The 96,452-nt window shown below is 43.1% G+C and carries 84 protein-coding genes; 32 read left to right on the forward strand and 52 right to left on the reverse strand.

From position 1 onward, the window contains the following. Window positions 1-257: 257 nt before the first annotated feature. The 4 genes from fusA to V6252_RS12000 form a co-directional block, all read right to left on the reverse strand. Window positions 258-2,384, reverse strand: a complete 2,127-nt coding sequence (gene fusA, locus V6252_RS11985) for an elongation factor G (RefSeq protein WP_057761733.1) — start codon at window positions 2,382-2,384, stop codon at window positions 258-260. A 343-nt stretch (window positions 2,385-2,727) separates the two neighbouring features. Then, on the reverse strand, window positions 2,728-3,201 hold the full coding sequence (rpsG, locus tag V6252_RS11990) for a 30S ribosomal protein S7 (RefSeq protein ID WP_057761735.1): 474 nt from the start codon (window positions 3,199-3,201) through the stop codon (window positions 2,728-2,730). Window positions 3,202-3,419: 218 nt separating this feature from the next. Continuing rightward, window positions 3,420-3,794 (reverse strand): 30S ribosomal protein S12, encoded by a 375-nt coding sequence (rpsL, locus tag V6252_RS11995; RefSeq protein ID WP_011281154.1) that lies wholly within the window; start codon window positions 3,792-3,794, stop codon window positions 3,420-3,422. 411 nt (window positions 3,795-4,205) lie between these two features. Continuing rightward, entirely contained in the window at window positions 4,206-5,327 is a 1,122-nt protein-coding gene (locus V6252_RS12000) for an EcsC family protein (protein ID WP_341610585.1), read from the reverse strand. A 488-nt stretch (window positions 5,328-5,815) separates the two neighbouring features. Between V6252_RS12000 and V6252_RS12005 the strand changes: the two genes are divergently transcribed. Then, the gene (locus V6252_RS12005; protein WP_102091614.1) at window positions 5,816-7,051 is read left to right on the forward strand and encodes a beta-ketoacyl-ACP synthase II; all 1,236 of its coding nucleotides are present in this window, start codon (window positions 5,816-5,818) and stop codon (window positions 7,049-7,051) included. Between the two features lie 3 nt (window positions 7,052-7,054). Next, entirely contained in the window at window positions 7,055-8,785 is a 1,731-nt protein-coding gene (locus V6252_RS12010) for an anthranilate synthase component I family protein (RefSeq protein ID WP_341610586.1), read from the forward strand. Window positions 8,786-8,938: 153 nt separating this feature from the next. Here the strand turns inward: V6252_RS12010 and hisC are convergent, their stop codons facing one another. From hisC to V6252_RS12050, 8 genes are all read right to left on the reverse strand, one after another. Continuing rightward, complete coding sequence (gene hisC, locus V6252_RS12015) at window positions 8,939-10,072, reverse strand: histidinol-phosphate transaminase (protein ID WP_341610587.1); 1,134 nt, start codon at window positions 10,070-10,072, stop codon at window positions 8,939-8,941. Window positions 10,073-10,146: 74 nt separating this feature from the next. Continuing rightward, window positions 10,147-11,442, reverse strand: coding sequence for a histidinol dehydrogenase (gene hisD, locus V6252_RS12020; RefSeq protein ID WP_341610588.1), 1,296 nt, complete (start codon window positions 11,440-11,442; stop codon window positions 10,147-10,149). A gap of 251 nt (window positions 11,443-11,693) precedes the next feature. Further along, window positions 11,694-12,386, reverse strand: coding sequence for an ATP phosphoribosyltransferase (gene hisG, locus V6252_RS12025; protein WP_101205353.1), 693 nt, complete (start codon window positions 12,384-12,386; stop codon window positions 11,694-11,696). Between the two features lie 94 nt (window positions 12,387-12,480). Then, complete coding sequence (murA, locus tag V6252_RS12030) at window positions 12,481-13,749, reverse strand: UDP-N-acetylglucosamine 1-carboxyvinyltransferase (protein WP_114701832.1); 1,269 nt, start codon at window positions 13,747-13,749, stop codon at window positions 12,481-12,483. Between the two features lie 111 nt (window positions 13,750-13,860). Further along, on the reverse strand, window positions 13,861-14,112 hold the full coding sequence (locus tag V6252_RS12035; RefSeq protein ID WP_057761749.1) for a BolA family protein: 252 nt from the start codon (window positions 14,110-14,112) through the stop codon (window positions 13,861-13,863). A gap of 164 nt (window positions 14,113-14,276) precedes the next feature. Beyond that, entirely contained in the window at window positions 14,277-15,272 is a 996-nt protein-coding gene (locus V6252_RS12040) for an alpha/beta hydrolase (RefSeq protein ID WP_341610589.1), read from the reverse strand. A gap of 236 nt (window positions 15,273-15,508) precedes the next feature. Then, complete coding sequence (locus tag V6252_RS12045) at window positions 15,509-16,309, reverse strand: BON domain-containing protein (protein WP_341610590.1); 801 nt, start codon at window positions 16,307-16,309, stop codon at window positions 15,509-15,511. 213 nt (window positions 16,310-16,522) lie between these two features. Then, complete coding sequence (locus tag V6252_RS12050; protein WP_298811454.1) at window positions 16,523-17,008, reverse strand: YraN family protein; 486 nt, start codon at window positions 17,006-17,008, stop codon at window positions 16,523-16,525. Window positions 17,009-17,151: 143 nt separating this feature from the next. Here V6252_RS12050 and rsmI point away from each other — a divergent pair, with 143 nt between their 5' ends. After that, window positions 17,152-18,108, forward strand: coding sequence for a 16S rRNA (cytidine(1402)-2'-O)-methyltransferase (rsmI, locus tag V6252_RS12055; RefSeq protein ID WP_341610591.1), 957 nt, complete (start codon window positions 17,152-17,154; stop codon window positions 18,106-18,108). A 53-nt stretch (window positions 18,109-18,161) separates the two neighbouring features. Beyond that, entirely contained in the window at window positions 18,162-19,181 is a 1,020-nt protein-coding gene (locus V6252_RS12060) for an adenosine kinase (protein ID WP_341610592.1), read from the forward strand. 115 nt (window positions 19,182-19,296) lie between these two features. On the opposite strand, the gene V6252_RS12065 is transcribed toward V6252_RS12060, so the two are convergent. Then, window positions 19,297-20,634, reverse strand: coding sequence for an O-acetylhomoserine aminocarboxypropyltransferase/cysteine synthase family protein (locus V6252_RS12065; RefSeq protein ID WP_341610593.1), 1,338 nt, complete (start codon window positions 20,632-20,634; stop codon window positions 19,297-19,299). Between the two features lie 251 nt (window positions 20,635-20,885). Continuing rightward, complete coding sequence (gene nfuA / locus V6252_RS12070) at window positions 20,886-21,569, reverse strand: Fe-S biogenesis protein NfuA (protein ID WP_057761762.1); 684 nt, start codon at window positions 21,567-21,569, stop codon at window positions 20,886-20,888. A gap of 563 nt (window positions 21,570-22,132) precedes the next feature. Between nfuA and V6252_RS12075 the strand changes: the two genes are divergently transcribed. The 4 genes from V6252_RS12075 (at window position 22,133) to V6252_RS12090 (ending at window position 27,062) form a co-directional block, all read left to right on the forward strand. Next, the gene (locus V6252_RS12075; protein WP_341610594.1) at window positions 22,133-23,134 is read left to right on the forward strand and encodes an alpha/beta fold hydrolase; all 1,002 of its coding nucleotides are present in this window, start codon (window positions 22,133-22,135) and stop codon (window positions 23,132-23,134) included. Between the two features lie 410 nt (window positions 23,135-23,544). Further along, window positions 23,545-24,612, forward strand: a complete 1,068-nt coding sequence (locus tag V6252_RS12080) for a bifunctional nicotinamide-nucleotide adenylyltransferase/Nudix hydroxylase (RefSeq protein WP_341610595.1) — start codon at window positions 23,545-23,547, stop codon at window positions 24,610-24,612. Between the two features lie 198 nt (window positions 24,613-24,810). After that, the gene (locus tag V6252_RS12085; RefSeq protein WP_341610596.1) at window positions 24,811-26,208 is read left to right on the forward strand and encodes a nicotinate phosphoribosyltransferase; all 1,398 of its coding nucleotides are present in this window, start codon (window positions 24,811-24,813) and stop codon (window positions 26,206-26,208) included. After that, window positions 26,202-27,062 (forward strand): SGNH/GDSL hydrolase family protein, encoded by an 861-nt coding sequence (locus tag V6252_RS12090; RefSeq protein WP_341610597.1) that lies wholly within the window; start codon window positions 26,202-26,204, stop codon window positions 27,060-27,062. Before V6252_RS12085 ends, V6252_RS12090 begins: the two co-directional genes overlap by 7 nt. Window positions 27,063-27,173: 111 nt before the next feature. Here V6252_RS12090 and V6252_RS12095 read toward each other — a convergent pair whose 3' ends face one another. Next, complete coding sequence (locus V6252_RS12095) at window positions 27,174-27,452, reverse strand: type B 50S ribosomal protein L31 (RefSeq protein WP_057761772.1); 279 nt, start codon at window positions 27,450-27,452, stop codon at window positions 27,174-27,176. 502 nt (window positions 27,453-27,954) lie between these two features. On the opposite strand from V6252_RS12095, the gene V6252_RS12100 reads away from it, so the two are divergent. Both V6252_RS12100 and V6252_RS12105 read left to right on the forward strand, forming a co-directional pair. Next, window positions 27,955-28,554, forward strand: coding sequence for a YceI family protein (locus V6252_RS12100; RefSeq protein WP_341610598.1), 600 nt, complete (start codon window positions 27,955-27,957; stop codon window positions 28,552-28,554). A 234-nt stretch (window positions 28,555-28,788) separates the two neighbouring features. Beyond that, the gene (locus V6252_RS12105; RefSeq protein WP_341610599.1) at window positions 28,789-29,880 is read left to right on the forward strand and encodes a GNAT family N-acetyltransferase; all 1,092 of its coding nucleotides are present in this window, start codon (window positions 28,789-28,791) and stop codon (window positions 29,878-29,880) included. 155 nt (window positions 29,881-30,035) lie between these two features. Here V6252_RS12105 and V6252_RS12110 read toward each other — a convergent pair whose 3' ends face one another. After that, the gene (locus V6252_RS12110) at window positions 30,036-30,473 is read right to left on the reverse strand and encodes a hypothetical protein (protein WP_341610600.1); all 438 of its coding nucleotides are present in this window, start codon (window positions 30,471-30,473) and stop codon (window positions 30,036-30,038) included. Between the two features lie 557 nt (window positions 30,474-31,030). On the opposite strand from V6252_RS12110, the gene V6252_RS12115 reads away from it, so the two are divergent. Continuing rightward, complete coding sequence (locus tag V6252_RS12115) at window positions 31,031-32,650, forward strand: FAD-dependent oxidoreductase (RefSeq protein ID WP_341610601.1); 1,620 nt, start codon at window positions 31,031-31,033, stop codon at window positions 32,648-32,650. Between the two features lie 131 nt (window positions 32,651-32,781). Here V6252_RS12115 and V6252_RS12120 read toward each other — a convergent pair whose 3' ends face one another. Next, window positions 32,782-33,465 carry a TIGR00730 family Rossman fold protein gene (locus tag V6252_RS12120; RefSeq protein ID WP_057761780.1) on the reverse strand — a complete coding sequence of 228 codons (684 nt, stop codon included), beginning with the start codon at window positions 33,463-33,465 and terminating at the stop codon, window positions 32,782-32,784. A gap of 381 nt (window positions 33,466-33,846) precedes the next feature. Between V6252_RS12120 and V6252_RS12125 the strand changes: the two genes are divergently transcribed. Further along, a complete protein-coding gene (locus V6252_RS12125; RefSeq protein WP_425355880.1) occupies window positions 33,847-34,734 on the forward strand; it encodes an alpha/beta fold hydrolase in 888 nt (295 codons plus the stop codon). 48 nt (window positions 34,735-34,782) lie between these two features. Here V6252_RS12125 and V6252_RS12130 read toward each other — a convergent pair whose 3' ends face one another. Continuing rightward, window positions 34,783-35,505, reverse strand: coding sequence for a putative quorum-sensing-regulated virulence factor (locus tag V6252_RS12130; RefSeq protein ID WP_341610603.1), 723 nt, complete (start codon window positions 35,503-35,505; stop codon window positions 34,783-34,785). Between the two features lie 194 nt (window positions 35,506-35,699). Here V6252_RS12130 and V6252_RS12135 point away from each other — a divergent pair, with 194 nt between their 5' ends. Next, window positions 35,700-36,290: a M23 family metallopeptidase gene (locus V6252_RS12135; RefSeq protein ID WP_341610604.1), complete on the forward strand. Its 591-nt coding sequence runs from the start codon at window positions 35,700-35,702 to the stop codon at window positions 36,288-36,290. A 107-nt stretch (window positions 36,291-36,397) separates the two neighbouring features. Here V6252_RS12135 and phoR read toward each other — a convergent pair whose 3' ends face one another. From phoR to dtd, 3 genes are all read right to left on the reverse strand, one after another. Further along, the gene (gene phoR / locus V6252_RS12140; protein ID WP_057761783.1) at window positions 36,398-37,489 is read right to left on the reverse strand and encodes a phosphate regulon sensor histidine kinase PhoR; all 1,092 of its coding nucleotides are present in this window, start codon (window positions 37,487-37,489) and stop codon (window positions 36,398-36,400) included. Between the two features lie 58 nt (window positions 37,490-37,547). Then, on the reverse strand, window positions 37,548-38,252 hold the full coding sequence (gene phoB, locus V6252_RS12145; protein WP_057761786.1) for a phosphate regulon transcriptional regulator PhoB: 705 nt from the start codon (window positions 38,250-38,252) through the stop codon (window positions 37,548-37,550). 112 nt (window positions 38,253-38,364) lie between these two features. Beyond that, a complete protein-coding gene (dtd, locus tag V6252_RS12150; protein ID WP_191114287.1) occupies window positions 38,365-38,817 on the reverse strand; it encodes a D-aminoacyl-tRNA deacylase in 453 nt (150 codons plus the stop codon). A 274-nt stretch (window positions 38,818-39,091) separates the two neighbouring features. On the opposite strand from dtd, the gene asd reads away from it, so the two are divergent. Further along, a complete protein-coding gene (gene asd, locus V6252_RS12155; protein ID WP_341610605.1) occupies window positions 39,092-39,928 on the forward strand; it encodes an archaetidylserine decarboxylase in 837 nt (278 codons plus the stop codon). Window positions 39,929-40,022: 94 nt separating this feature from the next. Here the strand turns inward: asd and V6252_RS12160 are convergent, their stop codons facing one another. From V6252_RS12160 to fadB, 5 genes are all read right to left on the reverse strand, one after another. Next, window positions 40,023-40,652 (reverse strand): HD domain-containing protein, encoded by a 630-nt coding sequence (locus V6252_RS12160; protein ID WP_341610606.1) that lies wholly within the window; start codon window positions 40,650-40,652, stop codon window positions 40,023-40,025. Between the two features lie 236 nt (window positions 40,653-40,888). Next, the gene (locus tag V6252_RS12165; RefSeq protein WP_341610607.1) at window positions 40,889-41,464 is read right to left on the reverse strand and encodes an isochorismatase family protein; all 576 of its coding nucleotides are present in this window, start codon (window positions 41,462-41,464) and stop codon (window positions 40,889-40,891) included. 259 nt (window positions 41,465-41,723) lie between these two features. Further along, a complete protein-coding gene (locus V6252_RS12170; RefSeq protein WP_341610608.1) occupies window positions 41,724-41,864 on the reverse strand; it encodes a hypothetical protein in 141 nt (46 codons plus the stop codon). Between the two features lie 218 nt (window positions 41,865-42,082). Further along, on the reverse strand, window positions 42,083-43,255 hold the full coding sequence (fadA, locus tag V6252_RS12175) for an acetyl-CoA C-acyltransferase FadA (RefSeq protein WP_057761795.1): 1,173 nt from the start codon (window positions 43,253-43,255) through the stop codon (window positions 42,083-42,085). A 230-nt stretch (window positions 43,256-43,485) separates the two neighbouring features. Beyond that, window positions 43,486-45,645 (reverse strand): fatty acid oxidation complex subunit alpha FadB, encoded by a 2,160-nt coding sequence (gene fadB / locus V6252_RS12180; RefSeq protein ID WP_341610609.1) that lies wholly within the window; start codon window positions 45,643-45,645, stop codon window positions 43,486-43,488. A gap of 865 nt (window positions 45,646-46,510) precedes the next feature. Here fadB and V6252_RS12185 point away from each other — a divergent pair. The 4 genes from V6252_RS12185 to V6252_RS12200 all read left to right on the forward strand — a co-directional run bounded on the left by V6252_RS12185 (window position 46,511) and on the right by V6252_RS12200 (window position 50,288). Further along, window positions 46,511-47,587: a polyprenyl synthetase family protein gene (locus tag V6252_RS12185; RefSeq protein WP_341610610.1), complete on the forward strand. Its 1,077-nt coding sequence runs from the start codon at window positions 46,511-46,513 to the stop codon at window positions 47,585-47,587. 71 nt (window positions 47,588-47,658) lie between these two features. Further along, window positions 47,659-48,477: a DUF72 domain-containing protein gene (locus V6252_RS12190; RefSeq protein ID WP_341610611.1), complete on the forward strand. Its 819-nt coding sequence runs from the start codon at window positions 47,659-47,661 to the stop codon at window positions 48,475-48,477. 18 nt (window positions 48,478-48,495) lie between these two features. Continuing rightward, entirely contained in the window at window positions 48,496-49,524 is a 1,029-nt protein-coding gene (locus tag V6252_RS12195) for a hypothetical protein (protein ID WP_201579836.1), read from the forward strand. Window positions 49,525-49,547: 23 nt separating this feature from the next. Beyond that, window positions 49,548-50,288 carry an SDR family oxidoreductase gene (locus V6252_RS12200; RefSeq protein WP_341610612.1) on the forward strand — a complete coding sequence of 247 codons (741 nt, stop codon included), beginning with the start codon at window positions 49,548-49,550 and terminating at the stop codon, window positions 50,286-50,288. A 128-nt stretch (window positions 50,289-50,416) separates the two neighbouring features. Here the strand turns inward: V6252_RS12200 and V6252_RS12205 are convergent, their stop codons facing one another. Continuing rightward, window positions 50,417-51,046 carry a superoxide dismutase gene (locus V6252_RS12205; protein WP_101205324.1) on the reverse strand — a complete coding sequence of 210 codons (630 nt, stop codon included), beginning with the start codon at window positions 51,044-51,046 and terminating at the stop codon, window positions 50,417-50,419. Window positions 51,047-51,598: 552 nt separating this feature from the next. On the opposite strand from V6252_RS12205, the gene rdgB reads away from it, so the two are divergent. Both rdgB and tig read left to right on the forward strand, forming a co-directional pair. Then, window positions 51,599-52,252: an RdgB/HAM1 family non-canonical purine NTP pyrophosphatase gene (rdgB, locus tag V6252_RS12210; protein ID WP_341610613.1), complete on the forward strand. Its 654-nt coding sequence runs from the start codon at window positions 51,599-51,601 to the stop codon at window positions 52,250-52,252. 524 nt (window positions 52,253-52,776) lie between these two features. After that, complete coding sequence (tig, locus tag V6252_RS12215; protein ID WP_102091742.1) at window positions 52,777-54,120, forward strand: trigger factor; 1,344 nt, start codon at window positions 52,777-52,779, stop codon at window positions 54,118-54,120. 198 nt (window positions 54,121-54,318) lie between these two features. Here tig and V6252_RS12220 read toward each other — a convergent pair whose 3' ends face one another. The 7 genes from V6252_RS12220 to V6252_RS12250 all read right to left on the reverse strand — a co-directional run bounded on the left by V6252_RS12220 (window position 54,319) and on the right by V6252_RS12250 (window position 61,148). After that, entirely contained in the window at window positions 54,319-55,071 is a 753-nt protein-coding gene (locus V6252_RS12220) for a HupE/UreJ family protein (protein WP_341610614.1), read from the reverse strand. A 50-nt stretch (window positions 55,072-55,121) separates the two neighbouring features. Then, complete coding sequence (ureG, locus tag V6252_RS12225) at window positions 55,122-55,811, reverse strand: urease accessory protein UreG (protein WP_341610615.1); 690 nt, start codon at window positions 55,809-55,811, stop codon at window positions 55,122-55,124. Between the two features lie 57 nt (window positions 55,812-55,868). Then, window positions 55,869-56,663, reverse strand: a complete 795-nt coding sequence (locus V6252_RS12230) for an urease accessory protein UreF (RefSeq protein ID WP_341610616.1) — start codon at window positions 56,661-56,663, stop codon at window positions 55,869-55,871. Next, window positions 56,653-57,291 (reverse strand): urease accessory protein UreE, encoded by a 639-nt coding sequence (gene ureE / locus V6252_RS12235; protein ID WP_341610617.1) that lies wholly within the window; start codon window positions 57,289-57,291, stop codon window positions 56,653-56,655. Before ureE ends, V6252_RS12230 begins: the two co-directional genes overlap by 11 nt. Before the next feature lie 161 nt (window positions 57,292-57,452). Next, window positions 57,453-59,642 (reverse strand): urease subunit alpha, encoded by a 2,190-nt coding sequence (ureC, locus tag V6252_RS12240; protein WP_341610618.1) that lies wholly within the window; start codon window positions 59,640-59,642, stop codon window positions 57,453-57,455. Between the two features lie 56 nt (window positions 59,643-59,698). Beyond that, window positions 59,699-60,001 (reverse strand): urease subunit gamma, encoded by a 303-nt coding sequence (ureA, locus tag V6252_RS12245; RefSeq protein WP_057761815.1) that lies wholly within the window; start codon window positions 59,999-60,001, stop codon window positions 59,699-59,701. A gap of 118 nt (window positions 60,002-60,119) precedes the next feature. Continuing rightward, the gene (locus V6252_RS12250; RefSeq protein ID WP_341610619.1) at window positions 60,120-61,148 is read right to left on the reverse strand and encodes an urease accessory protein UreD; all 1,029 of its coding nucleotides are present in this window, start codon (window positions 61,146-61,148) and stop codon (window positions 60,120-60,122) included. 894 nt (window positions 61,149-62,042) lie between these two features. Here V6252_RS12250 and clpP point away from each other — a divergent pair. The 3 genes from clpP to V6252_RS12265 all read left to right on the forward strand — a co-directional run bounded on the left by clpP (window position 62,043) and on the right by V6252_RS12265 (window position 65,458). Further along, window positions 62,043-62,669: an ATP-dependent Clp endopeptidase proteolytic subunit ClpP gene (gene clpP / locus V6252_RS12255; RefSeq protein ID WP_197411852.1), complete on the forward strand. Its 627-nt coding sequence runs from the start codon at window positions 62,043-62,045 to the stop codon at window positions 62,667-62,669. 186 nt (window positions 62,670-62,855) lie between these two features. Then, on the forward strand, window positions 62,856-64,130 hold the full coding sequence (clpX, locus tag V6252_RS12260; RefSeq protein WP_341610620.1) for an ATP-dependent protease ATP-binding subunit ClpX: 1,275 nt from the start codon (window positions 62,856-62,858) through the stop codon (window positions 64,128-64,130). A 341-nt stretch (window positions 64,131-64,471) separates the two neighbouring features. Further along, complete coding sequence (locus tag V6252_RS12265; protein WP_341610621.1) at window positions 64,472-65,458, forward strand: SDR family NAD(P)-dependent oxidoreductase; 987 nt, start codon at window positions 64,472-64,474, stop codon at window positions 65,456-65,458. A gap of 161 nt (window positions 65,459-65,619) precedes the next feature. Here the strand turns inward: V6252_RS12265 and V6252_RS12270 are convergent, their stop codons facing one another. The 3 genes from V6252_RS12270 to argS form a co-directional block, all read right to left on the reverse strand. Next, the gene (locus tag V6252_RS12270; RefSeq protein ID WP_341610622.1) at window positions 65,620-66,714 is read right to left on the reverse strand and encodes a PTS sugar transporter subunit IIC; all 1,095 of its coding nucleotides are present in this window, start codon (window positions 66,712-66,714) and stop codon (window positions 65,620-65,622) included. A 125-nt stretch (window positions 66,715-66,839) separates the two neighbouring features. Next, on the reverse strand, window positions 66,840-67,643 hold the full coding sequence (locus tag V6252_RS12275; RefSeq protein WP_341610623.1) for an SPOR domain-containing protein: 804 nt from the start codon (window positions 67,641-67,643) through the stop codon (window positions 66,840-66,842). An 87-nt stretch (window positions 67,644-67,730) separates the two neighbouring features. Continuing rightward, complete coding sequence (gene argS, locus V6252_RS12280) at window positions 67,731-69,560, reverse strand: arginine--tRNA ligase (protein WP_341610624.1); 1,830 nt, start codon at window positions 69,558-69,560, stop codon at window positions 67,731-67,733. A 378-nt stretch (window positions 69,561-69,938) separates the two neighbouring features. Between argS and V6252_RS12285 the strand changes: the two genes are divergently transcribed. Further along, window positions 69,939-70,157, forward strand: a complete 219-nt coding sequence (locus V6252_RS12285) for a DUF2788 domain-containing protein (RefSeq protein ID WP_101205310.1) — start codon at window positions 69,939-69,941, stop codon at window positions 70,155-70,157. A gap of 151 nt (window positions 70,158-70,308) precedes the next feature. Here V6252_RS12285 and V6252_RS12290 read toward each other — a convergent pair whose 3' ends face one another. Genes V6252_RS12290 through cmoA form a run of 3 tightly spaced genes read right to left on the reverse strand, consistent with a single transcriptional unit; the run spans window position 70,309 to window position 73,374 of the window. Beyond that, window positions 70,309-71,445, reverse strand: coding sequence for a DUF1176 domain-containing protein (locus tag V6252_RS12290; protein ID WP_341610625.1), 1,137 nt, complete (start codon window positions 71,443-71,445; stop codon window positions 70,309-70,311). Between the two features lie 34 nt (window positions 71,446-71,479). After that, window positions 71,480-72,526, reverse strand: coding sequence for a tRNA 5-methoxyuridine(34)/uridine 5-oxyacetic acid(34) synthase CmoB (cmoB, locus tag V6252_RS12295; protein WP_341610626.1), 1,047 nt, complete (start codon window positions 72,524-72,526; stop codon window positions 71,480-71,482). 50 nt (window positions 72,527-72,576) lie between these two features. Next, window positions 72,577-73,374, reverse strand: a complete 798-nt coding sequence (cmoA, locus tag V6252_RS12300; protein ID WP_341610627.1) for a carboxy-S-adenosyl-L-methionine synthase CmoA — start codon at window positions 73,372-73,374, stop codon at window positions 72,577-72,579. A 260-nt stretch (window positions 73,375-73,634) separates the two neighbouring features. Between cmoA and msrA the strand changes: the two genes are divergently transcribed. From msrA to V6252_RS12315, 3 genes are all read left to right on the forward strand, one after another. Further along, a complete protein-coding gene (msrA, locus tag V6252_RS12305) occupies window positions 73,635-74,156 on the forward strand; it encodes a peptide-methionine (S)-S-oxide reductase MsrA (RefSeq protein ID WP_296207304.1) in 522 nt (173 codons plus the stop codon). Window positions 74,157-74,334: 178 nt separating this feature from the next. Further along, entirely contained in the window at window positions 74,335-75,027 is a 693-nt protein-coding gene (tmpT, locus tag V6252_RS12310; protein WP_341610628.1) for a thiopurine S-methyltransferase, read from the forward strand. Between the two features lie 49 nt (window positions 75,028-75,076). Beyond that, window positions 75,077-75,793: a DUF1499 domain-containing protein gene (locus V6252_RS12315; protein ID WP_341610629.1), complete on the forward strand. Its 717-nt coding sequence runs from the start codon at window positions 75,077-75,079 to the stop codon at window positions 75,791-75,793. Between the two features lie 97 nt (window positions 75,794-75,890). On the opposite strand, the gene V6252_RS12320 is transcribed toward V6252_RS12315, so the two are convergent. After that, window positions 75,891-77,606, reverse strand: coding sequence for a DUF262 domain-containing HNH endonuclease family protein (locus tag V6252_RS12320; RefSeq protein WP_341610630.1), 1,716 nt, complete (start codon window positions 77,604-77,606; stop codon window positions 75,891-75,893). A gap of 333 nt (window positions 77,607-77,939) precedes the next feature. Between V6252_RS12320 and V6252_RS12325 the strand changes: the two genes are divergently transcribed. Beyond that, window positions 77,940-79,400 carry a lytic murein transglycosylase gene (locus V6252_RS12325; protein ID WP_341610631.1) on the forward strand — a complete coding sequence of 487 codons (1,461 nt, stop codon included), beginning with the start codon at window positions 77,940-77,942 and terminating at the stop codon, window positions 79,398-79,400. Window positions 79,401-79,517: 117 nt separating this feature from the next. Here the strand turns inward: V6252_RS12325 and V6252_RS12330 are convergent, their stop codons facing one another. The 4 genes from V6252_RS12330 to V6252_RS12345 form a co-directional block, all read right to left on the reverse strand. Further along, a complete protein-coding gene (locus V6252_RS12330) occupies window positions 79,518-79,817 on the reverse strand; it encodes a hypothetical protein (protein ID WP_057761845.1) in 300 nt (99 codons plus the stop codon). Window positions 79,818-80,018: 201 nt separating this feature from the next. Then, complete coding sequence (locus V6252_RS12335; RefSeq protein ID WP_341610632.1) at window positions 80,019-81,029, reverse strand: DUF4062 domain-containing protein; 1,011 nt, start codon at window positions 81,027-81,029, stop codon at window positions 80,019-80,021. A gap of 171 nt (window positions 81,030-81,200) precedes the next feature. Next, a complete protein-coding gene (murI, locus tag V6252_RS12340) occupies window positions 81,201-82,190 on the reverse strand; it encodes a glutamate racemase (RefSeq protein ID WP_341610633.1) in 990 nt (329 codons plus the stop codon). Between the two features lie 209 nt (window positions 82,191-82,399). Further along, a complete protein-coding gene (locus V6252_RS12345; RefSeq protein WP_341610634.1) occupies window positions 82,400-83,176 on the reverse strand; it encodes a DUF1285 domain-containing protein in 777 nt (258 codons plus the stop codon). Between the two features lie 551 nt (window positions 83,177-83,727). Here V6252_RS12345 and V6252_RS12350 point away from each other — a divergent pair. Then, window positions 83,728-85,365, forward strand: a complete 1,638-nt coding sequence (locus V6252_RS12350) for an electron transfer flavoprotein-ubiquinone oxidoreductase (RefSeq protein WP_102093511.1) — start codon at window positions 83,728-83,730, stop codon at window positions 85,363-85,365. A 136-nt stretch (window positions 85,366-85,501) separates the two neighbouring features. On the opposite strand, the gene V6252_RS12355 is transcribed toward V6252_RS12350, so the two are convergent. Continuing rightward, window positions 85,502-86,998, reverse strand: coding sequence for an alanine/glycine:cation symporter family protein (locus V6252_RS12355; protein ID WP_201608209.1), 1,497 nt, complete (start codon window positions 86,996-86,998; stop codon window positions 85,502-85,504). 773 nt (window positions 86,999-87,771) lie between these two features. Here V6252_RS12355 and V6252_RS12360 point away from each other — a divergent pair. From V6252_RS12360 to V6252_RS12370, 3 genes are all read left to right on the forward strand, one after another. Then, on the forward strand, window positions 87,772-88,032 hold the full coding sequence (locus V6252_RS12360) for a DUF4212 domain-containing protein (protein ID WP_057761855.1): 261 nt from the start codon (window positions 87,772-87,774) through the stop codon (window positions 88,030-88,032). 3 nt (window positions 88,033-88,035) lie between these two features. Further along, window positions 88,036-89,904, forward strand: coding sequence for a sodium:solute symporter family protein (locus V6252_RS12365; protein WP_341610635.1), 1,869 nt, complete (start codon window positions 88,036-88,038; stop codon window positions 89,902-89,904). Window positions 89,905-90,073: 169 nt separating this feature from the next. Continuing rightward, window positions 90,074-90,622, forward strand: a complete 549-nt coding sequence (locus tag V6252_RS12370) for a hypothetical protein (RefSeq protein ID WP_341610636.1) — start codon at window positions 90,074-90,076, stop codon at window positions 90,620-90,622. A 63-nt stretch (window positions 90,623-90,685) separates the two neighbouring features. On the opposite strand, the gene V6252_RS12375 is transcribed toward V6252_RS12370, so the two are convergent. The 6 genes from V6252_RS12375 to V6252_RS12400 all read right to left on the reverse strand — a co-directional run bounded on the left by V6252_RS12375 (window position 90,686) and on the right by V6252_RS12400 (window position 96,249). Then, window positions 90,686-91,291: a rhomboid family intramembrane serine protease gene (locus V6252_RS12375; RefSeq protein WP_114701886.1), complete on the reverse strand. Its 606-nt coding sequence runs from the start codon at window positions 91,289-91,291 to the stop codon at window positions 90,686-90,688. Between the two features lie 40 nt (window positions 91,292-91,331). Next, the gene (locus V6252_RS12380) at window positions 91,332-92,384 is read right to left on the reverse strand and encodes a 5'-nucleotidase (RefSeq protein ID WP_341610637.1); all 1,053 of its coding nucleotides are present in this window, start codon (window positions 92,382-92,384) and stop codon (window positions 91,332-91,334) included. 246 nt (window positions 92,385-92,630) lie between these two features. Continuing rightward, the gene (locus tag V6252_RS12385; protein WP_101204395.1) at window positions 92,631-93,920 is read right to left on the reverse strand and encodes a TRAP transporter large permease; all 1,290 of its coding nucleotides are present in this window, start codon (window positions 93,918-93,920) and stop codon (window positions 92,631-92,633) included. Beyond that, window positions 93,917-94,444: a TRAP transporter small permease gene (locus V6252_RS12390; RefSeq protein WP_341610638.1), complete on the reverse strand. Its 528-nt coding sequence runs from the start codon at window positions 94,442-94,444 to the stop codon at window positions 93,917-93,919. The genes V6252_RS12385 and V6252_RS12390 overlap by 4 nt, the downstream gene beginning before the upstream one ends. Window positions 94,445-94,462: 18 nt before the next feature. Then, the gene (locus V6252_RS12395; protein ID WP_341610639.1) at window positions 94,463-95,521 is read right to left on the reverse strand and encodes a TRAP transporter substrate-binding protein; all 1,059 of its coding nucleotides are present in this window, start codon (window positions 95,519-95,521) and stop codon (window positions 94,463-94,465) included. 380 nt (window positions 95,522-95,901) lie between these two features. Continuing rightward, complete coding sequence (locus tag V6252_RS12400) at window positions 95,902-96,249, reverse strand: hypothetical protein (RefSeq protein WP_341610640.1); 348 nt, start codon at window positions 96,247-96,249, stop codon at window positions 95,902-95,904. Between the last annotated feature and the right edge of the window lie 203 nt (window positions 96,250-96,452).

Below are 96,452 nucleotides of genomic sequence, written 5' to 3' on the forward strand. Positions count from 1 at the left end.
GTGGCTTGTTACGTTCAAACTTGGCCTTTGCCATGGGTATTTCCTCTTTTTTTGGGGTTCAAGACTTAACTCATATAAATATGATTATTAAGACGATTTTGACCACATTAAGATAATAGTTAAAAGGTTGCACATACTGATGTGCAGATATTATAAGAAAATCGCGGCCAATAACAAGTCTTTTAACAAGTTATTGGCGTATTCTTTAGTGACAATACACAGACATACTCTATATTGTCACCTTTAGTAAGCTTTATTTACTCGTCATCATCTTTAGAGTTGAACTTAGAGATGATTTCAGCAGCAACTGATTTTGGAATTTCAGCGTACTTTTGGAATTCCATTGAGTAAGTTGCACGGCCTTGTGACATAGAGCGCATTTGAGTGGCATAACCAAACATTTCCGCTAATGGTACTTCAGCACGAATCTGTTTAGTACCGCCAGGTAGATCTTCCATACCCTGTACCAAACCACGACGACGGTTAAGATCGCCCATGATGTCGCCCATGTAGTCTTCAGGTGTTTCAACTTCTACTTTCATTACTGGCTCAAGTAGCGCTGGATCAGCTGCTAAGAAACCTTTTCTGAAGGCCATAGAACCAGCCATCTTAAATGACAATTCATCAGAGTCAACGTCATGATAAGAACCATCATACAAGGTCGCTTTTACGCCAACTACTGGATATCCTGCAAGGACGCCGTTTTTCATGCGCTCTTGGATACCTTTGTCAACAGCACCGTGGAATTCTTTTGGTACAGTACCACCAACAACTTCTTCAGCGAATTCATATTCAGTGTCGCCAGCTGGATCAAGTGGCTCAAGACGTAACCAAACGTGACCAAACTTACCACGACCACCTGTTTGACGTACGAATTTGCCTTCTTGTTCAACAGTGTTACGAATCGTTTCACGATAAGCAACCTGAGGTGCACCGATGTTTGCTTCAACGTTGAATTCACGCTTCATACGGTCAACAAGAATCTCTAGATGTAGCTCACCCATACCACTGATGATCGTCTGACCAGATTCTTCGTCAGTGTGTACACGGAACGATGGATCTTCTTTTGCCAAACGGCCAAGAGCGATTGACATTTTTTCTTGGTCAGCTTTGGTCTTTGGCTCAACAGCTAGAGAGATAACTGGATCTGGGAATTCCATACGCTCAAGAGTGATCACGTTGTCTTCATCACATAGCGTATCACCAGTAGTCACATCTTTCATGCCGACTAGAGCTGCGATATCACCAGTACGAATCTCTGCAAGCTCTTCTTGAGAGTTTGCCATCATCTGTACGATACGGCCAACACGCTCACGCTTCATCTTAACTGGGTTATAAACACTGCTACCCTGCTTCATTACACCAGAATAAACACGTACGAAGGTTAAGTTACCAACGAATTTGTCATTCATGATTTTGAACGCTAGTGCTGAGAAAGGTGCTTCATCTGATGCTTCACGGCTGCCTTCGCTTTCGTCTTTGTCATCAAGAATACCTTTAATAGCAGGTACGTCGATTGGTGCAGGTAGATACTGAATAACGGCATCTAGCATCTTCTGTACACCTTTGTTCTTAAAGGCAGTACCACAAAGAAGCGGGATGATTTCGTTATCGATAGTTAACTGACGAATAGCACCGTGAATTTGTTCTACAGTCAATTCACCGTTTTCTAGGTATTCGTTCATCAACTCTTCATTTGCTTCAGCAGCGCTTTCTACAAGGTGCTCGCGGTATTCTGCTGCTTTTTCTTGTAGTTCAGTTGGGATTTCGCGCTCATCATACTGCATACCTTGAGACGCTTCGTCCCAATAGATAGCTTTCATGGTCACTAGATCAACAACGCCTTCGAAGTCATCTTCTTTACCAATTGGGATAACCAATGGTACAGGGTTACCACCCAAACGAGTTTTGATCTGTTCGATAACACGATAGAAATCAGCACCAACACGGTCCATTTTGTTTACAAATGCAAGACGTGGTACTTTATATTTGTTCGCCTGACGCCATACGGTCTCAGACTGTGGCTGAACGCCGCCTACTGCACAGTAAACCATGCAAGCGCCATCAAGTACACGCATAGAACGTTCAACTTCGATCGTGAAGTCAACGTGACCTGGGGTATCGATGATGTTGATACGGTGTTCGTCAAACTGTTTAGCCATACCTGACCAAAAACAAGTTGTTGCCGCTGAGGTAATAGTAATACCACGCTCTTGTTCTTGCTCCATCCAGTCCATAGTGGCTGCGCCATCATGTACTTCGCCAATTTTGTGGCTAACACCGGTATAGAATAAAACACGCTCTGTAGTGGTTGTCTTACCAGCATCGATGTGCGCTGAGATACCAATATTGCGATAGCGTTTTAGGGGAGTTTTACGAGCCATAGTGTTTTCCTAGGAAAAGTCGTGTATATAATAATGTATTGTGTCTCTACCTCATACTCTATGACAAAGCGTTCAGCTTCGTAATATTACTTACTGATTATTGAGCCTAATACGGACAAAAAAAGAGCAAATACTAAGAATAGTGCGGCATCAAATTTGGGATGCTCTCCAGCAAAAACTGTATTTGTTAAGAGAGACATCTGGATAGATGTCCGCCACCTCAGTCATCAATAAATAACATTTATATATGACCGAATGATGATGGCGGCAATCAATAGAATAAACAACAATGTAAGATTAAATGGCATGAGCCTCTAATCTCAAGCTACTATTAAAAAGTAGCTTAGAAACGGTAATGAGAGAATGCTTTGTTAGCATCTGCCATGCGGTGAACTTCGTCACGCTTTTTCATAGCAGCGCCTTTGCCATCAGCAGCATCATTCAATTCGCCAGCTAAACGCAAAGCCATTGATTTTTCAGAACGCTTAGCAGCAGCTTCAGCTAACCAACGCATAGCCAATGCAGTACGACGGGAGGGGCGTACTTCCATTGGTACTTGATAGGTTGCACCGCCAACGCGGCGAGCTTTTACTTCTACCATTGGGCGTACATTTTCTAGCACTTCTTCGAAGAAAGATACTGGATCTTCAACTTTACGCTTCTCACTTACTGTCTCAAGTGCACCGTAAACGATACGCTCAGCAGTAGATTTTTTACCATCACTCATTACATGGTTGATGAATTTTGCAACAGTTTGGCTACCAAACTTAGGATCCGGTAGGATCTCACGGGCAGCAACGACGCGACGTCTTGGCATAATAAATTTCCTTATCTTCAGGAGTGTCTAACATTCACAACATCGACTACTTATCATTAGGATATAGCAGTGAGTTATCAGTTAGCCTTACTGCATGGTGGTATGTTTTAAGAGTAAATCCCAGATATATGTTTATATAAAAGCGATATTACTACTGACACCAAACCCATGCACAGTTATTGGGTAGTGCAAAAAGCTTATCTAATAACGTTTAGTTATTAAACTTTAGGCTTCTTAGCACCGTACTTAGAGCGACCTTGCTTACGGTCTTTAACGCCTGCGCAATCTAATGCACCGCGAACAGTGTGATAACGTACACCTGGTAGATCTTTTACACGACCACCACGGATTAGAACAACACTGTGCTCTTGTAGGTTATGACCTTCGCCGCCGATGTAGCTTGATACTTCATAGCCTGAAGTCAAACGTACACGACATACTTTACGCATGGCAGAGTTAGGTTTTTTTGGCGTGGTAGTATATACACGAGTACATACACCGCGACGCTGTGGGCACGCTTCCAACGCAGGAACTTTTGACTTTTCCTTGATGGTTTTGCGACCTTTACGAATCAATTGGTTAGTTGTTGCCATAAGGCATCCTTCTCCCGTTTGGTATAAAACAAAAAAATGGGCCAATGCACCATCTATCTGACAATAATTGCAGATTTCGGGGCACCCATTTTTAGGACAGTGTATTATAAAGAGTTGTTGCTGCTATTTCAACCACTTATGAATGGTTTCGCTTTACAACATTTGATAGATATGCATTCAGCCTCTCATTGTATCACTTTATAGATTTTTCGCCGAAAAATAGCGTAAGAAATAAAGTAAACAAAGCGAGCTCAAGCATCATTAAGAAAAGATGTTTAACATTGAAATGGTACTTGATAGTAACTAAGTGGTGGTATTTATCCTAATTTTCAAGTCGTGTTGCTCAATCAAACCAAGATAAATACCATTGCGCTTATAAACCTATAACCAAACTAGCAAATAATATGTCTATTACTTGGCTTTTTTATCAGACGTTTGCTTGTCTGCATCTTTTTTACTGCTAGTTTCTTCTTTACTAGCTTCTTCTTTATCAGTGACTTTTTCTGAATCACTGCTTTTTTCTTTACGCTCTGTGTCTTTTTTCGCCTCATCAGTATCAGCCTTTTCTACTTTAGCCTCACTGCTGCTGTCATCAGTAATAGCACGATTGGCCAATTTTGCTTCTGGTGCAAAGGTCGCTTGAGCAACGCCAATAACTTCGTCAATCAACTGGCTATTATAGTGCATGCCGATCGCTACTGCGGTGACAGGAATAAAACGACGAACCCATGATAAATTAATCTGATCTAAATCAACACCTACTTGACTGGCGACTTTGTCTATTTGCTCAGCATAGAAATTCACATTTTTATTTTTTAGACCGAGATTTTTAAGTTCACTATGCAGTCCATTGCTCTGAGCATTATCAAGCAAACCTTTACCAATACCTAGACCAGCTAATAGCGCTTGTTTTTCTTGCATTTTGCTCAAATCAGCGTTTGATAGTAGTTCGTACGCCATCTTGACGCCTTGCTTACCTGTCAGCGGCTTATTATATACAGCAGCAATCTGATAAACCGTACGTAATGAAACCAATAATAGCCACAATGTATCAGCTAGCAAACCTGGTAGACCTGCCAAACCTGTCAAACCACCCATCATTGCAAGTGCACGGTTTTGGTTAGCAATATCAGTAGCTAGCGCATAACGCTCTTCGTCATCTAAAGTAGCAATATTGGCAAAACGATGCTCATTAGGTAAGTCTAGTTGACTCCAGTTCGCAGCGAGGTTGGCCACTTGGGCAAATGCGCCATCAACTGTCGATTGGAAAAAGCTATTCGGCACGACTTTCTTGGCGTATTTACCATAAGTAGCAAAGCGTGGTCCTAAAAGTTGCTGCGTAGCTTTTAAGGTTTGCTCACGAAACAAGTCTTGTTGGTAGTCTTCATCGCCTAGGTCGACGGCTTTGTATTGACGCGGTTTGCCTGTTTTAGCATTTATGCTGTCAATCATAGCCCCTACGCGCTCTAGGTTATTTCGAGTAAAAGAGCCAAGAGTATTAATGCTTTTAGAAAGAGTACTACGCTTTGCCATCGTGATGTCCTTAATATGATGAGTTGGTTTTTTAATATAGTTGTATTTTAATATGATAGTTAATTATTAATAATAATGAATCTATTATTTTAGCCAGTTATCGTAACTAGTGTCAGTGCGAACAATGTTATTAGAATCACAAATTTTGTATCTAAAGTATAATTCCGTCCATAGCCAGTAGCTAGGCTTACTTGTCATTTTTTCACTCAGTATTGAATCATAAGCGCTATTTTGTCGTTATTTTGCACTTGCGCAAACATTTTGAAAGCTTGATACGTTATCATGTGCCATAATTCACAGTACACTTGTACTTTATTTACAGATTACCATTTATAGAGCATCGATTTTTCTATGGTTTATATAATGGCGATAAAGTACGACGGCACTTAACATCGATTGATAGAACCAATATTTAATTAATAGAACCAATATTTAAAAACGATTATTGAAAGCAATTCTGAAGGATTGTTACTCATAAGGAATAGAATATGCGTCGCGTAGTTATTACTGGAGCAGGGATTGTCTCTTGTATCGGACATGATTTAGACACTGTCACCACTGCCCTCAAAGAAGGTCAGTCTGGCATCACATTTAATGATTCTTATGCTGAGCACGAGTTTAAATCACACGTGAGCGGTAGCATCAATCAATCAGAACTTGATACCAGTGGTATCGATCGTAAGCTGAAAAGGTTCTTTAGTGACGCCAGTCTCTATGCTTACGTCAGTGCGCTAAATGCGATTGAGCACTCAGGACTATCGCTTGATACTATTAATAACAACCCACGAGTGGGTGTAGTGGCAAGCTCGGGCGGCGCCTCAACAGAAAATATCGTCAATGCTATCGATGCTATGCGCGAAAAAGGTTTACGCGGTGTCGGCGCAATGGCCGTACCAAAAACAATGGGCAGCTCGGTATCAGCCGCTTTAGCAACTGGTCTCAAAATCCAAGGCGTCTCCTACTCGCTCGCCTCTGCTTGCGCGACTTCAACACACTGTATCGGTCATGCTGCTGAGCTTATCCAACTGGGTAAAGCGGATGTGATATTGGCTGGTGGTAGTGAAGCTGAGCATTGGACGCAGTCTTGTATGTTTGATGCAATGGGCGCAGTTAGTACTCAGTATAACGACACACCAAAACTTGCCTCAAGAGCCTATGACAAAGACCGTGACGGTTTTGTGATTGCTGCTGGTGGCGCGATGGTGGTTGTAGAGAGTCTGGAACATGCTCAAGCACGCGGTGCCAATATTTTGGCTGAAATTGTTGGCTATGGTGCCAGCTCTGATGGTGCAGAAATGGTTGCGCCAAGTGGTGAAGGTGCTGTTCGCTGTATGCAACAAGCCTTGGCCGAAGCGGGTCTAGAAAGTGTTGATTACATCAATAGTCATGGTACTAGTACACCACTGGGCGATATTACTGAGCTTAAAGCGATTGCTAAAGTATTTGATAATGACGTCAGTAAAGTACCTGCTATCAGCTCAACCAAATCAATGACAGGCCATAGCTTGGGTGCTGTTGGTGCACAAGAGCTGATTTACTGTCTGCTAATGCTACAGGACGGCTTTATCGCTCCAAGTATCAATGTTGATAACTTAGATCCTGCTGCTGAAGGTTTCGATATCGTCACCGAAATGCGTGAAGCAAATCTTGAAACCTTGATGAGTAATAGCTTTGGCTTTGGTGGTACTAACGCTACGCTAATTATCAAAAAGTTTGACGCTTAACCCATGCTTGTATCAAATCACAATACAACTGAGCAGACAGATTCTGCGCCATCGCCAGCTAGCAAACCTAGCTGGCGTTTTGGTGATTTGTCTGCTGCAGAGCTGATGCCGCAGCTACAGCGTCACTTGCTCGACCAAGATATTAAAGCAAACTGGCAACTTATTTGGCTTAATAACGATGGTCGACCAGTAATCGGCTTACTCCCAAAAGTCAGCTGGTCTGTATATCCCAATGATGAGCAAGCTTCTAGTGATTTATCTAATATTTACAAGGTGATTAAGAGTTGTCGCAATACTGACTTGAGTCGCGATACTAATATAAATAGCGCTGATAATAGTTATGCTAGCACGACAGCTTATATGAGCTATCTAGAGTGGCAAGAAGAGCTAATCGCTTATAGTAATGCTCAAGAAGTTAATCACGACACCTCATATATCAATAACGAAGAAAGCCCAAAACCCAGTTATCATCATGGGCTAATCGGTTTTATTGGTTATGATATTGCAGCTCTCGAACTAAGTCCTGCCGATAGAATTGAATTAGCGATGCAGCCGTCTGCTTCATTAGGACATTATGATATTTATCTAACACCTACGGCACATGCTGATACAGGCTGGGAATTAAGGAATCATCTAACTAACGATGACACTTATGAGAATATTGGTCATAAGACAAACGATAATCTTGTAACGACTCTTACCTCTTACCTCGACGAACTGGATCAAAAACTGTCTGATAACTATCTCAATCAACCACAGTTTAAAGATACATCAAACATCACTCCCCTAGTTTTAAGTCCTCGATGGAGCAAGCCTGATTATCAACAAGCATTTAATCGCACACAAGACTATCTACAACAAGGTGACTGCTATCAGATAAACCTGACACAGAAATGGTCTGGCAGTTTAGCGCGCGAAAATAACGATGTTCAATCAGCCTTTTCGCTTATTGACTATTTGCCTGCGCTATATCGCAATACAAAAGCACCTTTTGCAGGATATGTGAGCGTTAAGGGCAATGATGGTGATTACCTAAATAGAAACAACTTTGACGCAGATAGCAATCATTTTGAATTGTTAAGCTGCTCACCTGAGTTATTTTTTACATTTACTAGAGAAATCGACACTGGCAAACACTCTATTCGCACCAAGCCTATCAAGGGAACCATGCCGCGAGGTACGACTAACGAGCAAGATGATCTGTATAAGCAGCAACTAATCAATAGCGAAAAAGACCGTGCCGAAAATGTCATGATTGTGGATTTACTGCGTAATGATTTGGGTAAATACGCCAAAATTGGCACTGTGAAAGTACCACAGTTATTTGCAATTGAGAGTTTTAGCAACGTGCATCATATGGTCAGCACCATCACCGCTGAGCTAAAAACTGATACTCATCCATTGGCTGTATTGTTTGGTAGTCTGCCTGCTGGTTCTATCACTGGCACACCAAAAAAACGCGCTGTCGAAATCATCGCTGAATTGGAATCTACGCCACGGGGTGCTTATTGCGGCACTATGGGTTATATGAATTTTGATGGTAGTGGACAATGGAATGTACTCATTCGTACATTGCAAGCCAACGCTTTGTCGAATGATGGCTGTAATAAAGAAAGACACGTTAACCTATGGGCAGGTGGCGGTATTACGGTCGCGTCTGATTATGATGCTGAATACCAAGAATGCTTAGATAAAGTAGGTAATTTATTATCAGTACTGGCTCAAAAAACCTAAGATAGCGAACTCAAACATTATTACTAATTTAAAATTAAAAAAGCCTGTCAACGTTACGTTAGCAGGCTTTTTTTAAGACTTATCGATAGTGTTTTGCGTTTTAAGTAAAGAGACTTACCTACCAATATCCTATATTAAGCTATCAATCTAATATTATTCAGCAGCAACGCTAGCATCGACTTGCAAGGCTTTTAGCGCATCAATCAAACGGTTGTTCTGCTCTGCCGTACCGATGGTAATACGCAAGTACTCTGCAATACGCGGCTTATCAAAATGGCGAACGATAATGCCTTGCTCGCGTAACGCACTCGCGACAGCACTTGCATCACCATCTTTTGGACGAGCGAATACGAAGTTGGCATGTGACGGTAGGACCTTATAGCCCAATGTCGTCAACTCTGCTGTTAGCGACGTACGTAAATCAATGACTTGCTGACGGGTTTGCTCAAAGTATTCAGTGTCTAATACACTCGCAGTCGCACCAGCTTGAGCCAACTTATCCAGCGGATAGCTGTTAAAGCTGTTTTTCATCCGTGTAAGTGCTTCAATCAACGATGCATTGCCAAAGGCCATACCAACGCGCAAACCAGCAAGCGAGCGCGACTTTGAAAAGGTTTGGGTCACGATAACGTTATCACACTCATTGATTAAGCTCACCGCTGAGACTGGAGCATCTGCATTGCTTTCTTCTATCTGAGCAAAATCGATATACGCTTCGTCAATCACAATGACCGCATTAGAATGCTCACTTGCAAGTTTACGGATATCAGCAAGCGACAGCAGTAAGCCTGTTGGTGCATTAGGATTAGCGATGATGATACCGCTACAAGGCTGACGATAAGCATCAGGGTCAATGCTAAAGTCTTCCTCTAGAGGAATCTGTACAAGCTCTACACCAAACGTCTGTGCATATACAGGATAAAAACTATAACCAATATCAGGTGATAGCAGCGGACGCTCTTTTAAAAAGAAGCTAGCAAAGACTAACGCCAAGACTTCATCTGAGCCGTTACCAACGAATACTTGATTGATATCAAGGTTGTATGACTGTGCCAATGCAGCACGTAGGTCATTAGATTCAGGAGCAGGATACAGACGTAACTCATCAGCTTGATGTTCCAAAACCTTAGCAATAGCCTCCCCTACTTTTGGCGAGGGTGGAAATGGGTTTTCATTGGTATTTAGTTTGCATAGATTGTCGTGTTGCGGCTGCTCACCTGGAACATAAGGTGACAAGTTGCGCGCTTTAGACGACCATAGTCTGGTGTCTATCTTTGACTCACTCATAAATTATCCTACTATTAGCCACAAAGACTATTAAAAATAAATATCAAAAGTAAAAGCTAAAAATTCAAAATCAATTACTGATAACGATAACGAGCTGAACGCGCATGGGCTTCTAAGTCCTCACGCTGCGCTAAAATATCAGCTGTCTCAGCCAGAGGCTTGCTGCCAGATTCACTGCAATAAATGATAGATGATTTCTTTTGAAAATCGTACACACCTAACGGAGAAGAAAAGCGCGCTGTGCCTGATGTTGGCAGTACATGATTTGGCCCTGCACAGTAATCCCCAATAGCTTCGGGCGTATGACGACCCATAAAAATAGCGCCGGCATGACGAATATCATTCAACAGTGCATCAGGATTATCAACGGATAACTCTAAATGCTCAGGAGCGATACGATTGATAAGTGCCATACCTTCGCTACGATCTTTTACCAAAATCAGTGCACCGCGGTTCTGTAATGAGTCACGCGCGATATCTGCTTTTGGTAGCTCAGCCAATGCTTTTTCTATCTCAAGTGCTACTTCGGTGAGCTGCTCTTCGCTAGTCGTCACAAAGATAGCTTGTGCAATACGATCATGTTCAGCTTGAGACAATAGATCCATCGCTAGCCAGTCCGCTCTATCTTGTGCTTCGCCTTCTGCATATACCAATACTTCTGAAGGTCCAGCAATCATATCGATACCAACTTGACCAAATACTGCGCGTTTGGCTGCAGCGACATATTTGTTGCCTGGTCCTGTGATTTTGTCCACGGCTGGAATCGTTTCAGTGCCGTAAGCTAAAGCTGCTACTGCTTGAGCGCCACCGATAGTAAAGACGCGATCGACTTGGGCCAGATGGGCCGCTGCCAATACTAACGGATTGAGCACGCCTTTAGGCGCTGGTACGACCATGATAACTTCAGTGACGCCAGCTACCTTAGCAGGAATGGCGTTCATCAATACTGACGATGGATAAGAAGCCAGACCGCCCGGCACATAAATCCCAACGCGATCAAGTGGCGTGACTTTTTGACCCAATCGGTTACCTAGCTCATCCTCATACTGCCATGTTTCTTGTACTTGGCGCTCATGGAATGTCTGTACCCGAGTCGCTGCTGTGGTCAACGCTATCTTTACTTTTTCATCAAGATTGGCAAACGCTTCAGCAAGCGCTTCTTTAGACAACTCTAACTCTTGCATCGACGTTGCTGGATGCTGATCAAACTGCTGAGTCAATGCCAACACGACGCTATCACCATCAGCACGTACTTGGGCGATGATATCGTCGACGGTATGTAATAATTCAGCATCATTGACTGTCTCAAAGGCAAGCAACTGTGTCAATTGACTATCAAAATCGGCATCTTGGGTACTTAACTGGCGCATGACCTAATCCTATATCTGAGCATAAAGTAGTGCTAAAAATGAACGGTTTGGAACTGAGTAAAGTAGGTTTGTACGGTAAAAGTATTGCGGCTTACTCGACGTCTTCTTGTCTGATTTTTACGATGTTTTTATGTTTTCGCAAGCTAAGACAACAAAACCAGTTTAGCACGCTACGTCACTCATAGCCTGCTAAACTGGTTTAAAAATTTGTATAACCGTGCTTTATTTTACCAATGACTTGCACTGGATAATTAGCTATTGGCGATACTATTTTTAAAGCTATCTAAGATTGGTTCTAGTAATGCAAATTTGCGCTTATAGCTCACTTGATTGACGATCAGACGTGATGAAACATCACAAATGTGATCGCGTGCCTCAAGTCCATTGGCACGCAATGTATTGCCTGTATCGACCACATCGACAATCAAATCACCTAAGCCGACCAATGGCGCAAGCTCCATCGAACCGTAAAGTTTGATGACATCAACCTGCTGACCTTGGCTTGCAAAATAAGCACGGGCGACATTAACATATTTGGTCGCGATACGCAGGCGACGATTTGGCAGCGGTGCATCTTTCACACCCGCAGTCATCAATTTACACTGAGCAATCTGCAAATCGAGCAATTCATAAACATGATTGGCACCATGCTCAAGCAGCACATCTTTACCCGCCACCCCAAAGTCAGCAGCGCCATGTTCGACATAGGTCGGCACGTCGCTGGCACGCAAAATCAATACACGCACATTTGGATTTGAGGTCGGGAAAATAAGCTTACGTGACGCTTCAGGATCTTCTAAAAGATCAACGCCAGCTGCACGTAACAGTGGCATGGTCTCTTCTAGAATGCGGCCTTTTGATAAAGCCAAAGTTAGACCTGAAAACTCATCGTTTACTTCGTTTAATAAACCGCTGGCTGGTAAAGATTTGCTTGTCTCAGTCATAATGACATCGTGTCCATGTGCAGTCCCCTATTGAAAGGGGAGTTTTTAATTTATATCATAATATGGGTAACAGTCGATATTGAGTCAATCAATATTAAGCGTTGGTATTAATACGCTCGATGTTCACGCCTAAGCTACGCAGCTTGTCTTCAACATGCTCATAACCACGATCGATGTGGTAAATACGGTCAATTAAGCTCTCGCCTTCAGCAGTCGCCGCTGCCATTACCAATGACATAGACGCGCGTAAATCCGTCGCCATGACTGGGGCTGCAGTAAAGTTTTCCACACCTCTTACTACCGCAGTGTGACCGTCAACCTGAATAGACGCGCCCAAACGATTGAGCTCTGGTACATGCATATAGCGATTTTCGAAGATATTTTCAATAAAAGTACTTGTACCGTCCGCTAAGCAAGCAATAGCCATTAGCTGAGCTTGCATATCCGTCGGGAAACCAGGATGTGGCTGTGTACGGATATCAACTGCCTTTGGACGACCTTTCATTTGTGCGCGAATCCAGTCATCACCACTCGTGATAGTTGCACCCATATCTTCAAACTTCTCTAACACTGGCGTCAATAATAGAGCAGATGTTTTTTTGGTCAATACATCGCCACGTGTCATCAAGGCACCAGCAAGGTATGAGCCTGTCTCAATACGATCAGGTACGACTGAATACTCGCAGCCATGCAGACGCTCTACCCCTTCGATGGTCATCGTTGACGTACCGATACCGCTTATTTTGGCACCCATTGCAACCAACATATTGGCCAAATCAACCACTTCTGGCTCTAACGCACAGTTACCTAAGACAGTTGTGCCTTTGGCCAATGCTGCTGCCATGATGACGTTTTCAGTACCGCCAACGGTAATCATATCAAATGAGAAATTACAGCCTAATAGCTTGCCACCTTTTGGTGCTTGGGCTTTTACATAGCCATTTTCTACACTGATTTCGGCACCCATCGCTTCAAACGCTTTTAGATGCTGATCAACAGGGCGCGAACCAATCGCGCAGCCACCTGGCAATGAGACTTCAGCTTCACCAAAACGTGCCAATAACGGCCCTAGTACCAAGATTGACGCGCGCATGGTTTTTACCAAATCATACGGGGCATAAAAGTTATCGATACTCTTGGTATCGCAAGTGACCGTATCATCTTGCTTCTGGATTTTGATACCCATGCCACCGATCAATTCAATCAACGTTCGCACGTCTTGTAGTGACGGCACGTTATGCAGTGTCGTTGGGGTCTCAGCCAATATCATAGCTGCGAGTAACGGCAAAGCGGCATTTTTGGCGCCTGAGATGGTGACTTCCCCTGCGATACGACTACTACCAGTGATTAAAAATTGATCCATAAAGGTGACAACCTAGCGATGAGTATAAAAAATTATGAAAACTAGAACTACAACTCTCAACCATGCATATGGCCGATTCAGCAATATCTAGTCATATAGACAGCTATTTAATTAGCCTTTTGATTGAGCGTCCCACTCAGCAGGCGTCAGCGCTTGGATGTTGAGTGCGTGAATATCGCCACTCGCAATCTTATCATTAACTAACGCATATACTGCTTGCTGACGCTGAACCGCGCGTTTGCCTTCAAAGCTGGCATCGACCACGCGTACGTCAAACTTATTACCTTGGTTGGCAGCTTGAATAAAAGCGTCTGGGAAGTGAGTCTGTAAAAATGCGATCAAATCGTCAGCGTTCATGCTCATAAAATAGTCTGCCTTAAAGTTTAGAATAGGGTATAGATTTAAAGTGATGACATTATAACAAGAGTTTGCATATCTTACAGTACTGTCTTACTCAAGTGTGTTCAAGCATTGAGACAGTGCTATCAATTAAATGGTCAAAAGTCGCCGATATGCATAGTAATAAGCTATTTGAGCGTTTTATCCAAGTACGTCAACACTTGCGCGCGCACATCATTGACCCAGCGTAGCGGCGGTGCCATCGCGCCTATACTGGTTGCGTGACTGGCTCCTTCGATTTCGCCCGTTTCAACGGTTACGCCTGCTTTTTTAAACGCTTCTGTCATTTTGATTGTATTAGTCACATGTACAATTTTGTCTTTTTCCGCCGTTAATAATAAATACGGCGGCTGCGCGCCTTTAATCTGACGATCTGGCATCACCTCATCAGGTGTGGCATTGGGGCCAAACGCTGTTGCACTACTGAACTTGCGGAAATCATAGCTATAAGGACCCGCAATTCCGATAACGGCTGCAATATCTGTTGGCTTAATGCCATAAGGCGACAAAAAGTCTTCGTTGGCAACAGCTGCAACGGCATTAAACGCGCCAGCAGAATGCCCCATCACCGCTAGGCGTGACGGATCTGCATGAAGACTGGTCGCATTTTCAATACTCCAAGCAATTGCTTGAGCCGCATCTTTGACATAATCAGGATAGACATGTTCAGGCGCTTTACGGTAATTAATTACTGCGGTGACATACCCTGCTTTGGCTAAGCTCTGACCGACAAAGGCATATTGTTCTTTATTGCCGCTCTCCCATGAACCACCATGGACAAATACCACCATCGGATAGCTAGTGTTGATAGTACTCTGGGCTTTCATTGCCTGTGTCAAAGGCTTTGGGTAATAAATATCTAGATCTTGTGAGGGCTCGTCACCGTATAAAATGTCTTTGCTAACTCCAACGCCACCACTAGAAGTAATCCCATTGACGATAGCTAACGGTGATAGTGCCTGTGCGTTTTGCGTGGCTAACGCGATACTGCCCAATGCCAATATTGCCGCACCACCAAATCTCAATGTTCGCGTTTTCTTATGAGCAGGTTTATTGTGTATGCCTATATTACCAATGACGCTTGTTTCTTCATTTGGTTGTATATTTGCCTGTGAATCCTTCATGACCAGTATCCTATTATATTTATTTATCAATCAGTAGTAACAGGCTAACAGCGATAATGGTTCATCCATTAGCCAATGACGTGTTTGATATTAGTATCGTTGGCTAATGCGCTGACTCTGCTACGTTTTACTATTGATATAGTACTCACTGGCTGAAGATTTCTCGTGCCTTTACTGTTATCACTATTTAGGCTTATTGTGATTAACGTCATTTATCGCTTGGCGAACTAGAGTGCCTACTGGTTCTGATAAAGGTCAATATAAGGGCTTGATGACGGCTGCGTAGTATTGGCCTCTTCTTCCGTTATGACAATAGGCGTTGCCGTGCTGATAGTAGTATCTTGGGCAGCTGGCGCTGCTGCAGGATTGGCCAAATTATTCTCATACATGATGTCATCATTATTTATTTTCACCCCTCTATCGTCAACGACAGTTGTCAGCAATACCAACTCAGTGACCCCCACAGTACCATTGGCGATATCAATCAAATGACTTTGCTGAGTAGGTGTCATACGGCCCATAATATAGACCACACCATTATTGGTAACGGCTTTAATTTGTGAGGCACTCACACCATCGCTAGCGGCTATTTTCGCCAGTAGCTTTGAAGTGATATAGCCATCATGCACCGTTGAGCTATACCCTTTTGACGCACTCACTTCCATCTCATTGTAGACACGGCGTACATCCGGCATAGAGCTAACGACTTTTTCTACTTCTGCTTTAAGCGTTTCAGTTGGCACTTCACCTGTTAGCAGCACTTCGCTATTGAAACTATCGATACCCATACGACTGGTTTGCTGCAAGTCTTCTTTTAGCCCGTATACATTTATTTTGGCAGTATGTTCAATACTACGATCGAGCAGACGCTGCGGAATCGTGCGCTCAGTCATTGGCACACCATAAGTCCCTTCTGTACTGTTGGTCAGATAGTTGGTGGCACAACCTGTACTGACAACGCAGGCAGCAATCATAATGCCAGTCGTAATACGGCGTGATGAACCAAAAATAGCAGTGCGCAAATGCATCCGTGTCATTATTTACCTCTTAGAACATGGTTGTGACAATTTTATAAGTAGTGACGAGCTAAACGTAGCGGTAAGATAATACTGTATCTGATTTATAGAGAGTTGACTATAACCGCTACTTTACTTAATTTTGGCCATCAGCGGTTAGCTTTTTAGTAACGAACCTTACTTGTCAAATATGGTTAGATGCTTCATTTGGCAGCATCTATCTTACTTATTCTATTACCAAGCACTGGCTATAAAAGCATTTTGAATCCATTCTGGTTGATGGTCTAACTGCTCATTTCTTGAATTTGACTTACTCATCGTGTTGTAAGCAATGACATCAAACCGGCAATCATAATGAGCATATTCAGGATACTGCTGCAAAAAGGACTGTGCTGTCTTAATAACTTTACGCTGTTTGCTGGCTGTCACACTGAGTGCTGCATCGCCATAATTCGAGGACTTGCGCTGGCGAACTTCAATAAATACCAGTGTTGACCATGCTGAACCTGTCTCAATCATGACCAGATCCAGCTCACCTACTTTTGGCTGTTGCCAATTTTGCGCGACTAACCTTAACCCTTGCGCTTGTAAATACTCACACGCCTGCTGCTCAAACCGACTACCTTGGCGTTGTTTCGGTGAGGTTAAGATTAAGGGCTTATGGTTCGGCATAAGGTTGATTGGTCTGATTAACATTTGAGAATTATCATAGCACAACATGCTAAACTAGCCACTTCTGCGCATTCTACTCTCAAAATCTATCGATTGCCTCATTCGTTATTTGACTGAAAAACCATAGATAACGACTGTACATACTAGCGCACTATTATTTTCTAACGTCTTTTTAACGACCCGAGGTTTTCATGTCTACCCCTACTGCGATGCCAGCTTGTCTCTATATCGTTGCCACGCCGATTGGCAATATGTCCGACATGACAACGCATGCAATTGATGTCTTAAAGCAGGTCGCCATCATTGCCTGCGAAGACACCCGCACCTCAGGTAAACTACTGTCACATTTTGGCATCGATACCAAAGGCAGCAAAGGTGACGAGACAAAAGACTCAGAGACTCGTCCTGCCAAAAGCAGTATCGAAAATGATGACACGACGACAAAGCAAAAAGGTCACAATAAGCTATGGGCTTATCACGAGCATAATAGCGCCATTCAAACGCCCAAAATTATTGAAATGATTGAGCAAGGTCATTCGGTTGCCTTGATTAGTGATGCGGGTACACCTCTGGTCAGCGATCCAGGTTATCAACTGGTACAAGCCGCGCATGAAGCTGGCGTGACCGTATCACCTATCGTTGGGGCTTCTGCTGCAATTGGCGCATTGTCAGTAGCAGGGTTACCATCTGATCGATTTAGCTTTATTGGGTTCTTGCCCGCCAAAACGCATGGTCGTCAAAAACAGCTGAGCGACCTAATCGCACGTACCGAAACTTTAATCTTTTATGAAGCGCCGCATCGCATCGTAGCTAGTCTAGAAGACATGGCAACGATATTTGGTGCAGACCGCGCAGTGACTTTTTGCCGTGAATTAACTAAAACCTTTGAAACGATACACAAGAGCACCCTTGGCGAGTTGGTTGAGTTTGTCAAAGCAGATGATAATCAACAACGCGGCGAGATTGTCGTGGTCGTCGCTGGCGTCGGTGTGGCAAAAGATACTGACGACATCAGTACGCATGATAAATTGCTACAGCGTTTGCTAGAGGATTTGTCAGTCAAAAAAGCAGCCGCACTGGCCTCTGATATCACTGGCGTGAAGAAAAATGCGCTTTATCAGCGTCTACTAGAGTTGCAAGCTGACTAGTTTTTAATAATAAAAAGATAACCGTTTATAAATGAATTGAGGAGAGATAAGCAATGTACGATGTAATGGCAATAGGTAATGCGTTGGTTGATCACGAATATGTGCTGTCAGATGCGGCACTAGAAGAGACCGAGCTGACCAAAGGTAATATGACGTTGGCTGGTATTGAAGAGCAGCAGCAACTACTGGCTTATTTTAAACTGGCTGAGATTGAGCCATCAAAACAAGCAGGCGGTGGATCAGCAGCCAATACTATGTTTACCTTTGCAAGCTTAGGCGGTAAACCTTTTTATGCTTGCCGCGTTGGTGATGATGATCAAGGGGCATTTTATCTCAGAGACTTACACGAAGCAGGTGTCGCGACCTCAGACAAATCTATTCATGCAGGCGGTGTGACCGGCTCATGTGTGGTTGCCGTTACCGAAGATGGCGAGCGTACCATGCAGACTTATCTTGGCACCTCAAGTGAGATTGTCGCTGACAATGTTGATTTTGACGCATTGACCCAAGCAGATTGGCTATATATAGAAGGCTATCTGGCGATGTCTGAGAGCATCCAACCAGCGATGACTCAATTACGTCAACAAGCCGGTATCCATAATGCAAAAATCGCGGTGAGCTTTGCTGACCCTGCGGTAGTAAAATTTGCCAAAGATGGCTTGCTCAATATGCTCGGCAACAAAGTAGCAGTGATATTCTGCAATAGCGAAGAAGCCAAGCTATTCACCGATAAAAAACAAGTCAAAGCAGCAGCGCGTGCACTGCTTGAATATTGCCAAATTGCCGTCGTCACTGATGGTGCCAACGGTGCAGTCATCGCCCATCAGCCTAATGATGAGGCAGAAGTTGAAGTCTATGACGTTGCAACGCCAGCAGTGGCTAACGTCATCGATACCAACGGTGCAGGCGATAACTACGCTGGTGCTTTCTTATACGCATTATCACAGCAGTATAGTCTGCCAGAATGCGGTCGTCTTGCCAGCGAAATATCAGCACAAGTTATTCAGCAGTTTGGACCGCGTCTTGCCTCGCAGGATTATCGAGATATTGCGCAGCGTGTACTGTCTGCTTAATTGTTAAACACATCTGTTGAAAGCAAAACAAAAAGCCCATATCAAATCGATATGGGCTTTTTTTATATCATTCAGACTTGTTCAAACAGTTTGCTCAATTAATAAGCGCTTGTTGTTAAGCAGAAGCTAATGCTTGCGCGAGATCGGCTTTAATGTCTTCGATATGTTCGATACCAATCGATAGTCGTACCATATCAGTACTAACGCCTGCATTTTCTAGCTCTTGCTCATTTAACTGACGATGCGTGGTCGTCGCTGGATGACAGGCCAATGATTTTGCATCACCGATGTTTACCAAACGAGTAATCAGTTGCAGCGCATCGATAAAGCGCGCACCAGCTTCTAGTCCACCTTTGACGCCAAAGGTCAAGATAGCAGAAGGCGTGCCTTTCATATATTTTTTGGCAAGCTCGTGCTCAGGATGGTCAGACAGACCTGCGTATTTCACCCAAGCAACTTTATCATGGTCACGCAGATATTCTGCGACGGCTTGTGCGTTTTGCACGTGACGCTCCATACGCAGACTTAGCGTCTCCATACCTTGCAAGATACCAAAGGCATTTAGCGGGCTAAGTGCTGCGCCAGTGTTACGTAGTGGCGCAACGCGGGCACGGGCAATAAAGGCTGGCGCGCCTACGTCTTTTACGAAATTTACCCCATGATAGCTATGATCTGGCGTATTCAACAGTGGGAAACGCTCAGGGTAATCACCCCAAGCAAACTTGCCACTATCGACAATCGCACCACCGATTGAAGTACCCGTTCCGCTCATATACTTGGTCAATGAGTGAACTACGATATCTGCACCGAACTCAAATGGACGGCATATCGCAGGCGTCGCCACCGTATTATCAATCACGACAGGTACACCATATTCATGAGCGACATCACTGAGCGCTTGAATATCAACGATATTACCTAGTGGATTACCGATACTCTCGGCAAACACCATTTTGGTTTTATCATCAATCAAGTCACGAATGGCTTCTGGGTCTTTATGATCGAAGAAGCGCACTTCGATACCTTGACGCGGCAATGCATGGGCAAATAAATTGTAAGTACCGCCATATAGCGTTGATACAGCGACGATATTGTCGCCTGCTTCACAAATGGTCTGAATCGCATAGGTGATGGCAGCCATACCAGAGGCTACGGCAAGCGCACCGATACCACCTTCTAACGCAGCCACACGCTCTTCTAGCACCGCGTTGGTCGGATTCATGATACGAGTATAGATGTTGCCTGCGACTTTTAAATCAAACAGATCTGCACCATGCTGAGTATTATCAAACGCATATGAACTGGTATGATAAATAGGCACGGCGACTGCTTTGGTCGTTGGCTCTACACTATAGCCGGCATGAATCGCTAAGGTCTCAAGACGTTGAGGTGTTTCTAGTTGGTGGGTTTCTGATTTTTGGGCTGTTTGCTGGTCTGCTGATCCGTCACTCATAGTACATTCCTTTATTTTGATAAAAGATGATTTGTTGACGACGTATCGTTCAAAAACCACCTTAAAAAACTGTCTGCTAAATCATAGCAATAAAAAAAGCTGAGTTCATCATAACTCAGCTTCTTTATTAAAAGAATAGCAAAATACTCATCTCTTCATGACAAATATTCATAAGCAGCAAACCAAACAGGCATATCTATACTAGAGATAATGGCCACCTTTGTAGCAGCCACTTTGCTTTTAACTGTTTTTTATTTGTAGTAAGCATTCTCTGTACGAGTATGGTCAGTTTCATCAACCACTTGGGTCAATTCTGGAATTTGCTGTTTTAGCTGCACTTCAACGCCTTGACGTAGAGTCATATCAACCGCTGAGCACCCTTGGCAACCACCACCAAATTTCAATACAGCGGTTAGACCAATGCCTTCTTCATCAATCAGCTCAAGCAACTGTACGTCACCGCCATGCGCTGCCAAGCCAGGGTTAATCTCTGACTGCAATACATAGTTGATGCGCTCTTCGACACTGGCATCAGCGCCTACTTTAGGTACTTTAGAGTTTGGCGCGCGGAAAGTCAGCTGACCACCAAAACGGTCTTTATTATAATCAATGACCGCGTCTTCTAGATAAGGTACTGACGCCGCCTCAATAAAGGCAGAAAAGTTTTCATACGTAAAACGCAAGTCAGCGCTGTCTTCTTCGCCCGGCTGGTTATAAGCCATGCAGCACTCCGCACGCGGCGTACCAGGATGCTCAACGAAAATACGCACACCGATACCATCGGTATCTTGCTTAGATAACAAATCTGCCAAGTAGCCTTGAGCTGACTCAGTGATAGTAATGTTGCTTTTCGCTTCGACTTGCTCGGTATCTAGAGCTGATTCATAGCCAGCAGTTTGGTCTAGTTGGTTATCAGCTTGGTTTTGCTCACTCATAATGTTTCCTATGCGTTATGACACAAACGCTATATCTATTATGGCTACTGTGTCGTGAATTTGGATTTTTAAAATGTTTACGATTTATATAAGGCATGCAGACTGGCAATGATATTTATTATTGTATGACATTGACCGACATGAGTATAAAGTTTAATCCGTCTATAGCAGTTATTATACCTGAATCAAGCATCAATTCCGACCACGCTACTGTGAATTGAACTGAGGCTATTGTAAATGGTTGTCATTGGTTTTTTTAATGATACTAACAGGTGGCGAAACAACTTTATATTTAGACGAGAAACCACAAACACGCTAAATGACTATGTTGGCTGCCAAGTTATTCTCTATATAAAGACAGCGGTACCATTTATCAAGCGCACTCAGCATTTTCGATATGCCATACCATTCACATCTAGTCCGAGCAAGTCATCTGGTTTTGACGTAGTATTGTTAATTTGAATGATTGTGCGCAGTAGCGTTATTAGCATGGTAGCTTTTAATTGCCTTGTATAAATATCAGCTTGTATAAAGATTATGTATTTTTTGGATAGGATCATTTTATGATGACACGGACGTTGCACCTAGTAACTACCAAGGATGATGAGAAAATTGCCATTTGGAAAGTAGTCGATAATCCAGACAAAGATACGATAGCTAACACGTCAGAAAACAGCCTACCTAACATCACACCGCAAAACATATTTTTGACGCATGGTACGTTTTCTGACAAGCAAACTTGCCTCAAAATCGCCGAATATTTTGCAGGGCTTGGTCATCATTGCTACATTATGGAATGGCGCGGACATGGTGATAGCTCGCTACCGAAAGAAAAATTCAACTTTGAGACCGTCGCCACTTACGACTATGAAGCGACTTTTCGTTATTTCTTTGAAGAATTAAAATTCAATAACCTGCACTGCGTTACTCATAGTGGTGGCGGTGTTGGTTTGACCATGTTTCTTGTCCAAAACCCAAGCTATATCGATAAGGTCAATAGCATCAGTATGTTTGCCTGCCAAGCTTTTGGCGCAGTAAAGGACTCGACCAGCCACGCGAAAATCCTTATGGCCAAGATAGTTACTCGACTGGTCGGCTTCATACCCGCTAAGCAGTTCAAGGTAGGCCCTTTTAACGAAAGCTACTATACGATGACCCAGTGGTACGATTGGAATTTGCGTAAAAACTTTAAAAGCAGCTTTTTGAATAAGGCTAATTTCGATAAAGGCAGGACAAATACAGAAGAAATGAACGGAAGCATTAATCAGCAGAAAAGTACTGGTGATGACTTTATCGACTATCGTCATCATATGCCACAGATTACCATTCCTGTTTATTCTATCAGTGCGAAAGGCGATACCTTCATATCCCCTACTTGCGGCTGCCGTTTGTTTTTTGAAGGCTTTAACAATTCAACCAATATCTTTCGAGAGTATTCGCTCAGTAACGGCAATTTAGATGACTATACGCACAGTCGCATTATGGTTAGCCGCAATGCTGCAACAGAGATATGGCCAACGGTGACGGCATGGATAGAGAAGCATGCAAGAACTCAGGATAAATAATGACCACTTTAATACTGATGACCTTTACTGTTTTAACTATTGCTATGTCAATTGTCTATCAGTACTACTTTACTATGACCAAGCAAATAATGAATGGTTACGATAAAGCGCCCTATGTACTCGTCCTGTTTTATAATCCCTCATATCACATAATCTTTTATGCGGATCACAAAAGTGACCTAACCCCCAAAGAAGCAAATGCTTTTAAGTGCTACTTCTCAATATATACTGTCATGATTATTTTATTTATTACCCTGTTCCTTATAGGAAATACACTCATCTATCTACATACAACCTAACTAACAGGTTCAACAAAACATCTTTATACTTGTCAGAAAGTCATAGGCTGTGTCAGTATTAGCGTCATTAATTTTTAATCAATAAAAATAAGTCGTAGGAAGTTGGCGTCTATGAGTGAATTATCAGAGCAACAGTCAGATAAGCAAAACCTAGATCAGAAAAGCAGTAAACACTATCGTTATCTAGTCTTTATCGGACGCTTTCAGCCGTTTCATGCTGGGCACAAAGCCGTCATCGATGAGGCATTAAAACGCTCAGATGAAGTGATTATGCTGATCGGCTCAGCCAACTTGCCACGTAGCTTACGCAATCCATTTAGCGTCGCTGAGCGTGCCGCAATGATTAAGGGCGCCTACTCTGAAGAAGAAGCCGCACGCATTCACTGTGTTGGCTTAGATGACGCACTCTACAATGACACCCGCTGGCTACAGTATGTGCAGGCAGGCGTAAAATCTGTCACTGGTGACTTGCAGACGAATATTGGCTTGATTGGTCATTCAAAAGATAGCTCATCTTACTATCTGTCATTGTTCCCCAACTGGGACTCTGTGTCAGTGCCCAATTATCACAATTTATCAGCCACGCCTATTCGCGACAGCTACCTGATGGGTGCCACGCCGACACCTGAGCGTACGCCTGAGTCTACGCGCAACGTCCTCGATGCATTCAAACAAACTGACGACTATCATCAGCTGCATGAAGAAGCAGACTTTATTGATAAATATAAAAGACAATGGGAATCAGCACCATACCCGCCGACCTTTATGACTGCCGATGCATTGATTGTACAGTCAGGCCATATCCTACTGGTTGAGCGACGCAGTATGCCAGGTCGTGGACTCTGGGCGCTGCCAGGTGGATTTCTAAATCCAAAAGAGACGCTGTTTGATGCTTGTATCCGTGAGCTACGTGAAGAAACTCGCCTCAAAGTGCCTGAGCCAGTACTGCGCGGCTCTTGCCATAGCCAACATACCTTTGACGATCCATATCGCTCAGCGCGTGGTCGCACCATTACTCAAGCGTTTTATTTTCAGCTCAAAAACGATCCGAAAGGTTTGCCAAAAGTAAAAGGCGGCGATGATGCGACCAAAGCATTTTGGTTACCATTGGCTGAGCTCGATGCCAAAATGATGTTTGAAGATCACTACGCGATTATTACTAAAATGGTTGGCTTGTAGTTCACTGCTAATCTTTTTTTCTAGTAGCTTTCTTTAGTAGTCTTTTTCTAATAGCTACTTGAGCAAATTATTACCAAAACAGTTATCACTAAATATCGCACTAATAACTTGATACCAACGCCGATAGACGGCAATCAACCGCCGCCACTGTTCTTTTATTCAAGCAGCTGCGGCATTTCAAAGCAGAGGAGTTCTGTGATGTATACCAGTAATCTAAACAACTTAATCTTAAATAGCGACAGCTATAAGACCTCACATTGGGTGCAATACCCAAGCGGTAGTGAGTATCTGTCAAGCTACATTGAAGCCCGTAAAGGCGACTACGATGTGGTGTTCTTTGGTCTACAAGCCTTTATCAAAGAATATCTAAGTACGCCTATCACTCATCAAGATATTGATGAAGCCGAAAAGGTCATTCAAGCGCATGGTCTAACCTTCAATCGTGCTGGTTGGGAGCATTTGATTGAAAAACACGACGGCTATTTGCCATTGCGTATCCAAGCCGTACCCGAAGGCAGTATCGTGCCTGTGTCCAATGTAGTCTGCCAAGTGATCAATACCGATCCTGAATTTTACTGGCTACCCAGTTATATCGAAACGGCGCTATTGCGTGCGATTTGGTATCCATCCACGGTCGCTAGTGTCTCTCACTATTGCAAAGACATTATCCGTCAAGCATTAGAGAAATCAGCGGATAATACAGAGTCCCTGCCTTTTCGCTTGCATGATTTTGGCGCACGCGGTGCATCGAGCCAAGAAACGGTTGCACTGGGTAGCTTAGCGCATTTGGTCAACTTTGCTGGTACTGACTCGATGACAGCGCTTATAGCTGCTAGTCGCTGGTATCAGATGAGCGATGATATGCCTGCATTCTCTATTCCAGCGGCTGAGCACAGTACGATGACAGCTTGGGGACGTGATGGCGAGACTGCTGCTTTTCACAATATGATTGAGCAGTTTGGCGGTAAAGATAAAGCTTTTTCGGTCGTTTCAGATAGTTATGATTTATGGAATGCCATTGACAATATCTGGGGCGACGCCTTAAAGGATGAAGTCAAAAATATGGGCGGTACCTTGGTCATTCGTCCAGACAGCGGCGAACCTACCAAAGTCGTCCGTGAAGCGTTAGAGCGCTTGGCAGTGAAGTTTGGCACTACGGTAAACAGCAAAGGCTATAAAGTGCTACCTGACTACGTACGCATTATCCAAGGTGATGGTATCAGCTCGCAAAGCTTAAGTAAGATTATTGACGTAGTAATCAAAGCGGGCTTTAGCATAGAAAACGTAACGTTTGGTATGGGCGGTGGTCTATTGCAGCAAGTCAACCGCGACACCATGAGTTGGGCAATGAAATCTAGCGCTATCTCTATCGATGGTACATGGAAGGATATTTATAAAGATCCTGTCACCAGCCGCTCAAAACGCTCGAAAAAAGGACGATTGGCACTGGTAAAAGACGACAGCGGCCAGCTAACAACCGTCAAAGAAAATGAGATAAGCGACCCAACTGACAATCTATTACGCGATGTCTACGTCGATGGTAAATTGTTAATTGAAGACAGTCTCACGACTATCAGGGAACGTGCAAGATGGTAGACACTAATAAGCTGACATCGGTCGCAAGAGACGTCTTACTTGCCCCTGTCTACCTCTATCAAGGTCGAAAAATCAAGCGTGATACAGTCCGCTTGCCTGAACCACATGGCGAAAGGCACGGCATGATTGAGCTGCCTCAAGTGAATGATGAAGCATCAACGCAAGACGCTAAGACATTTAACCTCATGGTTGTTGGCGATTCAGCAGCAGCAGGTGTAGGTAGCCAAACCCAGCAGGAAGCGTTGGTCGGTAAGCTCATACCGATACTGGAACAAAACGAAGCTATCCAAGCAAACTTTACTCGACTCAATTGGTCATTGCAAGCGACAACAGGTCATACCAGCTTTGATATTCTACGCAGGTTATATGTCTTACCTGCTCCTGAGCAGCCTATCGATGTGATGTTACTGAGCGTAGGGGTCAATGACACGACGTCCAATGTCTCTGTGCATAAATGGCAACAGCAAATTGAAGACATTATCAATATTGCACAGCGCAAATTTGGCGTACGAGAATTGGTTTTTTTAAGTTTGCCGCCGATGGCGCAAATGCCTGCAATCCCTGCCCCGCTCAATAACTTTGTAGGTGCAAAAGCGTCGGTACTGGACGAGATATTACAGCAGGTTTGTGCGGCTCATGCTGGTGTCACCTATATGGCAACCGACTTTACACGGATGTTAGAAGAGCATGCAAATGGCTCGGCTATCGATATCAATGTGATGTTTGCCAGTGATGGATTTCATCCTAGCAGTCTGATGTACGGCTATTGGGCACAGCAAATCGTAGAAACCATTATTCAGTTACTAGATTCCATTCAGTTATCGGACTCATCGACTACTGAATTTGAGCGCTAAATAGACTGTTAGCTTTATTTTTAGATCATAAAAAATTAAACCAAAAAAAACCGCTGAATAATCAGCGGTTTTTTATTGCTTAGCAAAATATATTTACACCATAAGTGTAAATTATTCAGCAGCGTCTGCAGCTTTCTTGCTACGGCCACCAAATGCGCCAAAGCGTTTGTTGAAGCTTGCAACACGACCTTCAGTAGAAGTTTTACGTTGCTCACCAGTATAGAATGGATGCGACGCACTTGAGATATCAAGTGGGTAGTATGGGTATTCTTTACCTTCGTATTCACGAGTCGCTTTAGTCTTAGCAGTTGAGCGAGTCAAAAAGAACACGTCAGCGTTAGTGTCGTGGAACAAAACTTCTTGGTAATTAGGATGGATATCTTTACGCATAATATACTCTCTAGGTCCGATGTATGTACAACGTCTAAATACAGCATCAGCGATGATGTATCAAACAAATAATGACATACGTAACTGAGGCACTAAGGACATTACAAGTATGGCAACTGCGTCACTGGCTTATTCCAGCACCCAACACCACCCTTCTGTTCGCTTAGCCTTTCCCCAGCGGGAAAATTAAACCGCGATTTTAACGGTTTTTGACGTAAGACGCAAGGAGCAGTTGTGATAGAGATATGTGATAAGTTGTCACTGAAAGCTCAAGAGTATTGAGATAAACAATTGATTTTAGTACAGTAACAAAGTTAGTTAAATTAATCAATGGCATAAATAAATGTAGATAATCTAACTAAATATAGTCTTAGTTTGCATCATATGTAGTATGACAAAAGGGTACAGCTACGCGATACATACTCACTCATACCATAACTTTTACCAACTCATTTACTTCTCAATCACTCATAATTTAATTAGATTAAATAAGGATCATTTAATGATAAACACTAAAATAAGCACGGCCACGAAAGCACTATTTATTGGCTCAGCATTAGCAGTTACTACTATAGCAAGCGCTACGCTACCAACTCAGTGGGAATTAGACGACTCACATACTCGCGTCGGATTTTCTGTGAGTCATATGGGATTCTCGACCACCATGGGTCATTTTAGTGATGTCGAGGGCATGGTGAATTATGATATGAAAGCACCAAATCAAACCAGCATGAACTTTACTATTGCGACCGACAGTATCGACACCAATTGGGATGCCCGTGACAAGCATTTAAAGACAGATGAGTTTTTTAATGTCGCAAAATATCCAACCATGACTTTCAAATCTACTCAGGTCAAATTCATCAATCCGCAGCAGGCCAAAGTAACGGGTAACTTTACCCTATTGGGTCAAACCAAACCACTAACCTTAGATGTCACGTTGAACAAAATCGCTAATAGCCCTCTTACCAAAGAGCCAGTCGTTGGTTTCCGTGCCACTGGTACGCTTGATCGCGCTGCTTATGGTATGACCGCTTACGCTGACGGTATCACGACCAACGTCCCTATCCAAATTGATGGTGAGCTAGTAGAAAAGAAATAACTGTAAGCTTATAGCTCTCTAATATCTTTCGACCAGAACGAGAAAAGCAGCCTATCCTCATTTATAGAGGCAGGCTGCTTTTTTATTTCCTATAAATTCTTCTACGCTCTAATCATATATATATTCATTATTTTACATAAAAGGTTTTTATATACTTGAAGGCTTCATATTTTGTTGTTATATTCGTATATACGGATTTACGAATATATAACGCAACACTGAGGGAGCAGCAACGTGGATACAGTACAAATTGATTACATAGCGATAGATGCTGAATGGGATAAGAAGGTATCAAATCATCATTTTGATATATACCACTTATCTGGTTGGATTGCGGCCTCAGCTGTTATCGACAAGGGCAAGCCTCAAGGCATCATCGCTCACTATAAGAACAAGGAAGTATTGTTACCCATCATAATTAGACAAATTGACTCAGAGCACTGGGATGCTACTTCCACTTATGGTTATGGTGGCCCATTGATGGAAAAAACCCTCACTGATGCCGAGTTAGACGTCGTACTAGATGAGATAAGAGCTTTTCTTTGCGAGAGAGGCTGCGTGTCTTTGTTTATGCGGTTGCACCCGATTATCAATAAAGAATGGATACCCACAGTTGGCAAAGCACTGACTCACGGACTGACCTTGATGTCTGATTTGAGTAAGTCAGAAGAAGAGCATTGGAGTGAGACACAAAATCGACATCGCCGCGGTATTAAAAAAGCCATAAAAATGGATGTCGTGACAAAAATAGAATTCTTAACTCGGCAGAACGCGATGGTGTTTTCAAACATTTATAAAGAGACAATGCGACACGTCAAGGCCAGTGATTATTACTTCTTTGATGATGACTATTTTTTTAATTTACTTGAAAACCTTCAAGAAAAAATACTGTTGATAACTGCCTATCAAGACGATAAACCAATCGGGTCTTCTATATATACGCTCTGCCAAGAGTCAGGCATTATGCAGTTCCATCTTGGCGGCACGCTGAACGCTTATACACATCTACAACCTTCTAAACTTATCACTCATGTCGCTCGCAATTGGGGACGAGAGAACCGTTATGAAGTGCTACATCTTGGTGGCGGCGTTGGTTCTAATTTAGACTCTTTATATGAGTATAAGAAAGGCTTTAGCTCGCAAGAGTTATTATTCAAGACTTACAGGCTCATCGTCAACGCAGCGAAATATACAGAGTTAGTGGCGGATATCTGGTTCACGGAAAGTGATCTGCTCTCAGACTTTTTTCCTTTATATAGAAAAGAGCCTAGCAAAGAAGAAGTGCTAGAGACTATTCAAGTTGAGCATTTAGCAAATGTTACATAGTACAGATTACGTCTGATACTAGAGAATATATGTGCGCTGCTGTTGATTACAGTAGAGAATAACACCAAAAAAATAAAAAGCAGCCTGCCTCTATGATTGAGGATAGGCTGCTTTTTTATCTTATCGTTGTCGAGTTAGTTTATATCTAACACCTGTTATTTACTTGGAATAACGTGCCAAACGCCAAGTTTATCATCACCGTCTCTGTCACCAACTTTTGTATCGTTAGCATAGAAGTATAAAGGCTTACCGTTCATTGCCCACTGATATTTGCCATCTTCACGTTTAAAGGCAGCGAACTGACCTGAGGCTTTAGCATCACTAGGCGCTTTGAAAATTGGCCACACAACTTGGCAAGCTGCACCGCAATCTGACTGGTTCATAGAATCTTTATCAAACGTATATAACGTCATATGGTTGGTAGCATCTACCAACACCCCATTCTTACTAGTGACTGGTGCTGTATTATTGCTCGTTGACTGTACTTCATGCGTACCTGACATATCATTGCCGACTACGTTTTTTAAAGTAGTACAGCCAGTTAGTGCCAATACACCTGTTAGTGCCGATAACACCATCATATTTTTCATCATAACTTCCTTGTAATTTTAGTCGTATTTTTTATAGCGATAAGCTTGTTGTCGTTTACTTTATCGACTGTCCCTTTTGTTAATTCTGATATTTGTAGTTTTGAACAGTCATCAAGACAGAACCTACGCTTCTTGTTAAGGAAAATAAATATAGCATATGCATTTAAGTTATCTCGGCTACCAATATATATACTTACAAAAGCGGTCGAATTTTACAAAACAATAAAACGAGCTTATTTTCGATTTCACAAGTTTGCCACCTCTCTCGTTTACTCTATTTTTAAACAGACTCGTTCATCTGAAAAACTTCACACATATAGCGACTCGTTGACAAAACTCATGCATCTTCTTACGTATTTCCCATCATATTATCTGTAGTTCTTCGTAAAATAAACCTATAGAGATGAAGAACGGCTAAACAATAGAAAAGATGACTATTGAAGTTCAGATTTGTGTGTTGAACTTAATTACCTTCGCACGCATATCAAGAAATATAGAACATTGAATAAATATACCGAGCACGGCCTAATACAGATGCTATTAAGGATACAACGACGACAATGACTCAGTCTTTTGATAAAAACTACGCTCAATCCTTTAATCGTGATGCTCATTCTGGGGTGTTATCTTATGGGGCAAAAAACACTCAACCTAAAAAGCGCGTTGGCATTTTGGGCGGCGGTACTGCGGGATCGACGATTGCGATTCGACTTGCTGCGTTAGGATTAGAGACCTACTTATTTGAGAAGAAAAAATCACTCATTGATGGACCACCTATGTGTCATTTGCATGCAGGTGGTAACTTATATCGTGAAATACCGGATGAGGATTGCGTAGCACTGCTTAAGCAATGTATCGATATTTTGCGTTTGTACCCGCACACTATTGACGTTCGTCCTACGGTGTTTGCCGTACCGACACGTGACGAAGGACTGCCTGAAGACTTATTACCGCGCTTAGATACTTTGACCGATGCTTATCAAGAGCTGATCGAGCAAGATGCTAATAATAAAGTGTTGGGCGAGCCTGAAGATTACTATCAGCTCTATAGCCATGAGCAATTGATTGAGCTGGCTGAACGTGAGCAAGTCGCTGTACCAAGTACGGTTGATGAATGGATGATTCCAGTCGCTAGATACTTAGATTTGAACAAAGTTAAATTTCCATTAATTGTTGTCCAAGAATATGGTTGGAACATTTTTCGTCTAGCCGCTTCTGCCAAGCTTGCACTGGAAGAGTACGACAATGCGCACGTATTCACCGAAACGGCTGTGCAAAAAGTCGTGCCGGTAGATTGTGAGAACTGTACCAACGCTGACCATCATGTCACCAAATGGCGTATCGACTATCAACAGATCCATAGTCAAGAACACGCCTCTCAGCCTGAGTCTATCGAAGTTGATTACCTAGTCAACGCTTGCGGATTCCGTACAGGTGTTATTGACGATATGGTCGGTGTCGAAGTCACGCGTATGGTCGAGTTCAAATCGTCTTATGTGACCCATTGGGGCGATGCTGGTGGACAGATACCAGAGATTATCGTTTATGGTCAACGAGGCACGCCAGAAGGCATGGCGCAGCTTACTCCCTACCCTGGCGGATATTTTCAGATTCACGGTATGAGTAAAGCTATTACTTTGTTTGATGATGGTCTTGTCGCATCAAGTGAAGACAGTGCGCAGCCAAAACTGCCACAGCAATATGTGCACTATATTGAAGATGGTTGGGATAAAGCACCCCTACAGGCACGTAGCCAGCAAGCAATTGAATATGTAGCTGAGTTCTTACCAACATTTAATAGCGCACGTACTGTTGGTAACGCGCTATACGGTGGGCAGCAGATTCCTGGGCAGGATGATACGCTGCGAGTCGCTGACGTGAGCTTGTACTCTAATATACGCTATGCCCGTGCAGAAAACGTCAAAGCATCTTCGACCTTGATTGCCGCTGATCAAATAGTTAATGAGCTGACAGATCTAGGTTTGATAGAGAACGATACACCTCTGAATCGTCGTCGCTATGCTCATGAGTGGTCGTACCTTGTCCATAACGATGGCCTCGCTGTCGATGAGGTTGCACGTGAGCTCGCTGAACAGCGTGGATTCCCGATAGCGATGGCTCATGTTAATCATAGTATTCGTGAAGTAGCATTGGACGATCTCACGCCTGCTGATGCCTAATAGACATGATTCGCTGATAGGTTGTTAATACATATAACAAAGGAGCAGATAACCGAGATTTGGTTATCTGCTCCTTTTTTGCAATAGCTTTTCATATTTAAGCATTTGCTGTGTATGAATAGCTATACGGCTTAACTATTACTACCAGCCATCTTCTCCGTATCCACAGCATCATCTATGGTCACTACTGTCTGTAGCATATCAATCGCTTCGCTGATGGTATTACACACTACTAGACGATCTAAATCTTCCTGCTTCATAAAGCCTTGCTCAGTGGTATATTTCAAATGCTCAATCATACGGTCATAAAAACCATTGATGTTCAAAATAATCATTGGTTTTTCGTGCTGGTACAATTGACGCCACGTGGCGATTTCCATAATCTCTTCTAATGTTCCTAGCCCGCCCGGTAGCGTGATAAAGGCATCGGCATACTCTGCCATGACGGTCTTACGCGTGTGCATAGTGTCAGTCAAATGCAAGCGAGTCAGCTGCTCATGAGCGATTTCGTGCTTGAGCATAAAGGTTGGAATCACGCCCACTGCTTGCGCGCCGCCATTGATTACTTCATCCGCAACTGCGCCCATCAGACCGATACTAGCGCCACCATATACTAGCCCCATGCCATTATTTGCCAAAGCACTGCCAAGCTCGCGTGCCGCCTGTTCATACACGTCGCCATTGCCCAAGCGTGAACCGCAATACACAGCCACGAGCGGCATTGATAGGGCAGACTTGTCGACTGCTTTTTCAATATTTGTAATGTCTTTACTCGTGATTACGTCATAAGTATCATCGTTAATTTTCATTTGCATATAGCTTCCTTAATTACCTGTCAGTTTTTATTGAGTGCTTGTTGTTAGTGAAGGCTGCATACCGACACCTATCATTTATATTGTCATGCACATGATTCATAAGACAAACTCAGCCAAGCCATACAAAACTTGGAAGTCATATTTGAGCAACTGTCTTGCCAGCATTTATCTTAACATAAGCAATGCTACCACATAGTCACAACGATTTATCACTACGCAACGACTACACTTTCAAGATGCGCAGTTATTGTTCATCATAGCTCGATATTCATTATCTACTAATAAAAATACTAAGGTATACCCATGGATAATCATAACGCCTCTCCTACCGCCGAGCCATCGAGCTCTGTAGTTAATAGCAATCTCACTAGTAAAAGTAATATGAATGACGCGAGCAATATTGATACTTACTCATTAAGCATCATGACCGATCGCAACCAAGCATTGGCAGCCACTGTCTATCGCCCTAAAGATGCGACAAAAAAAGCAATCATGATGGCACCCGCCACAGGTATTAAGCGTCACTTTTATCATAATTTTGCGACCTACCTAGCAGAAAGCGGCTTTGGGGTCCTGACCTTCGATAACGAAGGAATTGGTGAGTCACTATCGACCGATTTAGCAAAATGTAGCGCTTCCTTGATTAGTTGGGGTCGCCATGACATGCCAGCTGTACTTGATGCCTTACAAGATGAGTTTTCTGAGGCTTCTTATCATCTTATCGGTCATAGCGCGGGCGGTCAGCTCATTGGCTTGATGCCCAATTATCAGGCGATTGGCTCAGTGTTCAATGTCGCTTGCTCGTCAGGACGTATCAAAAATATGGGCATGCCATATAAGCTCAAAGCCATGGGCTTTATGGATGCGTTTATTCCATTCACTAATTTAACACTAGGCTATACGCCGTCAGATAAAATCGGTATGGGTGAGCCGCTGCCACGCGGCGTGGCTCGTCAATGGCGTGAATGGTGCAATGGTGCGGGCTATATCAAAACCGCATTTGGCAAAAGCATACACACGCATTTCTACGATGAGCTCAGCATGCCGGCATTGTGGCTTGGCTTTAGCGATGATGATATCGCCAACAGTGAAAACATGGACGATATGATAAGGGTATTTACAAAAATGCCTGTAGAGAAGCGATTCTTGGACCCTGAAGATTTTGGGCTAAATCATATCGGTCATATGCGCTATTTTAGCAGTAAGACCAATATCAAAGCGCCGCAGCTATGGCAGATGGCGGTGACATGGTTGCACGACCAACCATAAGCTTAGCACCATGTCGCACCTTATATAGCAGACCCATGATAATTTAGGTTACTTTTTTACATTTTCTGTTTCATCTAGTTTTAAGCGTTTAGTCAGTGCCGAATACAGGGATGGCTGCATATTGTGAATATTGCCTATCATCCATTTAACATAGTTGATAGGCACATCTTTGATAGGTTTGCCTTTATGCTTACCAAACGGCATCTTGTTCACAGGAGTCGCTTTATTAGAAATAGCATGTGCCGCTGCAAAATCTGTCGGCGCAATCTCTAGACGCTCGCAGCATGCTTGATACAGCAAATAGCACATTCGAGCATCGCCAAGCGCGTCATGAGCGGCAATTGTCATTGCACTCGCTTCACCCTTGCCCAATAACTGCTCGATACACTTAGACTGACCGTAAGCGCGCCATTTTGGAAAAGCTACCCGCGCAAGTCTCACTGTACAAATCAGCTTAGCAGAAGGACTGCCAATCACACGCCAATCAAAACGTACGTTGTGACCAATCAAGTACTCTGGCAATTCAAACTGCTCCAGCTCAAAACTTTCTAATCCAGCCACATCATCATCGGTAATACCATGCACCTTTATAACAATAGGTGAAATAGATCGACCACTATTAAAGTATTTCATCCACTCGAAACCAGTTGCTACATTGATAGTAGCAACTTGGATAGGTCTGGGATCACTGCCCTGATCTGTTTCGGTATCGATAACCAGTGCTGTTTCGCGCGTTGCAGAAATATCAGCAGGCTTAAAAGCATCATTCATAAAGTATTAACCATCAGTAGCATGTCTATGCTCAGCAAAAATGTTAAGTAAATAAACTATATTTGCTGTCTATATCCTTAACCATAAGAATATCTATGGGGGTAAAAACGATAGATAACAATGCGATACATACGTTATCAGACGAAGCTTTTATAATAAAAACTCAAATGACATAAAATATATATGAGACATCAATGCTAGCAGATGGAAACAACCAGCCTCCCAGACCTTCTTTTTTCAGTCGTTTAATAAGCCTATTGATTAAGGCTATTGTATTGCTAGCACTGTTATTTGTCTTCGATAAACTGCTACCCAGTATCAGTCAACAAACGCAATCATTTGTGGTTGCCAAATGGCAGCAATTGAGTCTATTGCAACAAGAACTGCCGACCGAAAACAGCTTACCCAGTCCACTACCAGAGCGGAACCTGACAGACACTTGGGGCGCGGCACGTAGTCAAGGCCGCTCCCACGAAGGTATCGATATCTTTGCACCGCGTAATACTCCCGTGCAGTCGACCACGCAAGGCGTAGTAAGCAAGGTTGGTGAAAACACATTGGGTGGGCGCGTAGTCGTGGTGGTAGGGCCGGGTGGCGCAGGACATTACTATGCTCATCTAGAAGACTATGCTGACATCTCTCCCAATGACTGGGTCAATCAGGGCGATGTGATAGGTTATGTGGGCGATAGCGGTAATGCAAAAGGAACGCCTACACATGTACATTATGGTATCTATATTAATGGCAGTGCGGTCAACCCTTATTCGCTTTTGCAAAAGGATTAACGAATAAAGAAAAGTATGTCGACAACCTAATTTGAAGTAGCACTGAATTGATATCAGCTAAAAAAATGAAGCCGAAAAACCAACGCTAATACAGACCAGAAATTATATTAATTGGCTGTGACGGATCTGACGTAGTTTGAAGGAAATACCACACTAAATGTCGACCCTTCTCCTTCTACTGAATCGATTTGCAACTGCGCTTCGTGCTGGTGTAATACATGTTTTACAATCGCTAGTCCCAACCCCGTACCACCTGTCGCACGGCTGCGACCTTTGTCGATACGATAGAAACGCTCTGTCAAACGGGCGATATGCTCTGACGCAATACCGATCCCATCATCTTCAACCGCGAAACGGCAACCATCAGACGTCCTTGTCCAGCTGATAGTGATATTGCCACCCTTTGGCGTATATTTGATCGCATTGATTACCAAATTGGATAGCGCACTATTTAAGTACATCTCTGACCCGTACAGCCCATCATACGTATCTATATGCAAATGAATGATGTGTTTGTATGCTTGGTTGTAGGCCTGTGCATCGTCGTAGATATTGGTTAGTAGCTTAGTCATATCTATGTAATGCAGCTCGTGTGACTCTTCGATTTCAATCTTAGACAGTAGCAATAAATCATTCACGATTCTGTTCATACGGGCTGTTTGCTGGGTCATCAGCTCAAAACCGCGACGCCATTGCGGCGGCATATCTGGCTGATCGGAGAAATTTTCTAGGTAGCCCATCATCACAGTCAATGGTGTCCTAAGCTCATGCGAGACATTCGCCACAAAATCTTGACGCATTTGCTCTAAGTGCCGCAAGCGGGTCACATCATATACAAACAGCAATTTTTCATCACCAAAAGGGGTCAATTCGCACTTTAAGTAGCGACTAGGATCTCGCCATGATTCTATATGGACGCCATCGTTAGGTATTGTTGTACCTTCATAATACTGGCGGAACTCAGGTACAGTAATAAAGTCAAAGATGTTCTGACCTTTATCCTCTGGCTGTAGCAGTAATAAGTCTTGTGCCGCTTGATTCCACCACTCTAAGCCGTCATTGTTGTTGAGCAAAATCACTGCATCGCGCAAGGCTCGTAGTGCACTGCCGATTTTTTTGAGTTGCTCAGCTGTACTTTGAGTAGATATTTGCTCTAGTAGAGCTGATTGCTCACTTTGTGCTGGCGCTATCTTGTCCATTTTTTATCCTTACCACTATCCGCTGCCTCAATATTGCTGCGGCATTATTTGTACAAGATTAACTTGGCTCAATCAGGCTAGAAAATCGGTAGCCTGTTCCACGTACTGTCTGTATCAATGTATCACAGTCATAAGGTCGCAGTAATTTACGTAGACGTTTGATATGCACATCGATGGTTCGGTCTTCGATATATACATTGCCGCCCCATACCTGATCGAGTAGCTGCGTTCGTGTATAGGCGCGCTCAGGGTGACTCATAAAAAATGCCAATAGGCGATATTCTGTGGGCCCAACATCAACGATTTTACCTGCAGCTGTCACACGCTGACTTTTGGTATCTAAACTTAACTGTCCAATTTCGATAGGTTTGTCGCTACTCATCGCGCTACTGCGGCGTAGTACGGCTTTGATTCTAGAAATCAGCTCACGAGTCGAAAAAGGCTTGGTCATATAATCATCTGCGCCTGCATCTAGACCATGCACCTTACTGTCTTCTTCACTTTTTGCCGTTAGCATAATGACTGGTATTTCAGAGAGTAGCTCATCATTTTTGAGCATGCGACAAAAATCCACACCGCTCTTGTCACCCGGCAACATCCAATCTAACAGTATCAGTGACGGTCTATGATCGACCACTTGCTGATGCGCCTCTGATACGTCAGCCGCTTGCAAGCTATCAAACCCAGCCATCTCTAGCGTCATGACAACCATTTCACGAATCGCAGGCTCATCTTCAACAATCAAAATTTGCTCATTATACATAGGACATTCTCGGTGTTAGAGGACAAAATCTAGCATGTAAAAAGGCGATATATACTCACCAGTCTCTACCTATTAAACGGATTAATTATGACAGCTTGATGACACTCTAAAATCAGATTTCTAGTAAAAAATTGAGCGGCCCATCATTGACGCTCGACACTTGCATATCAGCACCAAACTGACCAGTTGCCACGTTCGGGTGCTTAGTTTTGGCATAGTCGACCAGTTGTTCAAATAACGCTTGCGCCACAGCAGGTGCCATCGCACCACCAAAGTCTGGTCGGCGCCCTTTGTCTGTTTTTGCCATCAAGGTAAATTGTGAAACTAATAATAGCCCACCAGCAACCTGCTGAACGTTTTTATCCAGTTTACCAAATTTGGCCGGATCATCGTCATTTTCAAAAATGCGATAGGTCAATATTTTATCAATCATACGCTGGGCAGCGGCAAAATCGTCTTCGTGCCCCAAGCCAATATATGCCAATACCCCATGCCCAATCTCACCGATACACTGTTGATCGACGACCACACTAGCGTGCTTCACCCGTTGTATGAGTGCTTTCATTTACTAATTCCTTAACAGATTATGGCCATACAATAATATGCTGTCCATGATAAAATACCGTCATTAACTTAACTATTATTAGGGTGTGTTTGATATTCACAAATAGGTACTGCGGATCGCTAAAACTGTTCCAGACAAGGCGTAAAACGACGATAATGCTCATGCCTTATCTAGATTTACAACGTAGTATGGCGCAATTTTAGCCACTGTCAGTGCCATGGTCGAATTTCCAACACGCCCCTATTACATTACACCTTATTTTGGTAGCCTTATTATGAATGTATTTACCACCTTACAACAGCTTGTGCCGCAGCAAAAGCTCAGTAAAGTCGCTGGACGTTTGGCCGCCAGTCGTCATCCTTATGTCAAACGCACCTTTATCCGTAGCTTCGCCAAAGCTTATAATATCAGCTTAGACGAGTACGAACGCCAAAGCCTCAACGCTTATGAAAGTTTTAATGACTTTTTTACCCGCGAGTTAAAAGAAGACGCTCGTACTATCGACGCCACTGCAAATGGTATCGTGAGTCCTGCGGACGGTATTATCTCTCAGCTAGGACAAATCGAAGACCATAAACTATTACAGGCAAAAGGTCGTCACTATGATGTCGGTCAATTACTTGCTGATAGTGAAGATGGCAGTTATTTCGCTGATGGCAGTTTTGCGACTATCTACTTAGCACCTAGCAACTATCACCGTGTGCATATGCCATTTACTGGCACATTGACCAAGACTCGCTATGTGCCTGGCACATTGTTTTCGGTCAACAATACTACGGCGGCTAACGTGCCAGACTTGTTTGCGCGTAATGAGCGTCTGGTCTGTATGTTTGATACCAAGTACGGCAAAGCAGCTGTTGTGATGGTTGGTGCTATGATCGTCGCTGGTATTGAAACCGTTGCCACTGGCAAAATCACCCGCACGGATTATATACAGGAAGCGGATCACGATATGCAGTTTGCTGCAGGCGAAGAGCTTGGACGCTTCTATCTAGGCTCAACGGCTATTGTAGTATTACCAAAAGCAGCGAAGGCTGACTGGCTAGATAGTATGCAAGCCAACGGCGTCGTGCAAATGGGTCAATTGCTAGGAATGGCAAATGCTCAATAACACGCCTGTATAAAAGCACTCAAAATATCAGCCCAGTTAAGTATGAATCATCATGCTTAATTGGGCTTTTTTTATGCCTGCTACTTATGCAGATTTACGCATCAATCAGCCATCCTTGCTGAGTTGCATACTCAATATTATGTGAGAGCCAATCATGAATAGGAGGAAAGCTGTCTTTGATAAATGCATGCGCACCCGCTACCTGCGAGCGCGTAACACCAAGCTCAATCCACGTTTTACCATTGGTATTTAGATTGAGTAAAAACGGCAATAAGCGATCAACAACTCTGAGCAACTGGCTCTCTTTGCCACTTCCTGTTTCCTGCGCTTCCCAAACCTCACCCAAATCACTAATGCCATTACCTCGCTCACGTTGCAATCTGGCAATGCCTGCACGCTCTTCGACGTGTGCATCAGTACGCGTATCGGCATATAAAAACGTATCTCCAGCATCAATCTCACCTAAATCATGAACCAACGCCATCTTCAGCAATTTTTCATGATTGACATCTAGCGCAAATAATTCAGCAATCGACCAACAGGCCATCGCTAAATGCCAAGAATGTTCGGCAGAGTTTTCTTTGCGAGTAGTCTGTGTCACATAGCTTCGGCGATTCACGCGTTTGAGCGCATCTAACTCTAATAAGAAATGAGTGACATCATCGATATCGATATGTGAAGTAGATTCGGAATGAGTGAGTGATATAGAGCTGGCTTGCGACATTGTTTTTCTCTGATTTTCTCTAATTATTGGTTTTTTAATGCTTATAAGTTCTGGCGATTTTAAGTTTCATTGCTCAAGATATTATAGTTAGTTTGATATCTAGCAATGGTTAAAAGACTATTACCGTTATCAAAAAAATAGCGCTTATTTTACCAAGCGCTATCTATTATAAATTAGAAGATAAATGGTTAAATTGACATTTATCCAAGTCTTTAAGCAACTAAAGCTTAAACCACCTACTTAATCAAATTAATAATGGTTTTGAACGCAGGATCTTCGCTACTACGGCACAGTTCAAACAAGATTGATTCGACAGTACTGATTACCCCACCTGCACGGCGAATACGGCGAATTGCTTGCTTCTTATCATAAGGAAAACGAGAACCCACCGCATCTCCAATAATGACAGGCTGCATACCATTGTCCAATAAATCTAGTGCTGTCTGCATGATACAGACATGTGCCTCAGCACCAAAGAGCAACACGGTACTACGGTTCTGCTGCGCCAAATGGTGCCATGAATCGTTGTTATCACAGGCACTAAACGTGACTTTTTCAAAGCTCTTGCCATTATCCCCTTCCAATATTTCACGTATCTCCGGCAACGTATCGCCCAATCCTTTTTTATATTGTTCATTGAGCATGATTGGAATATTGAGCGCTTGTAGGCCTTTAATGAGGGTGACGGTTTTTTTGACGATATTTTCGTGGTCATAGATATGCGGTGTGAGACGCTCTTGCACATCAACGATCATCGCTTGGGTGTTTTCGCGAGCAATTCGATAGGTGCGATCATTAATTATAGTAGACATAGTACACTCCTTGTACAACTGACGTTTATAATTCAAATCCGTTTTAGTTTTATCATGAATATTATCATTGTTGAACCAACTCTTATTTAGTCATACTTTGTTCAGTGCGTCAATGAAGATAAACTTAAATAATCGCTATAAAAAAACCTTAGCTTTTAGAGCTAAGGTTTTTTTATAGCGATTAAGACCATAAATGTGAAAGTTTATCGCTATTTTGCTTTTGTGTGTCTAATTTGGTGCAGTTGGCATCAAGTAGAACTTACTCTTTTGGCGTGTTTCCAGAGTCTTTGCTACCTTCAGCCCATTTCCCTAAGTTATGCGCTTGGCAGCTGTATTTCGCCATTCGCGACGCAGTACTTTCACTATTACCGTTATCCAATGCTTGCTGATAATTTTTCATATAAATACTGTCCGTTGGCTGACAGTTACTGCTTGTGGTAGCACATCCAGCTACTACAAGTATACCCAAAGATAATAATCCCATTCCCAATAAATTTTTCATATTCACTCTAGAAATTATAATAATATAATTAAAAACTAATTAATCGATTTTGATCTCAATAAAAAACTCTGCACGAGTGCAGAGTTTTTATTGGAATCAACTCAATAAATCAATAATTACACACGCTCAATAATAGTAGCGATACCTTGGCCAAGACCAATACACATTGTCGCTAGACCGATTTCAGTATCTGACTGCTCCATCGCGTTTAGCAATGTCACTGTGATACGAGCACCTGAACATCCTAGTGGATGACCTAGAGCAATGGCACCACCGTTGATGTTAACGATGTCTTGCTTGTCAGACAGGTTCAGACCTTTTAATACTGATAGACCTTGAGCAGCAAATGCTTCGTTTAGCTCGATGGTTTGCATGTCATCGATGCTCATGCCAGCACGCTTCAATGCTTTTTGGGTAGCAGGTACAGGACCATAACCCATGATAGCGGCATCACAACCAGCCACAGCCATACTACGGATACGGGCACGTGGCTTTAGACCTAGATCTTTGGCTTTTTGGGCGCTCATTACTAGCATTGCTGACGCACCGTCAGATAGTGCAGATGAGGTTGCCGCTGTTACTGTACCGCCTTTTGGATCAAACGCTGGACGTAGCTTTTGCATTTGCTCCATCGTTGCATCTGGACGAATCACTTCATCAACCGTACATAGTTGCAGACGACCAGCAGCATCATGACCTTCGATACCGATGATTTCATTGTCAAAACGACCTTCAGTGGTTGCAGCCCATGCACGGCGATGTGACTCAAGACCAAACGCGTCTTGCTCTTCGCGCGTGATGTTGTTCATACGGCCTAGCATTTCAGCAGTCAAGCCCATCATGTTTGACGCTTTTGCATAGTGCTTAGAAGCAGCAGGGTTCAAATCAACACCGTGCATCATGCCTACGTGACCCATGTGCTCAACACCACCGATGATGAATACATCACCTTGGTTGGTCATGATTTGTGCAGCAGCAGTATGTAACGCCTGCATAGAAGAACCACATAGACGGTTAACCGTTTGGCCACCAGCAGTCTTTGGGATACCAGCTAGCAAACCGATGTTACGACCGATGTTCAAGCCTTGCTCTAGCGTCTGGTTGACACAACCCCAGATAATGTCTTCGATATCATTGGTATCAAAGTCATTACGTTCTACTAGCGCACGTACTAGTTCCGCTGACATGCTGTCAGCACGTACATGACGGAACATACCGTTTTTGGTTTTGCCCATTGCCGAGCGCACGCCATCTACGATGACCACATCTTTTGGACTTAAAGTTGTCATACCATATTCCTTTTCAATTTTTATTGTCAGTGTAGTCAGCCCAATTTACGACTATTACCTTGTCAATCCCGCTCAAAGTACAATAGGTACATTTGCGCTTGATTTACTCGTACTAGCATTAAACTGAACCAACTATAATCGTACGTTCGCTATTGGAGACGATTCATGTCTCAATTGCTTTCATGCAAAATAGCAAACGTACTGCACTTCATCCTAGTAATGACTGACTATTACGCTGTTGCGTAAAAAGTCTCGCCTGCGGCTGCCATGTCGCGAATCTTTTGTGGCGCTTCATAAGCTTTGCCAAGATGTGCGTATTTTTCACATAGTGCCAAGTAGTTATCTAGACCCATTTGGTCGACATAACGGCATGGGCCACCACGGAATGGAGGGAAACCTACGCCCATAATCATCGCCATGTCGGCCTCGCTTGGTGTGCTTACGATGTTGTCTTCTAGGCAGCGAACGGTTTCGTTGCAGAAGGCAATCATAGTGCGATCAATGATTGCTTGATCGTCAAACGTTTGCTTTTCGCTGTCAGTCGTGGCTTTTAGCAACTCGTAAGTGGCTTCATCAGCAACTTTCTTTGGCTTGCCGCGCTTGTCCATTTCGTACTTATAGAAACCGATACCGTTTTTCTGACCTAGACGCTCATTGTCATATAGATGCTGGATAGCACCTTTATAATCAGGCTTCATGCGATCAGGGAAACCATCAGCCATCACTGCTGCGCCATGTACACCTGTATCTAGACCGACCACGTCGATTAGGTATGCAGGGCCCATTGGCCAGCCGAATTTTTCCATAACTTTATCGACATGAGCAAAGTCAGCACCTTGCTTAAGTAGCAAGTCAAACGCGCCAAAGTACGGGAACAATACACGGTTTACCAAGAAACCCGGGCAGTCGTTAACTACTACTGGCACTTTACCCATTTTAGAAGCGAGGGCAACCGTAGTCGCGATAGCTTCTTCAGATGATTTCTCACCGCGGATAACTTCGACCAATGGCATACGATGTACTGGGTTAAAGAAATGCATACCAACGAAGTTTTCTGGACGCTCAAGCGCTTCTGCTAGGAACGTAATAGAGATAGTCGAGGTGTTTGACGCTAGGATACAGTCGTCTTTTACTAGACCTTCTACTTCTTTTAGTACCGCACGCTTCACGTTTGGATTTTCTACGACCGCTTCGATAACGATATCAGTCTCAGCAAAATCACCATAGTTCAAAGTAGGACGGATACGGCTTAACGTTTCACCCATTTTTGCTGGGGTCATCTTGCCGCGTTCTACCATTTTGCCAAGCAATTTGCTCGCTTCACCCATACCAAGGTCTAATTGCTCAGACTTGATATCTTTCATGATGATTGGCAAGCCTTTGCTGGCTGCTTGATAAGCAATACCGCCACCCATGATACCAGCGCCTAGTACAGCGGCTTCGCTGATGTCGTGTGCTTGCTTGCTGTGTTTTTTGGCCAGTTTTTTGACTAGCTGATCATTTAAGAATAGACCAACCAAGCTCTCTGCTTGTGGGGTTTTAGCCGCTTTAGCAAAACCAGCCGCTTCTACTTCGATTGCTTTGTCACGTGGTAGGTTAACGTGTTTTTCAATAGCTTCGATTGCTAGCGCTGGTGCTGGGTATTGCTTAGGATTGGCTTTAGCAAAAATAGCACCTTTGGCACTGTTGAATGCCATTGCTTGCTCAAGCTGGTTTAGCTTAACTGGAGCCAGTTTTTCTTCACGTTTTGCTTTCCAATCAAGCTCACCTGAGATACATTTTTTGACTAGGTCAATTGCGGCATCTTGCAAGTCGTCAGCAGGTACAGTCGCATCAACCAAGCCTAGCTTCAATGCTGCCAATGCTTTCTTTGGGCTACCAGTCGCGATCAGCTCAAGTGCGTTATCGATACCGATGATACGCGTACTACGAACTGTACCGCCGAAACCTGGGAAGATACCTAGCTGAGTTTCTGGCAAACCGATGATCGCTTTGTCACTCATGACACGGTATTCACAAACCAAAGTCATTTCACAACCGCCGCCCATTGCCGCGCCATTGATAGCCGCAACTTTCGGGAATGGCAGGTCTTCAAAACGATTGAAAGCGTCATTAACATGAACGACCCAATCTTTGATCTCGCTTTCTGATTTTTTGAAAGAACCGACGAATTCTGTGATATCAGCACCAGCGATAAACACGCCTTTGGCTGAAGTAACGATAAGACCTTTTACGTTGTCGGCTTTTTCTAACGCACTAACTGCTTCACCAAACTGTTTGTTGGTTTCGGCATCAAATTTGTTCACGCTCTCATTTTCGGCGTTGTACTGCATGTTGGCGATGCCATCCTCTAGCATTGTCACCGTGATGCGATTTCCTTGGTATACCATTTGAAACTCCTTTCTATATAACGAAAGCTACGTTTTGAATTAAAATAAATAGCCAGTTACTGTTAGTAAAATGGGTAATAGCACTGTGCGCTTGTCATGTTATAAAGACAAACATATAACCAGCTCACAAGTGAAGATGTCTTTATTATCCAGCGTTCATCATGATGCACGTATTTTGCGTCTCTTGCATGACATCATATGACGCTTCATTTATATACTGCTGTTGCAGGTACTGATGTTCAAAATATTGACTGAGACTTGGTCTAACACTCGGTATCGACGATTGAACATCCTGAGAAAAAACCCAGTAGGGTCACCATCAGACCATTTTCACGTCAATTAGTGTAGGGGATTATGCCCCTAACTGTCACAAGCTAATACCATACTCGCAAGTCACTCTTAAATCACTTGCAGGCATTTACCTTACGCTAAAAGTGTTTTAGTGAATAAATGTATACTGAATTGTTAATTTAGATTTATTTCGTGTTGCTGACTTCATGCATGCCATTTCTGAATGGCAGTCCGTTAGCGCTACTTAATAAATGCTACTTGGTCAGTGCTAGCTATTCAGTGTCAGCATTCAGTACCACTTTTCTACTATAATAAAATTAACGTGCCAGCCTAGCTTGCTCTTTTATCAGAACATATTCAACCAGAGAGTGACATCATCCATCGGTAACGAAATCTTGTCGTTATATTGCAGCTAAGATTGCTCTATTTTCGAATAGACTTCGGTAGAAAAATGCAAAAAACAATCAATTGATACCGTGTGTCACATAAGCGATATGACTGATCATGCTACACTAATAGCGTTTTTATCTTATCCCTAATAAGTTTTACTGTATCCCTGATAAATGGTTGGATTATGACTGTTTCCCTTACTTCTAGCACTACCTCTACTGGCTTCATCCCTTCTAACGTTGTCTCTTTTCAAAGCACTGAGCAGTTTCATGGTGCTGTACGCGAGCAATTGGCGCAAGATATCGAGGTCTTGTTTGCTTATGCCAAGCTCCCTAGCCCACTGGTAGATGCCTGCCGTTATGTGATGACGGGTCAAGGCAAACTGGTACGTCCACTGATGGTTGCTAGCGCTTTTGCCAGCATTAATAGCAGTAATAATGAACGTACAGATGAACATAATGATGATATCGACACTCTCGATGCTGATTTAGACACACTACTAGAAAACGACTCAGACTACGATATGTCGCGCCGTGCTGCATTGGCAGTAGAGCTACTACATACCTATTCGTTGGTACATGATGATTTGCCCTGTATGGATGATGATGAGCTGCGCCGTGGTCAGCCGACGGCTCATATCGCCTTTGACGAAGCGACGGCTCTGCTGGCAGGAGATGTATTGCAGACACTAGCGTTTGAAGTATTGACCGCGGAGATGCCAACTTTTGCGCCATTCAATGCAAATATCGCAAGTCAGCTTATGGCAATATTTGCGCCGCGCGCCAGACGGATGGTGTCAGGTCAAATGCTAGACCTCAATGCCGAAGCCAGTACCAATATCGCGCAGGATGATTTAGAAGCTATCCACCGTGATAAGACAGGGGCGTTGATTGAAGCGGCAATGCTCATGGGCGGCGTCTGTGCTGGTGCGACGGCCCCACAGCGCATGGCATTGCAAGAGTGCGCGCAATATATCGGTCTGGCGTTTCAAGTCCAAGATGATGTACTAGATGTCACAATGACGACTGATACACTTGGTAAGCCTGCAGGTAGCGATGAAAAACTAGACAAATCTACCTATGTAAAACTAATGGGTGTCGATGACGCGACCAGCTATGCGCAATCACTGTTTAATGACGGACGTGCAGCCATTTCTCATGAACTACATAGTCGTGAGCTTAGCGACAATGAAGATGCCATTGGCACAGATAGCGATGCACTACTGGCACTGATTGAATGGCTCTGGTCGCGCAAAAAGTAGCTTGTCAAATAGCAGTCGAAAGCAGATATCGTAGTAAATTCCATTACCCAAAACGGCAGTGAGTGGTCAACATGGACAGTTCCCCTACCCCGCGCATTTACCTCGGCACTGGTGGCTATAGCGATACCGATTTGCTCGGCACACTGTATCCCACCGGCACCAAAAAAACCGATTTCTTACGTGAATACGCCAAGCAATACGGCGCAGTAGAAATCAATAGTACATTCTATGCGCCCATCGGACAGAAAGCCTTTGCTGGGATGGTTGATAAAGCTTATGTACAGGCGGACAGTCAGTTGAAGTTCGCCGTCAAACTGCACCAAGACTTTACTCATGCACGTAAAGGCACTGCTGAGCACGCACAAGCATTTCTAAATGCCTTATCTCCACTTATCGAAGCAAATGCTTTAGCGCCATTATTACTCCAGTTCCCACACGGCTTTGACCGTACCCGTGAGCATCGTCTCTACCTGGCTAATCTCGTCAGTTGGTTTCAAGACTATCCACTCGCCATTGAGTTTCGTCATAACGGCTGGCACACGCCGCAAGTGGTCGATAGCTTTCAGCAGCAAGGTCTCATTTGGTGTAGCGTCGATTATCCCAAGGTTAGCGGATTACCGCCGTCACGATTGATATTCACTGAACGCACTGGCTATCTTCGGATGCACGGTAATAATCTAAATTGGTGGGATGCGATGAGTGCGGCTGATCGTCATGACTATCGCTATAGTGAAGCTGAGATGCAGGACTGGGCACAAGCGATTGCTAATCAGCGTCAGCACTTTGATACGCTCTATATCTTCTTTCAAAACACCACCAAAGCACATGCTTATTATAATATTGCTATGTTACGTGAAGCGTTGAGTAAGTTTGAGTTTGAGGTGTTGTAACTAAGAGAGTAACCAATCATGCAAAAGTATCAAGAAACAACGAACGACATCGTATCAGCTATCAAGCAGTTCACTCGCTCGATCGATTCTAGCAACGATTATAGAGGAGATATGTCCTCACTGATTCAAGTAACTTCAAATCTGAAGTTGATAAATTTAGATTATTGGGAGCGGCTCATTCGTAGCGAACTTGATACCAATTTGCACTTTGCTACTCGTTCAAAATGGCAGCTTTGGTTTAAACCAAACGTGAAATTAACTTGGTTAGGTATCGTTAATGGAGATGGATATAAGCGAGAAAAGAGTTTACTCGCGCTATCAGGTGGCGCACCAAATGCTTTCTTTTTTGCTTTAGTTGTGCGCAGGTTAAATGACTGGGTACCACAAGTTCGTAAAGCTGCAATTAAGATACTTCCGTCATTGCTCAGAAGTACGAAACCTGAATACGTTGCTGAAGTACTGTGCATGCTTCTACTTAATTGGCATTCGTGGGGCAAAATTGAAGAAGCTGACAATCAAATGTTTTTAGATATGATTGCCACAGAGGAAATGGCCCTACTGCTTAAATCTCATTTAATATCCTCTACATCAGGACCAATGCCATCGTTACTTTCACAAATTGGTCGTACAGATATTCTCGATAACTATCTCGACGAAGTTGCTAGCGATGCTGTCCAACCTTACGTTAGATCAAAAGCGTATCGCAGCCTATTTGAAAGTCGTATGACGTGGGTTAAAGGACGAGAATGGCAATGGATTGATAAAGCATATGGTAAAAGAAAGCTGATACCCATTATTGCTGAAAGGAAAATTGACGTGCAACCGCCTTTTCTGGAACTATTAAATAGAGCAGCTACTGATCGCTCTCCTATTGTAAGACAAGTTTCAGCAGAATTTCTTATAAGAAATATTGAGAAACTAGGCATTCAATCTAGAATTTTTGCAGAAAAATTTGCAGCTGACAAATCTGCTAACGTAGCAGAGCAAGGTAAATTTATCCTAAGAAAGCTGGATGAAAAAGCTTTAGACAATAATATAAATAATTAATCAAACCAAAAAGGCTAGTACCCATGACAACACTAAATAATAAAGTCGCGATTGTAACTGGTTCATCAAAAGGCATCGGTGCACAGATAGCTATATTACTTGCGGCAGCAGGTGCCAAAACAATTATTAACTATGCAAATGATGACGCAGCAGCCAATGATATCGTAAGCCAAATCAAATCGGCGGGCGGTGAAGCCATCGCCGTGCAAGCAGATGTCAGTAATGCCAAGCAAGTCGAAGCGATGTTTGATGCCACTATTGATGCGTTTGGTAAGCCAGATATCTTGGTAAATAGCGCAGGTGTGATTATCTGCAAGCCTATCGCAGAGACGACCGATGAAGATTTTGACCGTATATTTGCTATCAATGTAAAAGGCACGTTTAATACATTGCGTGAGGCAGCGACTAAACTTAATGATGGTGGCCGTATCGTCAATCTCTCAAGCACGACCACTCGCATGATGCTCCCCACTTATGGCACCTATTGCGCGACCAAAGGTGCGGTAGATCAGCTAACCAGAATCTTCTCTAAAGAAGTTGGCGCGCGAGGAATTACGGTCAATGCAGTGTCACCCGGCCCTACCGATACAGAGCTGTTCCATGAAGGAAAAGCAGATGACACGGTAGAGAGACTTGCTAGCATGTCACCGTTTAACCGTATCGGTGAACCAGTCGATATCGCTCGTGTAGTGGCGTTTTTGGTCAGTGAAGAAGCGGCTTGGGTTACTGGACAAAATATCGGCGCAAACGGTGGTATCGCCTAATAGCGATGCTCTATCAAAAATATGTTTTAATCAAATATCGAAATAGAAAGCTATATAGAAAGTTATTACACAAAAAAAGGACACCTCGCGGTGTCCCTTTTTTCAATCAAATACTTAGTCGTTAAAGATTACTCTTCAACGCCAGCATCTTGACCTTTATATTTTGCATTTGCGTAGTCCCAGTTCACTAGCTTGTCTAGGAACGTATCAACATAGTCAGGACGACGGTTACGGTAATCTACATAGTACGCGTGTTCCCATACATCACAAGTCAATACCGCTACTTGGTCATGTGCAAGTGGGGTGTCAGCGTTAGCTGTTTTAGCGATTGACAGTTTGCCACCGACTTTATCAGCGACTAGCCATGCCCAACCCGAACCAAACTGAGTCAATGCTGCGTTTTTGAACTCTTCACGGAATTTATCGTAGCTACCGAAATCTTCTTCGATTTTTGCTTTTAGATCGCCAGTAGGTTCGCCGCCGCCGTTCGTTGGCGTCATGCAGTTCCAGTAGAACGTGTGGTTCCATACTTGAGCTGCTTGGTTGAACATACCTTGCTTGCTGTCATCTTTAGCAGTCGCTACGATGATTTCTGGCAATGTTTTGTCTTCTAGACCAGAACCTGGCAACATGTCTTTTAGCTTGTTTACATAAGCAGCATGATGCTTGTCATGATGATACTCTAGCGTTTCGGCACTGATATGTGGCTCTAGTGCGTCTTTTGCATATGGTAGGTCTGGTAAAGTAATGTTTGACATAATTATTTTATCCTTGCTGTTTAGCCGTTAGTTTATAAAAACTTGCTTATAGAAACTGAATTTTACGCTATTTTTACACCGCAAAAAACACTATAAAATAGCGGACTAAATTGGCTGAGTTTATTGTTTGAAATGAACTTTATCGCTTGATACACGGTACTGCTCAATACAATATCACGTATCATTATGAATCCAAAATTAACCTAGCAGTTACTTATTGCTATTATTCTTTGCTTAAAAGCCAAGTGTCTGACTTTATAGACTTTTATTAACTTAATATTCACAAGCTATAAGATATAATTCACTGTAGCTTGGTATCTATTATAGCAATAATGACCAATAATATCAGTTACCAAATGTTATAGCCCGTACAATCTGTATAGCGATTGGTTATTTATTAAGCGGTAGCTGCGCTCACTCCAAACTCATGCGTTATCATTATTAGCATAACTACTTCAATCGACAAATAATTTATCGATTAGTACTGTAGAAGATAAATAAAGCCCACTCGAATAATAATTTTTCATCATTTTCATATAACGGACTGACTCTATGAGCACCACTGATAACTCGTTAACTGCTACCCTTCCGACATCTGGCAACCAATGGGTACTGGCCAGTAACAATAAAGGCAAATTGGCTGAGTTTAAACGGCTATTTGCCGAAGCGAACTTGGACGTGACGATTGTCCCGCAAGGTCAGCTTGATATTGAAGACGCCATCGAGGATGGTCTAAGCTTTGTAGAAAACGCCATTATCAAAGCCCGTCATGCGAGCCGTCTCAGTGGACTGCCTGCTATCGCTGATGATTCAGGACTGTGCGTGCCTGCACTAGGTAATGCGCCAGGTATCTACTCTGCTCGCTACGCTGGTGAGCACGGCAACGATAGTAAAAATAATGCCAAGCTCGTCGCTGACTTGCAACCTATCCGCGCAGCGAGTCCAGATGCTCCGATCAAAGGTATGTTCGTTTGCGTACTGGCAATGGTACGTCATGCTGATGATCCGTTACCGATTGTCGCCCAAGGATTATGGCATGGCGAAATCTTGGATACGCCACATGGTGACGGCGGTTTTGGCTATGATCCATTGTTTTGGTTACCTGACTTGCAAGCCAGTGCGGCTAGTCTGAACGCTGCTGATAAAAACAGCATCAGTCATCGTGGTAAGGCCATTCAGCAGCTATTGGCGCAGCTACCTTTATAAGTACCTTATAGCTATTCTATCTATAAGCGCACTTGATACTCATAATGCGCTTGCAACCTTATCGCTGTTTCTTATCTGTTATCTCATTTATTGAATACGAATATGACTGATTTTTTATATAAAATTAAGCCATACAAGAGCAAGCAACATAAGGAAACATGCCATCAAAGAGATAATTTTTACTTTAATAAACAGATAGATTATACTGTTCTACTTTTAAAATTTTGTTGAAATCCGTTATTTGGCTGTATAATTCACCAAAAAGCGTTATTATGCGGTGCATTAACGGTTTATTATCGATATTTGATAGCATGGACAACCTCAGCAGGTTCACCTTTTAGTATCAGCGGCGATTGCTACTGGCACTGAATTTGACGTTGTGCGCTATCGCTATCCCCTATTTATTTCAACGGCAGCCCGTCGTACATGCCCGTAATTTGAGGCGCGGTCTGCCTATTACAATTTAACCCTAAGTACTATTTCATTAATCAAACGTACTACTTAATCCTAAAGGTGTAATTAACATGGCTACAGATTTACAAGTCACAACCAACAAGCTATCTAATAAAGAAACCCAGCTAACGGTTAAAGTGCCCGTTGAAAAAATTCAAAACAAAGTTGAAGGCCGTATTCGCCAAGTTGCGAAAACTGCCAAGATTGACGGTTTCCGTAAAGGTAACGTCCCTATGTCACACATCCGCTCTCAGTACGGTGCTGGCATTCAACAAGAAGTTATCAACGATGTGATCCGTGATACTGTGTTTGAAGCGATCAAATCTGAAGACATCCGCGCTGTTGGCATGCCTAACATCGACGACGTAAAACTTGAAGACGATTTCTTGGTATATCAAGCCACTGTTGAAATCTTCCCAGAAGTTGACGTACAAGGTATCGATGAGATCGAAGTTGAGCGTCACACTGCACAAGTGAGTGAAGAAGACGTTGACACCATGATCGAAAACCTACAAAAGCAACGTGAAGAATTCGTTGAGAAAAAGGGCATGGCTGCGAAAGACAACCAAGTGACTTTTGACTTTGAAGGTTCTATCGACGGCGAAAAATTCGAAGGCGGCTCTGCTGAAGACTTTAAACTAGTTATCGGTAGCAACCAAATGATTCCAGGTTTTGAAGCTGGTATCAAAGGCATGAAAGCTGGCGAAGAAAAAACTATCGACGTAACTTTCCCAGAAGATTACCAAGCTGAAAACCTAGCTGGTAAAGAAGCTCAGTTCAAAATCAACGTAAAATTGGTTGAAAAATCTAAGCTACCTGAAATCAACGAAGAGTTCCTTGAGCTATTCGGCGTAAAAGAAGGCGGCGTTGAGAAGTTGAAAGAAGACGTACGCAAAAACATGGAACGCGAAATCAAAAACGCTGCGCGTAGCCAAGTTAAGCAAGCGACTTTTGACGCATTATTAGAAAAGAACGAGTTTGATGTACCAAACGCTATGCTAGAGCAAGAAATCGAGCGTCAACGCAACATGATGATGCAACGTTTTTCTCAGCAGTTCGGCGCAAATGCTGATAGCTTCGATAAAGACATGCTGCCAAATGAGCTATTTGAAGAGCAAGCGCTACGTGCTGCCCGTCTTGGCATCATCGTTGCCCGTGTTATCGATACTAAAGGCCTAGAAGTAGATCAAGAGCGTGTAGAAACCTTCATCAAAGAAGCCGCTGAAAACTACGAAGATCCAGCAGAAGTTATCGAGTACTACACCAATGACAAGCAGCAGCGCGCTAACATTGAGTCTGTAGTACTAGAAGACCAAGTAGTAGATTACTTGATCGCACAAGGTAAAGTAACTGACAAAGAAGTTAGCTACCAAGACTTGCTAGCTGCTCAGCAACAACAGCAGCAAGCAATGTAATTGATACGGCAAGCTGTCTTTTTAGATATGCTGTAGTCGGTTATCAAAACTAAAATGCGCCCCCGACCTTTTGATCGGGGGCGCATTTTTTATGGGTTTCGTTAACTAGATAAAATCAGCCACAACTATCGACTTTACAAACATCGAACCTATAAAAGTCGAATCTATAAACATCGTACTTGTAATATAAAGCGCGTCTTACACCAAAACAGGTGCGAATACGGTGCTCAATCCTAGCAGCACTAGCCCGCGCTGTAACCACAAGCTATCACTAAAGCGTTGCTGCAACTGCTGACTAATCAGCGTACCAACTGCATATAGCGCTAGCATCGTGATCATCATCCCTACATAAAAACCTAGCTGACCGCTCATACCGACATTCGCTGGTACTTCCATTGCGTGTGCCATGCCATGAAACACTGCCAAACCACCAAAACCGAACAATGACAGCTGCTGAATACTTGGCGTGCGTGCTGTATGGGTCTGCGCAGAGAATGCCTCTTGTCTGCTTTTTTGGCTCATCAAGACCATAGCCAATACGACCACCGACAGTGATATTGCCACTTCAATTAGCCCAGATGATGCAGCAAATGCCATACCGCCAATCAGCACGCCAGCCGTGCCCAATATCGCGCCTAATGACAACCCTGCCGTCAACGACATCATGCCTAAGCGCTGCTTTTGTAGACCATAAAACAACATGCCCATGCCTACTGCCAAAAACAGATGATCAAGGCCAGTCACTGGATGCATCAGTCCTGCTTGCAACGTACCTAGAAACGATGGCGCTTGCGCGGTAGTCGAGTGAATATGCCCTGAATGCGCCTGCGCCAATGACGGTAGCATTAGTGATGTCATCATCACAGCCGAACCAGACACGATATGATGAGCTGAGAGCGCTTGTGAGAAGCGAGAGTTTTCGGTGTGAAGACCTTTTGTACACTGTGTCATGCAGTTTTTCCTTATTTTTTATATTTTAATGGTAAAAGCTCATCTACTCTTTAGGCAAGCATGCCATGTTCTTTTATAAAGGCGATAATCTCATTTAGCCCATCACCTGTTTTCATGTTGCTAAAGACAAAAGGTTTGTCGCCACGCATTTTTTTGGCATCGCGTTCCATCACTTCCAGCGAAGCACCAACCATTGGTGCAAGGTCGGTTTTATTGATAATCAACAAATCAGACTTGGTAATGCCTGGGCCACCTTTACGAGGTATCTTATCGCCTGCAGAGACATCAATGACGTACAAGGTCAAATCAGACAACTCTGGGCTAAACGTCGCGGCTAGATTGTCGCCACCTGACTCAATGATAATCAACTCCAACCCTTCAAAAGTTGCTTGTAGCTCAGCAATCGCAGTCAGATTAATAGAAGCATCTTCGCGGATAGCCGTATGCGGACAGCCGCCCGTCTCTACGCCTCGGATACGCTCAGCGGGCATGGCATCATTGCGGGTCAAAAACTCTGAATCTTCTTTGGTATAGATGTCATTGGTCACGACTGCCATATTGATCGTATCGCGCAGGTTTTGGCATAGTCTTAATGTCAAAGCGGTCTTACCACTACCAACTGGCCCACCAATACCAAGGCGTAAGCACGATAAAGTAGAAGACGGTTTCTGGCTATCGCTATCAGTCTGTACGTCTAATGCAGCGTGAGAATTTTTTGATTTGAGCGGAGTTAGAGACATATTAATTTCCTAAAACAGTGTGTATATTAATAAGTATAAATAGAAATAAAGGTACAGTTATGAGCGGAACAACCGACTGTATTGCTCCTCATGCATACTCGAGAGAATAGCCAAATTGGGCAAGTTATTAGAGATATTAAGCGATTCATAGAGGTCTTGGCATAACTGCTGACAGTCCGACTCTTCACTATTACCTACAGTATTGGCCGTGTTTGTCGACATAACTAGAGCATCAAAGACATGCTGTACATCATCGCTTAGAGCATCAACCTGAGCACCCAAATCGCTTTGTAATTGCCACAGAATACGCTGACCTGCCATCTGTCCTAGCGGCACTGTCTTGACAGCGGCGAGCACCATATTCTCTAGTTGCGCAAATCCATAGGTAGTCATCGACTGCGCTAATGGCAGCTGCCAATGCTGAGAAATATGAGCAAATAGCGGCAAAAATCCATCTTCAGGTATTTCGGCCGGTATGCCAAGACTCAATACTTCGTTGAGCCAAGATACCATCGCCTGTGCTAGCTGCTGCGACTCCAGTACAAACTCTTTACTCTCTAGGCCAGCGTGATAATCATGTGCTAAATTTGCTGCTAGCGCTTCATGACCTTGGCTGAGCGCGCGCATTATTAGCCCTAATACAGGCAGCTCGTAGCCAGCAACCGCAAGCGCTAAATAGTCTTGCATAAATGTAAGCGTACTGGCTTCATCAGAGACAACCCCTGACTCAATCGCTGACTCCACACCTTGCGAATAGGTATAGCTACCAATCGGCAAATTGCTCGATGCCAGCATCAGTAGCTGTCCAAGTTGGGCAGATTGAGCAGGCTGAGCACTGGTATCAACCATCATTCGAACGACCTACAAGCGCATCATGATGACTATGGCTATGTCCGTGGCTGTGGCTTTCATCATGGCTATGGTCATGGCTTTCCTTATGACTATGAGAGTCACTATGCGAATGTGCATGGGAGTGAGAGTGGCCATGCGCATGCCCTTGGCCCGTTTGATAAGCGCCGGTTTCAGGCTCAAATGGCACTGAGGTAGACTCGATATGTAAGCCAAGATTTTCTAACATTTGTGCCAGCACATGATCGTTTTCAAAATATAGCGCATAGCCTCTATTACCCTGATCAAAACTGTGGTCAAACATCAATGGCACATGACGATTGCCCAAATGATAAGCGCCTTTCATTAGTAGAAAGTCATTGTCAGCAGTCACTTTGGTCACAGCTTGTGGCTTAGCGATCACTTGCATCAGCTCACCTGACGCATTGATAAGGACATCATCTCCTTTTAAGACGCCTGTACGAGGCAAGTCAACACCAACCGCCTCGCCTGAAACAGTAATGGCTCTAAAGCGGGAATGCTGACGAGTATCAAAATCTAATAGCAGGTAATCTTCGGCTTGATACTGTTCTGCCAATTGTGCTTTTTGGATATCGCTAAGCGTACTTAAACGGGTATTAAATATTTTCATTATTGTTCTCTGGCTGTTGTTGCTCAAACTATTGTCAATAGTAGTGATGGTAAAAATGTTGGGAATAAAGATACGATCTCATTCAAGAAACCAACTGACTATTGGCATACATGGTTTATGGATCACTGTCCTAGAGCTCCTATAAACGTGCATCATAAGCTCTAAAATAGAAAATAACGCTGTGCCATAGGTAGTACATCAGCTGGCTCACAGGTGAGTGTTTTACCATCAGCGCGTACTTCATAGGTCTCAGGATTGATGTCCATATCTGGACAGTAGCTGTTAAAGCGCATATCGCTTTTACGAATTTTACGGATACCGTGTACTGGCTGAATGACTTTGGTCAATCCAAGCTGTTTATCTACTTGTTTGTCGATCGCCGCTTGCGACATAAAGGTAATGCTAGTTTGGGCGACTGATTTTGGATATGTAGCAAACATAGGACGATAATGCACAGGCTGAGGTGTGGGAATAGAGGCATTAATATCGCCCATCGGTACCGCAGCGATAAGCCCGCCTTTGATGATGCACTCAGGTTTTACCCCGAAAAACTTGGGCGACCATAGCACCATATCTGCCCATTTTCCCACTTCGATTGAGCCGACCATATCGCTAATACCGTGAGTAATCGCAGGGTTTATTGTATATTTTGCGATATAACGTTTGATACGGAAGTTATCGTTGTCCGCGCTTTGGTCATAGTCTGTCAAAGTGATGTACTGTTGCTCATCTTCAATGGTCGCTGTTGCATCTGGTGCTAGATGGCCACGTTGCACTTTCATTTTGTGCGCGGTTTGCCAAGTACGAATGACCACTTCACCCACCCGTCCCATCGCTTGCGAATCACTACTCATCATCGAAATTGCGCCCAAATCATGCAAGATATCTTCTGCAGCGATGGTTTCTTGACGAATACGGCTTTCAGCAAAGGCCACGTCTTCAGCAATAGCAGGACTCAGGTGATGACAAACCATCAGCATATCGAGATGCTCATCAATGGTATTTACAGTGTATGGGCGCGTTGGGTTAGTCGAAGATGGCAAAACATGCGACTCTCCAATAGCCTTTAGAATATCGGGCGCATGGCCACCGCCTGCCCCTTCAGTATGAAAAGTATGGATACAGCGGTCTTTAAAAGCAGCGAGCGTACTTTCGAGATAGCCGCTTTCATTTAAAGTATCGGTATGAATGGCCACTTGCACATCATAATCGTCAGCGACACTCAAACAGTTATCAATAGCTTGCGGCGTTGTACCCCAATCTTCATGTAGCTTTAGCCCCACGGCACCTGCTTCGATTTGTTCAGCAATGGGCTCTGGTACACTTACATTACCTTTACCCAGTAGTCCAATATTCATAGGGATGCTATCAGTAGACTTTAGCATTGAGGAAATATGATACGCCCCTGGTGTACAAGTAGTAGCGAGCGTACCTTGAGCTGGCCCTGTGCCGCCGCCCAGCATCGTAGTTACCCCTGACATAAGCGCCGTCTCACACTGCTGGGGCGCGATAAAATGAATATGACTATCGACGCCACCTGCTGTCAGGATTTTGCCTTCGCCAGAGATGATTTCGGTAGCACCGCCAATAGGAATATCGATGGCAGGCTGGATATCAGGATTGCCCGCTTTGCCAATGGCACTGATACGACCATCTTTGATACCGATATCCGCTTTATAGATGCCTGTATAGTCAACGACTAATGCATTTGTAATAACTGTATCAGCAACTTCCGCGCCTAGTAATTGTCCTTGTCCCATACCATCACGGATGACTTTACCACCGCCAAATTTGACTTCTTCACCTTTGATTTCGACGGATTCTCTGCTACTTCCAACATTTTGCGACGTATCTGCTTGATTAACAGCAATATCTTTATGACTGGTTAAATCTGCTTCAACCTGTAGCCAAAGCTCGGTATCAGCAAGACGGACTTTATCGCCTGTTGTAGGGCCAAAATGCTCAGCATAAATACGACGACTGACTCGCTTTTGCGAAGTAGTGGTTGCCTTTTTATCAGTGACGCTCTCTGATGTTTTGTCTGGATGAGCTGCGCCCATAACGCGTCCCGCAAAACCATATACATCTTGCTTACCAGCATATGCTACCAATTCGACTTCCCGCGATTGGCCAGGCTCAAAACGTACAGCGGTCCCAGAAATAATATTGAGACGAAAACCCCGAGTCTGCTCTCTCTCAAAACTCAAGGCATCATTGACTTCATAAAAGTGATAATGCGAGCCAATTTGGATAGGTCTATCACCAGTATTACTGACACTGATGGTCTGTACCTGTCGCCCTTGGTTTAAGATAATATCGCCATCTTGGATATGGTATTCGCCTGCTTGCATGGTAGCCGCCTTATTTTATAGTGAGCATTTCAGTGCTATAACAATGGTATACAGCGTTACACGATGGGATTGTGTACCGTGACCAGTTTGGTGCCATCAGGAAAGGTCGCCTCGATTTGCACTTCATCTACCATCTCTGCGACACCTTCCATGACATCATCAGCAGACAAATACGTAGCACCCTCACTCATTAGTTCGGCGACTCTTTTACCATCTCGTGCACCTTCCATTAGCAGCATACTGATATAAGCGATGGCTTCGGGATAATTAAGCTTAACACCGCGATTTTTGCGGCGCTCAGCCACCATACCAGCCGTAAATAGCATGAGTTTGTCTTTTTCTGTTGGGGTCAGGTGCATGACAATTCCTTATTGTACTTATCATTATATTTATAGCAGATTAGAGGTTTTCAAAGCATTTGATATCGATTAAAAATAGTCGCAATATATCTTAGTTTCATTATTCAAAGTGGTTGTATTAGGTGTCCCAAATACGTGGACGACAAGGCTCAAGTTGCCACCAATATTCGCGTAAGACCTCTCTCAGCTGATAAAACGCTTCAAAACAGCCGCGTACATCTGAGCCGATGTAGCGGATATTGATCGCTTGGCAATTATGAGTGCAATAGACAGGCAATTGTGCTTGAGCAATGACTTGGCGCAATGCTGCTATGGTGTTATCTAGATAGCGAGTTAATGATTGCTTGATAGTTGCTTGGGCCGTTTCGGTCGATTGCGTGGTTTGCGATGCGGAGAGTGCAAGATTGTCATGGACATCGCTTAAGCTGGGTACTGCCCAAAACGATCCATAAATATGCTGGTTCGCTAATCCTAAATTTGAGGTGAACCAGCGATTTTGTGCTGCCTGCGCCACTCGCTCAGCAACGATAACCTTACCATCTCGGTAGATATTCAATCCAGTATGATAACGCCCTTGCAAAAACTGCTCGTCGTAAGCTTGCCGCCCAAAGACGCTAATCTCCCATGTCAGTAGACTAGATGAATCCGTCAAATCAAAGCGGCTCACTGCATGCATATTGGCTTCGTTATAAATGATACTCTCTTGCGGTAGCCATTCTAAACGGGTATGTGCTGCGAGTTTGGCCTGTACATGTTGGCTTGCATAGGCAGCTATTTCATTTTGACCCATACTTTGGTGAGCAACATCGCTGCCCAACGGAGCTTTATGTTTTTGGCTGACACTGTCTTTGCCGTACCACTTACCTGCCCCTGGTGTGGTGATAACAGCGTGGCTACCACTATCCAAACTTAGGTCTATGGTTAGCGTATCGCCGCCTGCGATACCTGCTGGCGGGTATAATATAAGTATGTGACAAATACCCTGCTGCACGCTTGGCTCAGGATATAGAGCACGCTGTACCATCAAGGCACCTGTATGCTTACGATGATAAAGCCGCGTTTTTGAGTTATCAGCCGTACCCTCTTTGGCCGTACTTATACTGTTAACAGTGTCAAAGCTTAATGCTAAAGAAGAGGCCCAACTCATTTTATATACTCATTTACCAATTAAATATTTTTCAGTATTTTATGTGACAACTATCATTTGCTATGCGTTAAAAACACTATTGCCAATCGTTAACTACAGTTCATTCGCTACAGCAATGTCAGAATAGTAACGGAGGAATACAGCGTACATCATTTATCGCGCCCAGCGCACCATGATAAATCAAAGCGTCAATGTTTTTATTGATACAAGCATTATGCCAACTCTTGATAGCAGATAACCAAATAAGAAACCTTATCGGCTCAAAACTTTGATTTGTCTGTGCTTTTTCTATTTAACTTATATGATAAAAACAATCATATATTTCCAGCTATTTCCTAAACGTTTTTTGAGCTTCAGTCATTTATAAAATTAGCAGATACTTGCACCAAAATAGTACATTTTGTCCATAACAGTGCATTTTTTAGCGTTATTGTTAGCGCAATATTTTATGATGATGTTAGATAAGCAAAAATACTAAACACATAACTATTTGCAGACTTAGTCAGTAAGATAGGTGGATTGTAGGGCTATTAATCAGGTATTCTATGTTAAAAAGTCAGGTTAGACATGATTTACGCTATTTGTATCAATATCTGTACGACTTGATAATAGATAAGATAGTATTTGTCTATTTCTAGACGTATTTTTAGTATAAGTTTTAATATAATCAATGAGTCCTAGACATATCGGAGGGTCACTTTTTCAGCTATTTTATGCACAAACCCGTTTTATAGGCTTGAATAGTGAGCGCAGCCCCCTTATAAACAACCCATTAGTCAAAAACTACTAGACAATAAAATCATTCAATCCATTTTTATTTTATACATTTATCGATAGGACTTTTCTATGACAGATTATGATCGCATCACTGCCAACCCGCATTTTGATATGCTGATGAGTGCGCACAAAGAAGTACAGACCACACAAGCGGCTTTAGTACCTATGGTGGTTGAACAGTCCTCACGCGGTGAACGCTCGTTTGATATTTTTTCACGCCTATTACGTGAGCGTGTTATCTTTTTGACCGGTCAGGTCGAAGACAACATGGCTAACCTTATCGTCGCCCAGTTATTATTCTTAGAAGCTGAAAATCCTGACAAAGATATCCATTTATATATCAATTCACCAGGTGGCTCAGTAAGCGCTGGCTTGGCTATTTTCGATACCATGAACTTCATCAAACCTGAAGTATCTACTATCTGTATGGGCGGTGCTTATAGCATGGGTTCATTCTTATTGGCCGCTGGTCAAAAAGGCAAGCGCTACTCACTTGCTAATGCTCGCGTTATGATTCATCAGCCTTCAGGCGGCGCGCAGGGTCAAGCAACGGATATCGAAATTAATGCTCGTGAAATCCTTAAAACTCGTGCACGTCTAAATAGTATCTTAGCTGAGCGCACTGGTCAGCCAGTAGAAAAAATCGAAAAAGACGTTGAGCGTGATTATTGGTTAGATGCACAAGAAGCCAAAGAGTATGGTTTGGTTGACGAAGTATTAGAGCGTCGTCCTGAATCTTTGTAATCTAAGCATTAACGTGATGCCTCTTGATTGAGAGTGCAATCATAAGACCTTTTATAGTTTGTTTGCCGTAGAGTAGACCGTTACCAATGTCATACCTGACCATTAGAAGGTATGACCATTGAATGGATACGATAATCGACATACTACAAATAAACTAACCAGTTTTAAATTTTAGGAGCGCCTTTTATGGCAGAAGATAATACCCCGCAGTGTTCGTTTTGCGGTAAAGCCAAAAGCGATGTACAGCAACTGATTGCTGCTGACGATGCCAACATCTGTAATGAATGTATCGAGCTATGTACCGACTTAATCGCAGACAGCGCAGAGCACGGTGATGATGATAGCGAAGTAGATACTTCTTGGGTCAATAAAAAACTACCAACGCCAAAAGAGCTGCGTGCCAAGCTTGATGAATATGTCATCGGTCAGGACGCTGCCAAAAAAGCATTGGCTGTTGCCGTCTATAACCATTACAAACGTCTAAAAGTTAGCCAAACGTTAGCCAACGACAGCAAAAAAGCTAAGATCGGCGCTGACGATGCAATGGTAGAATTGGCTAAGAGTAATATCTTGCTAATCGGTCCAACTGGTTCTGGTAAAACATTACTTGCGCAGACCTTGGCTCGTCTGCTAGATGTACCTTTTGCGATGGCTGATGCCACTACCTTGACCGAAGCTGGTTATGTTGGTGAAGACGTTGAAAACATCGTACAAAAATTACTTCAAGCTTCTGACTATGATGTGGCCAAAGCTGAGCAAGGTATCATCTATATTGATGAAATCGATAAAATCAGTAAAAAAGGCGACAATCCATCTATCACCCGTGATGTATCAGGTGAAGGCGTACAGCAAGCATTGCTTAAGCTAATCGAAGGTACTGTAGCTGCTATCCCGCCGCACGGTGGTCGTAAGCACCCGCAGCAAGAGTTGATCCAAGTTGATACTAGCAACATCCTAATCATCGTTGGTGGTGCGTTTGCTGGACTTGATAAAGTTATTCAGCAGCGTACCGAAAAAGGCGGTATCGGCTTTAACGCTGATGTTAGCTCAAAAGACGACAGCCGTCGCAGCTCAGACTTGCTACAAGAAGTCGAGCCAGAAGATTTGATCAAGTTTGGTCTGATTCCCGAGCTAATCGGTCGTCTACCAGTACTTGCAGCGCTAAAAGAGCTTGATAAAGAAGCACTGGTACAAATCCTGACTGAACCTAAGAACGCACTGGTAAAACAGTACAAGTACTTGTTCGATATGGAAGGTGCTGAGATTAGCTTTACTCAAGAAGCTCTAGATGCCATCGCCAAAAAAGCAATGGAACGCAAGACAGGTGCTCGTGGTCTACGTTCAATTGTAGAAAACGCCCTGCTTGAGACTATGTATGAGCTACCTTCTATGGAAAATGCCAAGACCGTAATGGTTGATGCTGATGTTATCAATGAAGGTAAAGTACCTAAAATTGCTTAATTTATAATTAATATAAACAGTCCGTTATCATTAACGGACTACTAAAAAGCGTCTGGCTAAATTAGCTCAGGCGCTTTTTTTATGCCTATTATTTAACCAATTTGTTTGTTAGATAGCTTGCCTGTTAGATAACTTGATACTAGATAACTTGCCTACTGAAAATTAGGGACATTCATTACTTCTGTCCTGAAATGACAGCAGCGTTTATCAATCGCAAGTAAACGTCAGCACAAACCATGCTAATGTAGATAGACTGTTTTGACCTTTATACTGTATTTATATATACCGTAAGATATAGCCTGTACAACCCATATGATTAATAAGACAAAGGATTGTTTATTATGCTCAACCATGTGACCGCTATGGCGACTTCATTGCGCCAAAACCTACCGTTTTCCTCTAACCGTACCTCGTTGGATGACTCGAACGTTGCATCCTACTATCGCAACCATGTCGCTGCCATTACGGGCGCAGGCTCTGGTATGGGGCGTGAGCTGGCCATTCATTTAGCGAAAATGGGCTGTCATGTTGCACTATCAGATATCAATCCTGAACAGTTGGCAGCGACCAAACAGTTACTTGCCAATTATGATGTCAACGTCACTATGACCGTACTCGATGTGTCAGACAATAAAGCCGTGGAAGCATGGGCTGATAGCGTAATGGCAGAGCATGGTAAAGTAAATTTCATCTTTAACAATGCAGGTGTCGCACTCTACTCTACCGTCGAAGGCAGTAGTATTAGTGAGCTTGAGTGGGTAATGAACATTAATTTTTGGGGCGTGGTTTATGGTACTAAGGCGTTTTTACCGTTAATCAAAAACAGCGTTAAACAAAGCCAGTTTGGCGAACATGGACATATTATCAATATCTCAAGTCTATTTGGTTTGACCGCTCAGCCATCACAGTCGGCCTACAACTCTAGCAAATTTGCCGTACGCGGCTTCACAGAGAGCTTACGCCAAGAGCTAAATATACAGAACTGCGGGGTATCAGCAACTTGTATCCATCCGGGCGGCATCAAAACCAATATTGCCAACAGCGCGCGCGGTAATGAAAGCATCCATGATATTGGCATGAGTACTGGGCCCAAAGCCATCAGAAGTTTTAATAAATTCTTAAAATTCGATGCCAATGAAGCAGCTTGGATTATCCTACAGGCAGCAGCGACCAACCAACAGCGATGCCTGATTGGTAACGATGCCAAGATGATTGATGCCATCCAACGTGTATTTCCCTCACATTATAGCCAAGTGCTGAACGACTTCCATCAACTGTCCCGCAAACTAAAACCACGTCGTCGTAAGAAGCTAAAGACCGTTAAATAGTATGTTAACAACATTCCCTCTATCATGAGAAATTGATGAATTTATATATAAAAAGCCCAGCTATAGTCGTAGCTAGGCTTTTTTAAGCGTTATTATTGCCGATTAAGGGTAAGACTGAGTTTTGAGACTGTTGATGATATTTCAACTCAATACTTCAAAGATTAAGGCAGCTTCATATCGCCAGCGACTAACCAGCCCATACGGCGCATAATATAAGCTACTAACCCTGCAATCACCGCAGGCAATACAAACATCAGTAGAATAATCGCTGTCCACAGCTGACCCGTGCTCATAATCTCTTGTGATGCCTCAATCACCCCAAACACACCAACCAAACCAGCAGTACCCATACCCGCACCTGTCGCGGTACAAGCTAATCCAAAACCAACGGTTGCGATAGGCCCAACGATAGCACTAGCAATGACAGCAGGCAGTAAAACGATGGGCTTTTTAAGCACGTTAGGAATTTGCAGCATACTGGTACCCAAGCCCTGAGAGATGACACCACTAACGCCATTGTCTTTAAAACTTGCGACAGCAAAGCCAATCATATGCGCTGCACAGCCTACCACTGCTGCCCCGCCCGCCAAGCCACCAAGCCCAATAGCAATACAAATAGCTGCACTCGACGTTGGAAGAGTCAGTAAAATGCCAACCACCACAGCGATGACGATACCCATTAGCAGTGGCTGTAATTCAGTAGCGGCATGAATACCCTGACCGATAGCTGCGACCCCTGCTACGATAGGCGGATTAAGCAGTGCGCAAACTAAGAGAGCAATACCGCACACCACTAAGGGCACCAATAAAATATCAAGCTTCGTCTTACCAGCGATCCAAGTACCAGCACGATAAGCAAACACAGAGGTCAAATAAGCACCGATTGGATTACCCGGCAGTGCTACAAAAGTTGCGGGCCCACCCACTTGCGGCGTAAAGAGCGTGCCTGCCATTAGTGCTTCAGAATGAGCACCAAGCATACCTGCTACGAGACAGCTAAGCATCACTAGCGTTGGCGCTTTTAAGTAGTAAGCGATACCTACACCGATGCCAGCACCCATCAATATCGAGGCAAGCTTTCCGACCGCGACTAATGCTGGCAAATCTAACCAACCACCGATTTGCGAGATAATCAGACCTGCAATTAACGTGACAAATAGCCCTAAAGCCATACCAGTAAAAGCATCGATAAAGTATTTTTGAAAGAACGCTTTAATGATGCTTGCTTGCGGTGTTACTGAGTTAGATACTGTCATAGCCATACTCTTAATGGATGTTTAATAGGGTAAAACAGCTAGAAAGCTTTTGATAAAATAAAGAGATAAAAAAAGCGTCATTACGACGCTTTTTTAATAAATACAATAACTATAAACGACTAAACCTAGCGACGCTGTTCAACGATAATAGAATCTATACCATTGTTTTGTAGGCGCTGCTGTGCTGTCGTTACTGCTTGACGGTTATTCAAAGGACGCGAGATGACTTGATAAATTGGCAAGCCATTACCCGTCGTGTTTTTGACCACGCGAGCATCAACACCCGCCATTAGTACTTGCGCACGGCGACGATCCGCTTCATCTGCATCACTAAAGCTATTGATCTGCAAGATGTAGGTCGCCGCAGGTTTGGCAGCTTGGATGCTCGCCGTACCTGCTGCTGCATTATTGTTGCGGGTTGTAGAGTTACTAGTAGCAGGCGGCGTACCATCATAAGTTGCATCTTCTTCAACGACAACGATATCCTCATTAGGCCCAGCATTATTAGCACCAGCAGGTTCGACAGTCGCATTTTCCGAACCACCGAAGCTGCCCGTTTCGGTACTGCCTGCATCACTATCTGGTTGAGTCACGACGACGTCTGGTTCAAACGCACCTATATCACCTATTTGATCATTATCAATGTCAGCGATATCTTCATCAGGGATGGTTGCCATCTCTTGATTAGGTAAAATATCGTAGAACTCATAATCGCCATTATCGGTATCAGTATCCACACGTGGCTGTACTTGGCGATCAGGGTCATTCTCAGCACTACCATCAGCGGGGCTGAAATTGAATAATGGTGAGAGGTAGATAAACACCCCGATCATAAGGGTCAATACGGCCCCAACAAACATCCACAATAAGCCTGATACGCTACTTGATTTGCGCTTTTCTGTTGCGCCTTTAGGTTTTTTGGCTAGCATGGATCTCGTTCTCCCTACTGGATTTAACTATCATCATCGAATTAATGCTATCAGCTGTCTATACTCATGTCACATTTTAGAAAAGTACTACATGCTAGACGGTGCAGACAAGCCTAGCAGACTAAGGCCATTTGCCAATACCTGTCTAACGGCTTTTGACAGACGCAAACGTGCTTGCATTAAGTCTAGCTCATCCTGACTTGGCGTTTCACCTGACGTCAAGCTCATTGGCAAGATACGATTGGTGTCATACCAACCATGGAACAATGCCGCCAGCTCTTTTAGGTAGTTGGTCAAGACGTGCGGTTCATAACCAGTCGCTGCACGAAGTAACGTCGCTGGATATCCTGCTAACAGTTTAATCAGCTCGTCTTCGTTTGGCGCACTTAGCAAGTCTTGATGTGCCAAACCAATGGCATCATCTACGGTCAAATCGTAGGTTGCCAATTTTTCTAACACGCGGCAAACGCGCGCATGAGCATACTGAATATAATACACTTGATTGTCTTTGCTTTGTGATTTGGCAAGTTCTAAGTCAAAATCTACATGCACTTCAGGCTTACGCGCAACATAGTAGAATCGTGCAGCATCGTTACCGACTTCTGCACGTAGCTCACGTAAGGTCACAAACTGACCAGAACGCGAAGACATTTGTACCTTTTCACTACCGCGCCATAATGCCACAAACTGTACAAGTACCACATCAAGACGTTCAGCATCGATACCAAGAGCTAGTAGCGCTGCCTTTACGCGTGGGACATAACCATGGTGGTCTGCGCCCCAGACGTTAATGACTTTATCAAAGCCGCGATCAAACTTGTTTTTATGATAAGCGATGTCAGAAGCAAAATACGTCGACTGGCCATTGGCACGGCGTACCACACGGTCTTTCTCATCGCCGAAATCAGTCGATTTAAACCAGATATTGCCATCTTTTTCGTATAGGTAGCCTTTGTCTTCTAGTATTTGTAGGACAGGCTCAATCTCGCTATCGATAGATCTTTCGCTAAACCAGCACTCGTAGCTCACACCAAAGTCATTTAAGTCGTCTTTGATATCCGCCAAAATACTGCTCAATGCCGCGTTTAAAAATAACGCGTAGCTGTCACCTAGCAAAGACTTACTATTGGCAATCAAGCCATCAATATGCGCTTCTTTATCACCTGAGATGACGGTTTTTTCGCCATCAGTATTAATCTCAAACTGAGCATCTTCTGGCACATCTTTGGCAACGTCTGCAAAGCTATGTACGTAGCTATCGCCATGCTGTGTTTTTAGCGTTTGAGCGATGTCACTGACATAATCACCTTGATAGGCGTTGACTGGGAAAGTTATCTCTTCACCATTTAGCTGTAGATAGCGCAAATATGTACTGGTGGCTAAGATGTCCATTTGACGACCAGCGTCATTGACATAATATTCACGCGTGACGTCATAGCCAATAGCTTCTAGCAGGTTAGCAACGCTCATGCCAAATGCAGCACCGCGACCGTGACCGACGTGCAGACTTGACGTTGGATTGGCAGAAACGAATTCAACTTGAACTTTTTGACCGTCAAACTGATTGCTCAAGCCAAAGCGATCTTGCAATGTAAAGATATCGTCCAATACAGAAAACTTAGCTTCCGAGTTTAAGAATACGTTGATAAACCCTGGACCTGCGATTTCTACTTGGCGAATATCTTGATTGTCAGGCAATGCGCTGACGATTTTTTCAGCAAGTTGACGCGGATTGGCCTTGGCCGCTTTCGCTGCCGTTAGTGCGATATTACTGGCAAAATCACCGTGACTTAAATCTTTTGTACGGGTGATTTGACTGTTGTTTTGCCAATCGCTTGGTAGCGTACCATCTGCTTGTAGGGTTTGAATTGCATCGTTAAATAGGGATGCAAGCGTATCAATTTGGGCTTGTGACATAGGAATTTGAACTCAATTAAATAAACAACAAAAACGGTGCGAATGCGAGCAATCGATAACTGCTTATTATAATAGCGACCGACATTGCAGGGATAGAATAATGTAAAAAGATAAGTAACCTGTAAATATAACAATCTTTGCGCTTTATTGCACCATTTGCGCCAAAATTAGCACTAAAATCTTACCGTTATCAGGATTTGGGCTGACTAATATCAATGATGCAAAATTGATAAATAACTCATAACGTGAATTGTAGCGTTACTGTTGCTCAATACTGGGCAGTCGTTTATACCTGACTGCTTCCACGTTATAATAATGGTTTGTACGGCTCTTCTAAAATATAGAAGACGTGTTACTACTCTATTATAGGATTACGCCATGTTTGCTATTGCCGCCAGTACTGTCACCAGTTGGGGACTATACGTCTTGTTGCCGATATTCATCGCTTTCTTGTTTTTTATTATGTGGGATATCTCTAAAACGTCTGAAGCTGGACGCGCTGGTACTTTTTGGATATTTCTAGCCCTAGGCGCAGGTTCTGTTGGTTTTATCCTTAAGATAGTCATGGAAGTCGCTTTCAAAAAATGGTTAATCTAGTTGGCCATTTTCATCACTATTCTTTGATATCGCTTAGGACATGAGTAGCAAAACTAAAAACGTAATATACAACTTATGACTGCTGCGCTTGATAAGGTGTCAGTCATTTAAATCAAAGTCTTTTAAATCAAAGTCTTTTAAATCAAATAAGCTATTGAGCCTTAGCATTATTCTCTATGACCTGACTCACATAAGTTGGTAGGGCCCACGCTCCACCAGCAAAACCTCGGCACATGCCCGTACTAGACTCTTCGCTCTTAGCAAATGTCTTACCATTCCATATCCATGTAGTACGGTTCCAGCAATCACCGATACCTCGATCTTTGTGAGTGGCCGAAATCTCACCATCAAAGTAATCATTCCCTGCTGTTGTGATAAGCATAGGCTTGCTAGGCTTTGCATTATCAATGATCCAGTAGCCGTTACTTGAGTTGTAAGCACCTAGCCAGCAAGTATGCGCGGCTAACGTATAGCTATCATCAATCGGTATAAAGTCCCAACCAAGCATCGTAGAGCCATACTCTGACATCCGCTGATATGTCTCAGTTTTTGGGTTAATCAGCTCACAATCACCCATCACGTCCTTAGACCCTATAAGCTGCTCGGCATTAATATCGACCCAGTTATCAATATTTTTCTGAAAATGCGCTAGCTTTGATGGAACAAGTGTTTTGTTGTCTTTTGCTGAATACGCAAATGCTTTTTGAATGATTGGTTTTGGCAAAGCTGCTTTAGGACGTTGACGATTTAGATTACTCCTACTGACCAATGCTATCGGCGTCCCTACTCGACCTTGCTCATCGTCTAGTTTGAGCAATACGGCTGACATGCCTTTATCGCTGATCTGCCAGTGGTTGTCGCCTGCTCTAATTTCTATCTTAGTCGCTATACGAGCATGAGCAAGCAGTGCTTGGGTCTGCTTGGCTGACAAGTCGTATAGTAGACTGTCTTCTTTATTGGGTTGCAGCACACCATAGTTTTTGTTGTTCAGCCAAAGCTCAACACGCTTCAGCTCATCTAGCGGCACTTCTGAGATAAACTGAATTTTCCCTTTTGGTAGAGCTACTTTTGGCAACGCTGTGAACAAGATTGAGGCAGGCTCATCTATTAGTGCTTCACTAGCGTAACCAGCAGCTCGACAAGTCCGCGTATTATCACAAACCACTTGCCAGTCGTCTTGTACAAAGCCCCAGCCTTCGGATACATTCCCATAACCTGCTATAGCAGGTAGCGATAGCAAGCTGATGGTAGCTACAATCAAAGTCTTTGATGTCTTCAATGTCTTCATAGTGCTTTCCTTATGTTAGCTACCACCATCAATGCTACTTTTTGGCAATCAAAGTCGCACGCATGGGAGCAGGATACCCCTCGACGGTCTTAGTAGAGTCATTAGGATCTAAGAAGTCTGCTAACGAATGATAGGTCATCCATTCGGTTTGTCGTTGTTCCTCAGTCGAGGTGACTGCTACATCGACGCAGCGCACATCTGAAAACCCTGCTTTCTCCAGCCAGCCAATTAATGCCGCCACCGATGGCAAGAAATAGACGTTATTCATCTGCGCATAACGGTCGTGCGGCACCAGTACAGTATTGGCATCACCTTCAATCACCAGCGTCTCAAGTACCAGCTCACCACCTTTGACCAATTGCCCTTTAAGCTGTTGTAAATGCTCAAACGGTGACTGACGATGATAAAGTACGCCCATGCTAAATACGGTATCAAACAGCTGACTGTGCTCAGGTAACGCTTCAAGCGGTACAGGAATATAATGCGTACGGTAACGGCCTGTATCACTAGCATCTGCGGCACCAACGAAATGACGAATCGCCATAAACTGATGATAAAACAAACATGACGGATCAATAATAATAACGGTATCCGCGCCAGCCCCTGCCATGCGCCAGCCGTGATAACCAGAGCCACCGCCCACATCCAATACGCGGCGACCGTCTAATCTACTTAAATGCGGCGCAACACGTTTCCATTTCCAATCACTATGCCACTCGGTATCAATCTTAATACCTGACTCATCATCGCCGATTTGACCGCCAATTTGAAATGGCCCTTTACGCCATGGCATCAACTGCTTTAATAACGCCGTTGTTTGTTTGCGCTGAGACTCATTTAGATCTGCCTCAATCGTCAATGTATCGCTGTTTAAATCGACATGATTGACAGCTAAGTTTGGCAAACGAGCAACTGACGCTTGGTAGGCAGGCGCGTGCGCATAGTTGGCTTTGTCTTTTATATCACCTAGCCACGTTGGTAATTGCTTAAGCCATTCATAAGCGCTTGGCTGCTGCTGTGCCAGCTCTAGCAAGGTTAAATATAGTTCGCGTTCGGCGTTAATGATAGTGTCGTTGAGCATAAAAGCAGGTTACCGTGTTGATTAAGAAATAAATGTGTTAAAAGTAAGGATTATTTAAACGCCACAATAGAGACAAAATTCAAAAACTGAAACCACGTTAGATGACGTTTAAAGCCAACATCGCTCAATCGTGTATGATGCTCATCTAACGTGTCAGTAATCAGCACATTTTCTAACGCATTACGCTTGCCGCTAATCTCCATCTCGGTGTAGCCATTGGCACGTTTAAAGTCATAATAACGCTCTACTAACCATGCATCATATTGCTCATCAAACGCATGGGTTTTTTCAGTCAGTACCAATATACCGCCTTCGCTCAATGCCGCATAAACTTTCTCTAGTACTGCTACCCTATCAGCAGCTGGCAAAAACTGTAACGTCAAGTTCAAAATCACCATATCGCACGGCTCAAGCTCAATATCGCGGATATCTGCTGTGATTACTTCGATGTCATGCTCAGGATAATTTTCACTCAGTAGCGTGGTCGCCTCGGTCGTCATCGCTGGTGAGATATCAATTGCTTTAATCTGCAAGTCTTGTGGGTCGAACTCACCAGCTAGCGTCATACTGGCGGCACCCAATGAGCAGCCTAAATCATAAACACGACTAACACGCTGACCACTATCGCTCTGCTGGCGATACTTACAATGACGACGGGCAAATATAGGTAACATAGCTAGTACCTGACCATAACCAGGTACACTGCGACGAATCATGTCAGGAAAACAAGCCACCACTTGCTCATCAAATGAAAAGCGTGCGGCCTTATCCAGTGGCGTGGTAAACGGTTTATCAAATAGGGTGTCATGTTTGATAGCAGGCTGGGATTGGCTCATGGGATGACTCATTTTTTAGAATAGAACTGAAATTAAGAATTACTTGGTGACTTTTGCTTGGTAGTTTCGCTTGTCATTATCAGGTGATAAAGAAGTAAGATAGCAAAAGCCCATTATAACATTACTGTTTGTTACTTATCGCCTTTGGCTTGCCTGCTAAGCTGAATAAATAGTGCCAAGGGTAATGAGACGTTTGAAAGAAGCATTGAAAAACGAGAGCGTCACTACCAAATATAGCGCTTAACCCATATTTATAATAATAGGAAAAAATTATGCAAACGATCGTATTAGGTGGCGGCTGCTTCTGGTGCACCGAGTCTGTATTTTTATCGGTAAAAGGTGTGCAATCTGTCGTCTCAGGCTACATGGGCGGTGATGCTGTCTCTGCTAACTATGAAGCTGTCTGTAGCGGTACGACTGGCCATGTCGAAGTCATCAAAGTCGAATTTGATGACTCTATCGTCCCGTTAGAAGTGATACTCGATGTCTTCTTTGCTACGCATGATCCCACCACGATGGATCGTCAAGGCAATGACGTCGGTAGTCAGTATCGCAGCGTGGTCTTTTACACCGAAGACAGTCAAAAACCGACCGTTGACCGTACCATCAATAAGTTACGCGATATGGGTGTTAATGTGGTGACGGAAGTACATCCTGCCGTTGAATTTTATCAAGCAGAAGACTCACATCAAGATTTCTTCAACAGAAACCCAGGACAGGCTTATTGCAACTTTGCGATACCACCAAAGCTCGCTAAACTGCGTAAAGAATTTAGCAAGTATATGGTTAGTTAAATGAGGGTTCGCTAAATTGAATAAGACATTATTTATTCAAAAAGTTTCTTAGCCTAATGTTAGATACCAGCCAAACACTTATACTATAGGTGTTTGGCTTTTTATTAGTTATTCCTTTGATATATCAGATCAATATTAGAACCGTATATATAAAAATTTGCAGATAGAGGACCACAGCATGAACCCTGAGTTTTGGCAAAAACGTTGGCAAGAAGGTCGCATTGGATTCAATCAATCTGCGGTCAATCTCTTGCTAATTGAGTACTTTAACTATCTCAATTTAACTGCGGGTAGCCGCGTCTTTGTTCCGCTTTGTGGCAAATCTATTGATATGGTTTGGCTAGCGACGCAAGGCTATGACGTGGTGGGCGTTGAGTTGGTCGAAACAGCCGTACAAGAATTTTTTGTTGAGCAGAACATCCAACCTACGGTCTATCAACAGGCAGACAATCCAGCGATTAAATACTATCAAGGTCAGTTGTCGGGACAAACCATCACTTTATGGGTCGCTGATATCTTTGCACTGACTGCTAAAGATATTGGCTCTATTGACGCAGTATATGATAAAGCGGCATTAATTGCCCTGCCAGCCGATATGCGTATGAAATATAGTGAGCAAGTGCGCAAACTTAGTAGCGATACCAGTAAAGTTGATGGTGCTAACAATGAAATAACACCGCAGCTTCTACTCACGCTAAATTACGATCAGCGTAAAAAGAATGGACCACCCTTCTCTATTAATAACGAACAATTAGAGCAGTATTATAGCGCTCACTACCAAATCAGTGAGCTAGCAAGCGTGCCTTCTTCTATAGGTTCTGCACCTGATATCACCGTCACAGAACACGTTTGGCTATTGAGCAATAAATAAAAACTCATATAACCTTTAACAAGCTGCTAAATCGCAACGGAGAAAATGAATGAAAATGATAGTCGGTCTAATGAGTGTAATTGCTGCTCTGCTAGTCGCTCTGGCAGGCCCATTGTATAAGTTTGGCATTGTAGAATTAGGGACTGCTTTTACAGGGTTTAAATTTGGGTTATTTGCTGGTATCGCAGCATTGGTATTGTTAGCTATACAGCTATTATTTAGAAGAAATACAGCCAGTATTGGGAGCGCACTAGCCTCAGCCGTACTTGCTGTCGCTGCAATTGCTGTCCCGCTCGGCATGATGAATACGGCCAAAAATGTACCACCTATTCACGATATTTCTACCGATTTGGTAAATCCGCCTGAGTTTGTCGCGATTGCACCACTACGTGCAGATGCACCAAATCCCGTAACGTACGCAGGCGCAGAAGTAGCTGAACAACAACGTGCAGCCTATCCTGATTTGCAGACATTGACCTATACTCAATCGAGGCCTGAGTTAGTTGAAGCAGCTAAACAAGCCATAGAAAATTTAGGGTGGGAGCTGGTCAATACTGATGCAGACAAAGGCATCATCGAAGCAACAGAGACGACTGCTTGGTTTGGTTTCAAAGACGATGTGATCATTCGTGTGACTGACAACGATAGCGAGCGCTTAGTTGATATCCGCAGTAAGTCACGAGTTGGACAGAGCGATTTGGGCAAAAATGCGGCGCGGATTCATAAGTTGATTGAAGAGTTGGATGGGGTTTTGGGAAGTAAATAATTGTAAGGCAGTTTGGAACCCAAGCGTGCTCAGAGTTTATAGAGTATTCTACAAACTCTAAAAAGTGCTAATACAAATACCTAAAAATTACTATAGCTTAGGATATTTCTGATATCTTCCAAATACTAGTTGCACGATTTGCTAGCTGTTTTTGACGGTTATCTATACTGTTCAGATTCCATTTAGTATAATTTTCTGGCAAATTTTTAGTCATTGTCAGACTGCTTGTAGAATAAATTATCAGTTTTTCTTGATAGGACTTGTTGCCTGCATCACGATTACTGCTAGTTTCTAGCAAAGTCATATTACCCAGTCGATAAGTCATTGAGTCAACTTTAGTATCTTCAATATTATTCCAAGAGTCGTCGGGGTTTTCAGGTAAGATATGCTCAATATTAAATTGCTCATTATTTTCATCGACAGCCACACCACTAACTACTTTTTCAATTTCACATAAGATGTGACGAACAATTTTTTTATTACGATTATCAGTAGTTTTTAGTTGTTTAGCGATAAACGCATTTCTGAAAACATCATCTTCAGGATAGATTTCATTTAAAGATTTGATTACTGACTGCGCTGATTTCAGTTCATTGGACTCAATCTTAACCGCTATCTTGTTGTAAAATCGCTCTTGTTCATTAGGTGGGTTATTACAAATTACATTATAACGGAATGAAAGTATGCTTATCGCACGTACAATTGATAGAAATCCTTTTCTATCACTTTCAAAAAATTTCTCATAACTTGCAAGCAATACTGAAAAAGGCTGTTTCACTCTATACATAGTCAATTGTTTGAGATGCTTTGACTCTTCAGACCATCGAGAATCTTGTATATCTTTCAGTGCAGTATACGCATCGGCTGATAGCTCAATTTCTTTAACCAGCCTAAATGCATCTTCTTTATTCCTAATATGCTTACGAATCGTTTTAAATAAGTCAGTTTTACGTATAAGTTTATGCCGGCTATTCCAATAAACTCGTAAAAACTCAGGAAAACTTTCGTTTCCTAATGATGTAATAATGCTTTCCCATCGTTCTTCTAAGTGTTTGATTTGACTATCATGTAAATCATCAACACTAGCTAATGAGAATAGGTAATTTTTTAATAAATCAGTAGAAGAAAGACGCACGCCTCGCGCATTCAACGTTTCAAATACTTTGAAGGCATTAAGTTCATCATTTACAGTAATAACCGTAAAAAACAATTTATCTACTAAGTCATCGAGGAATTGAGCAAAGTCCTGACCACTAGATTCCTCCATCCCAAACCTCTGCTTCATCTTACTTTTGAACCAATCAAAAGCTTTGCGAATTCTGTGCTCAGACGCATGGAGTCCACGCTGTGGTAACTTATCCAGCGTAATTAAGTGATTACGATAATACTTATCATTGTGTCTATTCAATTTTAATATTGGTGTCTCAATAAGAGTAACTGGATCAGTATAACCAATATAGTCGTTTTTCAATTGATGTAAGCGTTGGCTATTACGATCAGCATCAACATCATTACTTATCATATCTTTTAAAAAGCTTAGTCCTGCTAGTATTAGAATACTTAGTGTGGTTAGACGCTGTTGACCATCAATAATATCAAACTGTTTATTATTTGTAGTTTGAAGTACCAGATAACCCATATAATGTGCAGATTCCGCATCTTCAATAAACAGTGCTTCTATATCTTGCCACAGCTCTTCCCATTCTAAATCGGCCCATGAATAATCACGCTGAAAGGGAGGTACACTATAACGTAAGCCGTTACCTAACAACTGACGGAAAGTACTATTTGTGGTATTAAAATTCATGGTCATACTTTTTCCTCAAAGAATCGAAGCGTGCGCTCAACTATTTCTAATAGTGAAATTTAAGATTAATCTATTCATATTCATAAGGTAAGCAATATAGAACTGATAATAGTATAGCAATGCTGATAAAAATAGTCTGACATGTTGATCTAGCATTTCTGGTTGAAAAAATCTTTTTAGCTAAGAATCCTCTTCTAATCTCACGGCAGCGTCAATTTATCGTAACCATTTATAACCTTGGTACTGCGACAGCTTTTCTTTACTGTTTAGATTGGTTACTCTACGTTAATATCATTTTTTGCCTTTCGATAACTATTTTAACGTTTATAGGATGTTTTCATGCGTTTGACTCCTTTTTCTACTTTGTCGCTGCTTAGTGTTGCTGTCGGCATCAGCCTTGCTACCACTGCTCAAGCCGCGCAGCCGCCAGCACCTGATTTATCCAATAGCGAGTTTCAGCAGTGCTTGAACAATCTAAAAAACTCTAGCAAGTTTAGCGGTGTTGATGGCTATACTTTTAATAACTATCGCCCAAGCCAGCCTGATCCTAGTGTCATTCAGTCACTGAATTATCAACCAGAGTTTCAAAAAGACGTCTGGGACTATTTATCAGCATTGGTAGACAAAGAGCGTGTCGAGGACGGTATCCGAGCCAAACGTCAATGGGGCTCGACTCTACGTCAAATCGAATCGCGTTATGGCGTAAAAGCTGAACACGTGCTCGGTGTCTGGGGTGTAGAATCAAACTTTGGTCAAACGCTAGGTAAAAAACCATTATTTGAGTCTTTAGCGACCTTGTCTTGTTTCGATCGTCGTCAAAGCTATTTCCAAGGTGAGTACGCCAATGCGCTAAAAATCGTGCAAAACGGTGATATCGCACCTAATGATATGACAGGATCATGGGCAGGTGCTTTTGGACAGACGCAGTTTATGCCGAGTACTTTCTTAGAATTAGCCGTAGATTTCGACGGTGATGGACGTCGTGACTTGGTCAATAGCGTCCCTGATGCACTCGCTTCTACAGCAAACTTCTTGGACAATCGTGGCTATCGTACTGGCGAACCTTGGGGCTATGAAGTCAAACTACCTGATGGGTTCTGGGCTGCTTCTAATCGTAAAGACAAAAAGTCAATAAGCCACTGGCGTGACCAAGGTCTAACGTTGGCTAATGGCAGTCCGTTACCATATGACTTGAGCAGTGCAGGCTTATTATTACCAGCTGGGATGGAAGGCCCTGCTTTCTTGGTGGGTAAAAATTTCGACACTTTCTACTCTTATAATGCCTCAGAAAACTACGCGCTGGCTATCGCACACTTATCAGATCTAATCACTCGCGAAGACAGCAGCAAAACAGACTTTATCACTGCGTGGCCGACAGATGATCCTGGTATCAGCCGCCAGCAGGCCAAAGACATTCAGCAAGCGTTACTAAATGCCGGTTATGATATCGGCGGTGTAGATGGCATCATCGGAGACAATACTCGTACCGCTATCCAGCAATACCAGACTAGTCGCGGTATTTTCCCAGCTGACGGACGCGCAGGTCAAAAATTCTATCGTGCCATCGTTGGTAATGCAGCGCCGAGTCAAACTCAATACGGCCAGCCTGCAAACAGCCAACCCCTGAATCCTGCATCTGCCGATCGCATGGGACAGTTAATTCAGCAGCAAACGACTGCTCCTAGTAGCTACTCATCTCAACCATCAGTGAGCTCATCAACTTCCGGCAATACACGTTATCGCCGCGTTACTGATGCCGATGGCACTATCAAACTTGTCCGTATAGACCAAGGTTCATAGTAGCAAGATAAGTGATGCTATTTAGACGCATTAAAAAAGCCACGCTAACGATAGCGTGGCTTTCTTATTTATAAATAGTTATTAATAGAACTTATCTCATTTTCTCAAAATACGTATCTAGACAATAGGTGGTGGCTTAGGCTGACCATTGTCACCATTCCAATTTTCGCGAGCTTTGTCGTCTAAATCGGCTGCCGTTTTTGGCTCCCACTTACCGTTTTCTTTCCAAGTCGCATCGCCCCAATCTTCATCTTCGGCTTTACTGTCTAAATCTTTGTAGGCCTTGCTAGGATCTATACCGCGACGTTTCATATCTGCTACTTGCTCTTCTAACGTATGAAACTGATCAGCATCATGCATAGACTTTTCTAGACCATCAATCTCTCTTTTTAACTCGTCATTTTTAGCATTGCTCATCGTACGCTCTCCCTAATTATTAATATTATAGTTGTCATTCTAAAACAGCTAACGTTGTTAGCATAGTTAACTGACTGACTTCATTATTACGGGTCTGAGGTATATTCACAAGCATTGCACGTATGCTTTGTATTACAAAACGTAGTCGTGATGCCAAAGTAGACGTTTTAGATGGCTATTTTTGAACGCGCTAGCGAATAATTACTCGTCTTGTTTATTCGTATTTGAGGTATGATTTTGCAGTAGGTTTTTTGCGTAGAAGGTAAGCTTCCAAAGCTCTTGTGATACACGCGTACCATAAGTCATCAGTTGTATCCAATTTGCACCGACTAGCTTACGTTGCAAATTATTAATATCAGCTTGAGAGATTTGGCAGCGTGAGACAGCATGAACGTTTGGCATCTCTTTTTTGATGTCTACTTCCGCTTTAGCGGTAATCAAACGATTGATGGCATTTTGCAAGCCATAGCTCGAAAAAGTAGATGGTATTCTCATGAGTGTCATGAGTATCTCATGCCACGAGAGTGTTAGTGACCTGGTTACGTCCGTTAGATTGCCGCCTTCATAAGCTTGAGCACTGTATTGAATCTCAAAAAACTCTATTAACTCAATTGGCTCACTAACCTTATCCGAGATAAAGTCTTCGTCATCAGGACTGTCTTTCTCTACCTTGGTAGTACTAGGTAATACATCGACGGTCTTCTCATGAACGACCTTTTTACTAGTTGTATTCTCTTCGTCATTCGCTCTGACCCAGCCACCTACCATTTTATTATTGGCGATTGCATTATAATGAGCCTGTACTAGCAATGGCTCAATATCTTCTTCCGTATCATAGTAATGTAGCTGGTTGTCTTGCTTGGTCACTAACTTAATAAACTCTTGAAGTTGTCGGCTGATAACAGCGTCTGGAGAGTGGTTTTTAACCAGCACAATTAGCGGCTTAAGCTTTGCTTTGGCATTTAGATAACTCAAATGCATCTGGCTGACGCCGTTTTTTTGCACAGTCCCATAGCTGTCGCCAACGATCATGACTGCGTAATCACAAGAGTCAATACACTGACGCCCATAAAAAGAGGCTTTAGATAATTTACTAGAAACATCATAGGTCAGAAATGCGCGCGCCTGAAAAAATATCGCTAAGCTGTCTAGAACCAACAACTGGTCGTTGTCAGCGCATATAATATGAATATGATAGCGACGATTCGGCACAATTACCTCTAAGCGTAGGTCGTGACATAAAAAGGATAAGGTGTGAGATAGAACACAAAAATCTTGTCTTGCTCAGCCTAGCATACTCTTAGCTTGAAAAGATGCACTCAATTTATTTTAACTGAGTCAGCGTTGCATACAGCGTATTGATATCACTAGCTTTGATAATAACTAGTGAGAGTAGTATTGCAATGCCATTTCTGTACCGAGTAAGCGCTCAACTAAAGCGCATAGTCTATCACTATATTTAGTGGCGTGAAAAGTTAATGGCAGTCTAGTAATGGTATTTTTATTACTGGTTTTTTGTGACAGATTTTCTCGTTTTTCACTCATCAATGATGCAGACAAGTTGTTTGCAATCAATAGCTGTCTAACCCGTTCAGCAATCGCTTGACCAGAATCAATAACTTGTATTGATAACTGCTGCTGTGCAATCTCATCTAACAAGAATGTCTTAAAAAACGGATAATGTGTACATCCCAGCACTAACTGATCAATACCTTCATTAGCAAATATCCGTACCAGTTTACGTAATCTTTCGGCTGTCTCGTCTTGTTCTGACATACCTGCTTCTACCCAAGGTACCAGTTGCGGATCAAAATACTTAGTGACTACTGTATTATTAGGTTTAGCAAAATTGACAATAACATCATTTAATAAGGTGCCATTCAAAGTCGCTTTGGTTGCCAGCACCGCTACATGAGCACTCTTACTGGCCAGTACCGCAGGCTTTAGTGCAGGAACAAGACCCACAATAGGGATATGTGGATAGCAGCGTCGGGCAGTATCTAGCGCATATGCTGAGGCGCTGTTACACGCAATAACTATTAGCTTACAACCTTGCTGATGTAACCACTCTACGGCCTTTAGTGTTAGCGCTTCAATATCTTCGCTGTCGCGATTGCCATAAGGTACGTTCAGCGTATCGGCGTAATATACGTAACGCTCAGTAGGCAGCTGCTGTGCTAAATGCAAGTAAACAGACAAACCGCCAACACCAGAATCAAACACTCCAATGGGCGCGCTACGGTTTTTATCGCTTACAACTGTATTACCAGCATGTTTATTGACATCTACTAGATCAATAGCTTTGGGACTTTGGTCAACAGATATATCGACACACGGTCTGAGCTTTCCGACTGTCTGGTTTTTGATATCCATCTTTATGCTAATGCCATTATCATATTATTCATCAATCTCATTACCCAGTTAAATGCGCTATATGTATATTGCGTGTGTGGCGTTACTCTACGTCAGCTATCTATCAACTACCTTTATACGATAGGAATTTTTCAGACCAATAGAATCAGGCGACATTATAAAATTATAGCACTCATTGGCATACAGCAATTAAGAGATAAACATAATACCTAATCAGTAGGCATCGATAATGAATAAGACTGACCACCACTTTGTAACGTTAATATCGTCTTACCATTGTCTTCTGATAATGCTCCAATTTCAGTCAGGTGATAAAAAGTATTGCGGCCAATAAGCGCAGTCAAGCCATTTCTAACCATCATGTAAGGGCGTACCTGTTCTGTAGACGCTAATTCCTGAGAATCTGCAACATCGTCAGCGGTACTCACTTGATTTGCTTGATTCGCTTTATCACTGTTATTAGAGTCGCTGTCATTAGAATCGCTCTTATTAGAGTTATACGCCTTTAATACGATCGGATGCTCATCGTCTAAGCGAACCACATCTCCTGTCGTCGTTGTAAACTCCAACCAACTCATATCATCTTCATGGACAATACCAACATCATTGATCAGAAGTGGCGCATCTTCTACTTGGATACGGATTTTCTGTACAGGGGTTTTCAGAAAGTACTCAGTAATGCCATTATTTTCTTCTTTCCATAGTATCGTGGCAAACAAGCTGACCAGTGACTCACGGGTCATTTTCCCGCCTTCATGCCACCACTCTCCGTTTGCCTTGATAGTCAAATCCATATCAACAATATCTTCAGGATGCCATTTTTCAAGCGGTGGTATTGCACGTCCTTCGCGAGTCCCTTTTGCAGACTTAATATACTGGCTTAGCGCATCCAAATTATCTAAGCTGCCTAGGCTAGAAGTCTTGCTGGTTGGTGCTTCCGCTATTCTCTCATGGATATCTTCAGTGCTATTATTATCTTTATTCATTATTAATCCCTTTATTTAGTATTCAAAGTTTGGCTTATCTATTATTACTATAAATTTTTGTTTCAGGTATGATGAAACTTTATCGTTATAACAACCTCACTTTCTTAACATTACCTTAGCATCGATACTCATAAATGCGTATCGTGTTTGTAGGACTTTTCTTTTATAATGAGTAACGATTTTTTATTGAAATGGTCAAGTGGGTGTTGTATTGATGACACATCTTACGTTATGCGTTGATATCCTTAAATAAATTGGTATTAATCATGACGGGTCAATTGATGCCGCAAAGACAGTTTTATCGGGCAGCCATATGTCTGAGTGACGTTAGCGCCGCAAGTCTATTATTCAGTTGTTAAGCTAATGATGCCCTGAGATAAGCCACTAAAAGTTTAGGAGTAGGTATGCAAGAGCAAGACAATCAAACGCCAGTTATCGATGGTAATACTGTGAATGCTGACGCGCCAGTAGCGACAGAGACCGCAACGCTAGATAAAGCAGAACCAGTCGTAGCGCCAGTTGCCGCGGAACCTGAAGTCGAACGCGAATCAATGGAGTTCGATGTCATCATCGTTGGTGGTGGACCTGCAGGTCTGTCTGCTGCCATTCGTTTGCGCCAGCTCGCTATTGAAGCTGGTAATGATGAGTTTATGGTTTGTGTGGTCGAAAAAGGCTCTGAGTTTGGTGCCCATACGTTGTCTGGTGCAGTCATCGAGCCACGCGCTCTAAATGAGCTAATTCCTGACTGGAAAGAAAAAGGCGCACCGCTTAACGTGCCAGCGACAGAAGATCGTTTCTATTATTTAAACTCTGCCACACGCTCAACTAAAGTGCCTGATTCTTTGATTCCAGGTCCGATGCACAATGATGGCAACTATATTGTCTCGCTAGGTAATGTCGTTCGTTGGTTAGCCGTACAGGCAGAAGAGCTTGAAGTTATGATGTTCCCAGGCTTCCCTGCCGATGACATCTTATACAACGACGACGGTTCGGTCAGAGGTGTGTTAACTGGTGACATGGGTGTGGCGGCCAATGGTGAAGCCAAGCCAAGTTTTGAGCCTGGTTATGAGCTCCTTGCCAAATACACTATTTTTGCCGAAGGTAGCCGTGGACATTTAGGCAAACGCTTAATCAGCCGCTTCGATCTAGATAAAGACTCTGATCCTCAGCATTATGGTATCGGTCTCAAAGAGCTATGGGAAGTTGAGCCTGAAAAGCATGAGCAAGGCGTTGTCATGCACGGTCTTGGCTGGCCATTGACTGAAACAGGCTCTACTGGTGGCTGGTGGTTGTACTTTGATGAAAACAACCAAGTAAGCTTTGGTCTTGTGGCTGATTTGTCTTACCACAACCCTTACATGTCTCCATTTGATGAAATGCAGCGCTTGAAAACGCACCCTGTTATCAAAAACGTTTTAGAAGGCGGTAAGCGTATTTCTTACGGCGCACGTGCATTGACCAAAGGTGGTCTAAACTCATTACCGAAGTTCACCTTCCCAGGTGGCGTGTTGGTAGGTGATGACGCTGGTTTCTTAAACCCAGCAAAAATCAAAGGCACACATACCTCGATGAAGTCAGGCATGCTCGCAGCCGAAGCTATTTTTGAGGCGCTGCAAGCTGAACGTCAGCATGATGAAGTGGTTGCTTATAGCACAATGTACAAAGAGTCATGGTTGTATCAAGATAACTATGAGTCGCGCAACTTCTCACCGGCGATTCACCGTATGGGTCTATTCATGGGCGGCGCTTTCACCTTTATCGAGCACAACTTGCTAAAAGGTAAAATGCCATTTACTTTACATGACAATATCCCAGATTACGATCAGTTGGAGCGTGCTAATCATGCTTATCAACCAACTTATCTTAAGCCTGATGGTAAGTTGGTATTTGATAAATTGTCGTCGGTATTTATCTCTAATACCAACCATGCAGAAGATCAGCCAACGCATCTAAAACTTACTGATCCGACGGTACCTATTTCAATCAACTTACCGTTGTATGCTGAGCCTGCACGTTTATACTGCCCAGCCGGTGTGTACGAAGTGGTCAAAGACGCTGAGGGCGCTAAGTTTGTCATCAATGCACAGAACTGCGTGCATTGTAAGACCTGTGATATCAAAGACCCTTCACAGAACATCACTTGGGTAACGCCAGAAGGTGGCGGTGGTCCTAACTATCCAAACATGTAAATCAGGATAATTCTGGTTTGAGCTGGTACAGTTAATATCATTAAAACTGTACTTCAATAAAAACCGCCCTTCTCTTTATAAGAGAAGGGCGGTTTTTTAATGCTTAGAACAAGCAACTTTTACCAATCAATGCTGCTTAATCTGTCCAAGCATCACGGTTGGCTTCATCTCTGAGTTTCACAAAGTTATCAGGATCAAACTTAATCTGATCGCCTGTTTTACCCTCTTTTACCTGACGCTCATAGTCCCGTAGTATTCTTAGCGCTACAGGAGACAAGAGCAAAATAGCCACTAAGTTGACTAAGGCCATCAGGCCCATAGATAAGTCAGCGAAGTTCCATATAGCAGGTAGGCTAGCAACAGAGCCGATAAATACCATACCTAATACCAAAAAGCGGAAAATCATGATCATCACTTTGGCGTTTTTGGCACCAGAGATAAACTCAAGATTTGACTCACCGTAGCTATAGTTGGCGATGATAGACGTAAATGAGAAGAAGAAAATCGCAATCGCCACGAACACCACACCTAGGTCCCCCACATACTGTGATAAAGCTAGCTGAGTTAACTGAATACCTTCTTGCTCGACATTAGGGTCGACCACACCAGACAAGATAATAATCGACGCCGTCGCGGTACAAATGATAAGGGTATCCATAAATACGCCAAGCATTTGCATAAAGCCTTGTACTGCTGGGTGATCAGGATGACTCTTCGCCGTTGCTGCAGCATTCGGCGCTGAACCCATACCTGCTTCGTTAGAGAACAATCCGCGTTTGATACCGTTAATCATTGCCTGCGCAATACCATAACCGATGACACCGCCTGCCGCCTGCTCAAAACCAAATGCTGATTTTACAATCAACGCGATCGCTGCTGGGAATTGACTAAAATTAGTCACGATAATGAATAGTGCTAGCAAGATGTACAAGATGGCCATCACTGGTACGATTTTACCCGCGATACGAGCTACTGAGCGCAAACCACCGAATACCACTGGCGCTACCAGTACTACCAATACCAAACCTGTCATCCACGTTGGCACACCAAAGGCTTCATTGGTCGCTTGAGCGATGGTATTGGACTGTACACCATTGAACGCCAAACCAAAGGCCACTAACAAACATAATGAGAAAAACACAGCAAGCCAGCGTTTACCTAGACCTTTTTCAATGTAATAAGCAGGGCCACCGCGGTACACATTGTCATTGTGCGGTACTTTGTAGGCCTGTGCTAAGGTTGACTCGATAAAGCTGGTCGACATACCGACCAGTGCTGTCATCCACATCCAGAATACAGCACCTGGTCCACCTAGATAGATTGCAATTGCCACACCTGCCAAGTTACCAGTACCAACACGTGCGGCCAACGACGTCATCAATGCTTCAAATGAGCTGATACCACCATCTTTGCGGCCTTGATTGGACACGCGTAGCAACTTCCACATATGACCAAAATGACGAAACTGAATAAAACGTGTCACGACGGTAAAGTAAAGACCCGCACCAATTAGTAAGAACATCAGTAATCCATACCAAGGGTTGCTAGCAATCAGCCAGTCATTGTTACCCCAGATAATACCGACACCATAATTTACGATGTTATTAAACCAACCTACTATCCCTTCGTTCATATGGGCTCCTTATTCATTCTTTATATGCGTTACTTAAATTTCATATCGATATCATATTTTGATTGCCATGGACTATATAAGCCTCTGTGCAAAATACCTGATACCAAAAAGACACGTGCATGATATAGATATTGAGCGACATGTGACCATCACGTTTACTTATCGATTTCATATAATTATTTTTAAAATAAATAATGCTTATGTTTCAGCTTATATAGAATAGATTAAGTGATAATTTAATCGCACAAATTACACAATCGCCGTACCGTTTCCGTAACGTTAGGTTTTTTAATGAATGCCAAACAAACTAATTGTTAGTAATTTAATTATTATTCATGCGCAGTAGTTTGCAATTATATTTATTAAACCGTGCTAATATAAATTCTATATCCGTTTAGACTGTTTTATAGTTATCGAAGCTATCAAGCAGTACAAGAAGCTATCAGGCAGCATAACAGGATAGCGTGTTAAAAAGATTAAAACTCTTGTCAGGAAGACGAGATTGTTAAAAAGACACTGGATAGTCCACCCTTCTGTCTTCCTCAAGAAACACTGTTTTACCATTCGATGGTTTAGGTCAATACGATACTTAAATAGTTAACTACTTTTATTTGAAGTAGAGAACTATCAAGCATTAAACGTACTATCACGCATCATCGTTTTAACTATATAAAGCAGTACCTGATTATTTTTTATCCTTATTATGGTAAGAAATAATCGCAGTTCTTTTTATATTGTTGGTATTTTTTAGGGAAGACAAAAGGAGTTGTCCTATGAAAGATCATAACGATCCATCCGGTTATTGGCGTGCCAATGTCCGTCTCATCTTAGGTAGCCTAGTAGTTTGGGCACTATGTTCTTATGGTTTTGCTATTTTATTGCGTCCTCTTTTAGCCGGCATCAAAGTCGGCGGCACTGACTTGGGCTTTTGGTTCGCTCAGCAAGGCTCCATCGGGGTGTTTATCATTTTAATTTTCTTCTACGCATGGCGTATGAATAAGTTAGATAAACAATATGGCGTAGATGAGGAATAGACCATGAGTCAGTATTTAGTTAATATTATTTTCGTAGGCCTATCTTTCGCTCTGTATTTTGGTATTGCGATTTGGGCTCGGGCTGGGACAACCAGTGAATTCTATGTGGCGGGCGGCGGTGTACATCCAGTAGTTAACGGTATGGCGACAGCTGCTGACTGGATGAGTGCGGCATCTTTTATTTCTATGGCAGGTTTGCTTGCTGCTGGCGGTTATGGCGCATCCACCTACTTGATGGGCTGGACAGGTGGTTATGTACTACTAGCCATGCTCCTGGCGCCTTACTTACGTAAATTTGGCAAGTTCACTGTGCCTGATTTTATCGGAGATCGCTTTTATTCAAAAACGGCTGCAATGATTGCTGTGGTTTGTTTGATTATTGCCTCTACCACGTACGTTATCGGTCAGATGACAGGTGCTGGTGTCGCATTTTCACGCTTCTTAGAAGTAGATAACAACACAGGTCTTATTATTGCTGCGGTTGTTGTATTCTTTTACGCAGTTCTTGGCGGTATGAAAGGGATTACCTACACGCAGGTTGCGCAGTATGTGGTTCTGATGATTGCTTATACCATTCCTGCTGTCTTTATCTCACTTGAATTAACCGGCAATCCAATTCCAGGTTTGGGTCTATTTTCAAACCATATCGAATCTGGTGTGCCTATCCTAACCAAGCTTGATCAAGTCGTGACCGATTTGGGATTCACAGCGTATACGGCTGACGTACCTAACAAGCTAAACATGGTGCTGTTCACCTTATCACTCATGATTGGTACGGCTGGTCTACCTCACGTTATTATTCGCTTTTTCACAGTTCCTAAAGTCGCTGATGCACGTTGGACGGCTGGTTGGACATTAGTGTTTATCTCTTTATTGTACTTTACAGCACCTGCTGTTGGCGCAATGGCACGTTTAAACCTTATCGATACTATCTATCCACAAGGCGTTGCAGAGCCTGCTATCGACTATGACCAACGTCCAGATTGGATGAGAACTTGGGAAGATACTGGCCTGATCAAATATACTGACCTTAACAATGATGGTCGTATCCAGATGTATAATGATAGTGGACTGGGCGCTGCAGAAGTTGCACTGACCAATGCACAGACTGAAGGCGGTGATGTAGGCGCTGCGACGACTGCGGTTGAAACAGCACGTGCTGCACATGATCTAGAACTTGATGGCCGCTTTGTAGATGCAGGTTGGGCTGGTAACGAGCTCGACGTCAATGCTGATATCTTAGTATTGGCTAACCCAGAGATTGCACAACTGCCATCTTGGGTAATTGGTTTGATCGCCGCAGGTGGTCTCGCTGCGGCACTATCAACTGCTGCTGGCCTATTGCTCGCTATCTCGTCAGCGATTAGTCATGATTTAATCAAACGAAACCTCAATCCAAACATTACTGACAAAGGAGAGCTCAAGGTCGCACGTATCACGATGGGTATTGCGATTGTGGTTGCTACTTACTTAGGTATGAATCCACCAGGGTTTGCAGCACAGGTAGTTGCATTGGCATTTGGTATCGCTGGTGCATCCCTCTTCCCTGCACTAATGATGGGTATCTTCTCAAAACGTATTAACAACCTTGGCGCTATCGCTGGTATGTTGACAGGTTTGATCAGTATCTTGGTTTACATCTTCGTCTTCAAAGGTTGGTTCTTCATCAGCGGTACTGCCAACTTCCCTGATACAGCGGAGTACTGGCTATTTGGTATCTCACCACTATCATTCGGTGTGATTGGTGCCCTGCTTAACTTTATCGTTGCATTCATTGTTTCTTATGCGACCAAAGCGCCACCGCTACACATTCAAGAATTGGTTGAAAGCGTTCGCTCACCACGCGGTGCAGGCGGTGCGGTCGACCATTAATCTGACGAATGATGATATGTCTTCTGTTACTATACATCACTCACTGGCAGCCACTGCTGGTGAGTGATTTTTTATCTAATACTTATTAAAATAATAGTTAGATGATTGTTTTGCTTTGTCCACTTGAACATACCTGACTAAAAGTGCCTAGCGCATTAAGGAATATTTTATGCTTTTTGAGTTTATCGCTACCATAGCTGCTGCATTTGGCATGGCTGGATTGGCACTGATCATAACTCACCTCTGTAAACTGTCAGGTAAACGCGCGCCAAAGTGGCTGATTCCCTTATTTGCTGCGATTGGTATTTTTGGGTTTCAGGTACATCAAGAATATAACTGGTACGGTCAGCAAGTCCGTCAGCTGCCGGATGGTGTTGAGGTCGTGAAAACTGCCGAAAGTACAGAATGGTTTCGCCCGTGGTCTTATATTAAACCGCAAGTCTTGCGCTTTATTGCGGCAGATACGGGCAATGCTAGCATGCATGCAGAAAATCCAGATATGCATTTAGTTAATTTGTATTTGTTTGAAAGACGCAGAAGCGTGCAAAAGATTTTACAGGTAATAGATTGTACTACACCTGCCCGAGCAGACTACGTGATACCAGAAAAAGACAGCAAGCTTACAGTTGATGAACATGTAAAGCAAACCACTGCATGGCGAGAGCTGACTACAGATGACCCTTTATTTATCAAAATCTGTACTGATGCAAGCGTCTGATCCAATAACGCTTAGTACGGTTATGATTATTCTGGTTCATTAAATGCTGGTAGTAAGTTGCTTTTAATAGCGTTGAGAAGCAGCTGAATAAGTATGCTTTGAATTAGCTCCCAGCAATAGCCCCGCACACAAACCACCAAAATGTGCCGCAAACGAGATACCTTGTTGCGGCATCAATCCTTGCTTAATGGTCAGCCAATAGCCAGTCCCCATGACAATACAAGCAATCAGATAACCCCAGCGTCGCGCAAATATAGCCCCGCCTATCATATAACCTAACATTGCAAAGCAAAGCCCTGATGCGCCGATATGGATAGAAGATGGCGACCCGATAACCCAAGTGACCAGTCCTGAGGCGACAACCAGTTTAATTACTGTGCGATAAGCATTCTTTTCAAACAGTCCAAACAAAAAAAGAATTTGTAATAGCGTCACTGTATTGCCAGTCAAATGCGACAAATTGCCATGCATGGTCCATGAAGCAAATACCCCTATCATACTACCTACATCTAAAGCACGCGGTACAATACCAAAGATATTCCACATACCAAATAAGGCCACTTCATTTAGAAAAAACATGCCCCACATCGGTATAAGCACAAAAGCATACAGTCCGATGACCTGCTTTATTCGTACGACAATTAAGTTAAGCAACTGCTGCCAATTCATATACCATCCTATCCTTATTACCTAGATTCTTTATGCCTACTTAATGATTTACAGCAAACAATGGATGCACAGCAGGTTTGAATGATAACAATGATGCGTCTTCATCAGTAGTGAGATAGTTATCACCATGCAATAATGACGTTGAATGATACGGAACCAAGGCCGTAGGAATAAAGCGACGTGCCGCGTCAATATGCTTGATAGAATCATCAAAGAAGATGTGCGGCGCAAATGTTCTGAGTACCGCTGTTTTCTCTAATCCTCCCAAAAAAAACGCCATATCAACATTCACGCCCCACTCTCGTAGTGTCTTGATAGCACGTAAGTCAGCTGGCGCATTGCGCGCGGTCACCAGCGCAATTTTTATTGGTGAGTATTTTAGACCAGCAGGTAGGCGCTCTTGCAGATTTGATAATTTAATCAATAATTCAGCATAAGGGCCTTTTTCAATTGGTAAATCACGCATCTGTACTTCACGATCATGAAAGGCTCGTAGCCCTTTTTGTTTGTATAGCAGTTCACCTGAATCATCAAAAAGCACCGCATCCCCATCAAAGGCAATGCGCAGCTGCTCAGTATCTAGCTCATAAGTATTCACAGGCGTCGCATCTAATATGGCACAGGCACAGATATTAGCATCCGCAACTTGTTGAGCATCTTCACGATTAGTGGTCAAGAACAGATCAACGTTAAAGTCTTTAATATAAGGCGTAACAGGGCTACCTGAAATAAAAGCAGAACGGGAGATATTGATATCATGTTCTAGAATTGCATTAAGTACCTGAATACCAGTGTCTGGACTACTTTTTGAGACGATGACGACTTCGACCAATGGTGTTTCAATGTCTGAATCTCGTCCATCACTATTATCACAATACTTATTTAGGTTTAGTAACGCTTTAATTAGCGGATAACCTGCACCAATATTCAAGGAATCATTTTCACGCTCGGTCATGTACTCCCTAAACTCTTTTATAGCACTTGTAGGACGTTGCTCTAGCAGCTCTAGCAAATAGTTTTCTGACTCCGTCAAATCAAAAAGTGCCGTCGCAGAAATTGCAACGATAAGCGTATTACTAAAATCGACAGCCATGACTATCTCTACTTATAAAGTTATATAGGAAAATGAATGCAAACCAGTTTACTACATTCATAAGCCTTTATAACACTAAGAAAAGTTATCATCATGCAGCGTCATAGATTGTGAGTTTGTAAAATGTCCTTCTCTTAATTCTTAGTCAAAATGTCAGCCAATAAAAAAGCCACACTGCTTCATTAGCAATATGGCTTCATACAAGAGCTCTATAAACTATGGTTTAAGTTTTAGTTTAGATTCAGCCTACCCGAGCAGCACAAGCGAGATGGCAGGGAACATCACCAAGATAACCAAACGAATCACATCAGAGACAATGAACGGTGCCACCCCGCGGAACATATCACTTAGCTTAATGTGCGGTGCCATCGCCTTAATCACAAAGATATTCATCCCCATCGGCGGCGTAATCAAACCAAGCTCCACCGTCAATACCGCAATGATGCCAAACCAGACTGGATCAAACCCTAACGCTAGAATGATGGGATACACTACAGGTATGGTGATTACCAGCATCGCTAAGGCATCCATGAACAATCCTAATAGGAAGTACATGAATAGGATACAGATCAGAACAATCATTGGACTGACCGCCAACCCACCGATCCAAGATGCCAAGGTATAAGACAGGCGCGAGACTGAAATAAAATACCCTAATGCCTCTGCACCCAGTAACATAAAGAACACCACGGCAGAGAGCGCGAGTGTCTCAATCAGTGACTGCTTGAGCCCATCTAAACGCATGCCTTTAGCAAAGGCATAGGCCCAAGAGACAAACGCCCCTACTGCCGCCCCTTCTGTTGGCGTAAATAACCCAAAGAAGATACCAGCAATAATCACGATAAAGATAAAGCTAAATGGTATCAGACCAGTCAGCGACAGTAACTTAGCTTTCCACGTGGTTTTCTCACCACGTTTTGCTAGATGCGGTTTCCAGCGTACCATCACCATGACGGTGAGTGAGTACATTACCATACCGAGCATACCGGGTAAAAAACCAGCGATGAACATGTCACCTACTGACTGCTGGGTTAAGATGGCATAGACCAGTAGAGCAATACTGGGCGGAATCATAATACCAAGCGTACCACCAGCGGCTAAGATACCGCAGGCAAAGCCTGGCTGATAACCGTACTTCTCCATTTGCGGTAGCGCCACTTTGGTCATGGTAGAGGCAGTGGCAAGTGATGAGCCTGAGATAGAGGCAAAGATACCGGATGAACCAATACCTGCAATGCCCAGACTACCCCTTACCCCGCCAAATATGGTTCGGGTGGCTTCAAAGAGTTTACCTGCCATGCCGGAGTGAGTAGCAAACACGCCCATGAGAATAAATAAGGGAATGGCACTAAAGTCATACTTTGCTAAAACATCAACTGGGATGTCTTTGAGCATTTGCAGAGCACCACTAGGCGCGGTAACCGCACCAAAACCGACTAAGCCTACACCTAACATGGCAAGTGCAACGGGTACGCGTAGGACGACAAGCAGGATCATGACCACTAGGCCAATCGCACCGATAATTTCTGGACTCATGCGCCTGTCTCCTCGGCGTCAAAGAATTCGCCTGTCTTAAAGATGTTGATGGATTCGATCAATGAGCGAATGGCGAGTAGGATGCTTAAGAATGCACTAATCATATAGATAGGCATCATAGATATTCGAAGATCCTGGGTGACTTTGCCATACTCTAGAGCATCAATGGCGCTCTCGTAGAGCCCCCATGAGAAGACGATGCCAATGATAAAGAAGCCCATCATAAAGATACCCATAAGGTAGCCTTTAATAGACTGTGGCATTTTCTGGGTGAAGACGTCGACGATGATTTGTGAGCGTTCGACAAACGCGGCAAAAGCAGCTAGTAATGCAAATAGCATAAAGTAGGAGACAATCTCTACACTGCCTTTGACAGTAAAGCCAAACTCACCGCCGGTGAGTTTGAAGATGTAGCGTGCGACAACGTCGAGCATGGTGGTTAGGACGATGATGATGAGACTCACCCCACCGATAAACTGGCATAATCTAGAGATTAAGACGCTGAGCTTGACTAAAAATGCCATGTGACACCTCCAATTAGGTTAGACCTTACAGGCAGCACTGGCAGCTTTTGCTTTTTCATAGACGCCATCAGCATCTAAACCCAAAGCGTTAACGTCACTTAGATATTTTTGAGTTCCTCTTTCAAGTGGCCCTTTCCAATCTGGATCATTTAGCGGATCAGGAATTTCGACAATTTCATCACCCTTATCTTTAGCAGCTTGAATTGCCATCTGGTCATGCTTATCAAATACTTCACCAACTTTACTGGCCAACGCCATTCCTGAGTTTTTATCCAAAACTTGTTTTAGATCGTCAGGTAAATTGTCATATTTGTCCTTGTTCATCGTGACCATAAGCGCTGAACTATAGAAAGGAATGTTGGTATGATATTTAGTAATCTCATCAATTTTAAATGCTGTTACCGCCTCCCAAGGGAAACTTAAACCATCAACGACACCGCGCTGTAGAGAGGTATACATATCGTTTGCAGGTAAACCGACTGGTGAAGCACCTGCACTTTCGATGATATCACCTGCCACAGCTGAAGGACGGCGAATACGCATACCTTTCATATCTGCAGGCGTACGAATTAACTTATCCGTTGTATGAAGTGCACCAGGTCCCCCACCATACATAAACAGTAAATGAGTATCTTCATACTCACTCGCCAAAGTACCATCATCGTATAGGGTCTGTAGCATACAGCCCATTTGAGTTGCTGAATTTGATAAACCTGGAAGCTCAGTAATCTGAGTCAAAGGAAAGCGACCATTGGTATAACCATGCGCTTGTGAACCGATATCGATCGTACCTTTGGCAGCAGATTCATAAGTAACGTCTGCTTTAGCAAGGCCCGCGGATGGATACAGTTCAACTTTTAGACGACCGTCAGAATCTGTTTCTATCTGTTTTGCCCAAGGCTCAAAAACTTCTGTACTGATAGATGAGGTTGCTGGCCAAAAATGTGAAAACCGTAGCACGGTAGTTTCTTGAGAAGTCACTGATGAGCCATCAGTCGTATCAGCAGATTGGTTAGAACAGCCAAGAAGACTAATAGCGGCTAAAGCACCAATTGAAAAAAGAGGAGCTAACTTCATTATCAATTCCTTTTGATAATTATGAGAATAGGAGTAATGTGTTACGAGCAGACAATCTGATTCATCCTAGATTAAATTGTCTACAAGGTTTAGATATATTTTTACATACCTGTAATAAAAGTACAGTTTAAAATTAGCAGCTATAATGATAGAAGTCAAATCATTTTGAGCAGATTATGAAGGGTATATTCATATTATAGATATATTTCTGATACTTGAATTGTCTATATAGATAATAGTAAAAATTAAGCAGACTAAAATAATTCCTCATAAAAAAGCTCTCAGCCTGTTATCCAGTTGAGAGCTTTTTTATATAGATACTATATGAATTCATAGAAGCTGCTCTAGGCAGTTATACAAATCATAATAGTGGTGAAGCACTACTCTTCCATCTGCCACTTATCATCTACCCATACAGCATCGTTATCATCTAGATGCACATGCCATTCTGCATCAGTTACCGCAAGGCGAATCTTGGTCAAACATTGTAGCCAATGCTCTAAGGTATACATAAGATCTTCTACATCTAGACTAACAGGTAACTTTGTAGCTCCTGCTAATATGACCTCTGACTCACTATCATCGTATGCATAGAGATCAAAAGTCTCTGCATCATCTGCATGCTCGAATTTGTCATTATATTCATCAACTATTGACGCAATCTTTTCTTGCTCCTGTTGAGTCAAGAGGGTAGAACGTTCAGCAGTATAATAGAGTGAAACGCCCATAATGTGCTCCAAAATAAATGACAGATAGTAGATTCTAGAATTGAATAAATAGTATCACATCAAAATGATTTGTAGAAAGGTTTGAGTTTTGACCAAAGTATCTAGCGCTAAACTTTCTGACACCAAGCACTGGCATTAAAACCACACACAAAGAAAATCCCCCGACAAGCTAATGTCGGGGGATATTTCAGAATAGAGAGCTG

Source organism: Psychrobacter proteolyticus, assembly GCF_038155145.1.
GTDB lineage: Bacteria > Pseudomonadota > Gammaproteobacteria > Pseudomonadales > Moraxellaceae > Psychrobacter > Psychrobacter proteolyticus_B.

Bases quoted from the DNA above. Each gene is read 5' to 3' on its own strand.
- fusA (WP_057761733.1), bottom strand. From the start codon at position 2,384: ATGGCTCGTAAAACTCCCCTAAAACGCTATCGCAATATTGGTATCTCA.
- rpsG (WP_057761735.1), bottom strand. From the start codon at position 3,201: ATGCCAAGACGTCGCGTCGTTGCTGCCCGTGAGATCCTACCGGATCCT.
- rpsL (WP_011281154.1), bottom strand. From the start codon at position 3,794: ATGGCAACAACTAACCAATTGATTCGTAAAGGTCGCAAAACCATCAAG.
- V6252_RS12000 (WP_341610585.1), bottom strand. From the start codon at position 5,327: ATGGCAAAGCGTAGTACTCTTTCTAAAAGCATTAATACTCTTGGCTCT.
- V6252_RS12005 (WP_102091614.1), top strand. From the start codon at position 5,816: ATGCGTCGCGTAGTTATTACTGGAGCAGGGATTGTCTCTTGTATCGGA.
- V6252_RS12010 (WP_341610586.1), top strand. From the start codon at position 7,055: ATGCTTGTATCAAATCACAATACAACTGAGCAGACAGATTCTGCGCCA.
- hisC (WP_341610587.1), bottom strand. From the start codon at position 10,072: ATGAGTGAGTCAAAGATAGACACCAGACTATGGTCGTCTAAAGCGCGC.
- hisD (WP_341610588.1), bottom strand. From the start codon at position 11,442: ATGCGCCAGTTAAGTACCCAAGATGCCGATTTTGATAGTCAATTGACA.
- hisG (WP_101205353.1), bottom strand. From the start codon at position 12,386: ATGACTGAGACAAGCAAATCTTTACCAGCCAGCGGTTTATTAAACGAA.
- murA (WP_114701832.1), bottom strand. From the start codon at position 13,749: ATGGATCAATTTTTAATCACTGGTAGTAGTCGTATCGCAGGGGAAGTC.
- V6252_RS12035 (WP_057761749.1), bottom strand. From the start codon at position 14,112: ATGAGCATGAACGCTGACGATTTGATCGCATTTTTACAGACTCACTTC.
- V6252_RS12040 (WP_341610589.1), bottom strand. From the start codon at position 15,272: ATGAAGGATTCACAGGCAAATATACAACCAAATGAAGAAACAAGCGTC.
- V6252_RS12045 (WP_341610590.1), bottom strand. From the start codon at position 16,309: ATGACACGGATGCATTTGCGCACTGCTATTTTTGGTTCATCACGCCGT.
- V6252_RS12050 (WP_298811454.1), bottom strand. From the start codon at position 17,008: ATGTTGTGCTATGATAATTCTCAAATGTTAATCAGACCAATCAACCTT.
- rsmI (WP_341610591.1), top strand. From the start codon at position 17,152: ATGTCTACCCCTACTGCGATGCCAGCTTGTCTCTATATCGTTGCCACG.
- V6252_RS12060 (WP_341610592.1), top strand. From the start codon at position 18,162: ATGTACGATGTAATGGCAATAGGTAATGCGTTGGTTGATCACGAATAT.
- V6252_RS12065 (WP_341610593.1), bottom strand. From the start codon at position 20,634: ATGAGTGACGGATCAGCAGACCAGCAAACAGCCCAAAAATCAGAAACC.
- nfuA (WP_057761762.1), bottom strand. From the start codon at position 21,569: ATGAGTGAGCAAAACCAAGCTGATAACCAACTAGACCAAACTGCTGGC.
- V6252_RS12075 (WP_341610594.1), top strand. From the start codon at position 22,133: ATGATGACACGGACGTTGCACCTAGTAACTACCAAGGATGATGAGAAA.
- V6252_RS12080 (WP_341610595.1), top strand. From the start codon at position 23,545: ATGAGTGAATTATCAGAGCAACAGTCAGATAAGCAAAACCTAGATCAG.
- V6252_RS12085 (WP_341610596.1), top strand. From the start codon at position 24,811: ATGTATACCAGTAATCTAAACAACTTAATCTTAAATAGCGACAGCTAT.
- V6252_RS12090 (WP_341610597.1), top strand. From the start codon at position 26,202: ATGGTAGACACTAATAAGCTGACATCGGTCGCAAGAGACGTCTTACTT.
- V6252_RS12095 (WP_057761772.1), bottom strand. From the start codon at position 27,452: ATGCGTAAAGATATCCATCCTAATTACCAAGAAGTTTTGTTCCACGAC.
- V6252_RS12100 (WP_341610598.1), top strand. From the start codon at position 27,955: ATGATAAACACTAAAATAAGCACGGCCACGAAAGCACTATTTATTGGC.
- V6252_RS12110 (WP_341610600.1), bottom strand. From the start codon at position 30,473: ATGATGAAAAATATGATGGTGTTATCGGCACTAACAGGTGTATTGGCA.
- V6252_RS12115 (WP_341610601.1), top strand. From the start codon at position 31,031: ATGACTCAGTCTTTTGATAAAAACTACGCTCAATCCTTTAATCGTGAT.
- V6252_RS12120 (WP_057761780.1), bottom strand. From the start codon at position 33,465: ATGCAAATGAAAATTAACGATGATACTTATGACGTAATCACGAGTAAA.
- V6252_RS12125 (WP_425355880.1), top strand. From the start codon at position 33,847: ATGAATGACGCGAGCAATATTGATACTTACTCATTAAGCATCATGACC.
- V6252_RS12130 (WP_341610603.1), bottom strand. From the start codon at position 35,505: ATGAATGATGCTTTTAAGCCTGCTGATATTTCTGCAACGCGCGAAACA.
- V6252_RS12135 (WP_341610604.1), top strand. From the start codon at position 35,700: ATGCTAGCAGATGGAAACAACCAGCCTCCCAGACCTTCTTTTTTCAGT.
- phoR (WP_057761783.1), bottom strand. From the start codon at position 37,489: ATGGACAAGATAGCGCCAGCACAAAGTGAGCAATCAGCTCTACTAGAG.
- phoB (WP_057761786.1), bottom strand. From the start codon at position 38,252: ATGTATAATGAGCAAATTTTGATTGTTGAAGATGAGCCTGCGATTCGT.
- dtd (WP_191114287.1), bottom strand. From the start codon at position 38,817: ATGAAAGCACTCATACAACGGGTGAAGCACGCTAGTGTGGTCGTCGAT.
- asd (WP_341610605.1), top strand. From the start codon at position 39,092: ATGAATGTATTTACCACCTTACAACAGCTTGTGCCGCAGCAAAAGCTC.
- V6252_RS12160 (WP_341610606.1), bottom strand. From the start codon at position 40,652: ATGTCGCAAGCCAGCTCTATATCACTCACTCATTCCGAATCTACTTCA.
- V6252_RS12165 (WP_341610607.1), bottom strand. From the start codon at position 41,464: ATGTCTACTATAATTAATGATCGCACCTATCGAATTGCTCGCGAAAAC.
- V6252_RS12170 (WP_341610608.1), bottom strand. From the start codon at position 41,864: ATGAAAAATTATCAGCAAGCATTGGATAACGGTAATAGTGAAAGTACT.
- fadA (WP_057761795.1), bottom strand. From the start codon at position 43,255: ATGACAACTTTAAGTCCAAAAGATGTGGTCATCGTAGATGGCGTGCGC.
- fadB (WP_341610609.1), bottom strand. From the start codon at position 45,645: ATGGTATACCAAGGAAATCGCATCACGGTGACAATGCTAGAGGATGGC.
- V6252_RS12185 (WP_341610610.1), top strand. From the start codon at position 46,511: ATGACTGTTTCCCTTACTTCTAGCACTACCTCTACTGGCTTCATCCCT.
- V6252_RS12190 (WP_341610611.1), top strand. From the start codon at position 47,659: ATGGACAGTTCCCCTACCCCGCGCATTTACCTCGGCACTGGTGGCTAT.
- V6252_RS12195 (WP_201579836.1), top strand. From the start codon at position 48,496: ATGCAAAAGTATCAAGAAACAACGAACGACATCGTATCAGCTATCAAG.
- V6252_RS12200 (WP_341610612.1), top strand. From the start codon at position 49,548: ATGACAACACTAAATAATAAAGTCGCGATTGTAACTGGTTCATCAAAA.
- V6252_RS12205 (WP_101205324.1), bottom strand. From the start codon at position 51,046: ATGTCAAACATTACTTTACCAGACCTACCATATGCAAAAGACGCACTA.
- rdgB (WP_341610613.1), top strand. From the start codon at position 51,599: ATGAGCACCACTGATAACTCGTTAACTGCTACCCTTCCGACATCTGGC.
- tig (WP_102091742.1), top strand. From the start codon at position 52,777: ATGGCTACAGATTTACAAGTCACAACCAACAAGCTATCTAATAAAGAA.
- V6252_RS12220 (WP_341610614.1), bottom strand. From the start codon at position 55,071: ATGACACAGTGTACAAAAGGTCTTCACACCGAAAACTCTCGCTTCTCA.
- ureG (WP_341610615.1), bottom strand. From the start codon at position 55,811: ATGTCTCTAACTCCGCTCAAATCAAAAAATTCTCACGCTGCATTAGAC.
- V6252_RS12230 (WP_341610616.1), bottom strand. From the start codon at position 56,663: ATGATGGTTGATACCAGTGCTCAGCCTGCTCAATCTGCCCAACTTGGA.
- ureE (WP_341610617.1), bottom strand. From the start codon at position 57,291: ATGAAAATATTTAATACCCGTTTAAGTACGCTTAGCGATATCCAAAAA.
- ureC (WP_341610618.1), bottom strand. From the start codon at position 59,642: ATGCAAGCAGGCGAATACCATATCCAAGATGGCGATATTATCTTAAAC.
- ureA (WP_057761815.1), bottom strand. From the start codon at position 60,001: ATGCACCTGACCCCAACAGAAAAAGACAAACTCATGCTATTTACGGCT.
- V6252_RS12250 (WP_341610619.1), bottom strand. From the start codon at position 61,148: ATGAGTTGGGCCTCTTCTTTAGCATTAAGCTTTGACACTGTTAACAGT.
- clpP (WP_197411852.1), top strand. From the start codon at position 62,043: ATGAGTGCGCACAAAGAAGTACAGACCACACAAGCGGCTTTAGTACCT.
- clpX (WP_341610620.1), top strand. From the start codon at position 62,856: ATGGCAGAAGATAATACCCCGCAGTGTTCGTTTTGCGGTAAAGCCAAA.
- V6252_RS12265 (WP_341610621.1), top strand. From the start codon at position 64,472: ATGCTCAACCATGTGACCGCTATGGCGACTTCATTGCGCCAAAACCTA.
- V6252_RS12270 (WP_341610622.1), bottom strand. From the start codon at position 66,714: ATGACAGTATCTAACTCAGTAACACCGCAAGCAAGCATCATTAAAGCG.
- V6252_RS12275 (WP_341610623.1), bottom strand. From the start codon at position 67,643: ATGCTAGCCAAAAAACCTAAAGGCGCAACAGAAAAGCGCAAATCAAGT.
- argS (WP_341610624.1), bottom strand. From the start codon at position 69,560: ATGTCACAAGCCCAAATTGATACGCTTGCATCCCTATTTAACGATGCA.
- V6252_RS12285 (WP_101205310.1), top strand. From the start codon at position 69,939: ATGTTTGCTATTGCCGCCAGTACTGTCACCAGTTGGGGACTATACGTC.
- V6252_RS12290 (WP_341610625.1), bottom strand. From the start codon at position 71,445: ATGAAGACATTGAAGACATCAAAGACTTTGATTGTAGCTACCATCAGC.
- cmoB (WP_341610626.1), bottom strand. From the start codon at position 72,526: ATGCTCAACGACACTATCATTAACGCCGAACGCGAACTATATTTAACC.
- cmoA (WP_341610627.1), bottom strand. From the start codon at position 73,374: ATGAGTCATCCCATGAGCCAATCCCAGCCTGCTATCAAACATGACACC.
- msrA (WP_296207304.1), top strand. From the start codon at position 73,635: ATGCAAACGATCGTATTAGGTGGCGGCTGCTTCTGGTGCACCGAGTCT.
- tmpT (WP_341610628.1), top strand. From the start codon at position 74,335: ATGAACCCTGAGTTTTGGCAAAAACGTTGGCAAGAAGGTCGCATTGGA.
- V6252_RS12315 (WP_341610629.1), top strand. From the start codon at position 75,077: ATGAAAATGATAGTCGGTCTAATGAGTGTAATTGCTGCTCTGCTAGTC.
- V6252_RS12320 (WP_341610630.1), bottom strand. From the start codon at position 77,606: ATGACCATGAATTTTAATACCACAAATAGTACTTTCCGTCAGTTGTTA.
- V6252_RS12325 (WP_341610631.1), top strand. From the start codon at position 77,940: ATGCGTTTGACTCCTTTTTCTACTTTGTCGCTGCTTAGTGTTGCTGTC.
- V6252_RS12330 (WP_057761845.1), bottom strand. From the start codon at position 79,817: ATGAGCAATGCTAAAAATGACGAGTTAAAAAGAGAGATTGATGGTCTA.
- murI (WP_341610633.1), bottom strand. From the start codon at position 82,190: ATGGATATCAAAAACCAGACAGTCGGAAAGCTCAGACCGTGTGTCGAT.
- V6252_RS12345 (WP_341610634.1), bottom strand. From the start codon at position 83,176: ATGAATAAAGATAATAATAGCACTGAAGATATCCATGAGAGAATAGCG.
- V6252_RS12350 (WP_102093511.1), top strand. From the start codon at position 83,728: ATGGAGTTCGATGTCATCATCGTTGGTGGTGGACCTGCAGGTCTGTCT.
- V6252_RS12355 (WP_201608209.1), bottom strand. From the start codon at position 86,998: ATGAACGAAGGGATAGTAGGTTGGTTTAATAACATCGTAAATTATGGT.
- V6252_RS12360 (WP_057761855.1), top strand. From the start codon at position 87,772: ATGAAAGATCATAACGATCCATCCGGTTATTGGCGTGCCAATGTCCGT.
- V6252_RS12365 (WP_341610635.1), top strand. From the start codon at position 88,036: ATGAGTCAGTATTTAGTTAATATTATTTTCGTAGGCCTATCTTTCGCT.
- V6252_RS12370 (WP_341610636.1), top strand. From the start codon at position 90,074: ATGCTTTTTGAGTTTATCGCTACCATAGCTGCTGCATTTGGCATGGCT.
- V6252_RS12375 (WP_114701886.1), bottom strand. From the start codon at position 91,291: ATGAATTGGCAGCAGTTGCTTAACTTAATTGTCGTACGAATAAAGCAG.
- V6252_RS12380 (WP_341610637.1), bottom strand. From the start codon at position 92,384: ATGGCTGTCGATTTTAGTAATACGCTTATCGTTGCAATTTCTGCGACG.
- V6252_RS12385 (WP_101204395.1), bottom strand. From the start codon at position 93,920: ATGAGTCCAGAAATTATCGGTGCGATTGGCCTAGTGGTCATGATCCTG.
- V6252_RS12390 (WP_341610638.1), bottom strand. From the start codon at position 94,444: ATGGCATTTTTAGTCAAGCTCAGCGTCTTAATCTCTAGATTATGCCAG.
- V6252_RS12395 (WP_341610639.1), bottom strand. From the start codon at position 95,521: ATGAAGTTAGCTCCTCTTTTTTCAATTGGTGCTTTAGCCGCTATTAGT.
- V6252_RS12400 (WP_341610640.1), bottom strand. From the start codon at position 96,249: ATGGGCGTTTCACTCTATTATACTGCTGAACGTTCTACCCTCTTGACT.